The organism is Methylobacterium sp. C33D, assembly GCF_053345825.1.
On sequence record NZ_JBKFAV010000012.1, the window covers coordinates 1 to 109,093 of the forward strand.

Here is a 109,093-nt window from a genome sequence, read left to right on the forward strand (position 1 = left end):
TCGCCCCGCCCGTCTCGGCCAGAACCTTCGTGATCGCCGCCGTCAGAGACGTCTTGCCGTGGTCAACGTGGCCGATCGTGCCAATGTTGCAGTGCGGCTTGGTGCGGGAGAACTTTTCCTTGCCCATGATTCCCATTCCTGCGGCGGGGACCACGCAAGGGCCCCGAATCCTGGTCAGCCGCCCCGAAGTTCCGACAGGGGCGAAAAACGCGGTCCGCTTAGAGGGTCGGCCGCCAGGGATCAAGCTCCGCGACGCGCGGGAGCCCGCCGACCGGCCCCGCTGTCAAGCCGCCGACGCGAGTCTTGAACGCCGAAACAACAATCACAGGCAGTATCCGCGCCGCTTTCGCGCCACAGTGTGGCATCGCGGGCATAGCGGGATCCGTGCGGCCGAGCTTAAGTGGCGACAACAACGCGTCACCTCGGACCCCCCGCCATGATGAAGAAGCTCCTCCTCGCCACCGCCGCGACGGCCCTGGTCACGACGGCCGCCTCCGCCGCCGACCTTCCGCGCCGCGCCGCGCCGCCGCCGGTCTTCACGCCGGTGCCGGTCTTCACCTGGACGGGCTTCTACGGCGGTCTCGAGTCCGCCTACACCTTCACCGACCGTGAGCGCATCACGACCGTCGGCGTCCAGCCCGGCAACGCCGCCAACGTCGCCCTCGGGCGCCGCCCGTTCGCGACCTCGACCACGCAGGACGGCTTCGCCAACATCGGCGGCACCGCCGGCTACAACTACCAGTTCACGCCGGGCGCCGGCATCGTGGTCGGTCTCGCCAACAGCATCGACTGGACGGACATCACCAAGAACCGGGTCGTGCTCGGCACCGGCAACGTCGCCGGCGGCCCGCCGAACATCAGCCAGTTCCGTCAGAGCCTCGACTGGCTCGGCACCCTGACCGGCCGCGTCGGCTACGCCTTCGACCGCGTCCTGGTCTACGGGATGGGCGGCCTCGCCTACGGCAACGTGTTCCACGACGCCAACTTCTACACCCCGGGCGGCCGCCTCCAGTTCGCCGGCCGCTACGACGACTTCAAGATCGGCTACGCCTACGGCGGCGGCATCGAGTTCGCCCTGCCGACCGACAGCTTCCTGAACACCTTCGCGCTCGGCCGCTACATCGGCATCAAGTACGACGCCATCACGGTGAAGGCCGAGTACCTGCACTACGACCTCGGCAGCCAGAACGTGCTCGTCGGCGCGGTCCCGGGCGTGGGCAACGGCGCGTACATCTCGCGCTTCCGCACCGAGGGCAGCATCGTTCGCGCCGGCTTCAACTACAAGTTCGGCGGTATCTGAGTCGAACGGCGCCGGGGTTTCCCCGGCGGTTACCAGCGAGGGCGGGTGCCGGCATCGGCGCCCGCCCTTTTTCGTGGCGCGCGCGCCGCGCGCGGGCGTGCGGCAGCCCAGATGGCGGCCCGGCTCGCGGCCCGAGCCACCGGCGGCGGCCGCGTCAGCAGGCGCGCAGGTGCGCCACCAGCCGCGCGGCCGCCGCCTCCGCGGGACCGGTATTGAGGATCGTCAGGTCCGCGGTGACGCCGCCCTCGCGGGCGAGCCGCGCGGCCGGGTCGCCGTCCTGCGTGCGGCCGCGGGCGGCGATGCGCCGCGCCAGGATCTCGGGGGGCGCCGTGATCTCGACGACGCTCACCCGCGGACCGGCCGCCCGCGCCTGCGCAACGACGCGGCGCGAGACGTTGCAGACCACCACGTGGCCGTCGGCGACGCGTCGGCCGACCGCCTCCGGGAGCGCGTAGCCGAGGCCGTGGGCGCGCCAGCTCAGGGTGAAGCGCCCGGCCGCGCAGCCCGCGGCGAAGGCGGCCTCGTCGATCTCGTCGTTGTCCTCGTCGGCCGAGGGCGGGCGGGTGACGAGGCGGCGCGGGAAGACGTAGCGCGGGTCGTCGGCCAGGGCCGCCCGGGCGAGCCGGAGCAGCGTGTCCTTGCCGGCCCCGCTCGGGCCGACCACGAGGACGAGGCAGCCCGCCATCAGGCGACCCGCCGGCCGGCGCGCCAGACCTCGCGGACCACCGGCACGCCCTCGGCCCGCTGCACGCGCACGAGGTCGGCCCGCAGCCCGGGCGCCAGGGCGCCGCGATCGGTCAGGCCGGTGGCGCGGGCGGGGTTGGCCGTGACGGTGGCGAGCGCCGCGGGCAGCGTGATCCCGGGTGCCTGCTCGGGCAGCAGGAAGGCCGCCATCAGCAGGCTCGCCGGCACGTAGTCCGACGACAGGATGTCGAGGTGCCCGGCCTCGGCCAGCGCCAGGGCCGCGACGTTGCCGGAATGCGAGCCGCCGCGGATCAGGTTCGGCGCGCCCATCATCACGGTGATGCCCTGCCGGTGCGCGGCCTCGGCCGCCTCCAGGGTGGTGGGGAACTCGGCCAGCCGCACGCCCTCGCCGACCGCGAGCTCGACGTCGGCCAGGGTGGTGTCGTCGTGGCTCGCGAGCGGGATGCCCATCTCGCGGGCGAACTGGACGAGGGCCGGCCGGTTCTTCGCGTTGAGCGCCCGCCCGTCGCGGACCTTGCGCTCGGTGTTGGCGCGGATCTCGTCCATCGGCCGACCGCCGCGGGTGGCGTAGGTGTAGTACTTCTCCATGTCGCGGAACTGCCGCTGGCCGGGCGTGTGGTCCATCAGCGAGATCAGCCCGACCTTGTAGCGGGCCGTGAAGGCCGCCACCGTGTCGAGCACGTCCAGGGAGGGCAGCTCGCAGCGCAGGTGCGTGAAGTGCTCGGCCCGGAACAGGTCCCCGGCGCGCGCGGCGGCGATGGCGCCGGCGAGCTGCTCCAGCTCGGAGCCGAGGCCGCTGCCGTCCGGATCGCTGCCGGCGCGGAGCGAGTCGAACACCGTGGTGATGCCCGAGGCGGTGATCTGCGCGTCGTAGGCCAGGACGGCGCCGAGGGGGTGCCAGCGCACCTTCGGGCGCGGCGCGAAATGGCTCTCCAGGTGGTCGGTGTGCAGCTCGATCAGGCCGGGGATCAGGTGGTCGCCGCCGAGATCGAGGCCGCGCGCGGGCGGGCGCCCCTCGCCGATCTCCGCGATCGCCCCGTCCGAGACCGCGAGCCAGCCGCGCTGCACCCGGTCCGGCAGGACCAGGGTCGCGTTCTCGAGGATGAAGTCGTCCATCGTGCGGATCCTCAGGCTGCCCGGGCGCGCGGCGCGAAGCGGGTGACATCGACCACCCGGGTCGCCACAGCGTCGCGCATCTCGCTGTCGTGGAAGATGCCGAGCACGCCGGCCCCGGCGCGGAGCTTCTCGCGGACGAGCTCGGCCACCACGGCGCGGTTCTCCGCGTCCAGGGAGGCGGTCGGCTCGTCGAGGAGCAGGAGCGGCCGGTCGGCGATCAGGCCCCGGGCGATGTTCACCCGCTGCTGCTCGCCGCCCGAGAAGGTCGCGGGCGGCAGGCCCCAGAGCCGCTCGGGCAGGTTCAGCCGGGCCAGCAGGGTCTCGGCCCGCGCGCGCGCCGCCGCTTCGGACAATCCGCCCTCGCGGCCGGCGGCCTCGACGACGTCGAGGGCCGGGACCCGCGGGATCACCCGGAGGAACTGCGAGACGTAGGCGATGACCCGCGCCCGCAGGGCCAGGACCGCCCGCGGATCGGCCCGGACGACGTCCACGACCGTCGCGCCGTCGCGGACCAGGATCGCGCCGCCGTCGCAGCGGTAATTGCCGTAGGCCATCTTCAGCAGCGAGGATTTCCCCGCTCCGGACGGGCCGCCCAGCACCACGCACTCGCCGGGCTCCACGGACAGGCTGACATCGCCCACCACCGGCAGGACGACGCCGCCGCGCAGGTGCAGGGTGAAGCTCTTGGCGACGGTCTCGAAGGTCAGGAGCGCGGTCATGCGGCGAGCACCGAGGCGACGAGGAGCTGGGTGTAGGCGTGCTCGGGATCGTCGAGCACCCGGTCGGTGAGGCCGGTCTCGATCACCCGGCCGGCGCGCATGACCATGATCCGGTGCGAGAGGAGCCGCGCCACCGCGAGGTCGTGGGTGACGATGATCACCGCGAGCCCCAGCTCGGCCGAGAGCCGGCGGATCAGGTCGAGGAGCCGGGCCTGGACCGAGACGTCGAGGCCGGAGGTCGGCTCGTCCATCAGCACCAGGCGGGGGCCGGTGACGAGGTTCCGGGCGATCTGCAGGCGCTGGCGCATGCCGCCGGAGAACCGCGTCGGCGGGTCGTCGATCCGGTCGGGGGCGATCTCGACCCGGCCGAGCCAGTCGAGGGCCTGGGCGCGGATCCGGCCGTAATGGCGCTCGCCGAGCCCCATCAACCGCTCGCCGACATTGCCGCCGGCCGAGACCGCCATGCGCAGGCCCTGGGCCGCGTCCTGGCGGACGAACCCCCACTCGGTGCGCATCAGCGCCCGGCGCCCGGCCTCGCTGAGGGTGCCGAGGTCGCGCAGCGCGCCGTCGCGCATCCGGTAGGCGACCGTCCCGGAATCGGGCGCCAGCTCGGCGGCGATGAGGGAGAGGAGCGTCGACTTGCCGGAGCCGGATTCGCCCACGATCGCCAGCACCTCGCCGGGGACGAGGTCGAACGACACGTCGGCGCAGGCGAGGCGGGCACCGTAGCGCTTGGTCAGGCCGCGGACCTGAAGCAGGGATTCGCTCATCGGGTCGCCTCCGCGGCGTCGGGCAGGAAGGGGGGATCGAGGCGGAAGCTGTAGCCGTAGCGCTCGAAGCCGAGGCTCTCGTAGAAGGCGTGGGCCGGCTTGGCGTCGGCGTTCGACGACAGGGCGAGCTTGTAGCAGCCCCGCGCCTCGGCGAGGCGGGCCGCCGCGCGCATCATCGCCCGGCCGAGACCGCCGCCGCGGTGCCGGGACGCGACCACGACGCTCTCGACGAGGGCCGAGGGCGTGCCCCAGTGGGCGATGTTGTCGAGGATGACGAGGCAGAAGGTGCCGACGACCGCGCCGTCGCGCTCGGCCACGTAGAGCCCGTAATCGGGATAGGCCGCGAGCCGGTCGAGGAGCGCCCCGGCCTGCGCCAGGGTCGCGACCCGCCCGCCGTTCAGCTCGGCGTAGAGGTCGAGGATCGCGGGCAGGTCCGGTTTCCCGGCCCGGCGGACCGTGAGGTCGCCGGCGTCGCGTCTCACATCGCCACTCATGCCGCGTCCCCCGTGCCGACATGGCCGTCCGCGCGGCGCCCCTCGCAATGATCGGTGTCCGAGCAGACGAACATCCGCCTTCCAGCATCGTCCAGCAGCACCTCGTCGAGGTAGACGCCCTCGGCACCGCACAGCGCGCAGGGATGCTCGAACGCCTGGATCCGGAACGGGTGATCCTCGAAGTCGAGGCTGCGCACCCGCGTGTCGGGCGGCACCGCGTAGATCCGCCGCTCGCGGCCCGCACCGAAGAGCTGGAGCGCCGGGCAGTCGTCCATCTTGGGGTTGTCGAATTTCGGCGTCGGCGACGGGTCCATCACGTAGCGGCCCGCCACCTCCACCGGGTACGCGTAGGTGGTGGCGATGTGGCCGTGGCGGCTGATGTCCTCGTAGAGCTTGACGTGCATGGCGCCGTACTCGGCCAGCGCGTGCAGCTGGCGGGTCTCGGTCTCGCGGGGCTCGAGGAAGCGCAGGGGCTCGGGGATCGGCACCTGGTAGACGAGGGTCTGTCCCTCGGTGAGCGGCGTCTCGGGGATGCGGTGGCGGGTCTGGATCACCGTCGCCTCCGCGGTGCGGGTGGTGGTGGCCACCCCGGCGGTCTTGGCGAAGAAGCGGCGGATCGAGACCGCGTTGGTGGTGTCGTCGGCCCCCTGGTCGATGACCTTGAGCACGTCCGAGCGGCCGAGGATCGCGGCCGTGACCTGCACGCCGCCGGTGCCCCAGCCGTAGGGCATCGGCATCTCACGGGAAGCGAAGGGCACCTGGTAGCCCGGTACCGCGATGGCCTTGAGGATGGCCCGGCGGATCATCCGCTTCGTGCCCTCGTCGAGATAGGCGAAGTTGTAGCCCGGTTCGCTCTCCGGGCGCTGCGCGATCGCGGCGCTCATTCGGCGGCCTCCTGCATCTCGGCGGCGTCGGACCCGCGCTCGAACTCGGTGCGTAGCCGGCGAACAAGTTCCAGCTCGGCCTGGAAGTCGACGTAGTGGGGCAGCTTCAGGTGCTCGACGAAGCCGGTCGCCTGGAGGCTATCGCAGTGGGCCATCACGAATTCCTGGTCCTGGGCCGGGCTCGCCACCGGCTCGCCGAGTTCCTCCGCGCGCAGCGCCCGGTCGACCAGGGCCATCGCCATGGCCTTGCGCTCGCTCTGCCCGAAACTCAGCCCGTAGCCGCGGGTGAACTGGGGCGGGGCCGCCCCCGAGCCCTTGAACTGGTTCACCATCTGGCACTCGGTGAGCCGCACCCGGCCGAGCGGCACCGCGAAGCCCAGCTCCTCGGGCACGAACTCCACGGCCACCTCGCCGACCCGGATCTCGCCGACGAACGGGTGGGTGCGGCCGTAGCCGCGCTGCGTCGAGTAGGCGAGTCCGAGCACGAAGCCCTCGTCGCCCCGGGCGAGCGCCTGCAGGCGCAGCGCCCGGTCGGCGGGATAGTCCACCGGCTCGCGGGTGAGGTCGCCCGCTGGCGCGCCGTCGTCCGGGGGCGACGGTTCGATCAGGCCGTCCCGGGCCAGCAGGTCGGTGACCCGCGGGCAGGTGCCGGCATCGGCCCGCGGCTCGACCTCGGCGGCGGGCTCGATCCCGGCTTCGGTCTCGGCCGCGAGCGCGAAATCGACCAGCCGGTGGGTGTAGTCGAAGGTCGGCCCGAGCACCTGCCCGCCCGGCAGGTCCTTGAAGGTCGCGGAGATCCGGCGCTCGACCGCCATCGCCCCGGTGTCGACCGGCGCCGAGGCGCCGAACCGGGGCAGCGTGGTCCGGTAGGCGCGGACCAGGAACACCGCCTCGACCACGTCGCCGCGGGCCTGCTTGAGCGCCAGGGCCGCGAGGTCCGGATCGTAGAGCGAGCCCTCGGTCATGACCCGGTCGACCAGCAGCGCCATCTGCGCGCGGATCTGCGCGACGGAGAGCTCGGGCACGGCCGGGTCGCCCCGGCGCGCCTCGGCGAGGAGCCGGTGGGCGTTGTCGATGGCGGCCTCGCCGCCCTTCACGGCCACGTACATGGGTCAGGCCTCCGTGACGGTCGTGGAGCGCGGCAGACCGGCCACGCGGCCGGACGCGGTGAGGATCAGGTCGACGCCGAGGGGGAAGCCCGTCCGGTTCTCGGCGAGCTGCGCCGCGAAGCCGTCCGGCAGGGGCGCCGGCGCGAGCCGGGCGGTGCCCCGGATGCCGGGGCCGGACAGGTGCAGCCCCTCCCCCTCCGCGAGCGCGTCGAGGGCGAGCACCAGGGTCGTGGCGGTGTCGGGATAGGCCGGCGTCCCGGGGGCGAACTCCGCCAGCGGCGGGCAGCGCGCCGGGTCACGGACCAGCGCGAAGGCCGCCGCGGCCGGGTCGCCGGTGAGCGGCGCGCCGGTGTGGAAGCGCAGGTATTCCGCGACCTCCGGCGCCGCGGCGAGGGCCGGATCGAGCCAGACCGGCGTGTCGGCGTCGGTGAGCGTCAGCGCGACGGCGGCCAGTTCCGGCGTCAGGGGCGCGGGCGGCGCGAGGCCCGGCGCGAAAGGCCGGACGCGGCCGGGGCGGGCGAGGGCGTCCATCACGGCGCGGAACGTGTCCTGCGCGTCGTGGACCGGGTCGGCGAAGCCGGGGGCGAGCATGCTCAATCCTCTCCGCGGGCGAGGGTCAGGAAATCGACCCGGGTGGCGGCCGTGCGCCGGGCGGCCCGATCCCGGGAGGCCGCGAGCCGCCGGGCGGCGGGCTCCAGGGCGGCCTCGACCCGGGCGCGCCGGACCGGATCCTGCCAGAGGGCGTCGAGGATCGCGGCGAGCCGCGCCTTCGCGCGGTCCCGGCCGAGATGGTAGGCGAAGCCCGCCGGACCGTCCGCGAGGCGGATGGCGGCCCGGGTGACGCTGACCTCGCCGACGTTGAACGGGCGCCCGTCGCCACCGATCCGGCCCGACGCCATCACGAGGCCTGTCTCGGGGGGCCGCAGGTCCGCGGCCGCGGGCGCGTCGAGCTCTGACAGAGCCGCCTCCAGGTCCGCGCGGCTCGCGTCGGCACAGAGGGCCATGACGGCCCGGCGCGACACGATCTCGCCGTCGGATCCCGGATGTCTCGGGGTCGTCGTCATCGCGAATCCCTTCGTCACTCGGTTGTCTAGGTGTATAGACAACTGGCGTGCGCCGCACAAATGAAGTTTGGATGACAGGATGGATGCGCAGGAGCAGGCGGCCGGCCTCGTCCGGGGCGAGGGGCTGACGGCGTGGCGGCAGATCGCCGACGCGCTGACGGCAGAGATCGCGGCGGGTCGCTACGCGCCGGGACAGCAGCTCCCCGCCGAGGCCGCCCTGGCGGCGCGGTTCGCGGTGAACCGGCACACGGTGCGGCGCGCCCTCGCGGCGCTGGCCGAGGGCGGGCTCGTGCGCGCCAGCCAGGGCCGGGGCACCTTCGTGGAGGAGGCACCGCTCGCCTACCCGATCGGGCCGCGGACGCGCTTCTCCGAGATCGTCGCCGGGGCCGGGCGCGAGGCCTGGGGCGACCTCGTCACCGCGACCACGGTCCCGGCCGGGACCGAGCAGGCGGCGTCCCTCGCCCTCGCCCCCGGCGCGCCGATCCTGGAGCTGTTGACGGTCCACCGGGCGGACGACGCCCCGCTCTCGACGGCGCTGACCTGGCTGCCGCTGCCGCGCTTCGCGGGCTTCGCCGAGGCCTACGCGGCGCGCGGCTCGATCACCCGGGCCTTCGCGACCTGCGGCGTCCACGACTACACCCGGCTCTCGACGCGGATCCGGGCCCGCCCCGCGGATTCCGCCGAGGCGCAGCGCCTCGACATCGCGCCCGGGCGGGTCGTTCTGGTGGTGTCGAGCGTCAACGTCGATCCCGCCGGCGTGCCGATCCAGGCGAACCGCACCCTGTTCGCCGCCGACCGCGTGGAGCTGGTGATCGGCGGGTGACGCGACGGCGGCGGCACACCGTCCTCGCGAGCGGAGCGAATCAACCCGGGGCAGCGCGACCCGGAGTGATTGCACTCCACTGGTGATGCCGGAGAGCCGAGGCCTCCCTCAGCGCGCCGCCGGCCCGATGATCGCCTGGCGCAGGCGGGTCGAGACCCAGTCGATCGCCGCCACGGTCACGAGGATCATCAGCACCAGGAAGGCGACCTGCTGCAGCTCCAGCACGCGGATCAGCTCGGTGAGGTACTGGCCGATGCCGCCGGCGCCGACGATGCCGATGATCGTCGCCGAGCGGGTGTTCGACTCGAAGAAGTACAGGACCTGGCTCGCCAGCACCGGCAGCACCCCGGGGATCAGCCCGAAGCGGATGCGGTGGAGCGCCGAGCCGCCCGAGGCGACGACGCCCTCGCCGGGCCGCCTGTCGCAGGTCTCGATCGCCTCGGAGAACAGCTTGCCGAGCGCCCCGAAATCCGAGCACGCGATCGCGAGCGCCCCCGCGAACGGGCCCAGGCCGACGACGTTGATCCAGATCAGCGCCCAGATCAGCACGTCGACCGAGCGCATCACGTCGAGGCCGCGGCGGACCGCGAACCGCGCGAAGGGGTTGGGCACGACGTTCCGGGCCGCCAGGAACGCCACCGGGAAGGCGAGGATCGCCGCCGCGAGCGTGCCCAGGAAGGCGATGCCGAGGGTCTCGCCCAGCGCGTGCAGGAAGGTCCAGAACTGGCCCTCCGGCGACGGCGGCAGCATCAGCACCGCGAAGGTGCCGAGCCGCCCGAGCCCGTGGAGGATCCGCGCCACCGAGAAGTCGAGGCGCCAGTAGCCGAGCGCGGCGAGCCCGACCAGCACGGCGAGCAGGGCGGCGAGTCGCGCCCGCCCCGGCCAGTCGGTGCGGAACTGCGCGGGGTAGCGGGCGCGCAGGCGGGCGAGGTCGGCCCGGGCCGCCGCCCGCAGGGCCTCGGGACGCGCGCTCATCGGGCGTGCTCCGCGCCGATCAGGCGGTGGCGGACCCGCTCGGTGACGAGGTCGATGCAGAACACGGTCAGGATGATCAGCACGAGGATCGCGCTCACGTCCGCGTAGTAGAAATTGCGGATCGCCACGAGGAATTCCTGGCCGATGCCGCCGGCGCCGACGAAGCCCATCACCCCGGCGCCGCGCACGTTGATCTCGAAGCGCAGCAGCGCGTAGGAGGCGAAGTTCGACAGCACCTGCGGCAGGACCGCGAAGCGCACCGTCTGGACCCAGGTCGCGCCCGAGGCCGACAGGCCCTCGACGGGCCGCATGTCGATGTTCTCGACCACCTCGGCGAACAGCTTGCCCAGCGCGCCCGTGGTGTGGATCGCGATGGCGAGCACGCCCACCATCGGGCCGAGGCCGAAGGCGATGACGAAGATCAGCGCGAACACCACCTCGGGGACGGTGCGGCACAGTTCCAGGAGGCGCTTGGCGCCGACGCGCAGCGCGCGCGACCGCACGAGGTTGGCGGCGGCCACGAAGCTGAGGGCGAAGCCCGCGAGCCCCCCGAGCAGCGTCCCGAGATAGGCCATGAGCAGGGTCTCGCCCAGCAGGCCGAGCCATTTGGGCAGGCCCCAGTACCAGGCGCGAACGTCCTCGAGCGGGTGCGCGAGGCCGATCGGCGGCAGGATCTGCTGGATGTAGGCGGTGAACTTGCCGATGTTCTCGGCGAAGACCAGCGGCCGCACCTCGGCGATCAGGCCGGCGACCACGGCGAGCGCCGCCACCAGGGCGAAGCCCGCCAGCGTGCGGCGGCGGGCCTCGCCGGTCGCCGCCGCGTAGAGGCCGGAGAGGGCGGCTGCCCGCTCCGGCGACAGGGGTGTCAGGCCGCGCAAGGCGGGCGGCTCCGGATCAGGACTTCCGGCGCTGCTCGTCGTTGAACCGCAGCATGTCGATGATCGGCTGGTAATCCTTGAGGGTCACCGGCGTGAGGTCTTGGTCCTTGCCGTCGGAGAGCCGGTCGAAGGCGGCCTTGTCGGCCTTCGGCAGGGCCACGAAGGCGTCGCGGATCTTGGCCTTCAGGTCGTCCGGCAGGCTCGCCAGCATGGCGAAGGGCCCCTCCGGCAGGAAGTCGGACTTGAACACGACCCGGAAGTCCGACTGCTGCATCGGCGTGCCGTCAGGCTTCTTGAGCATGCCCTTGGCGGCCATGCGGGTGACCATCGTGTCGGTCTCGGAATTCCACAGGTTGGCGGCGGCGTCGGCGGTGCCCTGGGTGAGCGCCAGGACGGCGTTCTCGTGGCTGCCCGCGTAGAAGGTCTTGCCGAAGAACTTCTCGACGTCGTAGCCGGCCCGCTTGAGGAAGAAGCGCGGCGCCTGGTTGCCCGAGGTGGAGTTCGGATCGACCAGCGCGAGGTTCTTGCCCTTGAGATCCTCGACGGTCTTGTAGGGGCTGGAGGCCAGCACGTAGACCACCGAATAGTAGCCCGAGGCGCCGGTCTCGTGCTTCTGGTTGACGATCGGCTCGATCTTCACGCCGGTCATCACGGCCCGCGCGAACGAGGCGGGCCCGTACCACGCGATCTGGATGTTGCCGGCGCGCTGGCCCTCGATCACGGCGGCGTAGTCGCTCGCCACCCGCAGCTTCACCGGCACACCGAGCGTCTTGGTCAGGTAGGCGGTGAGCGGCGCCCAGCGGTCGGCGGTGCCCGAGGCGTTCTCGGCCGGGATCACGCCCAGGGTCAGCTCCGGATACTGGGCCTTCCAGTCCTGGGCGGCGGCCGGCAGGCCGAGGAGGGCGAGGGCCGCGGCGGCGGCGGCGAGGGTGCGTCGGGTGATCATCGGGTCGTCCTTCGTGGCGTCGGCGAGGTTCGGCCGGCCAGAGGCCGGTCGGGCGTTTCCAAGACGGTGCGCGTTGGCGGTGCGCTTTGGCGGTGTTCGTTGGGGCCCGGGGCCCGGATCAGGCGCCGAGGGCGGCCTCGCGGACCGGCCGCGCCGGCACGTGACCGGGCCGGCCCGGCATCGCGGCCCGCTGCTCCGACTCGCGCTGCGCGGAATCGTCCAGTACCTCGCCGGCCTCCAGGCCGTAGAGCCGGCGCGCCACGTCCTCGGTGAGGTCGAAGGGGCCGCCCTCGAACACGACCCGCCCGGCCGCGAGGCCGACGAGGCGGTCGCAGTAGGCGCGGGCGAGGTCGAGGGAGTGCAGGTTGCACAGCACCGTGATGCCGTAGCGCCGGTTCACGTCGGCGAGCGCGTCCATCACGAGCCGCGTGTTGCGCGGGTCGAGGGAGGCGACCGGCTCGTCGGCGAGCAGGATCTCGGGCTCCTGCACGAGGGCGCGGGCGATGGCGACGCGCTGCTGCTGCCCGCCCGACAGGCCGTCGGCCCGCTGGCCGGCGAACTCGCCCATGTCGAAGCTCTCCAGGGCGGCGAGGGCCATGGCCCGATCCTCGGCGGACCATTGCCGGAGCAGGGAGCGGTAGGTCGGCACGTGGCTGAGGCGCCCCATCAGCACGTTGGTCATGACGTCGAGCCGGCCGACGAGGTTGAACTGCTGGAAGATCATGGCGCAGCGGGTGCGCCACTCGCGCAGCGGGCGGCCGCGCAGGGTCGTGACCTCGCGCCCCTCGTGGAGGATGCGGCCCGAACTCGGGTCCGCCAGCCGGTTGATGAGGCGCAGCAGCGTCGACTTGCCGGCGCCGGAGCGGCCGATCACCCCGACGAAGCTGCCGGGCTCGATCCGGAGCGACACGCCGTCGACGGCGCGCCGGTCGCCGTACTGGCGCGTGAGATCCTCGATAACCAGCATGCCACCATCCGCCGGGGAACGGCCGCACGTAGACGCCGGTTTCACGACGATTGGATGACGTATTCGGGACGATTATATTTGCCGGCGCAGCATCTCGGCCTTTCGATAGCCGACTTAATCTTCGTGGCGTTCCAGGAATGCTTCGACGGGCAGCCCGCGGAAATCCGGCAGCGCCCGGCGCAGGCGCTCGTGGTCCCAGTCCCACCACGCTAAGCGGGTCAGACGGTCCGCGACCGCCTCCGGGAAGCGGCGCCGGACCGGCCTGGCGGGATTGCCGACCACGATCGTGTAGGGCTCGACGTCGCGGGTGACGATGGCGCCCGCCCCCACCACCGCGCCGGTGCCGATCGTGCGCCCGGGCAGGACGACCGCGCCGTGACCGATCCAGACATCGTGGCCGATCGCCACCGGGCTCGCCCGGCGCCGGTCGAAGAAGGCGGGCTCGTCCGGTTCCTCCGGCCAGTAGGCGCGCGCCCGGTAGGTGAAGTGCGCCTGCGACGCCCGCTCCATCGGGTGGTTGCCGGGATTGATCCGGACGCTGGCGGCGATCGAGCAGAACTTGCCGATCGCGGTGTAGATCACCTCGCCGTCCTCACCGATGTAGGAATAGTCGTCGAGGGTTGTCTCGGTCAGGCGGGTGCGGGCGCCGATTTCGGTGTAGCGGCCGAGGCGGCAGTCGACGACCCGGGCGCTCGGATCGAGCGCGGGTTCGAGGCCGAGGGGGCGATCAACCACGGGCCTCTCCGAAGGGCAGGCGCGCCAGGAGCCGGAACGGCCCCGACCCGTCCTGGGTCAGGAGGCTGACGGCGTCGATCCGCAGGGGCTCCGGCCCCGCGGCGGCGTAGGCCTCGGACAGGCGCCGGTGCCAGGGATCGCGCTCCGCCTCCGGCAGGGCGTCGGTCAGGGTCATGTGGAAGCGGAAGGCCTCGAACACGTAGGGGTAGCCCCAGCGGTCGAGGAGCGCGCGGCCGCGCGGGTCGAGGCGCTCCGGCCGGCGCTTGGCGCGCTCGGCCTCGGTGAGCGGTGCCCGGAACGGGTCGAGGGCGGCGACGCACTCGGCGGCGAGGAGGCCGAGTTCCGGCGGCGCGGCCTCCGGCACCAGGGCGAGGAACGGCCCGAGGGCGGCGACCCGGAGCGGGCCCACCGCCACCGGCGGGTGCGCGTCCGCGAGGGCGCTGGCGGCGGCGACGAGGTCGGCCTCCCCGGCCCCCGGGGCGAGGCGCAGCGGCGCCTTGAGGGTGGCGTGGAACCCGTAGACCCGCGCGCCCGCCGTGACGGCGGCGAGATCGCTCAGCCCCTCCGGGTGGGGGACCGGCAGCCCGGAGGCGTTGTCGTGGCCGAGGACGGCGCGCCCGAAGGCTTCGAGGCGGGAGCCCGGGGCGGGCAGGCAGTAGAGGGCGTAGCGGCGCGACACGTCAGGGACTCCGGTCGCCGGGCGATCAGGCCGTCGGCGCGTAGGTGCGCGCGTCGGCGGCCCGCCGCGGACGCACGTCCATGGCGTTGCCCCGCCACACGATGGCGCTCCGCATCCAGGCGCCGACCCAGATCGCCGGGATCAGTGCGTCGCGCGCCAGGAAGGCGGCCAGCGTGCGGGGCGAGCGGTGCCAGCCCGCGCGGACCGCGAGCCGGTACTCGGCGGCATAGCACAGGCCGGCGAGGCCGGCAGCGCCCGCGAGGCCCGCGAGGCTGCCGGCCCAGAGGGCGACGAGGAGCGCCGGCAGCAGGACGCCGCTGCCGATCTCGGGGGCGAAGAACAGCGGGAAGGTCACGCGGCGCAGGCGCGCCCAGCGCAGCTGCCGCGACCAGACCTCCCGGAAGCCGCGCGGGCCGAGCGGCTGCTCGAACGGGCTCGCCACCAGATGGACCCGCTTGCCGGCGGCGCGCACGAGCTTGGTGGCGGCCGCGTCCTCGGCGATCTCGGCCGCCAGCGCCTGGAGGCCGCCCTGCCCCTCCAGGAAGGGCTTGTGCCAGAGCATGCTCTTGCCCTGCGCGAAGCCCAGCCCGAAGGCCTCGGCGGCGTACTGCCAGCGGGCCTGGAGGGTGTTCAGGAAGGCGCACTCCACCTCCGCCATGAAGGTGCCCGGGCGGGCGCCGGCCGGCGTGGAGCAGACGAGGCCGGTATCGGCGCGCCACGCCGCCTGGAGCCGCTGGAGGTAGTCCGGCGGCATGGCGACGTTGGAATCGGCGAGCACCACCCAGTCGTGGGCGGCGGCGCGCCAGCCGCGCAGGCAGTTGTTGAGCTTCGGGTTCGCGCTGACGCGCTCGTCGCCGCGGATCAGGCGGGCCGGCACGTGCGGGTGGGCCTCGATCAGGCGCTCCACCATCGGGACGATCGGGTCCGCCGGGTCGGCCACGCAGAAGATCAGCTCGTAGGCCGGGTAGTCGAGGCGGAAGCTGCGGAGGAGCATCTCCTCGCTGTAGGCCTCGACCCCGCGCAGCGGGCGGACCAGGGAGACGGCCGCGCCGTCCGGGAACCGCGACGGGCCGTGATCCCGGCCGAGGCGCCGGCCCGCGACGGCGATGCTGCCGATCTGGACGACGGCCAGGAGCGCGCCGAGGGACAGGGCCGGCACCGTGGCGTCAATCATGCGGATCCCTCGTGCGATCGGGCGAGCGGTCCGGTCCGCTAGCGGCCGGACCGCGTCAGGCGTGTGACAGCGCCGCCGCCCGACGCTCTCGGACCCGCTCGCCGACGCGGGGCGTCGCGGGCCGTCACCCAACCGTCACCGCGCGGTTTTAATCCCCATTCACCACGAGAGATTCCGCGCGAGGGTTCATGTCCGATTCCGCCGTGATGCCGTCGGGGGCCGCGGGAGGCCGGAAGGCGGGCGGCCCCCGCCTCGACCACGGGACGCATCTCGGCGGGGTGGTCGCGTTCCTGCTCGTCCTCGTGGCGGGCCTCGGCTACGCGGTGGTGAGCCTCATCGCGGACATGAACGCGGTCGGGGAGGCGCCCCTGGCCTACGGCGCCTTCGCGCTGCTCGGCCTCGCCCTGCTGATCGCCCTCGCCTTCGAGTTCGTGAACGGCTTCCACGACACCGCCAACGCGGTCGCGACGGTGATCTACACCCACTCGATGCCGCCGCTCGTCGCGGTGATCTGGTCGGGCGTCTTCAACTTCCTCGGCGTGATGCTGTCCTCGGGCGCCGTGGCCTACGCCATCGTCACGCTCCTGCCGGTCGAGCTGATCCTCAACGTCGGCTCGCACGCGGGCTACGCGATGATCTTCGCGCTGCTGCTGGCGGCCATCCTCTGGAACCTCGGGACCTGGGCCTTCGGGCTGCCGAACTCGTCGTCCCACGCGCTGATCGGCTCGGTGCTCGGCGTCGGCCTCGCCAACCAGCTGATGAACGGCGGCGACGGCACCGCGGGGGTCGACTGGAACCAGGCGCTCAACGTCTTCAAGGCGCTGCTGTTCTCGCCGGTCTGCGGCTTCGTGCTCGCGGCGCTGCTGCTGCTCGCCCTGAAGGTCACGGTCCGCCGCCAGGACCTCTACGAGGCGCCCGAGGGCGACGCGCCCCCGCCCCCGTGGATCCGCGGCCTGCTGATCCTCACCTGCACGCTGGTCTCGTTCTTCCACGGCGGCAATGACGGGCAGAAGGGCATGGGCCTGATCATGCTGATCCTGATCGGCGCGGCCCCCACCGCCTACGCGCTCAACCGCACCATGGCGGACGACACGACGCCCGCCTTCGTGCAGGCCTCGACGGCGGCGAGCGCGGTGTTCTCCGCCCGCGCGCCCGGCGCGTCGGTTCCGGACGCCGCCGCCGCGCGCCGGACGGTGACGGAGGCGCTCAAGACCAAGGCGCTGAACACGCCGCCCGTCTACGCGGCGCTGGCGGCGCTCTCCGACGACATCGCCGCCAGCGTGAAGAATTACGGCGCGATCCGCACGGTGCCGGCCGCCCAGACCCAGAACCTGCGCAGCGACATGTACCTCGCCGCCGACGCGGTGCGCGTGCTGCCGGGCGCCGGGGCCGATTTCTCGGAGGCCGACAGGGCCGACCTGAAGCGCTACGCGGGCCTGCTCAACGACGGCACGCGCTACATCCCGGGCTGGGTCAAGGTCTGCGTCGCCCTGGCGCTGGGTCTCGGCACCATGGTCGGATGGAAGCGCATCGTCGTCACGGTGGGCGAGAAGATCGGCAAGACTCACCTGACCTACGCGCAGGGCGCCTCGGCCGAGATCGTCGCCGCCGGCACGATCGGGCTGGCCGAGCTCTACGGCCTGCCGGTCTCGACCACCCACATCCTGTCGTCGGGCGTCGCCGGAACGATGGCGGCCAACGGCTCCGGCCTCCAGATGTCCACGGTGCGCAACATGGCGCTCGCCTGGATCCTGACCCTGCCGGCGGCGATCACCCTCGCGGCCGTGCTGTTCTTCATCCTGCGCCACGTGTTCTGACACCGGTCCGGCCGGCGGGGCCGGGCCGGAGACCGCGCTCCGCCCCCCGACGCAGCGACCCGGTCTCCGGCTTCCTGCAGCGTGCCCCGACGCGTCAGGAACTCGCCATCGCCCGCACGAAGGCCAGGCAGGTCCGGCGCGCCGCCGGACTGTCGATCGTCACGAAGGCCGAGACGAGGTCGGCCGCCTGGGTCATGGCCGCGTCGGGCCGGTCGGCATCCGGGTAGAAGCTCGCCACCGGCACGTCGAGGATGCCGGCGATGCGGCTCAGGGCGTCGCTCGCGCAGGCCGTCGCCGGAGACGGCGCGCGGGTCCGGGCCGGATCGGCGGAAGCGTCGGGCGCCATCGCTCAGGCCGCCTTGTGGCCGAGCTGATGGCCGAGCTGGATCGCCCGGGCGATCTCCGAGCGCCGCGCGGCGTAGCCCGGGGCCACCATCGGGTAGTCGGCCGGAAGGCCGTACTTCGCCCGGTACCCCTCGGGGGTGAGGCCGTGCGCGGTGAGGTGGCGCTTCAGGGTCTGGTAGGATCGGCCATCGATGAAGCTGACCAGGCCGGTCTCCTGGATCGAGGCATCGACCTCCGACTGGCTCAGCCCCCGCCTTCCGAATTCCGACGGCGCGCAGCGGAGCACCGCGATCGCCGCGTGCACTTGATCGATCAGCGCCGGCAGCGCCGTGACCTCGATCGCGTTGCGCGAGACGTAGGCCGCGACGATCGCGCCGACCTTCTCGAGCATGAAGGTTGAATGGTGGTCGATAAGATGGTCCATCTGAGACATCGCTGTTGGAGGGCGTCCCGCGCTCCGGGCCCCGTCTCCGGCGGACCGGCTCGCGCGGGTCTCGGGGAGAGGCTGGCCCGGCCGCGAAGCGACCGAGGGATTTTTACCTCAAGTTGATTTATCTCCGTTTCTTGAGGTTGCAGATAATATACAATCTGGGCGGACGGGGATTTGTCCGACGGCGCGAGGATTTTTGCTCCACCGCGCAACCGGACGCATTTCGGCAATGGTTACTGATACGTTCACTGTTTTCGGGCGCGAAGAGCGGTGCCGAAACCCGAGTTCGGGCGATCTCGGCCTCGGTGCCACGCCTCGGGACCGTCCGGTCGCGTGCCCGTCGCAATGCGTACGGCGGGGGGTGCCATCGGACAGCGGCGGCGCCCCCGACGGCCCGGAGGCAGGACGGCTCCCGAGCGCTGCGCGTGGTCGGGAAGCGCGCCGGCCGCGCGCTCATCCGGCCCTCTGCCGGCTCTCCGGCTCCGGGACGTGTTCCGCGCGGGCGGCCGGCCCATCGCCGACCGGATCCGGGAGCGCCGGCTGGCGGCGGCCGCGCGCCCGGCCGATCCCGCCCGCACCCGCCTGTCGATCGGCCCGCTGGCCCATGCCGGCGGCTTCACCGGCCGGGCCCCCTGCGCCCGCCGGTTCAGGGATCGCCACGGTCTGACACCGCGCGTACCGGCAATCGGCCGTCACGGGCGCCCCGCAGGTCATCCGACCCGGGGCGCCCACTGCCGCCCGGTCAGGGCGCGCGGTCGCTCCGGCGCAGGCTCGCCGGCATGGCGAAGAGCGCGAGCCCGGCGGCGGCGAGGCAGAGCACGCCGATCCCGTACAGGGCCGGCGTGGTCGAGCCGGTCAGGTCCTTCACCCAGCCGACCATCACCGGGCTGACGATGCCGCCGAACTGGCCGAGGGTGTTGATCAGCGCGATCCCGCCCGCCGCGCCGACGCCGGTGACGAGCTTGGCCGGCAGCGTCCAGAAGGTCGGGATCGACGCGACGATGCCGGCGCCCAGCAGCGCCAGGGCGACCATCAGCGGCACGATGTGCTTGTCGAACAGGCCGGCGCCGAAGAAGCCGAGCGCGGCCGCGATGGCGAGGCCGGCGACGAATTTCGGCCGCTCGCCCGAGGCGTCGGACAGGCGCCCGATCACCACCATGCTGATCGCCCCGCAGATGTAGGGGATCGCCGTCAGGAAGCCCACGGACGCCGCCTGCCCGCCGCTCGCGGTCTTGATCAAGTCCGGCCCCCAGAAGTTCAGGCCGTAGGAGCCGATCTGGAGCAGGAAGTAGATCAGCCCGATCAGCAGGAATCCCGGCTGCCTGATCGCCCCGAGGAGGGAGTGGTCGCCGATATCCCGGTTGTGGTGCGCGATCCGGCTCGACAGCAGCGCCTTCTCGGGCTCCGAGAGCCACGTCGCGTCGGCGATCCGGTCGTCCAGGCGCATCAGCACCAGCACGCCGAGGACGAGGCAGGGCAGGCCGCCGGCCAGGAACAGCCATTGCCAGCCGGCGAGGCCGCCGACGCCGTTGAGGCCGCCGAGGATCAGCCCCGCCACCGGCGCGCCGAAGATGCCCGAGAAGGCAGAGGCCACGAACATGAACGAGGTGATCCGCCCGCGATGCGAGGCCGGGAACCAGATGGTCAGGTAATAGAGGATGCCGGGCGCGAAGCCCGCCTCCATGGCGCCGATCAGGAAGCGCAGGGCGTAGAAGTGCCACTCGCTGCGGATGAAGATCATGAGCGCGGTGGCGATGCCCCAGGAGATCATGATCCGGGCGATCCAGCGCCGCGCCCCGACCCGGTAGAGGAACAGGTTCGAGGGGACCTCGAAGATCACGTAGCCGACGACGAACATGCTCGCGCCGAGCCCGTAGGCGACGTTGCTGAAGCCGAGGTCGCTCTGGAGCTGGAACTTGGCGAAGCTGATGTTGATGCGGTCGAAGAACGCGAACATGTAGCAGATCATGATCAGCGGCATGAGCCGCCACGCGACCTTGCGGACGACGCCGGTCTCCGTCACCGCGCCGGCCTCGACGGCAGCCGGCGACCCGGACAGGGCTGCGGTCATGGTTTCCTCCGTAGTGTGTTTCTCGGGGACGTGTCGTGGGCGGTGCCGCCTTCGGGCGGGCGGCTTCCCGCGAAGTCAGGTTCGGGCGCAGCTCAAGGCACACGACGGCGATGCCGCCTTCGCCGGACGAGGCGCGGGTCCCCTCTCCCGTTCGGGCGAGGGAGCGCGTCGCGTCCGACGCGTGGGGCGGGCCGTTGTGAGCCCGCCCCTCTCCGTCTCCGGCTCAGGCCGCCCTGGCGGGGGCCGGGTGCAGGTCGCAGGGCCGTCCGGCCTTGGCGACCTGGCCGGGCACGTCGTGGCCGACGAGGCGCGGCAGGTCCCGCGACAGGCCGATCAGCGCCGGGAGGTCGAGGCCCGTCGGCACGCCCATCTCGTGGGCCATGCTGACGAGATCCTCGGTGCAGATGTTGCCGGTGGCGCCGGGCGCGAACGGGCAGCCGCCCAGGCCGCCGAGCGCCGCGTCGAAGCGCCGGGCGCCCGCGTCGTAGGCCGCCAGCACGTTGGCGAGGCCGAGGCCGCGCGTGTTGTGGAAGTGGAGCGTCAGGCGCCCGGTACCGACCAGCGGCAGGACCCGCACGACGAGGCGGCTCACCTGCCGGGGATTGGCCATGCCGGTCGTGTCGGCCAGCGTCACGCCGTCGACGCCCAGCGACAGGTAGCGCTCCACCTGCGCGACGACCCTGTCGGCCGGCTGATCGCCCTCGAACGGGCAGCCGAAGGCGGTCGCCACCGTGGCGTTGGTGCTGAGCGGGGCGCCGCGCACCGAATCCATGATCCGCGCGAAGCCGGCGATCGAGTCGGCCGGGCTCATGCCCATATTGGCGCGGTTGTGGGTCTCGCTCACCGAGGCGACGAGGTTGATCTCGTCGACCCTGGCGGCGAGCGCCCGCTCGGCGCCCTTCGGGTTCGGCACCAGGGCGACGTAGACGGTCCCGGGCCGGCGCCGGATCCCGGAGAAGACCTCGGCCGCGTCGGCGAGCGCCGGCACCGCCTTCGGCGAGACGAAGGACGAGACCTCGATCCGGCTGAAGCCGGCCTCCGCCAGGGCGTCGATCAGCCGGATCTTCTCGGCCGTCGGCACGAAGACCGGCTCGATCTGGAAGCCGTCGCGGGTCGCGACCTCCTGAACGATCAGCGCATCGCCGCTCATGCCACGGCTCCCTTCTCGCGCAGCGCGGCGATGCGCGCCGGGTCGAGGCCGAGCTCGGCGAGGACGGAATCGGTGTGGGCGCCGAGGGCCGGCCCCTGCCAGCGGACCTCGCCGGGCGTGTCGGAGAGCTTCGGCACGATGCCGGGCATCTTCACGGCCGTGCCGCCCGGCAGCTCCGCCTGCAGGATCATCTCGCGCGCCTGGTAGTGCGGGTCGGCCACGATGTCGGCCACCGAGTAGATCCGGCCGGCCGGCACGTCGGCGGCGTCGAGGACGGCCAGCGCCTCCTCCACACTCTTGGTCTTCGACCAGTCGGCGATGGTGCCGTCCAGCATCGCGGATTGCTGGGAGCGGCCCGCGTTGTTGCGCAGCGCCGGGTCGTCCGCGAGGTCGGGACGGCCGATCGCCGTCATGAGACGGCGGAAGATCGGGTCGCTGTTGCCGGCGATGACCACGTAGCCGCCGTCCCGCGTCGGGTAGGTGTTCGACGGGGTGATGCCCGGCAGCGCGCCGCCGGTGCGCGTCCGGACCTCGCCCAGCAGGTCGTATTCCGGGACGAGGCTCTCCATGACGTTGAACACGCTCTCGACGAGCGAGACGTCGATCACCTGGCCGGCGCCCTGCCCGGTCTTGACCCGCAGCAGGGCCATCAGCGCGCCGATGACGCCGTGGAGCGAGGCCAGGGTGTCGCCGATGCTGACGCCGACCCGGGCCGGCGGGGCCTCCGGGCTTCCCGTGGTGAAGCGGATGCCGCCCATCGACTCGCCGATGGCGCCGAAGCCGGGCCGGTCGCGGTAGGGGCCGGTCTGGCCGTAGCCCGAGATCCGGACCATCACGAGGTTCGGGTTGAGCGCCGAGAGCACGTCCCAGCCGAGGCCGAGCTTCTCCAGGCCGCCGGGCCGGAAGTTCTCGACGACCACGTCGGCGCTCGCGGCGAGCTGCTTGACGATGTCGAGCCCCTCGGGCGACTTCAGATTGACGGCGATCGACTTCTTGTTGCGCGACTGCAGGTACCACCAGAGCGAGGTGCCCTCGTGCATCTTGCGCCACTTCCGGAGGGGATCGCCCTCCCCCGGGGGCTCGACCTTGATGACCTCGGCGCCGAACTCGGCCATCAACCGCGTCGCGAAGGGCGCGGCGATCAGCTGACCGAGTTCGAGAACGCGGATACCGCTGAGCGGACCGGACACGGCTCTCCTCCATCGTTTGTTGCCCCCGAGATAGGGCTCTTCCCGCGGCGAAGTCCAAACGCGATGCGCCACCGTGCGTTCACCGCGGGAGAACGCACGCTCAGCGGCCGGCGGCCCGGAGATGCTCCAGCAGGAGGGACGCCGCGGGCGACAGCGCGCCCGGGCGGACCACGAGGCGCAGCGTGCGCGCGGCCCAGGGATCGGTGAGCGGCACCGCGGCGAGCCGCATCGGCGGGCCGAGCAGGGCGTAGACGCGCTCCGGCACGGTCCCGAGGCCGAGCCCGACCTGCGCCATGCGGCAGATCGCGTCGAAGCTCGGGACGTGCATGCGCAGCCGCAGCGGCCGGCCGAGGCGCCGGGCCTCGTCGCGCAGGGCCGCGTAGATCGAGCTCTCCGCGTGCAGCCCGACATGGTCGTAGTCGAGGGTGTCGGCCAGCGCGACGGCGCCGCGGTCGCACAGGGGATGCCCGGCCGGCATCACCAGGACGAGGCGGTCGCTCCGGTACGGGTAGGCGGTGAGGCTGCGGGTGTCGGTGTTGTCGGCGCACAGGCCGAGATCGGCGAAGCCCTCCTCGACGCCGGCGACGACGCCGCCGCTCGGCCGCTCCTCCAGGTCGACCCGGATCCCGTCCTGCGCCGCCAGGAAGGCCTGCAGGTCCTCGGGCAGGAACTCCACGATGGCCGAGAGGTTGGCGAGCACCCGAACGAATCCGCGCACGCCCCGGGCGTGCTCGGCGAGTTCCAGGGCGATCTGCTCGGCGCTCGCCAGCATCCGGCGGGTGTGGTGCAGCAGGGTCTCGCCCGCCGGGGTGGGCCGCATGCCGCGCGGCTCGCGGGTGAGCAGGGTGCAGCCCAGCGCGTGCTCCAGCTCGGCGAGGCGCTTGCTCACCGCCGAGGGCGCGATGGCCGCCCGGCGGGCCGCGCCGTTCAGGGTGCCCTCCGCGCAGATGGCCGCGAACAGCCGGAGCGTCTTCAGGTCGAGGCGGCTGAGGGTCGCGGCCGCGGGCAGGTCGGCGGACATCCGGCGGCTCGATCCGGGGGCACCGTCAGTCGCGCGATCCGACCGGCTGGCCGTAGGTGCCGAGCCCGGCCTTGGCCCCCTCCCGGTTGACGAGGCCGAACCGCAGCACCGCCTGCTCCAGGTAGTCGATCGCGTCGACCAGATGGGCGCGCGCTGCGGCAACGCTCTCGTCGCCCTCCTCGACCGGCGTCTCGGCGAGCTTCACGGCGGCGATCAGGACGCGGTCGCGCTCGTCCTCGATCCGCGGATCGCGGGCGAGGTGGCCCCGGACCCGGGCGTCGAACGTCTCGATGACCGACCAGGGCAGCGCGTCCTTGCCGGACGGCGCCCGGTACGCGCGGGCGTGGCGCCGCGCGTCGGCGCTGGCGGCCCTGACATGATCGGCGAGTGCTGCATCCATTCCCGGCCTCCGCGGCGCCGCGCCGATCGATCCCCGGCCGGACCATCGGCTCGAGGGTCCGAACGTGCGCCGACCCGGTCCGTTGCCGACGCCCTTAGCGGGCCGCGCCACAAACCTTCAAGACCCTGTGGGCGAGGGCCTTACCTTGGCGGTTCCGGCCCTTATCTCTCGGGCTCGTGATCAAGCGGCCGAGTCTCGGCCGGCAGATGGGGGACGATATGGGAACGACGCTGACGGCCGGCGCGGTGCGCCGGACATCGCCCGCGGCGCGCCTCCTCGGCGTGCTCTCGGTGATCCTGGTGGCCGCGGGTCTCTCCGGCTGCGGAGCGGTCAACCGGGTGCCGACGCTGCAGGAGCAGGCCAAATCCGCGTGGAGCGAGGTGCAGAACCAGTACCAGCGCCGGGCCGACCTGATCCCCAACCTCGTCGAGACCGTGAAGGGCTACGCCCAGCAGGAGAAGGACGTGCTGATCGGCGTCACCGAGGCGCGCGCCAAGGCGTCGAGCGTGAAGGTCGACGCCTCCACGGTCAGCGACCCGCAGAAGTTCAAGGAGTACCAGGACGCCCAGAACCAGCTCTCGGGCGCGCTCGGTCGCCTGCTGGTGACGGTGGAGAGATACCCCGACCTCAAGTCGAACCAGAACTTCCTCGCCCTGCAATCCCAGCTGGAGGGCACCGAGAACCGCATCGCGGTGGCGCGGCGCGACTACATCACGGCGGTCCAGGCCTACAACACGGAGGTGCGCACGATCCCGGGCCGCTGGATCGCGGCCGTGCTGTACCCCGACGCCAAGCCGATGGAGACCTTCACGGCCACGCCGAACGCCGACCGGCCGCCGAACGTGAAGTTCTAGGGTGGCGCATATGGGCCGGACCGTGTGCCGGGCCATGCCCGTCCGGGCGCGGCACGTCCTGTCGCTCGCCGTCCTGGCGGCGTGCCTGACGATCACCGCGATCGGGGCGATGGCGGCCGAGCTGACCTTCCAGCCGATGACCGGACGCGTGGTCGACGCGGCGGGCATCCTGACGCCGGAGCAGCGCGGCACCCTGGAGGCCAAGCTCAAGGCACACGAGGACAAGACCTCGGATCAGGTGGTCGTCGCCACGGTGCCGAACCTGCAGGGCACGACCGTCGAGGACTACGCCAACCGCCTGTTCCGGGACTGGAAGCTCGGGCAGGCCAAAACCAATAACGGCGTCCTGCTGCTGGTGGCGCCGAGCGAGCGGAAGGTCCGGATCGAGGTCGGCTACGGCCTGGAGGGGGCGCTGACCGACGCCCTGTCCAAGGTCATCATCGCGAGCGCCATCACGCCGCGCTTCAAGACCGGCGACTATTTCGGCGGCCTCGACGCCGGCGTCGACGGCATCCTGTCGATCCTGGCCGGAGACGCGCAGGACTGGCAGCGCAAGCCCGAGGTGCGGGCCGACGAGGTCGATCCCGCCCAGGTGGCGGTCTTCGTCATCCTTCTCCTGATCGTGGTCTTCGTCGCGTGGCGCATGAGCCGGGGCGGCCGGTCGAGGCCCGGCGGCCTCGTCATCCTGCCGGGGCCCGGCTCGGGCGGCTGGGGCGGCGGCTTCTCGGACGGCGGCTCGGGCGGCTCCTCGGGCGGTTTCGACGGTGGGTTTTCCGGCGGCGGCGGCTCGTCGGGCGGCGGAGGGGCCTCCGGTGACTGGTAGACGCGCGGCTGTCCTGACACCGGAAGCGCGGGAGCGGCTGGCACACGCGGTCGGGCGCGCGGAGGCCGGGACCTCCGGCGAGATCGTCGTGATGGTGAGCCGGCGCGCCGGCGCCTACCGCTCGATCGTGCTGCTCACCGCGCTCGTCGCGGCGCTGGTCCTGCCCTGGCCGCTGATCGCCCTGACCGCCTGGAGCGCCGCGTCGATCCTGCTGGCGCAGGCGGCCCTCGTGGCGGCGATCCTCGCGGCGAGCCAGAACGAGCGGCTGCGCATGGCCCTGGTGCCGCGCCGCCTGCGTCGCGCCCGCGCCCGGGAGGCGGCCCGGCGGGCCTTCTGGTCGCGCGGCCTGAGCCTGACGCGCCGGCGCACCGGGATCCTACTCTACCTGTCGCTCGCCGAGCGGCACGCCGAGATCGTCACCGATCTCGGGGTCCTGCGGGAGATCCCGCCCTCCGCCTGGGACGGGATCCTCGCCGAGCTGATACCGGCGCTGGGGCGCGGCGCCATCGAGGACGGCCTGACCGCCGCGGTCGCGCGCGTCGGGGCCTGCCTGGCGGAACATCTCCCGGCGGGTCCGGGCGACCCCGACGAGCTGCCGAACCGGGTCGTCGTGGTCGACTGAGGTCGCGGTCAGCCGCGGTCCGCCGTCGTCCGAACGGAGGACGCGCCGCGTGCCGGCAGGCCGCACGATCGCTGTGGCCTGTGACACTCCGATATTGCGTCGGGCTTCAACCGGATGCGATGGTGCGGCGCCGCACCAAGCACCCTGGGGTTGTGTAACTGCGGTGGACCGGCGGCGATTTCCCCTGTGAGTCCGGCGCGCCGGGGGCCACGGGGCGCCCGCGCCTGAAAGCGCCGGCACCCGAGCAGGAGCGACGCCGGCACGACCGGCGGCGCGAGGAGGCCGTGATGAAGATCCTGATCGCCGCGACGCCGCTCACCGGCCACGTGAACCCGCTCCTCGCCATCGGCCGGACGGCGGCGGCCCGGGGGGATTCCGTCCTCGTGCTCACCGACCCGGCCTTCCGGCCGAAGGTCGAGGCGGCGGGCCTGCGCTTCGCGCCCTACGCGGACAACCACGCCGCCGAGTACCGCGAGACCGAGCTGCCGGCCGGCCCGGAGCGCTACCGCCGCGAGTTCGAGCGCCGGTTCGTGGATCCGATGCCGGTCCAGGCCGCCGCCCTGCGGGCGCTGATCGCGGCCGAGACGCCCGACGTGATCCTGGCCGGCAGCATGTTCCTGGGCGCGCTGCCGCTGCTCCTCGACAGCGCGCAGCGGCCGCCGATCGTGACCGTCAACGTCAGCATCCTGTTCCTCGACCGGCCCGACCACGCGCCCGTGGGCCTCGGCCTGCCGCCGGCCCGCGACCGGGACGACCTCGTCCGCTACGCCACCCTGAAGGCCGGCATGGACGCGGCCTTCGTCAACCCGGTGCGGGCCTACACGGACGCGAAGCTCGCCGCGCTCGGCCTGCCGCCCCTGCCGGCATCCCTGCCCCACTCGATCGTGGTCCTGCCGGACCTGTTCCTGCAGCCGACCGTGCCGGGCTTCGAGTACGAGTACGGCACCCTGCCGCCGGGCCTGCGCTTCATCGGCCTTCTCCAGCCGCCGACCCCGCCCGCGCCGCTCCCGGGCTGGTGGCCCGATCTGGAGGCGGCGAACGCGGCGGGCCGGCCCGTCGTGCTGGTCACCCAGGGCACGCTGGCCAACGCGGATTTCGGCGAGCTGGTCGAGCCGACCCTGACCGCCCTGGCCGACCGGGACGATCTGCTGGTCCTGGCCACCACCGGCGGCCGCCCCGTGGACGCGCTGAAGGTTCCGGTTCCGGCCAACGCCCGCGTGTCGTGCTTCCTGCCGTTCCGCGAATTGCTGCCGCGGGTGAGCGTGCTCGTGACCAACGGCGGCTACGGCAGCGTCTCGCAGGCGCTCGCCGCCGGCGTGCCGATCGTCTCGGCCGGCCTGACCGAGGACAAGGCGGAGGTGAACGCGCGCATCGGCTGGTCCGGCGTCGGGATCAACCTCGGGACCAACGCGCCGGGCCCGGAGGCGGTCGGCGCCGCGGTGGCGCGCGTGCTCGACGAGCCCGGCTTCCGCGCGCGCGCCGGGGCGCTGCGGGACGCCTTCGCGGCCCGGGACGCCATGGCGTCGATCCTGACGGCTCTGGACGATCTCGCGCGCGCCGTGGCCGATGCCGGGATCGCGCGCCCGCTCGCGAGGTCGGCGTGAAGCCGGCCTCCGACGCGGCGGCGCTCCGGGTCGTCGTGGATCTCAACCGCTGCCAGGGCTACGCCCAGTGCTGCTACGCCGCGCCGGACGCCTTCGCGATCCGCGGCCACGAGATCCTGTTCTACGATCCCGCGCCCCCGGCCGACCGCCGCGGCGCCATCGAGCGGGCCGTGCAGGCCTGCCCGGTCCGCGCCATCAGCCTCCAGGCCGGCCCGGACGACGGGGGCGCGCCGTGAGCCCCGAACCCGCCGGCATCGTGGTGGTCGGGGCCTCGCTCGCCGGCCTGCGCGGCGCCGAGGCGCTGCGCCGGGGCGGCTACGACGGCCCGCTCACCCTGGTCGGCGCCGAGCCGTACCGCCCCTACGACCGCCCGCCCCTGTCGAAGCACGTGCTCGCCGGCGAACTCGCCGCCGACGCGACCCGGCTGCCGGAACTGGCGGATCTGCGCGCCCGCTGGCGCCTCGGGAGCCCGGCCGTCGCCCTCGACCGGGCGGCCCGCACGCTCCGGCTCGCCGACGGCTCGGCGCTGGCCTACGAGGCCCTGCTGATCTGCACCGGCGCCGAGGCCCGGCCCTGGCCGGCCGAGACCGGCGGCGGGCTCGCCGGCATCTTCACCCTGCGGGGGCGCGACGACGCGGCCGGCCTGCGGGACGCCCTGCTGGCGCGCCCGCGTCAGGTGCTCATCGTCGGCGGCGGCCTGATCGGCTGCGAGGCGGCCTCCTGCCTGCGCGACCTCGGGCTGCCCGTGACCCTGGTCGACCCGAACGCCGCGCCCCTGGCCCGGGGTCTCGGGGCCTTCGTGGGCGGCGTGATCGCCGAGCGCCTGCGGGAATCCGGCGCCACGTTCCGCCCCGGCACGATGGTGCGGGCCTTCGAGGGTGACGCGTCCGGGCACGTCGCCCGGGCCCGGCTGGCGGACGGCAGCGCTATCGAGACCAACCTGGTCATCGCCGCCCTGGGGGCGACCCGGGCGACCGGCTGGCTGCGGGACGCGGGCCTGCGCGCCGATGCCGGCGGCGTGACCTGCGACGCGGCCTGCCGGGTCCTCGACGCCGCCGGGGCGCCCTGCCCGGACATCTACGCCGCGGGCGACGTCGCCCGGTGGCCGATCCCGCTCTACGGCAACCGCCTGATCGCCGTCGAGCACTGGGGCAACGCCGTCGAGCAGGCCGCGCACGCCGCGCGCAACTTGCTGGCAGGCCCCGGCGACCAGCGCCCCTACGGCCACCTGCCGGCCTTCTGGTCGAGTCAGTTCGGGATCAACATCAAGCTGGTCGGGCTCCCTGACGGCGCCGATTCCGTCGCTGTGGTGCAGGGGTCCCGGGCCTCCCGCCGCTTCCTCGCCGTCTACGGCCGCGCCGGGCGCAGCGTCGCGGCCGTCTCGTTCGATCAGGCCCGCTGGCTGCCGGCCTACGCGGAGGCGATCACGGCCGGCGACCCGTTCCCGCCGATCACCGACGCCACCGACCGGCCCCGCGTCGAGATGGCGGCCCCGGGCTTCCCGCCGCGCCGCGCCGCCCCGGCGCGACCTTCCGCCGAGACCGTCGATGTCTGACGACGCGCTGTTCGCCGCCGTGATGGATCCGGCCAACCGGGCCGACCCGTACCCGCTCTATCGACGGCTGCGGCGGCAGCCGGTCTCCCGCCAGCGCGACGGCAGCTACGTCGTCTCCACGCACGCGGCGATCCGCAGCCTGCTGTTCGACCCGCGGCTCAGCTCCGAAGACCTGCCGCCGCCCCGGCGGCCCCGCACCGGCAACCCGCTCAAGGACCTGATCCTCAACCCGATCAAGAACCGCATCAGCGCCACGCACCGCCCGTTCATCTTCCGCGATCCGCCGGACCACGACCGGCTGCGCAGCCTGGTGATGCGGGAATTCTCGATCGCGCGGGTGCAGGCGCTGCGGCCGCGGATCGCCCGGGAGGTGGACGCCCTGATCGACGCGTGCCGGGACCGGCGGGAGGTCTGTCTCGTGAGCGACCTCTCCTACCCGCTGCCGGTGACGGTGATCTGCGAGCTGCTCGGCGTGCCGCGCGAGGACGAGCCGCGGTTCCAGGCCTGGGCGACGCATCTCGCCACGGCCGTCGAGCCGGACGCGCGCCACGACGACGCGACCCGGCGCCAGATCGTCGGCGCCTTCGACGAGATCGCCGCCTACATGCGCGACCTCATCCGCGAGAAGCGGCGGCACCCGGCCGACGACATGCTGAGCGGCCTCGCCGCCCCCGGTCCGGACGGCCGGAAGCAGATGAGCGACTTCGACCTCCTGTCGACGGCGGTCCTGCTGCTGGTCGCCGGCCACGAGACCACCGTGAACCTCATCACCAACGCCATGCTGACCCTGCTCCGGCATCCCGAGGAGCTGGAGCGGCTCCGGTCCGATCCGGAGCGCGCGCCGCGCCTGATCGAGGAGGTCCTGCGCTACGAGCCGCCGGTGCATTTCCGGACCCGCAAGGCCCTCGGCGCGATCGCGGTGGCCGGCGAGATGATCCCGAAGGGCGCGCCCGTCATCCTGATGTTCGCCGCCGCCAACCGCGATCCCGACCGGTTCGCGGAGCCCGACCGCTTCGATCCCGACCGGGGCGACATCGAGCATTTCGGCTTCGGCGGGGGCCTGCACTACTGCGTCGGCGCGCCGCTGGCGCGGCTCGAGGCCGAGATCGCCCTGGTGGCGCTGAGCCGCCGCCTCGTCGCCCCGCGCCTCGCGGTCGATCCGCCGCCCTACAGGCCGGGCGCGTCGCTCCGGGGACCGGAACAGCTCGGGATCGGCATCGACGGGATCGCCTGATCCGGACCTGGCCGGCGCGAGTCGTAAAGCGCCGGTGAACGGGGCTGTTTCACGTGAAACATTTGTAAACCCCTTCGCCCGAGGCGGTCGGGCGGCGGCTCCGGAACTTGGCCGTACCGAGGCGGGCTTTACGGAAGAACGGCCGAGACGGCCGCGATCCCGAGAGCTCCCGGAGAGACGACGCCATGAAGGCACTGTGCTGGCACGGCCGCAACGACATCCGCTGCGACACGGTCCCGGATCCGGTCATCGAGGATTCCCGCGACGTCATCATCAAGGTCACGAGCTGCGCGATCTGCGGCTCGGACCTGCACCTGATGGACGGCCTGATGCCGACCATGAAGAGCGGCGACGTCCTCGGTCACGAATTCATGGGCGAGGTCGTCGAGGTCGGACAGGGCTTCACCAAGTTCAAGAAGGGTGACCGGATCGTCGTGCCCTTCAACATCAATTGCGGCTCCTGCCGGCAGTGCAAGCTCGGCAATTTTTCCGTGTGTGAGCGCTCGAACCGCAACGCCGAGATGGCGGCCGCGCAGTTCGGCTACACGACGGCCGGCCTGTTCGGCTACTCGCACCTCACCGGCGGCTACGCGGGCGGTCAGGCCGAGTACGTGCGCGTGCCCATGGCGGACGTCGCGCCCATGAAGGTGCCGGACGGCATGGACGACGAGTCCGTCCTGTTCCTCACCGACATCCTGCCCACCGGCTGGCAGGGCGCCGAGCACTGCGAGATCCGGGGCGGCGAGACGATCGCGGTCTGGGGCACCGGCCCGGTCGGCATCTTCGCGATCCAGTCGGCGAAGATCATGGGAGCGGGGCGGATCATCGCCATCGAGACCGTACCCGAGCGGATCGCCCTCGCCGAGAAGGCCGGCGCCACCGACGTCATCGACTTCATGAACGAGGACGTGTTCGAGCGGATCAAGGAGATCACCAAGGGCCAGGGCGCCGACGGCGTGATCGACTGCGTCGGCATGGAGGCGAGCGCCGGCCACGGCGGTCTCACCGGCATGCTGTCGACGGTGCAGGAGAAGCTCACCGCCACCGAGAGGCCCTACGCGCTGGCCGAGGCCATCAAGGCGGTCCGCCCCTGCGGGATCGTCTCGGTGCCGGGCGTCTACGGCGGGCCGATCCCGGTCAACATGGGCTCGATCGTCCAGAAGGGCCTGACCCTCAAGAGCGGGCAGACCCACGTGAAGCGCTACCTCGAGCCGCTGACCAAGCTGATCCAGGAGGGCAAGATCGACACGACCTCCCTGATCACCCACCGCTCGCAGGACCTCGCGGCGGGGCCGGACCTCTACAAGGCCTTCCGCGACAAGAAGGACGGCTGCGTGAAGGTGGTGTTCCACCTGAACTGAGGCGGCGGCGTCCCGGTCTGCGACCGGCCGGGACGCGCCCGCACCGCCGGGCTGTGCGCGGCGTCCCGGAAACGTGTAAGCCGGCCCCGTGCTCACCGACCGCGCGGGACGTCCATGTGCAATCTCTACAGCCTGCGGACCGGCCCCGCGGACCTGCGCCGGGCCTTCGGCATCGCGGAGGATCGCACCGGAAACCTCCCGCTGTTGCCGGCTATCTTTCCCGACCAGCTGGCGCCGGTGGTCCTGACCGGCGCGACCGGCCGGGACCTCGCGATGATGCGCTGGGGCATGCCGGGGCCGAAGGCGTTCGGCGAGCATCCGATCACCAACGTGCGCAACGCCGCGAGCCCGCACTGGCGGCCCTGGCTCGGGGTCGCCCACCGCTGCCTCGTGCCGGTCACCGCCTTCAGCGAGTACGCCGACACCAGGCCGCGCAAGACGCCGGTCTGGTTCGCCCTCGACGAGGACCGGCCGCTCTTCGCCTTCGCGGGGATCTGGCGGCCCTGGACCGGCGTGCGCGGCACGAAGCGCGAGAACCCCGACCGGGTCGCCGAGGAGCACCGGCTCTTCGCCTTCCTGACCACCGAGGCGAACGGCGTCGTCGGGCCGGTCCATCCGAAGGCCATGCCGGTGCTGCTCACGAAGCCGGAGGAGTGGGCGACGTGGCTGGAGGCGCCGACCGCGGAGGCGCTCCGGCTCCAGAGGCCGCTGCCGGACACGGCGATGCGCGAGGTCGCCCGCGGCGCCCGCTCGGACGGGCCGGAGGCCGAAGCCGAGGCGTGAGAGGCGCTAGCCGCCGGCCGGCTCGCCGGAGGCGCCGTCGGGCGCGGCCGACCAGCCGCGCGCCCGCCACCGCGACACCACGGCGGCGTTGAGCCGGGCGATGCGCGCGCGGTGCGCCTCCCAGAACGACATCGGCTTCGCCGGGACGGCGGCGACGCGCGACCGGTGGGCGGGGCCCGAGGGGCGCGCGGCGAGACCGACCGGAGCCGCCGCGCGGGCGCTCGCCCGGACGACGCGCGCCTCCGGGTTGCCGAGGATCGCCTGGGCGCGGGCGCAGTAGAGCTGCGACAGCGGCGACATCGCCTCCGCGCCGTGGCCCGCCCGGTACTTCATGAGGGCGCGGCAGAGGTCGCCGTCGGCCCGGCGCCACGCCTCGGCGAGGTAACGGACGCCGTAGCGGACGTTGATCTCCGGCGAGGCCAGCTCCGCGACGGTGCCGCGGAAGCCGAGCATCGCCGCGGTGGTCGGGCGGACCTGCATCAGGCCGACCTCGCCGACGCTGCCGACCACGGTGGGGTCGTAGCCGCTCTCGATCCGCGCGACGGCGTCGGCCACCGCGAGGGGCAGGCCGGTGCCGGCGGCCTCGCGGGCGATGAGCGGCAGGTAGCGGGCGCGGGCGTCGGCGGCGACCGGTGCGGGTGCGGCCGCAGGCGCGGGCGGGACCGGCGGCAGCGCGGCCATGCCGACGGCGTGCACCGCCAGGAAGGTGGCGGGCCGGGCCTGCGCTGGGGCGGCGCAGGTCAGCAGCAGGAGAAGCAACGGAGCGCGCATCGGCCGCCCTGGAGAGGAACCGGGGCCTGTCTAGCCCGGCCGCCTCAACGAAGCCTTTCGCCGCGGCGCGAGCACCCTACTGGATGGGGCCGCGGTCCCGCGCCTGAAGCAGCCGCAGGGCCTCGCCCAGGACCGCGTGGAGGTCGGCCGCGCCCTGCTGGCTCAGCGGCAGGCCGACCCGCTGCCCGTGGATCGTGTCGAGGACCAGCATGGCGAGGTCCTCGCCGATCAGCAGGTTGGCTCCGGGCAGGCAGAGCGGCAGGACGAAATCGCCCTCGACCTCGCCGAGGGCGTCGACCGCGTCCGCGGGCCGGAAGGGCGGTTTCCGATCGGTCATCGCTCCCCTCCTCACACTTCTCCCGGTGCCGAGCCCGCCGCCGCGGCTCAGCCGCGGTCCGGCATCCGCACCGACCGCACCGTGAGCGTGTCGATCTCCAGCGAGCCGACCTCCAGGGTGCCGACCCGGGCGCGGCCCACCGAGAGGCGGCCGATCGCGAAGGCGCCGACCGCCACGACGCCGAGGGCCGCGGCCCCGAGGGCCAGGGCGCCCAGGGCCGACGCCCCGATCGCCCCCGCGCCGACGGCGCCCGATCCCAGGATCGCCGTGTCTTGGGACGGGATCACCCCCGTCCCGCCGGGGCGGCTCTGCGCCTCCGGAACCCTCGAACGCGACATGCGGATTCTCTCTAAGCGGGCGACTCCGGAGCCAGCTATACCCGACGTTAACCGCGTTTTCACGCCGCTCGGACACGATGGCGCTCGATCCCGGCCGGCCTGGACCGCGCGTCCGCCGCCAGAGAGGACGTCGCCCGTGCAGCACCTGTTCCAGGCCGTCGCGATCTTCGCGTTCGGCTGCCTGCTGATCCATGCCGGTCGCGCCTATGCCCGGGCGACCACGGTCCTGCTCTCCGCGACCGCGCTGATGCTGAGCGTGACCCTCGGCACCGTGCTCTGCCAGCGGATCGGCGTTTCCGGGCGCTCCGTCGCGGCCGGCCCGTCCTACACGGTGGCGCTCGGCCGGCCCGCTCCGTAGAGCCGCGGCCCGGTCGGGTGGGATGCGGCCGAAGCTCGGGTCGGTGTCGCGCGGGAGGGGCCCGTCGGTCGAGCGGGATCAGGGCCAGACGCGGATCGCCACCGGTCGGCGCAGCAGGTCGCGGTCGGAGGTGATCGTGCAGCCCTCCGTGCGCAGGCTCGCGTAGGTCAGCAGCGCCCGGTCGCCGACGTCGTCGAAGTTGCGGCCGCGCGCGTCCGGGTCGAGCAGCGACGGGTAGGCGAGGAGCGGCGCCGTCGCCGCGCACGGGTCGTCGTAGAGGGTCGCGCCCTCCAGGAGCAGGCGCGGGCTGTCCCAGGTGACCAGGTCGCGGGAGGTCGTCCAGTAGAAGCCCGACTGGGGAAAGCCCTCCCCCGCCTTGGCCATGAACACGGCGATCCAGGCGCCGGAGCCGCGGTGCCGGACGACGGCGCCGACCGGGCCCGGGAACGGCCCGACCGGCCGGCAGGTCGCCGTGTTCGGGCGGGCGGCGCGGTAGGGGTCCGGGAAGGCGGCGGTGAAGCCGGTGCCGGTCCAGGCCCGCCACCGGGTCGGGTCGGCCGGGTCGTCGCTGCGGAACAGGCAGACCCCCGCCTCCTGATCGCTGCCGGGCCGGGTCCAGCCGGTGGTCGAGACGAGGACGTAGCGCCACCTTCCGTCGGCCACGATGTTCGACGGGTTGAAGAAGCCGCGGTGGCGGCCCTGGTCGATCTCCTGCCGGAACGGCGCCCCGGCGACGACCGTGGGCGGGCTCTGCCGCGCGAAGCTGCGGCCGCCATCCGCCGAGGCGGCGGCGGTGATCGTGTTGTACCAGCAGGCCATGTAGCTGGCGGCCGGGCAGCGGCCGGGATGCTCGTTGGCTTGGTACTCGTGGTGGAGGAGCGCGGCCACGCGGGTCCCGTCGTCGGTCCAGGTCGCGGTGATCCAGGAGCGGTCGTCGTAGGCGGCCGGGTCGGGCTTCTCGCCCGAATCGAGCACCACCGCGCAGTCGAGCTTGAGATGTTCGAGGTCGGGGCCGCGCAGCGCCCGGTTGCGGTAATGCATCCCGTAGAGCGCCACCGCGCCCGACGCGTCCCGGAAGGCGCGCGCCGGCGCGTCGGGCACGTCGGCGCCGTCGCAGGCGTCGCGCCCCGCCTTGAAGACGAGCGCGGGCGGCCCGACCAGGGTCAGCGCCGAGAGCGGCGGCTCGGGCGCGGCCGCGGCTGCGTGCGGGAGGAGCGGGAGCAGAGTCGGGAGGATGCGCCGCGCGGCCGTTCCGGATCCGCGGCGCGCGGCGCGCGCCCGTCCGGCGATCCCGTTCGCCCATCCCATGGTCGCCACCCGGCTGCGTCCCGGCCGCGCCTGGACAAACAGGCGGAGATTCGCTTGAGAACCCTTACAGAGTGCTTGCCGCGTGCTCGCCGCCGACCGGACGCGCGCGGCCCGACCGAAAGTCATCCATGGTTCTCCTGATCCTCGGGCTGGTGCTGTTCCTCGGCACGCACGCCTTCTCGATGGCCCGCACCCGGCGCGCCGCGATCGTCGGCCGGATCGGCGAGGGCCGCTACAAGCTCGGCTACACCGCCCTGTCGCTGCTCGGCCTCGTGCTGATCGGGATCGGCTTCCACGATTACCGGCTCGCCGGCTACATCCCGGTCTGGGATCCGCCCGTCTGGACGCGCCACCTCGCCCTGACCCTGGTCTGGGCCGCCTTCGTCTGCCTCGCGGCCGCCTACCTGCCGGGCCATATCCGCGCCAAGGCCAAGCACCCGATGCTGCTCGCCGTGAAGATCTGGGCAACGGCGCACCTCCTCGCCAACGGCGATCTCGGCTCGATGCTGCTGTTCGGCGGCTTCCTCGCCTGGGCGGTGGCCGCGCGGATCAGCGCCAAGCGCCGGGACCTCGCCCCCGGGGCGGTCGCGGCCCAGCACGGCGGCCCGGCGACGGCGCCCCTGGGCTGGCGCAACGACGTCCTGGCCCTGGTGATCGGCACGGCCGCGTGGTTCGTCTTCGCCCGCTACCTGCACTACCCGGTGATCGGCGTGCCGGTCTGGCCGGGCAGCGCGGCCTGAGCCGGCACCCGCGGCGGCACCTGAGGCGGCCCTTGAGACATGCTTGAGACATGGCCTGAGACATGGCCTGTCGCCAACCCGCCGCCCGTGTGTTAGGCGCGGGGCCCGAACGAGACGAGGTGGTCCGCTGAAATCATGCGGGCCGGGATAGAATGGCCGAGAACAACGAGTTCCTTCGCGAGGTCGACGAGGATTACCGCCGCGACCGGATCCTCCAGATCTGGAAACGCTACAGCGGCGTGATCATCGCGCTCGCCGTGCTCGTGGTGGCGGGCGTCGCGGGCTGGCGCTACTGGCAGGCCCAGCAGCGCGCGGCCGCCGAGGTGGCCTCGGTGCAGTTCGACGACGCCAACCGCCTCGCCAAGGACGGCAAGGTCGCGGAGGCCGACAAGGCCTTCGACACGCTGGAGGCGCAGGGCCCGGCCGGCTACCGCCTGCTCGCCCGCTTCCGGGCAGCGGCCGAGGCCGGCAAGCGCGATCCGGCGGCGGGGGCGGCGGAGTTCGACAAGCTCGCCGACGATACCGGCCTCGGCGACGGCCTGCGCGACCTCGCGCGCCTGCGCGCCGCGCTGCTGCGCCTCGACGGGCCGAACCCGGACCCGGCGCTCGCCAACCTCCAGGGCCTCGCGGCCGGGACGCCGTTCCGCCACACCGCCCGCGAGATGCTGGGCCTCGCCGCCCTGAAGAAGGGCGATTACGAGGACGCCAGCCGCTGGTTCGACCAGATCGTGGCCGATCCCGACACGCCGCGGAACCTGCGCGAGCGGATCGAGGTCTACGCGGCGATCGTGGCGGGCGGTCCCGTGACCGTGACCGCCGCCAAGCCCGAGCCCGCCGCGCCGCCCCCGCCGATCACGCGCTGATTTCATCGTCCGGACTGTCTCGAGAACCACCATGGATATGCCGACCGTCGCGATCGTCGGGAGGCCGAACGTCGGCAAGTCGACCCTGTTCAACCGCCTCGTGGGCAAGAAGCTCGCGCTGGTCGACGACCGCCCGGGCGTGACCCGCGACCGGCGCGAGGGCGACGTCGCGTTCGGCGGCCTCCAGTTCCGGGTGATCGACACCGCCGGCCTGGAAGAGGCCGACGAGAAGACCCTCACGGGCCGGATGCGGATGCAGACCGAGGCGGCGATCCTCGCCGCCGACGTGGTCCTGTTCGTCATCGACGCCCGCGCCGGCGTGCTGCCGGCCGACCAGCCCTTCGCCGAGCTGGTGCGCCGCGCCGGCTGCCCGGTGATCCTGATCGCCAACAAGGCCGAGGGCGGCGCCGGTCTCGCCGGCGCCTACGAAGCCTTCACCCTCGGGCTCGGCGACCCGATCCCGTTCTCGGCCGAGCACGGCGAGGGCCTGGGCGAGCTGCACGAGGCGCTCAAGGGCGCCCTGCCTCAGCGCGACGAGGACGAGGAGGCCGACGACGACGCCCCCGGCGGCCGCGCCCTGAAGGTCGCCATCGTCGGCCGCCCGAATGCCGGCAAGTCGACCCTGATCAACAACATGCTCGGCGAGGACCGGCTGCTCGTCGGCCCCGAGGCCGGCATCACCCGCGACTCGATCTCCCTGGACTGGGAGTGGCGCGGGCGGCGGATCAAGCTGCACGACACGGCCGGGATGCGCCGCCGCGCCCGGATCGACGACAAGCTGGAGAAGCTCGCGGTCTCGGACGGCCTGCGCGCCGTGCGCTTCGCCGAGGTGGTGGTGGTGCTCCTCGACGCCACGATCCCGTTCGAGAAGCAGGACCTCACGATCGTCGACCTCGTCGAGAGCGAGGGACGCGCCCTGGTGATCGGTCTCAACAAGTGGGACCTGGTCGCCGACCAGCCGGGCCTGCTCAAGCAGCTCCGGGAGGATTGCACCCGGCTGCTGCCGCAGGTGCGCGGCGTCGCGGTCGTGCCGCTCTCCGGCCTCGCGGGCGACGGTGTCGACAAGCTGATGCAGGCGGTGGTGCAGGCCGCCGAGGTCTGGGACCGGCGCGTCTCCACCTCGCGCATCAACGACTGGCTGAACGAGGCCACCTCCCGCAACCCGCCCCCGGCGGTGTCGGGCCGGCGGATCAAGATCCGCTACGCCACGCAGGTGAAGAGCCGGCCGCCGCACTTCGCGCTGTTCGGCAACCAGCTCAACGCCCTGCCAAAATCCTACACGCGCTATCTGGTGAACGGCCTACGCGAGGCGTTCGACCTGCCGGGCACCCCGATCCGCCTGTCCCTGCGGACCTCGCAGAACCCGTTCGACAAGGGCTGATCCGACCTCCGGTCGCCCTTGCGAGCGGAGCGAAGCAACCCAGACAGCGTCACGATGGCCGACGCCGCGCAACCCTGGGTCACTTCGCTGCGCTCGCGATGACGGCGCGGGTGCGGCACTCCTCAGCGCGCCGCGTCGGCGATCCAGTCCACCGCGGCTGCCAGGGCGGCGCGCTCGTCCTGCCCGGCGGCGAGCGCGGCCTCGTAGGCCGCGATCTGCCCGTCCGCGCTGGTCCCCTCCGCCACGATCGCCCGCGCGCGGGCCACGTCCGCCGCGCAGCCGAGGGCGTCCGCGTCCTCCGCCACCAGCGCGAGCACCGCCTCCAGCGCCTCGGCGAACGGCACGGCCTCGCCCCGCGCCTCGTCGATCAGGGACGCGGCGACGCCGCCGTGCTGGGCGCGCCAGAGGTTCTCCGAGGCCAGCGCCCGCGAGACGCCGTCGAGCCCGGCATGGAGGTCGGGCCGGCGCGCGCACAGGCGCACGAGGCAGCGGAACAGGGCCGCGATGCAGAGCGAGTCGTCGAGGCGCGTGCAGGCGTCGGCGATGCGCAGCTCCAAGGTCGGGAACTTGATGGAGGGCCGCAGCGACCACCACAGGAAGCTCGCGTCCGCGATGGCGCCCGACCGGGTCATGATGGCGACGAACCGCGCGTGGGCGGCGGCGTCGGCGAACAGTTCCGGCAGGCCGGTGCGCGGCAATTCCCCGAAGACGCTGAGCCGGTAGGCCCGCAGGCCCGTCGCCTCGCCCTGCCAGAACGGCGAGGAGGCCGACAGCGCGAGCAGCAGCGGCTGGAACGGCAGCAGCCGGTTCATCAGGTCGACGCGCGCGTCGGGATCCGGCACCTCGACGTGGACGTGCATCCCGCAGATCAGGGCCCGCCGCGCCGCGATGCCGACATCCGACAGGATGCCCTTGTAGCGCTCCCCGTCGGTGGCGGTCTGGCGCGACCAGCGCGCCAGGGGATGGGTGCCGCAGGCCAAGAGCCGCAGGCCGTTCTCGGCCGCGATCCCGGCGAGCTGCCGCCGCTGGCCGCCGAGATTCTCCCGGGCGGCGGCCGCGTCGGTGAGCGGCGGCGTGCAGACCTCGACCTGCGCGGCGACCAGTTCGCGGCCCGTCTCGGGCAGCTCCGCCTTCACGCGGGCGTGGAAGGCCGCGAGGTCGCCCCGCGGCGTCCCGCGGGTCTCGGCGTCGGCCAGGAAGTACTCCTCCTCGATGCCGAAGCGGTAGCTCGGGGCGCTCATCGTGGTCTCCGGGAAACGCGACGCGTGCGCGCCAACGCGCCGGCGGGGACGAAGGTGCCGCTCAGGGTGTCCGCAGCGGCCCGCCGACCAGCCAGGCGGGATCGAACCAGCGGTCGGCCTCGCCGTCGTAGGGAAGGCGCGTGATGTCCCAGTTCTGGATGTACCGGGCGTAGACGTTCCACACCGCGATCCCGCCGCCGACGAAGATCCGCCGTCCGGGATAGCGCTTGAGCACCGCCTCCGGATCCTCGTGGCTGCGGATCACGTCGATGGTGCGGTCCTTGAAGGCGAATTCCGGCACCGAGGCCACAGTCTTCGGCCCGGCGATCAGCACGTGGCCCATGGTCAGGGCGAAGAAGCGCGTCACGTCCTCCACGAAGAGCGGGTCGGTGTTGCCCTCCCAGGGCAGGTGGCCGTTGAGGCCGAGCTGGCCCCGCAGGCCGATCGCGCAGATGCAGCGGACGTCGATCATCGCAAATCCCAAACCCGGCGGGCTCCGCCCGCCACCCGCCGGGGCCGCAGGCCCCGGACCCCTTTACTCGGGCGCGCGGAAACGCAGCACCCGGTCGGTGGGGAAATCGTACAGCTTCCCGGTCTCGGCCCAGTCCGGTGCCGCGAGCCGCACGAAATGGGGGGCGAGGTCCTCGGGCGTCCGGAGGGTCTCGGGGTCCTCGCCGGGCATGGCCGAGCGGCGCATGCCGGTCCGCAGGGGGCCGGGATTGAGCAGCATGGCCCGGATCGCCGTGCTCTCGTTCTCGGCCGCGTAGGTCCGCACCAGGGCCTCCAGCGCCGCCTTCGAGACCGAGTAGGGCCCCCAGTAGGGCCGGCACTTCGAGGCCGCCCCCGACGAGACGAAGATCGCGCGGCCCGCGTCCGACATGCGCAGCAGCGGGTCGAGGGAGCGGATCAGGCGCCAGTTGGCGGTGACGTTCACGTCCATCACCTGCCCCCAGATCTTCGGGGTGATGTGGCCGATCGGCATGAGGGCGCCGAGGATGCCGGCATTGGCGACCAGGATGTCGAGGCGCTTCCAGCGCTCGTTGATCGCCGCGCCGAGGCGGTCGATCGCGTCGTAGTCGGCGAGGTCGAACGGCACCAGGGTGGCGCTGGAGCCGGCGGCGCGGATCGCGTCGTCGAGCTCCTCCAGGGCGCCCACGGTCCGGGCCACCGCGATGACGTGGGCGCCGGCCCCGGCCAGCGCCAGGGCGGCGGCGCGCCCGATGCCGCGGGACGCGCCGGTGACGACCGCGACGCGGCCTTCCAGGATTCTCTGAGACTCAGCCATGGCGAGGACCTAGCGCATTTCCGCGCGCAGGGGATGCCCGATCGCGCGAAACGGCCGGATCCTGTCAGTCGGCCTCGGCCAGCATGGCGAAGCGCTTCGGGCCGGCGATGGACAGGTCGGTCAGGCCGGTCGGGTAGTCGCCCGTGAAGCAGTGGTCTGTGTATTGCGGGCAGGCCGCGTTGCGCGCCTCCTCGCCCATCGCCCGGTAGAGGCCGGGGATCGACAGGAAGGCCAGCGAATCGGCGCCGATATACTTGCGCATGGCCTCGAGATCGTGGGTCGCGGCGAGCAGCTTCTCCCGCTCGGGCGTGTCGATCCCGTAGAAGTCCGGATAGGTGATCGGCGGCGAGGCGATCCGGAAATGCACCTCCGCGGCGCCGGCCTCGCGCATCATGCGGACGATCTTCACCGAGGTCGTGCCCCGCACGAGGCTGTCGTCCACGAGGACGATGCTCTTGCCCTCGATCGCCGCGCGGTTGGCCGAGTGCTTCATCCGCACGCCGAGCTCGCGCACCGACTGGGTCGGCTGGATGAAGGTCCGGCCGACGTAGTGGTTGCGGATGATCCCCATCTCGAACGGGATCCCGGTCTCCTGCGAGAAGCCGAGCGCCGCCGGAACGCCGGAATCCGGCACCGGCACGACGATGTCGGCCGGCGCCGCGGCCTCGCGGGCCAGCTCGCGGCCGATCGCCTTGCGGACCGCGTAGACGCTCTTGCCGTTCACCACCGAGTCCGGCCGGGCGAAGTAGATATACTCGAAGATGCAGGGCCGCATCGGCACGGCGTCGGCGAAACGGATCGACTCGATCCCCTCCTCGGAGATCACCACGATCTCGCCGTTCTCGATGTCGCGCACGAACCGGGCGCCGATGATGTCGAGCGCGCAGGTCTCGGAGGCCAGCATGTAGCGGCCGTCGAGTTCGCCCAGCACCAGCGGGCGGATGCCCAGCGGGTCGCGGGCGCCGATCAGCTTCTTGTTGGTCAGCGCCACGATCGCGTAGGCGCCCTGGATCGCCTGCAGGGCGTCGATGAATCGCTCGATGATCCGCGGCTTCCGCGAGCGGGCCGCGAGGTGCAGGATCACCTCGGTATCCGAGGTCGACTGGGTGATCGCGCCGTCGCGCACGAGGTCGCGGCGGATCGACAGGGCGTTGGTCAGGTTGCCGTTGTGGGCGACCGCGAGGCCGCCGCTGGCGAGTTCCGCGAAGAGCGGCTGGACGTTGCGCAGGATCGTGCCGCCGGTGGTCGAGTAGCGCACGTGCCCGATGGCGGCGCGGCCCTTGAGGCGGGCGATCGTGTCGCCGTCCGAGAAGGAATCGCCGACGAGGCCGGGGCGGCGCTCGGAATGGAACACCGAGCCGTCGAAGGAGACGATGCCGGCCGCCTCCTGGCCCCGGTGCTGCAGGGCGTGCAGGCCGAGCGCGACGATCGCCGAGGCGTCCGGATGGCCGAAGATGCCGAAGACGCCGCACTCCTCGCGGAGGGTGTCGCCGTCGAGATCGAGATCGAAGGTGTCGGTGGAGGCGGCGGCGTGTGACATGGGGCTGTCGATCACTCACAGATCCCGGCGGCGACGGGCCGGCGCGCCGGTCGTCGCGGAAGCAATCCGTACACCACCGGAACCGCTATCTAGGCGTTCCGCGCGACGAGACCTACGGCGAATACCGCAGATCAGCGTCGCGTCGGGGTCGGCGCGGTCTCGGTCCGGCGCTGCGGCGCCGCGTCGGTCTCGGCCGGGGCGTCGGCGGAATCGCTCGGCGGCGCGCCGGTCTTCGGCTTCTTGAACTGCTTGAGGAAGCCCTCCGGATTCTCCGGCAGCTGCGCCACCAGGGCGTCGCCGGACTTCTCCAGCATCGGGCGCGTGCGGGCCTGGGCGGCCCAGTCCGGCACCTTGCCCTGCACCAGCCAGGACAGGAACACCCAGCCGATCACGCAGATCAGGAAGCCGCGGGCCGCGCCGAACAGGAAGCCGAGGGAGCGGTCGACCGCGCCGATCCGCGAGTCGAGCACGACGTCGGAGATCTTCACCGTGATGATCGACACGACGATCAGGGTGCCGAGGAAGATCGCCGCGATCGAGGCGACGAGCGCCACGGTGTCGCTGTTCACGTGCTGCTTCACGGTGGGCAGCAGCATGGGGTGGAGCGTCCACGCGACCGCGGCGGCCGCGACCCAGGCGACGATCGCCAGGACCTCGCGGGTCACACCACGCACGGCCGCGAGCAGCGCGGAGACCGCGACGATGCCGAGCACGGCGAGATCCAGGACGGTAAACGGCATCGTTGAGCTTTTTGGTACCCGCGGGGATAGCGCGTCGGCCGTGCGGCTCCCCCGGACCGCGGCGGATTTATACCAAGCCCGACCTCGGCCGTCACCCTGGCGCGCCCGCCTGATCGCGCGCCTGTGCCGTCCGTGCATCAGACCGTGCATCAGACCGTGCATCGGACGCGCCGATCACCGTGGCGCGCGCCGCCGCGCGGAATGCCCGGCTCCACCCGGGCACCGTCCCGGTGCTATGGGTCGCGCCCGGGGTCCGGTCTGTGCTTCCGGACTCCCGGTGGCGAATGGATGGAGGCGTTCCGCGTGTCCGAGGCCGGACCTGTGACGGAGATCGGCGCCCACGGCGCCCGGCTGACGATCGACCTCGGGGCAATCGCGGCCAACTGGCGGGTCCTGGCGGCCCGCGGCGCCGGCGCCGACTGCGCCGCCGTGGTGAAGGCCGACGCCTACGGCTGCGGCGTCGGCCGCGTCGGGCCGGCCCTGTGGGCCGCCGGCTGCCGGACCTTCTTCGTCGCGCACCTGTCCGAGGGCGTCGCCGCCCGGGCCGCCCTGCCGGAGGCCGCGATCTACGTGCTGAACGGCCTGCCCCCGGGCGCCGCGGCGGCCTTCGCAGCCCACGGGCTGCGCCCGGTGCTCGGCAGCGTCGAGGAGCTGTCGGACTGGGCGGCGTTCGCGGGGGACCGCCAGCCCGCGGCGCTCCACGTCGATACCGGCATGAACCGGCTCGGCCTGTCGGTGCCCGAGGCGCTGGAGCTTGCCGGGGACGCAAGGATCGCGGCCGCCGGGATCGACCTGCTCCTCAGCCACTTCGTCAGCGCCGAGAAGCCGGAGGACCCGGTCAACGCCCGGCAGATCGCCGATTTCGCCCGGGTCCGGGCGGCCTATCCCGGGCTCCGGGCCTCGCTGGCGAACTCGTCGGGAATCTTCCTCGACGGGGCCCGGCACGACCTGCTGCGGCCGGGCTACGCCCTGTTCGGCGGCAACCCGACGCCGGGCGCCGCGAACCCGATGCGCCCGGTGGTGCGGCTGGAAGCGGCGATCGCGCAGGTGCGCGGCGTCGCGGCCGGCGCCACAGCGGGCTATAACGGCTGCTGGACCGCCGCCGCGCCGAGCCGGCTGGCGACCCTATCGCTCGGCTACGCCGACGGCGTCCCCCGGGCGATCAGCGGGCGCGGCCGGGCGCTGGTCGGCGGCGTCCCGTGCCCGATCCTGGGCCTCGTCTCCATGGACCTGATCATCCTCGACGTCACGGCGGCGCCCGCGGCCCGGCGCGGGGCGGAGGCGGTGCTGATCGGCGACAGCCTCGACATCGACGCGGTCGGCCGCGCCGCCGGCACGATCGGGTACGAGATCCTGACCGGACTGGGTTCTCGATATGTTCGAACTTATGTAGGCTGACGCGACTCCCCCTGACACGCCGGACGGCCGGCGCCCGGACCCGTATGGCCAAGATCCACCAGACCTTCGTCTGCCAGTCCTGCGGGGCGGTCTACAACCGCTGGCGCGGGCGCTGCGAGGCCTGCAACGGCTGGAACACGATCGTCGAGGAGGCGCCCTCGGCGCCCGGCCAGTCGGGGCCCGCCGCGACGCGGCCGTCGCGCAACCGCGGCCGGGTCTTCCCCCTGGAGGGCCTGACCGGCGAGGCCAAGGAGGCGCCGCGCATCCCGTCGGGGATCGGCGAGCTCGACCGGGTGACCGGCGGCGGCTTCGTGCGCGGCTCGGTGATCCTGCTCGGCGGCGATCCCGGCATCGGCAAGTCGACCCTGCTGATGCAGGCCTCCGCCGCCATGGCGGGCACGGGCGAGCGGGTCGCCTACATCTCGGGCGAGGAGGCGGTCGGGCAGGTGCGCCTGCGGGCCGAGCGGCTGGGCCTGAGCGCGCGCCCGGTCCAGCTCGCCGCCGAGACCAACGTCGAGGACATCGTCGAGACCCTGAGCCAGGGGCGCCCGCCCGCGCTGGCGATCATCGACTCGATCCAGACCATGTGGACCGAGACGGTGGAATCGGCCCCCGGCACGGTCACGCAGGTGCGCTCCTCCGCGCAGGCGCTGATCCGCTTCGCCAAGACCACCGGCACGGCGGTGATCCTGGTCGGGCACGTCACCAAGGACGGGCAGATCGCCGGTCCCCGGGTGGTGGAGCACATGGTCGACGCGGTCGCCTCCTTCGAGGGCGACCAGGGCCACCATTTCCGCATCCTGCGCGCGGTGAAGAACCGGTTCGGGCCGACCGACGAGATCGGCGTGTTCGAGATGACCGACGCGGGCCTCAGCGAGGTGCCGAACCCCTCGGCCCTGTTCCTGGCGGGCCGCGACCATCAGGCGGCGGGCACCGCGGTCTTCGCCGGGATGGAGGGCACGCGGCCGCTGCTGGTGGAGATCCAGGCCCTGGTGGCGCCCTCGTCGCTCGGCATGCCCCGGCGCGCCGTGGTCGGCTGGGACCCCAACCGGCTGTCGATGGTGCTCGCCGTCCTGGAGGCCCATGGCGGCATCCGGCTCGGCAGCCACGACGTCTACCTGAACGTGGCGGGCGGCCTGCGCATCACCGAGCCGGCGGCCGACCTCGCGGTCGCCGCCGCCCTGGTCTCGTCGCTGTCGGGGGCCGTGCTGCCGCCCGAGACGGTCTATTTCGGCGAGATCGGCCTGTCGGGGGCGATCCGGCCCGTGGCGCAGGCCGGGTCGCGGCTGAAGGAAGCGCAGAAGCTCGGCTTCGCCAAGGCGCTGATCCCGCAGGGCCGCGGCGAGGGCGAGAAGGCGCTCTCCGTGGAGACGCTGCGCCACATCGCCGACCTGGTGGCGGGGATCAGCGCGGGGGCGCCGCGGCGGGGATCCGGCCAGCGCGGGCGGCAGCAGGCCCGCTACGCCGACGAGGAGATGTGAGCGCTCCCGTCCTTGCGAGCGGAGCGAAGCAATCCAGGGATGCGCCACATTCCGGCAGCGCGCGGCGCCCTGGATTGCTTCGCTCACACTCGCAAGGACGGTCGAGGCGTCTACCCCCCCGTCACGCTCATGTGCCGCGGCACGGCGGCCGGGCGCTGGCGCTCGATGACGAAGTCGTGGCCCTTGGGCTTGCGGGTGATCGCCTCGACCACCGCCTGGGCCAGCACCGCGTCGTCCTGGGAGGCGCGCAGGACCGCCCGCAGGTCGGCCGAATCCTCCTGGCCCAGGCACATGTAGAGCTGCCCGGTGCAGGTCAGGCGCACACGGTTGCAGCTCTCGCAGAAATTATGGGTCAGCGGCGTGATGAAGCCGAGCTTGCCCCCGGTCTCCTCGACGCGCACGTAGCGCGCCGGGCCGCCGGTGCGGTCGGGCAGCGGCGTGAGGGTGTAGCGGGTCTCCAGGCGCTGCCGGGCGACCGACAGGGGCAGGAACTGGTCGGTCCGGTCCGCCTCGATCTCGCCGAGCGGCATGACCTCGATCAGCGTCATGTCCATGCCGAGGCCGTGCGCCCAGGCGATCATGGCAGGGATCTCGTCGGCGTTGACGTCGCGGAGCGCCACCGCGTTGATCTTCACCTTCATCCCGGCGGCCCGCGCCGCCGCGATGCCGTCGAGCACCACCTTGAGGTCGCCCCGGCGGGTGATCTCCCGGAACTTGTCCGGGTCGAGGGTGTCGAGCGAGACGTTGATCCGGCGCACGCCGAGGCTCGCCAGCTCGTCGGCGTAGCGGGTGAGCTGCGTGCCGTTGGTGGTGAGCGTCAGCTCCTCCAGCGCCCCCGAATCGAGGTGGCGCGAGAGCCGGCGGAACAGGTGCATGATGTCGCGGCGCACGAGCGGCTCGCCGCCGGTGATCCGGAGCTTGCGCACGCCCCGGGCGATGAACACCCCGCAGAGCCGGTCCAGCTCCTCCAGGGTCAGCAGGTCGCGCTTGGGCAGGAACTCCATGTGCTCGGACATGCAGTAGGCGCAGCGCAGGTCGCAGCGATCCGTCACCGAGATGCGCAGGTACGAGATCGCCCGCTGGAACGGGTCGATCAGCGGCGCCGGCCCGGCGGTCGCGCCGAGAGCGGACGTCTGCGGCGTCAGGGAGCTGTCATCGAGCATCGTCCGGCATATGATGCCACCGGCGGTCGCGGGCAAGCAGGTCCCGCGCCGCAGCCCCAGATTGCGTGAGGAGTGTGGCCCGTGACCGAGGATCTGTGGCCGACCGAGATCCGCCTGTCGGCCGACCGGCGGGTGCTCAACGTCGCCTTCGAGGACGGGGCGCGCTACGCCCTGCCGGCCGAGTACCTGCGGGTGTCCAGCCCCTCGGCCGAGGTGCAGGGCCACTCGCCGCTGGAGCGGAAGGTGATCGGCGGGAAGCGCGCCGTGGCGATCCTGGCGGTGGAGCCGGTCGGCAATTACGCGGTGAAGCTCGGCTTCGACGACATGCACGACACCGGCATCTACGGCTGGGGCTACCTCCACACGCTGGGCCGCGAGTACGAGACGCGGTGGAACACCTATCTCGGCGAGCTCGCCGAGCGCGGCCTGGACCGCGAGACCGCGCGCACCGCCCCGGTGAAGCAGGGCGGAGGCTGCGGGTCGGGCTCGTGCGGCTGCCACTGAGGGCGGCCGCTCCCGCTTACTCAGGCCCCGAGCCTCGTCTTTGCGAGCGGAGCGAAGCAATCCAGAGTGGCGCCACGATTTCGGCGTCGCGCATCCCCGGGTCGCTTCGCTGCGCTCGCGATGACGGCGGAGTCGAGCCGCGCACCCGTCAGCCCGCACCTTCGGAGCCGCCATGGCCTTCGCCTGCACCATCCCCGCGACGCCCACGATCCAGCAGGACGACGCCGCCGTGCGCATCACGCGCTGGGACTTCCCGCCCGGCGGCGTGACCGGCTGGCACGAGCACGGCTGGCCCTACTTCGTGGTGATGCTGGTGGACGGGATCCTGCGCGTCCACGACGGCGCGGCGGTCAGCGAGACGGCGCTCGCGGCCGGGCAATCCTACATGCGCCCGGCCGGCATCCGGCACGACGTGATGAACGGGTCCGACCACCCGATCGCGTTCATCGAGATCGAGGTGAAGCGCCCCGACGCGCTGGTCACCCTGCCCTGATCCGGTTTCCGTTTGAACGCTTCGGTTGATGTGCCTCTCCCGTCATCACGAGCGAAGCGATGGGACCCAGGGCAGCGCGACCTCTGCAGGCGTGGCGCCGCTGGATTGCTTCGCTCCGCTCGCAAAGACGGCCGTGCCGAAGCCATCGACCGGAAACCCTACGAAACGCAAAAAAGGGCCGACCTCGCGGCCGGCCCCCTCGTCGAAGCTCCGAAGAGGAATCAGCGCTGGACGATGACCTTCGTGCCGACCTTGGCGCGGGTGTACAGGTCCGTCACGTCGTCGTTGGTCATGCGGATGCAGCCCGACGAGACGGCGGTGCCGATCGTCTCCGGCTCGTTCGAGCCGTGGATGCGGTAGATCGAGCCGCCGAGATACATGGCGCGGGCGCCGAGCGGGTTCTCGAGACCGCCCTTCATGTAGCGCGGCAGGTCGGGCCGGCGCTTCAGCATGGTCGCCGGCGGGCGCCAATCCGGCCACTCGCGCTTCATCGTGATGGTCTGCACGCCGCCCCAGGTGAAGCCCGGCCGGCCGACGCCGACGCCGTAGCGCAGGGCCTGGCCGCCGCCCAGCACGTAGTAGAGACGCCGCTCGGCGGTGGAGACGACGATCGTGCCGGCGCCGTAGGGGCCGTTATAGGCCACCGTCTCGCGCGGGATCGCCGACATCTGCGGGACCGCCGCGTCGGCGTTCAGCGGGTCGGCGGGGTTCAGGGCGGCGTTGGCCACCGGCACCGCGACGGTCTCGACGGCCTGCGGGCGGACACGCACGGTGAGCGCGTCGTTCAGCGGCTGGCGGGTCAGCGGGTCGATCTCGTAGGCCAGTGCCGGCGCGGCGCAGGCGGCCGCGCCGAGAAGCCCGATCAGGGCGGGGAGAAAACGACGCATCAAAGCCTCTCGGGGCAGGCGCGGACTATGGCGGGAACGCGGCGAAGACCGCGGCACGATGCCGTGCCGATCCTCGACAAGGGGTAAACGCTCGCGCCTCAAATCCAAGCCTGAAACCGCCCCGGCGGGGCGGTTCCGCCCGCCCGTGACTCGATGGCAACACTGTGGCAGCTTGGCCGTAACGGGCCGGGATCGAGGCCGCGGGTCCCGGCGTTCGCGGCCCGGGTCCGCGGCCGTGTCCGGGGTCCGCGGCGCCCCGTCGGGCCGCGTCAGGCCTCGTCGGCGGCGAGCCAGATCGCCGGCTCGCGCGCGGCCGGGCGGTGCGGGGCCGGCGCCGGCGCGGCGGGCAGGCCGCGCAGCTGGGCGAGTTCGGCGAGTTCCGGCGCCTGCGCGGTGTCGTCGGCGTTCAGGAACAGGCCCCGGGCGCGGGCGGCGCGGCCGAGATCGGCCCGGCTGGTCCAGACGCTCTGGGCCGGGCTCGTGAGCAGCGCCAGGGCGATCGGCGCCAGCCAGAGGGCGAGCCACGGGCTCCCGACGAGGGCCAGGGCGAACACCATCAGCGCGCCGACCACCACGGCGTCGGCCTGGAGCCGGAAGGCCTCCGCCCAGGAGACCTGCCGGTCGTCCCGGTCCTGCGTGTCCCAGCGGACCACCCGGCCGAAGAAGGTCGAGACCACGGCGCCGGCGGTGAACAGGGTCAGGACCGGCCACAGGACCACCCACACGGCCTGCTCCAGGGCGGCGCTCGCGAGCAGGGCCCGCGCGCCGCCGAAGGCCGCCCGGCGCTCCGCGGAGGCGAGGACGTGGCCGAGGCTCAGGAGCTTCGGCAGGGCCAGCACGGCGACGCTGAGGGCGGCGAGCCCGTGGGCGGCGGCGCCCTGCCCGGTCAGCCCGTAGGCCAGCAGGCCCAGATCGCCGGTCCGGGCGGCCTGCCACGCGGCGAGGCCCAGGAACGCGATCCAGAGCGGCAGCACCCCGTACGAGAGGATGCCGACGAGGAGGTGCCAGCGGCTCGCCGCGCGCAGGCCCGCCCAGGGCAGCACCCGCAGGTGCTGGAGGTTGCCCTGGCACCAGCGGCGCTCGCGGCCGAGCAGGTCGACGAGGTTGGTGGGCATCTCCTCCCAGGTGCCGCCCATCTCGGGCAGCAGCCGCACCTCCCAGCCGGCGCGCACCATCAGCGCGCCCTCGACGATGTCGTGGCACAGGATCTCGCCGCCGAGCGGCTCCCGGCCCGGGAGCCGCGGGAGCTGCGCGTTCTCCGCGAAGGCCTCGACCCGCAGGATCGCGTTGTGGCCCCAGTAGCTGCCCTCCGGGCCCTGCCAGGTCTCCAGGCAGCGCAGGGCCAGCGGCGCGTAGAGGCGGACGGCGAATTGCTGGATGCGGGCGAAGAGCGTGTCCCGGCCGGCCGCGTACGAGACGGTCTGGATCAGGCCGGTGCGCGGGCTCGCCTGCATCAGCCCGACGAGCCGGCCCATGGCGGCGCCGGTCATCAGGCTGTCGGCGTCGAGCACGATCATGAATGCGTACTCGCCGCCGTAGGTGCGGCAGAACTCGCCGATGTTGCCGGCCTTGCGGCCGACGTTCTCCGTCCGGCGCCGGTAGCGGATCCGCGGCAGCGCCGGGTCCGAGGCCGCCCAGGCCTGGATGCGGGCGTACTCGTGCTCCTCCACGGCGGCGATCGCGCCGTCCCGAGTGTCGGAGAGGACGAAGATGTCGATGCCCCGCGCCTCGGCGCGGGCGAGCGAGCGGGCCATCACCCGCAGGCGGGCGAAGACCGCGACCGCGTCCTCGGCGTGGATCGCCACCACGGCGGCGGTGCGTCCGGCCCCGTCCGCCACGGCGCCCGCCTGCTCGGAGCGGCGCTCCAGCGCGGACTTCGCCCGGTCGCCCAGGAGGGCGGCGACGAACCCGTAGACGTACTGGCAGGCGACGAAGGCCTGCCAGCCCATCACGAGGCCGAACAGCACCAGGACCGCCCAGGCCAGCGGGCTGACGCCCGCCGGGTAGGCGAGCGCGGCGAGCCAGACGAGGCCGACGGCGGTGGCGAGGCTCGGGACGGCCAGGGCGAGGCGGCGGGCGCGCAGGGCGCTGCTCGGGGCGCCGCTCGGGGCGCCGGTCCACACCTCGCGGCAGGCAGCGCTCTCCGACGGATCGGGTAGGGCGGGAGCCGCGTTCCGGTGCGACCGCTCGGCGGAGGAGGTGACGCGTGACGACATGGCGCGAGGAACTCGACCGTGGAAGGCTGCCGGCCGCCCGGCCGTCCGGGGCCGGGGACCGATGACCGTGGATACCGATGTGCGGGGTGAGGATACGGAGCCGACCCGGCAGCCCAGGCCGCCGGAAGCCGAACGGATCAATCCCCCCTCCCGGCGCCGCGTTCTTCGAACAGTCGTGGCCGCGGCTGCCGGCACGGTTCTACCTAGCGCGACGGATCTGAATGGGTCCAGAACGTGGGCCGGGCCGGCGCTTCCGCCGCAGGGCGACGCGATGACCTTCGAGACCCTCTCGGCCGAGGCGGCGCGGCGCGCGGCCGCGCCCTACGCCCCGCCGCCCGAGGATCTGCCGCCGGCGCTCGCCGCCCTCGACTACGACGGCTATCGGGCGATCACCTTCCGGCCGGACGCCAGCCTGCGGCTCGGCGCGCATTTCAGCGCGCAGCTGTTCCACCGCGGCTTCCTGCAGCGCCGGCGCGTGGCGCTCCACCTCCAGCCGCTCCGGGGACCCGCGCGACCGATCCCCTACGACACGCGGCTGTTCGACCTGGGCGCGCGGCTCGCCGGCCAGAGCTTCCCGGCGGATCTCGGCTTCGCGGGCTTCCGCCTGCACTACGCCTTCCCGGACACGCCGGCCTGGCGGCCGAAGGGTTTTCAGGAGGAGTTCCTCGTCTTCCTGGGCGCCTCCTACTTCCGCCTGCGCGCGGCCAACCAGGAATACGGGCTCTCGGCCCGGGGGCTCGCCATCGGCACCGGCGCTCCGGAGGGCGAGGAATTCCCCGACTTCGTCGCCCACTGGATCTGCGAGCCGGAGCCGGAGGCGCGCACGCTCACGGTGCTCTCCCTCCTCGACAGCCCGAGCGTGGCCGGCGCCTACCGGTTCGCGATCGCGCCCGGCGACCCGGCCCGGATCGCCGTCACCGCGACGCTCCACCCGCGCCGGGCGCTCCCGAAGCTCGGGTTGGCGCCGCTCACCAGCATGTTCCTGTACGGCCAGAACGGGCCCGGGGCACGGGGCGCCAAGCCCTTCGACGACTTCCGGCCGCAGGTGCACGATTCCGACGGGCTCTGCGTCGCGGCCGGGTCCGATCCGGCGCGGATCGACCGGATCTGGCGGCTCCTGGTCAACGGGCGCGCGCAGCCGCAGATCTCCGCCTTCGCGGCCCGGCCGCTCGCCGGCTTCGGGCTGCTGCAGCGGGAGCGGAGCTTCGCGGCCTACCTCGACGTGGAGGCGCGCCACGAGGCGCGGCCGGGCCTGTGGGTGGCGCCGGACACCGCCGGGGGCGCCTTCGCGGACGGCGCCGTGCAGCTCTTCGAGATCCCGTCGGGCGAGGAGTACATGGACAACATCGTGGCGGCCTTCGTGCCGGCGGCCCCGGCCCAGCCCGGCGCGCCGCTGCACGTCGCCTACGGCCTGACCACGGTGGGGGCCGAGCCGGTGCCGGCGATCCCCGAGGCCGCCCTCGCCCGGGTGGCGTCGACGCGGCTCGGCTCGGCGGAGCGCCTGCGCCCGTCGAACCCGCCCGACCCGCGGCGGCGCCTCTGCGTGATCGACTTCGAGGGTCCGGGCCTGCCGAAGGGTCCCGACGCCGCGGTCGCCGCGGAGGTCTCGGCCAGCGCCGGCACGATGCACGAGCCGGTGGCCAACTACGTGCCGCAGACCGGCGGCTGGCGGATCTACGTCGAGTGGCGCCCGCCGGAGCCGGTGCCGCCCGGCGACGTCGTGCTGCGCGCCCGGCTGGTCCGCGGGACGACGCCCCTCAGCGAGACCTGGGACGCCGCCGTCTAGGCTCCGCCCTCGCGCGTCGCGAAGACGGCGTGTCTCAGGCGGTCCGGCGCTCCTGCTCCAGGCGCCGGGCCAGGCGGGTGGCGCCGTAGACCTCGCTCAGGCGGCGGCGGGCCGCGCAGACCGGCGGGGCCCGCCGCTCGTCGTGGGCGGCCGCGATGACGCGCAGGGCGGCGGCGACCGAACGCTCCAGGCGGCGCTCGGCCTGGACGGCCGCGTCCCGATGATGGTCCAGCATGTGATGATCCCTCGTGCTGCGCCGTCTCCACCCTCTGGCGGGGCGGTATCCGGCAGCGCCGACAGATTTCACACCCGGCTTGACGGTATCAAGGCAGCTTGGCCGTGGGCCGCCGTGCATCGTTACCGTAATTCCTCGTGCCACGTGCGCCCGTCGCGCTCGATCAGCGCGATGGCGGCGGTCGGGCCCCAGCTCCCGGCCGGGTAGGGCCGGGGCGCCTCGGGCCGGTCGGCCCAGGCCTTGAGCACGCCGTCCGCCCAGGCCCAGGCGGCCTCGACCTCGTCGCGGCGCATGAACAGCGTCGCGTTGCCGCGGACCACGTCCATCAGCAGGCGCTCGTAGGCGTCGGGGTAGCGCTGCTTGAAGGTCTCCTCGAAGGAGATGTCGAGGTCGGTCGGGCGCAGGCGCAGGCCGCCGGGCCCCGGGTCCTTGGTCATCACCTCGAGCTTCATGCCCTCCTGCGGCTGCAGGCGGATCACGAGGCGGTTCGGCTCGCGGCCGAAGGCCTCCTCGGGGAAGATCGAGAACGGCGAGGCGCGGAACTGCACCACGATCTCGGAGAGCTTCTGAGGCAGGCGCTTGCCGGTGCGCAGGTAGAACGGCACGCCGGCCCAGCGCCCCGACTGGATCTCGACCTTCATGGCCACGAAGGTCTCGGTCCGGCTCTCGTGGCCGAGCTCGGCGAGGTAGCCCTCCACGGGCTTGCCGTCGACGGCGCCCGCCACGTACTGGCCGCGGACCGTCACCAGCGGGATGTCCTGGCTGGTGATCGGCTTCAGGGCGCGCAGCACCTTGAGCTTCTCGTCGCGGACGGAGTTCGCCTCGAGATTGAGCGGGCTCTCCATGGCGGTGAGGCAGAGCAGCTGCAGGATGTGGTTCTGCAGCATGTCGCGCATCGCGCCCGACGTGTCGTAGTAGCCGGCCCGGCCCTCGACCCCCACCGTCTCGGCGACCGTGATCTGGACGTGATCGATCACGTCCGAGGTCCAGAGCCGCTCGAAGATCGTGTTGGCGAAGCGGAGCGACAGCAGGTTCTGGACCGTCTCCTTGCCGAGATAGTGGTCGATCCGGAAGATCTGCGATTCGGGGAAGACCTCGCCGACCGCGTCGTTGATCGCCCGGGCCGATCGCAGGTCCTTGCCGATCGGCTTCTCCAGCACGACGCGGGACTTCTCGCCGACGAGCCCGTGGGCCGCGAGATTGCGGCAGATCGATCCGTAGAGGTCGGGGGAGGTGGCGAGGTAGTAGGGCCGGACCTGGTCGGGCCGCTCGTCGAGCTTGGTGACGAGGTCGGTCCAGCCGCTGTCGCCGGCCCCGTCCACCGCGACGTAGTCGACGTGGTCGAGGAAGCGGTAGAGCATGTCGTCGGTCAGGTCGGACGCCGGCACGAAGCGCTTGAGCGCGTCGCGGGCGTGCTCGCGGAAGGCGTCGAGGGACAGTTCCGAGCGCGAGGCGCCGATGATCCGGCTGGTCTCGGGGATCTGGCCGTCCCGGAATCGGTAGAACAGGGCCGGCAGCAGCTTCCGCGCGGTCAGGTCGCCGGTCGCGCCGAACACGACGCAGTCGAAGGAAGCGACGGGGATGATCGTGGCCAAGTGCGGCTCCCGGGTGTCGTGCGCTGATCTCGTGCGGCGGCTGCGTCGCACTGACCTAGCCCGTGTGCAAGGGCTTCGCCAGACGAGGGGCGCAGGCCAGCGCTGTCCGGTTCAGGGGGCGGTTGTGACAGGTCCGGGCAACCCGCTGGCGTCACGCTCCGTCTCTGCGAGCGCAGCGAAGCGACCCGGGGCCGCGCGGGGGCGCCGAAGGACGGCACGATGCGCGAGCCGGCCGTCTACATCATGGCGAGCCGCCGCAACGGTACGCTGTACACGGGCGTGACCTCGAACCTCGCCAGGCGGGTCTACGAGCACCGGGAGGCGCTGCTCCAGGGTTTCACCAGCCGCTACGCTTGCGAGCGCCTGGTCTGGTACGAGCGCTATCCCCCGATGAATGAGGCCATCACCCGCGAGAAGCGGATCAAGGCGGGCTCTCGGAAGAAGAAGCTCGCGCTGATCGAGGCGATGAATCCGGACTGGAACGACCTGTATCCCGATCGCGCGTGAACGGGTCCGGGGTCGCGGCTGTCTGGATTGCTTCGCTGCGCTCGCAGAGACGGCGAACGCGGCAACCCGCGCGCAGCCACGCGACGAGTCTCGCTCCTCCGTCATCACGAGGGCAGCGAAGTGACCCAGGGTAGCGCGAGGCCGCGTGGGTCACCCCTCCATGTACCGCTTGAACGCCGCGGCGTAGTCCGGATGCCAGCGCGAGAGCGCGGGCCGGTTCTCGACGATGTCGCCGGACGCCCAGGCGATCCGCTTGGCGTCCTGGGCCCGGGTGGTCTCGTTGTCGGGACAGAGGATGTAGAAATCGCCGGCCGCGAGCCGCTCCAGCAGGAAGGTCACGGTCTCGTCGGGCGTCCAGGCCCCCGCGGGCTTCTCGGCGACGCCGCGGGCCTTCGTGAGTCCCGTGTAGACGAAGCCCGGGATCAGCAGGTGTGCGGTCGTGTGGCAGCCCTCCCGGTTGCGCAGCTCGTGGGCGAGCGCCTCGGTGACCGCCTTCACGCCCGCCTTCGAGACGTTGTAGGGCGCGTTGCCCGGCGGGGTGGTGATGCCCTGCTTCGAGCCCGTGACGATGATCGCCCCGGGCTTGCCGCCCGCGATCATGCCGGGCGCGAAGGCGTGGATGCCGTTGACGACGCCACCGAGGTTGGTGCCCAGGATCCGCGTCCAGGTGTCGGCGTCGGAGAACAGTTTTCCGCCGGCCTCGATCCCGGCATTCAGCATCACCAGGGCGGGCGGCCCGGCCTTGGCGACGGCCGCCGCCAGGGCCTCGACGGCGCCCCGGTCCGACACGTCGGTGGGCACGGCGCGCACCTCGACGGCGGCGAGTTCGGCGACGGCGGCCCGGGCCGCGTCCAGGGCCGGCCCCGGCAGGTCGGCGAGCCAGACATTCATGCCGGCGCGGGCGAAGGCCTGCGCGGCGGCGAGCCCGATGCCGCTCGCGCCGCCGGTGACGACCGCGCTGCGGCCCGGGCTGATCGCGGGGTGCTGGCTCATGACGGATCCTCGGCTGACGGGCGCCCATCAGATGGGGCGCCCCGGGCGGAAGGCGAGTTCGCGCCGCGATCCCGAGCGGCCCCGGCAGAACCTGCGGATCGCCGCCGCGGCGGCTTCTGCTAGGGTGGCGGACACGTCACGGAACGAAGCACCCGGATGCCCCCTCCCCCGCACCGCCGGTCGATCCTCGCCGGCGCGGCCGCCCTCGGCCTCGCCGGCGCGGCGCGCGCGGCCGGCCCGGCGGGGTTCGGTCCCCTCGGCCGGCCGTCCTGGTCGGCCGACAGCCTCCAGGCCGCCGCGGCCGCCAAGGGCCTGATGTACGGCTGCGAGGTGCCGTTCCACCGCTTCGACGCGACGCCCGCCTACCGGCAGGCGGTGGCGCGGGAATGCGGCATCCTCGTCTGCGGCACCGAGATGAAGATGGAGGAGGTCCTGCCGGCGCCCGGCAAGACCGACTTCGCCCGCGGCGACGCCATCCTGCGCTTCGCGAGAGGGAACGGCCAGCGCATGCGCGGCCACACGCTCGTCTGGCACGCGGCGCTGCCGCCCTGGGTCGGGCCGCTGCTCGGCCGGGCGAGCGCCGTCCAGGCCGAGGACTTCATGCGGCGCTGGATCGAGACGGTGGCGGGCCATTACCGGGGCCAGATCGTCGCCTGGGACGTGGTCAACGAGATCCTCGGCAACGAGGCCGATCCCGACCGCGGCGGCGGCCTGCGCGACTCCCCCTGGCTCGCCTCGATCGGGCCCGGCTACGTCGACCTCGCCTTCCGGATCCTGCACGAGACCGACCCGGCCGCCGCCGGCACGTGGAACGAGGACGCGGTGGAGCAGGGCGTGCCCTGGATGGAGGCCAAGCGCACCAAGGTGCTCCGCCGCCTGGAGGCGATGCGGTCCCGCGGCGTGCCGATCCGGCGCTTCGGGCTGCAGTCGCACCTCACCAGCACGATCCCGATCGACCAGGGCCAGCTGCGGCGCTTCCTGCGGGAGATCGGCCAGATGGGGCTCGGCATCGAGATCACCGAGCTCGACATCGACGACCGCGCCTTCCCGTCCGACGTGGCGACCCGCGACCGGATGGTGGCCGACTACGCCCGGCGCTACCTCGACGTGGTGCTGGACGAGCCCGCCTGCCTCGATGTCCTGACCTGGGACATCTACGACCCGGACACGTGGCTGAACGACCATCCCTACCGCAAGCGGCCCGACGGCCTGCCGCAGCGGGCGCTGCCGCTCGACGCGCAGTTCGGCCGCAAGCCCCTGTGGCACGCCATGAAGGCGGCCTTCGCGGCCGCGCCCGATCACAGGGCCGCCCGCGAGAAGCTCAGGCGGGCGTGACGCCGGCCCGGCGGCCGTCCTCGGCCAGGCTCGGCTCCGGCGGCCGGTCCGCCAGGAGCCGGCGGCGGAGGCGCGCGCAGGGGCGCTCGACGAGCCCGTACATGCCCCAGCACCACAGCAGGGTCACCGGGAAGGCCGCCAGCATCAGCCCGACGCCGTGCAGCCCCGGCCGCAGGTGCTGCGCCAGGGCCACCACCGTCATGTGGGCGAGGTAGAAGCTGTAGGACCAGAGCCCGAGCTGCCGCATCGGCCGGCTCGCCAGCAGCCGCACCAGGGGCCCCTCGCCGTGGAGCAGGTACGCGAAGGGCACGAACAGGGCGGCGCTCTGGAGCGTGTAGCGCAGGCTCTCCCGGAAGGCGGGATCGCGGACCGCCAGGGTCCCGAGGATCACCGCGAGGCTCGCCGCGACGTGCCGGGGCGCGGGGCGCCACGCCCGGTCGGCCGGGATTACCGGGTTGTTCCACAGCCCGAGGCCGCACCCGAACAGGATCGCGTCGATCCGGGTGTGGGTCCAGCTGTAGTTCAGGCTGTAATCCGGCAGCCGCCAGACGTTGACGCACCGGATCGCCAGGACGGCCGCGCAGAGCCCCAGGCAGGCCAGGGCCGCGCGGCGCGGCCGCAGGCGCCCGAGCCAGAGCAGGAAGACCAGCGGGAAGACGAGGTAGAAGTGCTCCTCGATGGCGAGGCTCCAGAGCGGCACCGGCAGCACCGCCTCGGTGCCGAACAGGCCGGGATAGTTCGTCAGGAAGGTCGCCTGCCCGAGGATCGCCGCCGGCGCGACCGGCATCCAGTCGAGCCACCCGGCCGCGTACAGCGCGCCGGAGGCGAGCAGGGTCAGGTACATGGGCGGCAGGATGCGCAGGCTCCGCCGGAGGTAGAAGGCCGGAAGCGACACCGTTCCGGTCCGCGCCCGCTCGATCCGCAGGAGCGTGGTGATCAGGTAACCGCTGAGAAAGAAGAAGACGGTCACGCCGAAGCCGCCCGGCACCACGTGGCCGTAGCCGCAATGGGCCGCGAACACGATCAGGATGGCGAGCGCCCGCACCCCGTCGAGCTGCGGCAGGTAGGGCATCGTCTTCGGGATCGGGTCTCCGGAATCCGGCATGCTGGGGACCGACCTTCTGTCCGGACCTGGGCAGCCGTGGCGGCCCGGCCCTGCGGTGTCCGACGGAACGCTTCGACGAAGGTGTCCTACTCCGTCATCGCGGGCGCCGGGGCCAGCAACGCATGAATGTATGAGCGCGACGTTCACGCCGACCGACATCCGCGACGTCACACGCGGATGAATCAATTGCGGCATCGTGAATCCCGATCCTGCCCGCACTCGGGGTCGGAGGAGATTGGTAACCACGCCGGCCCATCATCCGGCCCGGTCGCGCCGCCTGAGCGCGTCGGGAGTGTTGCGTATGGTCCCGGTCCAGCCCCGCCGTCACGCCCGCCCCCGCGCCGCGCTGGGCGCGGGCCTGTCCCTGCTGGCCCTGCTCGGAGCGCCGGGCGCCGCCCCGGCGCAGGGGGCCGGCGCCGCGCAGGGGGGGCCCGCGCCGGTGCCGCCGCTCGCCGTGCCGGTCGCGGCGCCGCCCGCCGCCGCGGGCGAGGCCGCGAAGGGCCAGGAGCCCCGGGCACCGGAGGCGAAGGCCGAGGTGAAGGGCGCGGCCGGCAAGCCGGCGGAGGCCAAGCGGGCCGACACCAAGCGGGCCGACACCAAGCCGCCCGAGACCCGGGCGACCGAGGCCGCGCCGGAGCCCGTCCCGCCCCAGGACGCGAAGGCCCAGGACGTGAAGGTCCAGGACGCGAAGGCCCAGGACAGCAAGGCGTCGGACGCCAGACCGTCCGAGACCAAGTCCCAGCCCGCCAAGCCTCAGGACGCGGCGAAGCGATCCCGCGAGCCGGCGCCGCTGGTCTACGCCAAGGTCTCCGCCGACCCGAACCCGACGCTGACCCCGCGGACCTTCCTCGACACGCTCCGGGCGGCCGAGCGCTACGCGGCCTTCGCGGAGGCCGGCGGCTGGGAGCGGCTGCCCGAGGATCTCGCGCGCCTCAAGCCCGGCGAGCGCCACCCGGCGATTCCCGCCCTGCGCCACCACCTGACCCTCACCGGCGACCTGCCGGCGGACGCGCCGCCGAACGACCGCCTCGACCCGCCCCTGGTGGCGGCGATCGCGGCGTTCCAGGCCCGTCACGGCCTGCCCGACAGCGGGATACTTGGCCGGCTCACCATCAACGCGCTCAACGTGCCGGCCACGGTGCGCCAGCGGCAGCTCGCCGCCTCCGCGGCCCGGCTGATGGGCTCGAAATTCCCCTTCGGCGAGCGCTACGTGGTGGTCAACATCCCGTCCGCCGCCGTGGAGGCGGTGGAGAACGGCGCCGTCGCGCGCCGCTACGTCGCGGTGGTCGGCTCGCCCGACAAGGCGACACCGCCGGTGGAGACGCGGATCACCGACATCAACTTCAACCCGACCTGGACCGTCCCGGCCTCGGTGGTGAAGAACGAGATCATCCCGCAGATGCGGAAGAACCCGGGCTATCTCGCCAAGAACCACATCCGGATCCTCGGCCCGGCCGGCGAGGTCGACCCGACCCGGATCGACTGGGCCGGCGAGAAGGCCGTCAACTACACGCTGCGCCAGGATTCCGGCTTCGACAATTCGCTGGGCCAGGTGCGGATCGACATGCCGAACCGCTTTGCCGTCTACATGCACGATACCCCGGCGAAGTCGCTCTTCGCCGCGAGCGTGCGCTTCCACAGCCACGGCTGCGTCCGGGTCGGGCAGGTGAAGGAGCTCGTCGGCTGGCTGCTGCAGGGCACCGACGGCCCCAACGGGCCGGGCACGAGCTGGGGCCCGATCGAGATCGAGACCGGCATCGCCGACGGCGAGCGCCGCGACATCAAGCTCACCAAGCCGATCCCGGTCACCTTCGTGTACCTCACCGGCTTCGCCACGCCGGACGGGAAGGCGCATTTCCGCGACGACATCTACAACCTCGACACGCCGGCCGCCGAGCCCGCCGCCACCGGCGCGATCCCGCCCGCGACGGGCGCGGAGGCGGGTGCCGCGAAGCCGGCCACCGCCGCGCCCGCCGCGCCCCGGTCCGGGGCCGCCCACGACGCGAAGCCGGATCCCGCCCGGGCCGTCGCGGCCAGGCCCGCGCCCGTCAGGCCCGCGCCGGCGAAGCCGGCGCCGGCGCGGGCCGCCACCGAGCGCCGCAGTTTGGAATCCGTCGAACCTATCCGCTAAAGCCAACCCAGCCATGCGATTCTCGGCACGCCGGAACATCCCGGCGGACCGGTCATTGGCTCGCTGAAGGCGCCCTGCCCCTCCCCGGAGAGACGGAGCGACGCGCCGAGCCACCGAAACGCACGGAGACGACCATGGCCAAGGCCAAGCCGAGCAGCCGCATCGAGAGCGCGCGCCTGAACACCCCGACCGACCTCGATCCGAGCGACGTCCGGACGATCGCCGAGGGCCTGACGATCCTGAGCTCGGACCTGTTCGCGCTCTATATCAAGACCAAGAACTTCCACTGGCACATGAGCGGACCCCATTTCCGCGACTACCACCTCCTGCTGGACGAGCAGTCGGCCCAGATCTTCGGGATCATCGACGCGGTGAACGAGCGCGCCCGCAAGATCGGCGGCACGGTGCTGCGCTCGCTCGGCCAGGCCAGGAGCCTCACCCGCGTGGCCGACAACGACGCCGCGTACGTCTCGCCCCTCGACATGCTCAAGGAGCTGCGCGACGACAACAAGGCCCTCACCGCCAACATGCGGACGCTCCACGGCGTCACCGACGAGGCCGGCGACGTCGCCACCACCTCGCAGCTCGAGGAGTGGATCGACCAGTCCGAGGAGCGGACGTGGTTCCTCTACGAGACCACCCGCGACGCGACCGACAGCGGCCACTGAGCCGCACCGTCCGGCACCGGCGCGGCCGGTGCCGGGCCTGGCAGGTTCGAACCGCCGCTAGCCGGCGGCGAGGTCGAGGTGCACCTTCACGAGGCCCGGATCGTCCGGATCGCGCGCCTGCGCGAAGCCGAGGCGGCGGCAGACCGCCAGCATCGGCCGGTTCTCGGCCAGGACCGTGCCCTCGACCCGCCCGATCCCCTCGGACCGGGCCCAGTCGATCATCAGGCGCATCAGCGCGAAGGCGAGGCCCGTCCCCCGGGCGTCGCGGCCGACCGCGATCGCGTACTCGCCGCTCTCGTGGTTGGCGTCGGCGTGGAGCCGGACCGCGCCGAGCATGCGCTCGCCGCCCGCCGGCCCGATCTCCGTGGCCACGAACGCGATGGCGCGGGCGTAGTCGAGCTGCGTCAGGCGGGCCAGGAAATCGTGGCTGAACGCGCGCACCGGCCCGAAGAACCGCAGCCGGAGATCCTCCGGGTCGAGACCCTTGAAGAAGGCCAGGAACAGCCCCTCGTCCTCCGGTCGCACGGGCCGCACCCGCACGGTCCGGTCCTTGAGGTTCAGCGTGCGGATCCACTCGGCCGGATAGGGCCGGATCGCGAAGCGCGGGTGGCCGCGGCCGAGGGCGCCGCGCTCCGCGCGCCCGATCCGGACCCGGGCGTCGAGGGCCAGCACGCCGGTCTCGTCGGCCAGGAGCGGATTGATGTCGAGCTCGCGCACCTGCGGCAGGTCGGCGGCGAGCTGGGACAGCTTCACCAGCGTCAGCGCGATCGCCCCGAGATCGGCCGCCGGCACGTCGCGGTAGGCCTCCAGGCGCCGCGCGACCCGGGTGCGGGCGATGAGGTCGCGCGCCAGGGTCAGGTCGAGCGGCGGCAGGCCGAGGGCGCGGTCGTCGATCACCTCCACGGCGGTGCCGCCCCGGCCGAACACGACCACAGGGCCGAACACTGCGTCCTCGGCGAGGCCGGCGATCAGCTCCCGGCGCTGGCCGCGGCGGACCATCGGCTGGACGGCGAAGCCGGTGACGCGGGCGTCGGGCCGCTCGCGGCGGGCGCGGGCCAGGATGCTGCGGGCGGCCTCCGCGACGTCGGCCTCGCTGGTCAGGTCGAGGTGGACGCCGCCGATGTCGGATTTGTGCACGATGTCCGGCGAGACGACCTTCAGCGCCACCGTCCCGCCCGCCGCGATGATCGGCCACGCGGCCGCCGCGGCCGCGTCCGTGTCGGGGGCGAGCGTGATCGGGACGGTCGGGATCCCGTAGGCCTGCAGGAGGCCGTTCACCGCCACCGGATCGAGCCACGCGGCGCCCTGGCGCAGGGCGGCGGCGACGATCGAGCGCGCCCGCGCCGTGTCGGGCGAGAAGTCCCGCGGCAGGGAGTCCGGCGTGCGCATCAGGTCGTCCTGCGCCTCGCGGTAGCGCACGAGGTGCAGGAAGCCCTCGATCGCCTCGGAATCGGTGGTGAAATGCGGGATCCCGGCCTGCGCGAAGGTCTCGCGGGCCGCCTCCGCGTCGCCCAGCGTGACCGCGAAGACCGGCTTCTTGCGGGTCTGGCCGGCGCGGGCGGCCCTGACGGTCGCGGCGACGGCCTCGGCGACCGCGCCGGCCTCCGAGCGGATCGTCGGCACGTGGATCGCCAGCACGGCGTCGCTCGTCCGATCCGTCAGCAGCGGCGTCAGCGCGGCGGCGAAGGCCGGGCCGGCGGCGTCGATGCCGAGATCGAGGGGATTGCCCGGCGCGCGGCCCTCTGCCTCGGCGGGCGCCGCCAGGGTCCCGGCCCGCTCGATCAGCCGATCCGCGGCGAGGAGGCCGATGCCGCGGCCGTTCGACACGATCGCCAGCCGGTGACCGGGGAACGGACGCTGGCGCCCCAGGGTCTCCACGGCCGAGAACATCGCGTCGAGATCCGGCACCGCCAGCAGGCCGGCCCGCCGGAAGGCCGCGGCGTAGACCGCGTCCGGCCGGGCCAGGGCGCCGGTATGGGTGACGGCGGCGCGGGTGTCGGGGCGGTGCCGGCCGGCCCGCAGGACCACGACGGGCTTGGCCCGGGCGGCGGCGCGGGCGGCCGACATGAACCTGCGGGCATCCGCGACCCGGTCGAGGCAGAGCAGGATCGCGCGCGTGCGGTAATCGGCGGCGAAGTGGTCGAGGCAGTCGGCCACGCCGATGTCGAGCACGCTGCCCAGCGACAGCACGGCCGAGAAGCCCGTGCCGTGGCGGGCGCCCCAGGCGACGATGGCGGCGGCGACCGTGCCGGATTGCGAGACGAGGGCGAGGTCGCCGGCCTCGGGGGCGTGGGCGAACAGGCTGGCGTTGAGCTTGGCCCCCGGGACCGCGAGGCCGGCGCTGTCGGGCCCGAGCAGGCGCAGGCCGTGCGCGCGGGCGATCCGGTGGGCGACCGGACCCGGATCCTCCGGCCCGGAGCCGAGCCGCGCCGTGAGGATCACGGCCGCCCCGGCGCCGATCGCGGCGGCCTGCGCGACGACCTCGGGCACGCTCGGGGGCGGCACCGCGATCAGGACGAGGTCGGGGGCGGCGGGCAGGTCCGCGACCCGCGGCACGCAGGGGAGTCCCTCGACGGCCGCGTGATCGGGCTGGACCGGCATGATCGCGCCGGGAAAGCCCGCGGCGCGCAGGCTGTCCAGCACGCTGCGCCCGAGCGAGCCCGCGCGCGCCACCGCGCCGACCAGCGCGATCGAGCGGGGCGCCAGCAGCTTGTCGAACCGGTAGGTGCTCACGACCGGCGGCTCACGACATCGTCACGGGACGCGGTCCCGCAAGCCGTTCCTGGCGGCACGCATCTGGCCCCCTCGCTCACGTCCGAACGGGCGGGCGCCCGGGCGCCCGCCGCCCTCCCAGATGGCGCGATCCGGCGCGCCTGCAACGCCCGGCCGGCACGGGCCGGCCGGAAATCGCGTGGTCGCCGCGCGCGCCCTCCAGACCGCCCTTTTGTCCAATATCGAGCGCCATTTATCCACTCTAAGACGGCACTTGTGGGTGTGTGTCGATTGGTCTTGCTATTAAATTCGCACCACCATAGTAACTGCCCCTTAACTACCCTGTATCGGGTCGAGCAGAGACAGATTCCGGCCGGCGCCGGTGGTCGGTGGCCGGCTGGGATCGAGTGGAGGTTACGGGATGGACGCCACGGGTGAAGGGCAACCGGACTATCTCGCGCTGTCCGTCGACATCGTGTCGGCCTTCGTGAGCAACAATCCGGTCCCCGCGCCGGAACTGCCCGGGCTGATCGCGGCCATCCACGCGACGCTGCACGGGCTCGGCGAGCCGTCCGCGCCGCCGGCGGAGGAGCTGCGGCCGGCCGTGTCGGTCCGGCGCTCGGTCCAGCCCGACTTCATCGTCTGCCTGGAGGACGGCAAGAAGTTCAAGTCGCTGAAGCGCCACCTGCGGACGCACTACAACCTGACGCCGGAGGAGTACCGGGCGAAATGGGGCCTCCCGCCCGACTACCCGATGGTGGCGCCGAACTACGCCGCGGCGCGGTCCAGTCTCGCCAAGAGCATGGGTCTCGGCCACCAGCGCCGGAAGGGCTGACGGCGCGGCGCTGTCAGCCGCGCCCGCGTCCACAGCTTTCGGAGCCCGGTTAGGTATCGGGCAAGCCGCGCTTGCGAGGGTCCGGGGCCCGTCAGCGCCCCAGAGACCCGATGCCCGGCAAGCCCAGCCTCGTCGCCCGCCTGTTCTGGACGGCCGTGATCGGCCTGCCGTTCGGGCTCTGGTACGGCCGGCCGGCGCTCGCCGCGACGGGCCTCGCCCTCGCGCTCGTCCTGCTCCGCCATCTCGGGCGCCCGCGCCGGTTCCGGGCCCGGGTGCGCCGGATCGCCCGCGCCCATGCCGAGACGCTGGCGCTGCGGCGGCGTCAGGAGAGCTACAGCGACCCCTACGGCAACTGGATCGAGGACGGCTGGCTGCGCGAGCGCGATTACTTCCTCGAGCGGACCGTCCTGCCGCAGCTCGGTCCCCGCTTCGCCGACCTCGCCGAGGCCGAGCACGCGCGGATGCTGGCGATCATCGAGGCCGAGGCGGCCGCCGTCGCGCTTCCGGAGGAGGACGAGGCGCCCGGGGACGGGCTCGACTACGAGCGCTACTGCGCCGCGCGCCTGGTCCGGGCCGGCTGGCGCGCGCACCGGACGCCGGCGAGCGGCGACCAGGGCGCCGACATCGTGGCGGTGCGGGACGGTTTGCGCCTCGTCGTGCAGTGCAAGCGGCTGAGCAAGCCCGTGGGCAACGCCGCCGTGCAGGAAGCCGCCGCGGCCCTGCGCTACTGGGACGGGGACCGGGCCGCCGTGGTGTCGAACGCCGGCTTCACGCCGGCGGCGCGCCGGCTGGCCACGGCCACCGGCGTCCTCCTCCTGCACCACGACGCCCTCGAGGGCTTCGACCTCGCGGAGACGTGATGCCCGTCAGGCGAGCGGGCCGGGGATGGCGATCTCCGCCTCGCTGAGCAGGCGCGCCTCGTGGCGGCGCACGAACAGCCACAGGGCCAGGCCGCCGAACACCACCAGGGCCAGCAGGGTCAGGCCCACCGGGCCGACGATGTGCTCGATCTGGCGGCCGCAATAGTACGAGCCGATGCCCATGCTGCCGGCCCAGACGATGCCGCCGAGGGCGTTGAAGGCGAAGAAGCGGCGGGCATCCAGCCGGTTCACCCCGGCGAGCAGGGCCGCGTAGGCGCGCAGCATCGCGGTGAAGCGGCCGAAGAACACGATCTTCCCGCCGTGCTGGCGGAACAGGTACTGGCCCAGCTTGAGCCGCCCGTGATCCAGGGCGATGAGGTGGCCGTAGCGCAGCAGCAGCGGCATGCCCCAGCGCCGCCCGGCCCAGTAGCCGACATTGTCGCCCAGGATCGCCGCCCCCGCGGCCGCGGCGATGACCAAGCCGATGTTCAGGTTGCCGGTGCTGCCGGCGTAGACGGCGGCCGAGATCAGCACCGTCTCGCCCGGGCACGGCACGCCGGCGCTCTCGAGGGTGATGATCACGAAGATCGCGATGTATCCGTAATTCGCGATCAGCTCGGCGATGGGCAGGTCGTTCAGGAAGGCCATGCGGTCCTCGGGCCGGTCTCCGGGCAAAGCCCGGCGACACAAGCGGACGGAACGTGGCCTTAAGAGGGCCGACCTGCGGCGCGCGGCGCGCTCAGAGGACTTTCAGCAGGGCCTCGGCGCCCGAGGCCTCCGCCTTCGAGGGCGTCTCCTCGACGTTGAGGATCCGGACGACGCCGTCCTCGACCAGCATCGAGTAGCGCTTCGAGCGCATCCCGAGGCCGAAGCCCGTGCCGTCCATCTCCAGGCCGAGGGCCTTGGCGAAATCGGCGTTGCCGTCGGCGAGGAACTCCAGGCCCTCGGCACCGCTCGCCTTCGACCACGCGTCGAGCACGAAGACGTCGTTGACGCTCGTCACCGCGATGGCGTCGATGCCCCGCCCGAGGATCTCGTCCCGGTGGGTGACGAAGCCCGGCAGGTGGTTGCGGTGGCAGCTGGGGGTGAACGCGCCCGGCACGCCGATCAGGACCACGCGCCGGCCCTTGAACACGTCGTCGGTGGTGCGCGCGATCGGGCCCTCGGGGCCGATCACCCGGAAGGTGGCCTGGGGCAGGTGGTCGCCGACCTGGATCATCGCGGGTCCCTCGTTGTCGCGCGCTGGAAAGGCACGCGTGAGCAGCGCGCCTGACCTAGCGTGGCAGGGGGTGCCTGTCGAGGATCGGGAGCGGCCTGCGGCTCACGGTCCGAGAAGCTTGACGAAGGCCGCCCCGGCGCCGAACAGCGCGGCCCCGGCCGTCATGCCGGACAGCGCCACCTGCCAGGGCGCGAGACTCCGGTCCCGGCCGATCTTGGCGGCCTCGGCCGCGAGCTTGGTCTGCTCGACGGCCGTCTTCGAAGCCTCGGCCGTCATCTTGAACTGCTCGGCCGCCAGCTTGGTCTGCTCCGCGGCCAGTTTCGACTGCTCGGCGATCAGCTTGTGCTGCTCGGCGACGAACTTCCGCGTCTCCTCGTGCGCGCGCTCGATCCGGGCGCGCTGCTCCTCGATGTCGAACGCGGTCGGAGAGGCGGAGCGAGCCATGATGGTCTCGGTCTCGAACGTGGCCGGAGCGATCGCCCTCGCGCGCCGGCCGGGACATTCCGCGGCGCGCATGAGACCCGCACAAGCTTGGGGGAGGCTTGCTGCGTCCCTTTTGCCCGCTGGACAACGGAGGGGCGCGGCGTAGCATGGACGCATGGCGCACCCTCCGCACCGCAGGCCCGATCCCATGTCGGCAGCGTCGTCCCAGGCCGGGAAGGCGGCGCCGCTCCGCACGGAGCTGTCGGGCCCCCACTTCCTCGACGGGCAGTTCCTCGTGGCCATGCCCGGCATGGCCGACGAGCGCTTCGCCCGCTCGGTGATCTACGTCTGCGCCCATTCCGCCGACGGGGCCATGGGCATCATCGTCAACAAGGCGGCGACCGACATCAGCATGCCGGACCTCCTGGTCCAGCTCGACGTGGCGCCCGAGGCGGACGCGATCCGCCTGCGCGAGCGGGTCGGCCACATGCCGGTCCTGATGGGCGGCCCGGTCGAGGGACGGCGCGGCTTCGTGCTCCACAGCGACGATTTCCACATCCAGCAGTCGACGCTGATCATCGACGACGGCATCTGCCTGACCGCGACCGTGGAGATCCTCCGCGCCATCGCCAGCGGCGAGGGCCCGGCCAGCGCCGTGCTGGCGCTCGGCTACGCCGGCTGGCAGGCGGGGCAGCTGGAGAGCGAGATCATGGCCAACGGCTGGCTCAACTGCCCGGCCGACCCGGCCCTGATCTTCAACGCCGACCTCGACGCCAAGTACGACCTCGCCCTGCGGGCGAACGGCATCGACCCGGCGATGCTGTCGATGACCGCCGGCCGGGCCTGAGCCGGGCGCGCTCGCCAGGGCGGCACGGCGTCTTCGCGAGCGGAGCGAAGTCGGTTGCGCCGGGCCGCTGGCCGTTACCGGGCGGTCTACTCCGGAACGGCGTCGCCGCCGCCGACCGCGTCCGGGTTCATGCCCTCGACCGCGGGCTTGGGCCGCGGCCGGCGGGGCGCCACGGAGGCGGTGGGCGTCGCCGTGTTGGCGCCGAGCCGGGTGGCCAGGGCCAGGGCGCGGTTCTCCGTCACCCGCAGATGGCAGAACCCGTGCGTGCCCTCGCGCGCGTAGGTGCGGCAGAGCTGCTCCCGGTCCGACGAGAACGCCGCCTGCTCGCTGACGATCGGCCGGACATCCTCGCGCCGGGCCCGCTGGGTCATCAGCTTGTAATTGTCCCGGACGGCCTTGTCGGCCACGCCGCGGGCGGTGTCGAACTCGCCGGCCCGCGGGATCAGGGTGGCGGCGCCCGGCCCCCAGAGGCCGACCGGCGTGGTCGCGCAATCCGCCGCCGAGAAGGTGCAGACCGGGCCCGAGCCCAGGCTCGAGACCAGGACGCCGCCGTCGGTCACGTCGAAGCGCAGCGGGCACTCGGCCCCGGCGGCCTCGAAGCGCGGCACGCCCTCGGGCTTGCCCTCGGCGGTGAGCGTCACCGGATTACCGCCCGCGAGCGGCACCGTGCACGACTCCGCCGGCTGCGAGATCTTGGTGCCGGGCAGCTTGATCCGCGCCGTGACGGCCGTGCCGGAGCGCTCGAGCTTCAGCGAGCCGGACAGGCCGTTGAGCTGCAGCTCCTGGCCGATCACGCCGTCCTCGGAGGGCGTCTTCAGCACGACCGGGCGGGCCGGCGCGGGGGCCGGCCGGGGCGCCTCGGGGGCCGCCGCGGGCGGGCCCGGCTCGCCCGGTGCCCCGGGCGCGGGCGCCGGCTCCGGCAGGCCGCGCGGCGGCACAGGCGGCCGCTCCGGCTTGATGCCGAACAGGCGCTCGAAGAAGTTCTGGGCCCGCGCGGGGGGCGCGGCGAGCATCCCGGGCGCCGCGACGGCGACCGCCAGGATCGGGAGCAGGAGGCTGCGGGTCGGGCGCATCGGACTCTACGACGGGGACACGAAGTGGCGGGGCCACGCGCAACCCCTTGTCGAAACGTTAACACGCCGTCGATGGCGCCGACGTGGCAGCGAAGCAACAAAATGCAGCCACGCCACCGGGGCGAGGCCGGTCGTACGGCGAGATCCTGCCGGAATGACAAGGGGATGGCGCGGATCTGCGTGCCCGATCCCGCCGCGCAGGCTTCGCCTTGCGGGCCCGGAACGGGCTTCTTATATCGCCCTCGACGCGGGATTGCGCGCTGGGTTTCAGCCGTTCACGGCCCTTGATCCGGCCCGGGTCCCATACTCACATCACCCCCGACACCGCCATGGGCCGAGCTGCTTCGGGGCTCGGCGGTCTGCTTGAACGCGACACAAAGAGGGATCCCACCATGGGTAAAGTTATCGGCATCGATCTGGGCACCACCAATTCCTGCGTGGCCGTGATGGAAGGCACGCAGCCCAAGGTCATCGAGAATTCGGAAGGCGCGCGCACCACGCCGTCCATCGTCGCCTTCACGGACGACGGCGAGCGGCTCGTCGGCCAGCCGGCCAAGCGCCAGGCGGTCACGAACCCCGAGCGCACGTTCTTCGCCATCAAGCGGCTCATCGGCCGGACCTACGACGACCCGATGACCCAGAAGGACAAGGGCCTCGTGCCCTACAAGATCGCCCGCGGCGACAACGGCGACGCCTGGGTCGAGGCGGACGGCAAGAAGTACTCGCCCTCGCAGATCTCCGCCTTCACCCTGCAGAAGATGAAGGAGACCGCCGAGTCGCATCTCGGCCAGCCGGTCACGCAGGCGGTCATCACGGTCCCGGCCTACTTCAACGACGCCCAGCGTCAGGCCACCAAGGACGCCGGCAAGATCGCGGGCCTCGAGGTGCTGCGCATCATCAACGAGCCGACCGCGGCGGCGCTGGCCTACGGCCTCGACAAGAAGAAGTCCGGCACGATCGCGGTCTACGATCTCGGCGGCGGCACCTTCGACGTCTCGATCCTGGAGATCGGCGACGGCGTGTTCGAGGTGAAGTCGACGAACGGCGACACCTTCCTGGGCGGCGAGGACTTCGACAACCGCATCGTCGAGTACCTGACGGCGGAGTTCAAGAAGGAGCAGGGCATCGACCTGACCAAGGACAAGCTCGCCCTCCAGCGCCTCAAGGAGGCCGCCGAGAAGGCCAAGATCGAGCTGTCCTCGGCCACCCAGACCGAGATCAACCTGCCCTACATCACCGCCGACAACACCGGCCCGAAGCACCTCGCGCTGAAGCTCAGCCGCGCGAAGTTCGAGTCGCTCGTCGACGATCTGGTGCAGCGCACGATCGAGCCCTGCCGCAAGGCGCTCAAGGATGCCGGCGTCTCGGCCTCCGAGATCGACGAGGTGGTGCTGGTCGGCGGCATGATCCGCATGCCGAAGATCCAGGAGGTGGTGAAGTCGTTCTTCGGCAAGGAGCCCCACAAGGGCGTGAACCCCGACGAGGTCGTGGCCATCGGCGCCGCCGTGCAGGCCGGCGTGCTCCAGGGCGACGTCAAGGACGTCCTGCTCCTCGACGTGACCCCGCTGTCGCTCGGCATCGAGACGCTGGGCGGCGTGTTCACCCGGCTCATCGACCGCAACACCACGATCCCGACCAAGAAGTCCCAGACCTTCTCGACCGCGGAGGACAACCAGAACGCGGTCACGATCCGGGTCTTCCAGGGCGAGCGCGAGATGGCGGCCGACAACAAGCTGCTCGGCCAGTTCGACCTCGTCGGCATCCCGCCGGCGCCCCGCGGCATGCCGCAGATCGAGGTGACCTTCGACATCGACGCCAACGGCATCGTCAACGTGACGGCCAAGGACAAGGCGACCAACAAGGAGCACCAGATCCGCATCCAGGCCTCGGGCGGCCTCTCGGACGCCGACATCGACCGGATGGTGAAGGACGCCGAGGCGAACGCCGAGGCCGACAAGAAGCGGCGCGAGCTCGTCGAGGTGAAGAACCAGGGCGAGAGCCTGATCCACGCCACCGAGAAGTCGGTGACCGAGTACGGCGACAAGGTCCCGGCCGCCGACAAGGGCGCGATCGAGACCGCGATGACCGCGCTCAAGACCGCGCTCGAGGGCGACGACGTCGAGACCATCAAGGCCCGGACCACGGACCTGATGCAGGCCTCGATGAAGCTCGGCGAGGCCATGTACGCCGCCAACCAGGCGGCCGGCCCGGATGCGGGTGCCGAGGCGGCGGCTTCCGAGAAGAAGGACGACGTCATCGACGCCGACTTCCAGGAGGTCGACGAGAAGGACCAGAAGAAGCGCGCCTGAGGCGCGGATCTGATACGACCGCGCGGGGCCGGAGCGATCCGGCCCCGCCTTTGCGTGAGAAGCGTATTCAGAAGCTCCGTCATGCCGGGCCTGCGGGACCCGGAATCCGGACCCGCCGGCAGATCGTGGATCTGCGTCGTCGGCGCTTCCGGCTTCCGGGCTCGTCGGCAGCCACCCGGAACGGCGGCGCGGTGGTAGAAGCGTCGCGGCCCGGGTGACGGGACGGGACGGGAAGGCACCTGAGGGCGGGATGTCGAAGCGGGACTATTACGAGATCCTGGGGGTCACCAAGACCGCCACGGAAGGCGAGATGAAGGTCGCCTTTCGCAAGCTCGCGATGACCTATCATCCCGACCGGAATCCCGGCGACAAGGATGCCGAGATCAAGTTCAAGGAAATCAACGAGGCCTATCAGTGCCTCTCGGACGGCCAGAAGCGCGCCGCCTACGACCGGTTCGGCCACGCGGCCTTCAGCCAGGGCGGCGGCGGCCCCGGATTCGGCAACGAGTTCGGCGACTTCATGTCGGACATCTTCGACAACTTCTTCGGCGACGGCCGCGGCGGCGCCGCGCGGGGCCGCGGCGGCACGCCGGGCCGCGAGCGCGGGGCCGACCTGCGCTACAACCTGGAGATCACCCTCGAGGAGGCCTTCACCGGCAAGGCCGAGACCATCAAGATCCCGACCTCGATCACCTGCGAGGTCTGCGACGGCTCCGGCGCGAAGCCCGGCTCGAAGCCGCGGACCTGCCCGACCTGCGCGGGCTACGGACGGGTCCGGGCGGCGCAGGGCTTCTTCGCCATCGAGCGGACCTGCCCGAACTGCCACGGCCGCGGCGAGATCGTCGACGATCCCTGCGCCGCCTGCCAGGGCGCCGGCCGGGTCAACCGCGAGCGCACCCTCTCGATCAACGTGCCGGCGGGCGTCGATGACGGCTTGCGGATCCGGCTCGCCGGCGAGGGCGAGAGCGGCCTGCGCGGCGGCCCGGCGGGCGACCTCTACGTCTTCCTGTCGATCAAGCAGCACGAGTTCTTCCAGCGCGACGGCGCCGACCTGTTCTGCCGGGTGCCGATCTCGATGGTGACGGCCGCGCTCTCGGGCGAGATCACCGTGCCGGTGATCGACGGCTCGCAGACGCAGGTGCGCATCCCCGCGGGGACGCAGACCGCCAAGCAGTTCCGCATCAAGGGCAAGGGCATGCCGGTGCTGCGCTCGCGGGAGGTCGGCGACCTCTACATCCAGGTCTTCGTCGAGACCCCGCAGAACCTGACCAAGCGGCAGCGCGAGCTGCTCCAGGAGTTCGACCAGTCGGCCTCCCCGGAGAACCATCCCGAATCCGCGGGCTTCTTCTCGAAGGTCCGGGACTTCTTCGGGGGCGCGGTCCGGCCGTGAGGCCGGATCCGAAACCCGGGACGGCCCGTTATGCAAGCGGCCCGCGTGGCACGCATCCCCTAGGCGCGGCGCCGGCTTGACTGTAAGACAGCGCCGTCTCTAGCCATTCATTCTCATCCGGCATCAAGGAATCCAGGACTTGCCGCCGCTCCGCCGTCCCAACGCGAAGGCTCCTGCGGGCAGGAGCGCGATATCCGGGCCGCGGCGCGACCCCCTCGAGGACGAGGCCCGGTTCCTGCGGTCCTGGTTCGAGCGCCCGCTGGTCACGGGGGCCGTGACGCCCTCGGGCAAGATGCTCGCGCGGACCATGGCCGCCTACGTCGACCCGCGCCTCGAGGGGCCGGTGGTCGAGCTGGGCCCCGGCACCGGGCCGGTGACCGAGGCGCTGATCCGGCGCGGCGTCGCGCCCGAGCGGCTGATCCTCGTGGAGTTCAACCCCGATTTCTGCCGGCTCCTGACCCACCGCTTCCCGGGCGTCCGGGTCATCCAGGGCGACGCCTACAACATGCGCGCGAGCCTGCAGGACGTGCTGACGCAGCCGGCCGCCGCGACGATCTCGAGCCTGCCGCTGTTCACCAAGCCGCTGGAGCAGAGGCTCGACCTGCTCAACACCGCCCACGACCTGATGCGGCCCGGCGCGCCGTTCGTGCAGTTCACCTACGCGGTCGTGCCGCCGATCCCGGCCCGCTGCGAGGCCGGCAGCTACACCGCCGACCGCTCCAACCGGGTCTGGCTGAACCTGCCGCCGGCGCGGGTCTGGGTCTACCGCCGCCCCTGATCTGAACACGGCCTGAGCGAACAGGTCACGTTTGCGTCAACTGGAAGGGCGCAGACCTGGGACACGGCCGGACGCCACAGGGCGACCGGCGTGGATCAGGAGAACGCCGATGTTCACCAAGACCGCACGGACCCGCTTGGCCGCCGCCCTGGCCCTCGGAGGGCTCGCCTTCGCGGCCCCGGCGATGGCCGCGCCCCTCGGCCGCGATGCCGGCCTGCGGGCGGAAGCCGGCGACGTCCAGACCGTCCAGTACGGCTACGGCTACGGGCACCGCCACGGCGGCTTCGGCCATCACGGCTACGGCCCGCGCCATCACCATCACGGCGGCTGGGGCCGGGGCCACCATTACGGCTGGGGACACCGCGGCTTCGGCCCGCGTCACCACCATCACGGGGGCTGGGGCCATCGCCACGGCCACGGCCGCTGGTAAGGGCTCCGCGCCGGCCGCGCTCGGTCACGGCTCCGAGAGGGCCGGGCGCGGCCGCGCGCCGGCGCCCACCCGCTCGAGGACGGGGGGCCGCTCCGGCGGCGCCTCGCCCATCCGGTAGGCCGCCCGCAGCGCGGCCTCGGCCCGGTCCGCGGCGGCCTCGTCGGCCGCGTGGACGATCCCGAGCAGGCCGCCGGACGATCCGGGACCGGCGAGATCCGTGAATCCGACCCGCGGGTCGACGGGATCCTCCGGCCGCGTGCGGCCGCCGCCGAGCCCGATCACGGCCAGCCCCAGCGCCCGCGTGGCGATGCCCGCGACGGTCCCGTCCTGACGGACCGCCCGGCGCACGGGGGCCGCCGGCAGATGCGCCTCCGGTCTCTCCAGCAGGTCGCCCGGCCCGCCCAGGGCCGCGACCATGCGGGCGAAGCCCTCGGCCGCGCGGCCGGACGCGAGGGCCGCCTCCAGCCGCTCCGCGGCGCCGTCGCGGTCCGGCGCCAGGCCGCCGGCGACCAGCATCTCCGCGCCCAGCGCCACCGTGACCGCGTGGAAGCGCGGCTCGCGGCGCGCGCCCGTCAGGTAGTCGATCGCGTAGGCGACCTCGACGGCGTTGCCGGCCGCGCTGGCGAGGGGCGCGTCCATGTCGGTGATCAGCGCGGCGGTGCGCAGGCCGGCCCCCTCCGCCACCGTGACGATGCTCTCGGCCAAGGCGCGCGCCTCGGGCAGCGTCGCCATGAAGGCGCCGGAGCCCTGCTTGACGTCCATCACCAGCCCGTCGAGCCCGGCAGCGAGCTTCTTCGACAGGATCGAGGCGGTGATCAGGTCGCGGGACTCGACCGTGCCGGTGACGTCGCGGATCGCGTAGAGGCGCCGGTCCGCGGGCGCGAGCTCGGCGGTCTGCCCGATGATGGCGCAGCCGACCCTGCCGACGACCCGCCGGAACGCGTCGAGCCCCGGCGTCGCGTCGTAGCCCGGGATGCTGCCGAGCTTGTCCAGCGTCCCGCCGGTATGGCCGAGGCCGCGGCCCGAGATCATCGGCACGTAGCCGCCGCAGGCCGCGACCATCGGGGCGAGCGGCAGGCTCACCGCGTCGCCGATGCCGCCGGTGGAGTGCTTGTCGAGGACGGGCCCGGGCAGGTCCCACGCGAGGACCCGGCCCGACTCGGCCATCGCCCGCGTCAGCGCCACCCGCTCCGGCAGCGACAGGCCGCGGAAGAACACCGCCATGGCGAAGGCCGCCGCCTGCCCCTCGCCGACCGTGCCGTCGGTGAGCCCGCGGATGAAGGCCCCGATCTCGTCTGGATCGAGGGGCAGGCCGTCGCGCTTGGCCCGGATCGTCTCCTGGGGCAACCTCTCCCGGGGCAGCCGCACGCTCACAGCGTCCGCGCCCGGATCAGGGTCTCGAACAGGCTGCTCGCCCCGAGCCGGAAGGTTCTCGGGCTCACCCAGCCGGGGCCCATCAGCCGGTCGGCCAGGTCGAGGTAGGTGGCGGCGTCGGCGACGCTGCGCAGGCCGCCCGAGACCTTCAGGCCCGCGGGGCGGCCGCTCGCGCGGATCTCGGCCAGCATCGCCTCGGCGGCCTCCGGGGTCGCCGAGACCGGGCTCTTGCCCGTGGATGTCTTGAGGAAATCGGCGCCCGCCTCCAGGGCGATCCGGCTCGCCTCCCGGATCCGGCCAAGTTCGGCGAGTTCGCCCGTCTCCAGGATCACCTTGAGGGTCGCGGACCCGCAGGTATCGCGCACGGCCTCGACCATGTCGCGGGCCACCGCAGCCTCGCCCCGCAGCAGCGCGGCGTAGGGCAGGACGAGGTCGACCTCGTCGGCGCCGTCGCGCAGCGCCTCGGCGGTGTCGTCGGTGGCGCGGGCGCAATCCTCGCCGCCCTTCGGGAAGTTGATCACCGTGGCGATCCGGATGCCGGTGCCCGCGAGCGCCCGCGCGCCCTGCGCGACGAAGCGCGGCCAGACGCAGATCGCCGCGACGCCGCCGCGCCTCGCGTCCCGGCAGAGGGCGTCGATCCGGGTCTCGGTGCAGGTCTCGCCGAGATCGGTGAGGTCGAGGAGCGGCAGGGCCCGGCGGGCGACCGCGCCGGCTTCGGGGTCAGTCATCGGCTGTCTCTCCGTCGGGCAGGCCGGCCACGAAGGCCCGGACCAGGCGGCCGAGATCCGCCGCGGCCCGGGCCGCCACCGCCTTCGTCTCCGCGTGGTGCGGCGCGCCGCCCGCGATGCCGGCCGCGAGGTTCGTCACGACCGAGACCGCCGCCACCGGCAGGCCGAGGAACCGGGCGAGGATCACTTCGGGCACGGTCGACATGCCCACGAGGTCGGCGCCCAGGATGCCGGCCATCCGCACCTCCGCGGGCGTCTCGAAGCTCGGTCCCGAGAACCACGCGTAGATCCCCTCCCCCAGGGGCACGCCGCAGGCCTCGGCCGCCGCGCGGAGCCGCGCCCGCAGGTCCGGGTCGTAGGCCTCTGTCATGGGCACGAACCGGGCGTCGCTGGCCTCGCCGATCAGCGGGTTCAGGCCGGAGAGGTTGATGTGGTCGGCGAGCAGCACGAGGCTGCCCGGCCCGGTCCCGGGCCGCAGCGATCCCGAGGCGTTGGTGAGCAGCAGGCGCCGGGCGCCGAGGTCCCGGGCGCAGGCGAGCGGCACCCGCATCACCGCCGGGTCGCCGCGCTCGTAGGCGTGGGCCCGCCCCTCGAAGATCAGGACCTCGCGCCCCGCGAGGCGCCCGCGGTGCAGCCGGCCGCGATGGCCGCTGACGCCGGGTCCCGGAAATCCGGGGATCTCGGCGTAGTCGACGGCGGCCGCATCCGTGAGGGCGGCCGCGATCCCGCCGAGGCCGGTGCCGGCCACCACCGCGCAGGCGTAGGGGCCCGCGAAGCCGGCGGCGCGCAGCGCCGCGCGGGCGGCCGCCTCACTCACCGAGCGTCTCCGGGCCGAAGGAGTCCGGGAGCAGCTCCGCCAGCGTGAAGGTGCGGGCGACGCCGCCCGGACCGGCGGCGTGGATCGGCGTGTCCGGCGCTGCGAACTCGCGGATGCGCTGGCGGCAGGCGCCGCACGGCGTCACCGGGCCGTTGCCGTCGCCGCAGACCAGGATCGCCGCGATGCGCCGGCCGCCCGCCGCCACCATGGCGGCGATCGCCCCGGCCTCCGCGCAGGTCCCGACCGGGTAGGCAGCGTTCTCGACGTTGCAGCCGGCGTGGAGCGCGCCGCGCTCGTCGCGCAGCGCGGCCCCGACGGCGAAGCGGGAATAGGGCGCGTGCGCCCGCCCGCGCACCGCGCGGGCGGCCTCGAACAGGGCGGCGAGCCCGTCATCGTCCCCTGCTGGGTCCCGTGCTGGTTCCGCGGCCTGCATGGCCGATCTTTGGCACCCACCGGGGCGCCCTGTCGAGGCCCCGGGCGGGAGTCCGGCGCGCCCTCAGCGGCTCGCCGGACCGGCGCCGAGGAGGCTCGCGGCCTGCCGCAGGTCCGCGTCGCTCCGCGGACCGCTCAGGGCGTAGGCGGTGTCGCCGGCGTTCCACGAGACGACGTCGCCGTCGTCCGAGCCGGTGGTGAGCGTCGTCGGTCCGCCGCGGATGCCGCGGGTGGCGAACAGCGACGCCTCGCCGAAATCGCCCGCCTCGAGGGCGACCTCGATCCCCGTGCCGTGGCGGGCGGGGAAGACCTGGATGTCGCGCACCCGCCAGCCATCGGGCAGGGCCGGCAGGTCGATGCCGGTGGCCGAGCGGAGCCGCGCCCGGTCGTAGACCGGATCGTCGGCCTGGCCGCCGATGCTCTTGCGCAGCAGCGCCACGACCCGGGCCTGTCGCGCGTCGGCGATCAGGGCCGGATCCGGTGTCGCCGCCAGGGTGTCGGGAACGCCGAAGCGGCCGATCTCGTCGTGCGCCAGCCAGCCCGCGCCCACGAGCACGGCGATGGCCGCGGCCCGCTTGAGACGCGAGGCGACGCGACGCCAGCGCTGGTTCCGGTCGAAGCGGCGGGCCAGGACCATGTTGCGGTCCGGCCCGGGCCCCGGAACGCGCTCGAAGCAGGCCCGCAGGGCGTCGCGGTCGTGCATCTCCGCCATCACCCGGGCCGCGGCCGCGGGATTGGCCGCGAGGTGCGCCTCGACGTCGAGACGGCGCATCGGGTCGATCTGGCCGTCGACGAAGGCGATGAGATCGTCGTCTGTGATCGGATCGATCATCGTGAAGTCCTCGAATCCAGCGTGCCCGGAGGCGATCCGCCGGTCGCAATCGTCAGTCGGCACCGGCGCCCGCGGGTGCCGGCCCTTCGTCAGCTCCGTGCTCAGCTCTCTCCGACGGCGCGTCGCAGAGGCCAGGCGGACCGTTCCCGCGGCTCGTCGGAGACGACGAGCCGGAGGGCGGAGGGCGGCCCGCGCCGCGTCTCGGATGTCTTGGCGGGCTCCGCCTCGTCGGCGCCGCGATCGGTCCGCGTCCCCTCCTCGAAGGCCCGCAGGGCCGCCCGGCCGCGGCCGAGACGGGACATCAGGGTGCCGATCGGGATGCCGAGAACGGCCGCCGCGTCGGCGTAGGCCATGCCTTCCAGGGTGACGAGGTGGAGCGCGGCGCGCTGCTCCTCGGGCAGCTTGAGGAAGGCCTGCCGGATCTGGGCGAGGCGCACCTGCCCCTCCTGCGCCGGCGGCGCCATGTCCTCGGTCATCCGGACCAGCGTGTCGGCGTGCCGCGCCTCGACCTGCCGGCGGCGCTGCTCGTCGATGAAGGCGTTGTGCAGCACCGTCATCATCCAGGTGCGCAGATTGGTGTTCGGCCGGAGCGAGCCCTGCATCTCCAGGGCTCGCACCAGCGTGTCGTGGACGAGATCGTCGGCCCGCAACGTGTCGCGGGTGAGCGACCGGGCGTAGCGCCGCAGGGGCACCATCAGGTCGAGGAGGTCCGGGCGCTTGTTCTTGTCCGATGCCATAGGGTGTGAACGCGGCGCCCCGGCGGTTTAATCCCGCGGGCCGGCCCGGCGCCGCGGTCAGGCCTGGTCGAGGGTGGCGGCGATGCCCGAGATGATCCGCGGATCGGTCGGCTCGACCTGCGTGGCGAAGGCCGCCGCGAGGGTGCCGTCCCGGGCGATCAGGTACTTGTGGAAGTTCCAGCGCGGCGTCTCGGCGGGGCGCTCGGCGGCGGCCCAGCGGTAGAACGGGTGGGCGCCCGGCATCTTCACCCGGGTCTTGGCCGTGAGCGGGAAGGTGACGCCGTGATTCTTCCGCGCCGCCTCGGCGATCGCCGGCCCGTCCAGGGGCTCCTGGTTGCCGAAATCCGGCGACGGGACGCCCAGCACGACGAGCCCGCGGTCGCCGAACCGCGTCCAGAGCGTCTGGAGCCCGGCGAGCTGCCCGGCGTAGCCGCAGGCCGTCGCTGTGTTGACCACGAGGATCGGCTTGCCCGCGTAGCCGGAGAGCGGCATGGGCGCGCCCTCCGGGGTCTCGAAGGCGAAATCCGTGGCCCGCGCGGTCCCGGCCGACGGCTCGGCGGCGCGGGCGGCGCCGGCGAGGCCGGCACCGAGCAGGATCAGGGCCTCGCGGCGCAGCAGCGTCATGGCAGGTCTCCGATGCGGACGTTCCGGCGCGTCAACGAACCAGATCGGGAAAGGATCGACCTACTGGTACGCCTGCTGCAGATCGACCGTACAGTCCCGGCCGATCCGCTCGTAGTTCTCGGCGAGCCACGCCTGCGCGGCGGCGCGGCCCTTGTCGCGCAGGCGCTTGAACACGGTCCAGCGGGCGTCGAGCTTGGAGGCGGCGTTGTAGTCGTCCAGGGCGTCCGTGCCGTCGATCCGGTGCACGAGGACCCGGCGGTACTGGCCCTGGCCGAGGGTGCCCTCCTCGATCAGCCCGTCGAGGAAGTCGATCGCCCGCAATTCCCGCATCAGGTTGGCGTTGAAGGTGATCTCGTTGAGCCGGTCGCGGATCTCAGCCTCGGTGCGCGGCGTCTCGCGCCGCTCCACGGGGTTGATCTGGACGAGCACGATGTCGCGGGTCTGGGCGCCGCGGTGCAGGGGGTAGAGCGGCGGGTTGCCGAGATAGCCGCCGTCCCAGTAGGGCACGCCGTCGATCTCCACCGCCTGGAAGACGGTGGGCAGGCAGGCCGAGGCCATCAGGTGGTCGACGGTCAGGCGCTCGCGCTCGAACACCGCGAGCTTGCCGGTCCAGACGTTGGTGGCCGAGACGAACAGGCCCGCCGTGTCGGCCTCGCGCAGGCGGTCGAAATCGACCTGCTCGGCGAGCGCCTTGCGCAGCGGATTGATGTTGAGCGGGTTCGACACGTAGGGGCTCGGCGCCAGCATCTTGGCCCAGAACTCGGCCACCGGATTGCCCTTCCACAGGCTGAACAGGCCGCTCACGACGTTGCGCTGGGCCGGCCCCAGATCGCCGTCGAGGCTGACCTCGCGCCAGAACCGCTCCAGGCCCTCGCGGGCCCCGTCCGGGCCGCCCTTGAGCCAGCCATCCACCAGGACGACGGCGTTCATCGCCCCGGCGCTCGCCCCGGTCACCGCCTCGAAGCCGAGGCGGCCGTCCTCGATGAGGGCGTCGAGCACGCCCCAGGTGAAGGCGCCGTGCGCGCCGCCGCCCTGGAGCGCGAGCGCCACCGGCTTCTCGGCCCGGGGCCCGGCCAGCGCGGCGCCCGGCGCCTGCGCGGGCTGCGCCTCGACCGCGTCCGTGACGGGCGATTCGGGAACGGCAGTGGCGGGGTTGTGCGGCTCGGTGCCGCCGAATTGCTCGCTCATGTCGGCCTCCTAATCCACCATACAGATGGGATGCTGCAGTGCAGCATCAACCGTGCGCCGGGATCGCGGACCGGCATCCGCCCCGTGCCGTCCTCCGCGACGCCCGCCGCGCCGGCGCCCGCGCCGGCACGAGCGAATCGGCAACAGAGGCCGACGAAAACCGGCCGGCGCCGGCGGCAGGTGCCTGCGGGACGTGCAGGAAACTCGACATCCGCGCCCGGATACGACATGACAGCCGCGATGCTGTCCTGCGCGATGCTGCCCCGCGCGGCGCCGGGTTGACGCGGCGCCGGGTCATCCGCAGCTAACCCGCGGCAGCCCCGAAGTTCCGGCGAGGCGTGTCCCCGGGACCGGTCCGGCAGCCGTCACGGCTCCGGCACCCGCGAGGCGCGCCCGCGAAAGTCCACGATGGAAGTCATGGAAGCCACCCGTTCCGAGAACCCCGCCGACAATCCGCTGGCCGGCGGCGGCCCGGAGATCGCCGGCCCCGCCCCGCGCCACCGCACCGTCGGCGTCACGGTCGGCGAGGGCGACGGCGCGGTGACGGTCGGCGGCGGCGCCCCGATCGTCGTCCAGTCGATGACCAACACCGACACGGCCGACATCGACGCCACCGTGGCGCAGGTCGCCCAGCTCGCCCGGGTCGGCTCGGAGCTCGTGCGCATCACGGTCGACCGCGACGAGGCGGCGGCCGCGGTGCCGAAGATCCGCGAGCGCCTCGACCGGATCGGCGTCCACGTGCCGCTGGTGGGCGATTTCCACTACATCGGCCACAAGCTGCTCGCCGACCACCCGGCCTGCGCCGAGGCGCTGGCCAAGTACCGGATCAACCCGGGCAACGTCGGATTCAAGGACAAGAAGGACACGCAGTTCTCGTCGATCATCGAGCAGGCGATCAAGCACAACAAGACCGTGCGGATCGGCGCCAACTGGGGCTCGCTGGACGGCGAGCTGCTCACCCACCTGATGGACGAGAACGCCAGGGCGCCGCGGCCGATCGACGCCCGGGCGGTGATGCGCGAGGCGATGGTCCGCTCGGCGATCAGCTCGGCCGACCGCGCCGTGGAACTCGGCCTGCCGCAGAACAAGATCATCCTCTCGGCGAAGGTCTCGGCGGTGCAGGACCTGATCGCCGTCTACCGCGAGGTGGCGCGCCGCTCGGACTACGCGATCCATCTCGGCCTCACCGAGGCCGGCATGGGCTCGAAGGGCCTCGTGGCGGCCTCGGCCGCCATCGGCGTGCTGCTCCAGGAAGGCATCGGCGACACGATCCGCTACTCGCTGACCCCCGAGCCGGGCGGCGACCGGACCGTCGAGGTCAAGGCCAGCCAGGAACTCCTGCAGACCATGGGGTTCCGCACCTTCGTGCCGATGGTGGCGGCCTGCCCGGGCTGCGGCCGCACGACCTCGACCACGTTCCAGGAGCTGGCCCGCGACATCCAGAACTGGATCGTCACCTCGATGCCGGAGTGGAAGAAGACCTATCCGGGCGTCGAGGGGCTGAACGTCGCCGTGATGGGCTGCATCGTGAACGGCCCGGGCGAATCGAAGCACGCCGATATCGGCATCTCGCTGCCGGGCACCGGCGAGACGCCGACCGCGCCGGTCTTCATCGACGGCAAGAAGGCGATGACGCTCCGCGGCCCGACCCTGGCCAAGGACTTCGAGACGATCGTGATCGACTACATCCAGCGCCGATTCGGCCAGGGCGGCACGCGCACCGCCGCGGAGTGAGACGCGGGGCGGGTCGGCGCGCCCGGTCCGCGAGACGAGACCGCGTCGCCCCCGCCGTCGTTCCCGATGTCGTTCCGGGGTGCCGCGGGCGAGCCGAGACCCAGCTCCGCGTTCTTCGCGGGTGCACACGGTTTCCGGGCGCACGAGGGCATGGTAGCAAGGCCGCACGATCCCGCGAGCGGTCGGCCCGGTGGCCGGCCCGCACGGTTCGGCGGAGTCTTCGCGTTTTCTGCCCGGCCCCGACAGGCCCCTGAGCCGAACCGCGAAGCGCCGGCCACGCCCGAGCTTCCGACAATCGCATGAGCCACACCTTCGCACCCGGCGTAGCAGCCCAGCCCGCGCCCGCGGCGTCCGACACCGCGCGCGAGGCCGCCCCGGCGGCAGAGGGCGAGGGTCCCGTCCAGGGACCGGCGACCTCCGGCACGCTCGATGCTCCTGAGAAGGCCGAGACGCGCCACGGCCATGCCGGGTTCTGGACGCTGCTGGTCGGCTCGGTCGGCGTCGTCTACGGCGACATCGGCACGAGCCCGCTCTACGCGTTCCGGGAGGCGCTGGTCCCGGCCCGGACCGACGGCATCCTGCTGCCCGAGGAGGTGATCGGCACCGTGTCGCTGATCCTCTGGGCCCTCTTCATGATCGTGACGGTCAAGTACGTCGCGATCCTGCTGCGCATGGACAACAACGGCGAGGGCGGCATCCTCTCGCTCATGGCGCTGGCCCGGAAGGCGCTGGGCGGCTCGCGCATCGTCTTCATGCTGGGGCTGCTGGGCGCCTCGCTGTTCTACGGCGACGCGGTGATCACGCCGGCGATCTCGGTCCTCTCGGCGGTGGAGGGCCTGAAGCTCGTCACCCCCGCCCTCGACGACTACGTCCTGCCGATCACCGTGGTGATCATCGTCGCGCTGTTCCTCGTGCAGAACCGCGGGACCGGGAAGGTGGCGTCGTTCTTCGGGCCGGTGACGATCGTGTGGTTCCTCGCCATGGCGCTCGCGGCGCTGCCGCACATCGCCCTGCACCCGGAGGTGTTCCGCGCGGTCAATCCCGTGCACGCCGTCGTCTACCTCCTCGGTCACGGCACCGGCGCGCTGGTGGCGCTCGGCGCCGTGTTCCTGGCGGTGACCGGGGCCGAGGCCCTGTTCGCCGATCTCGGCCATTTCGGCCGCAAGCCGATCCAGGTGGCGTGGATCGGCCTCGTCTTCCCGGCGCTGGCCCTCAACTATCTCGGCCAGGCGGCCCTCGTGCTGGAGAAGCCCGACACGGCCGACCCGTTCTTCCAGCTGGTGCCCGCCTGGGGCCTGCTGCCGATGGTGCTGCTCGCGACGATCGCCACGGTGGTGGCGAGCCAGGCGGTGATCACCGGCGCCTTCTCGCTGTCCCGGCAGGCGATCCAGCTCGGGCTTCTGCCGCGGCTCGAGATCCGCCACACCTCCGAGTCGCATGCCGGCCAGATCTACCTGCCGCAGATCAACACGCTCCTGATGATCGGCGTCGTGCTGCTGGCGGTGCTGTTCAAGACCTCGTCGTCGCTCGCCTCGGCCTACGGCATCGCGGTGACCGGCACGATGCTGCTCACCGCCTCGCTGACCTTCCTGGTGATGTGGCGCATGTGGAAATGGTCGCCCGTGGCGGCGGCGGCCGTCATGCTGCCCTTCATCGTCCTCGAGTTCCTGTTCCTGCTCTCCAACCTGATCAAGGTGGTGGAGGGCGGCTACGTGCCGCTCCTGCTCGCGGGCGGCCTCGTCATCCTGATGTGGACCTGGGTGCGCGGGGTGACGATCCTGTTCAACAAGACCCGCAAGACCGACGTGCCGCTGGTCGAGCTGGTCGGGATGCTGGAGAAGAGCCCGCCCCACCACGTGCGCGGCACCGCGGTGTTCCTGACGAGCGATCCCGAGATCGCCCCGGCGGCGCTCCTGCACAACCTCAAGCACAACAAGGTGCTGCACGAGAAGAACGTGATCCTCACCGTCGAGACGGTGGACACGCCGCGCTCGAACGAGGCCGACAAGGTGCGGATCGAGCCGGTGGGCCCGCATTTCTACCGGGTCGTGATGAAGTTCGGCTACATGGAGACGCCGAACATCCCGAAGACGCTGGTGCTGCTGCGCCGCCAGGGCTTCAAGTTCGACATCATGGCGACGTCGTTCTTCCTGTCGCGCCGCTCGATCCGGCCGGCGGCCCATTCCGGCATGCCGCTCTGGCAGGACCGGATCTTCATCACCCTCGCCAAGAACGCCAACGACGCCACGGACTTCTTCCAGATCCCGACCGGGCGCGTGGTGGAGGTCGGGACGCAGGTGACGGTCTGAGGGCCGCACGCCGGTGTAGATTGGCGGAAGCGATTATCTACATCGTGGCCGAGGGCCGCCTGCATGCCGATCAACGTCAACAATCCCGAGGCCGACGCGCTGACACGCCGGTTCGCCGCCCTGGCGGGAGTCGGTATCACCGAGGCGATCGTCATCGCCATGCGTGAGGCGATCGAGCGCCGCCACCGGGAAGAGTCACCGCGGGAGACCGCCGCACGGGTGCCTCTCGCGCGGGACGTGTACGACGCGATGTGGGAAAGCGTCTGATGTTCGTGGATGCGTCCGCGATCGTCGCCCTGCTCGCCGACGAGCCCGAGGCCGAGCGGATCTCCACGGCGCTCGCCTCGGCACGCCAGTGCAGAACGTCGCCCGTGGCCGTCCTCGAAACGGTGCTGGCCCTCGCGCTGCCCGACAAGTTCGACATGACGGTTGAGGCGGTCGGGCCGATCGTCCTCGAATTTCTCGAAGCCAGGGGCATCGAGATCTGCGACCTGCCGCCGGCCAGCGAGACGACGGCGCTCGCCCTGTCGGCCGCGCATCGATACCGGGCCGGCCGCCACGGCCTCAACCTCGGCGATTGTCTCCACTATGCGGCGGCACGGTTCTACCGCACGCCGATTTTGGCCACGGCCGACGAGTTTCGCAGGACGGACCTGGAGACCGTGCCGTGACGGTCTGCGACCGACGTGCCTCGATTGAATCCAGAGTGAGTCAGTGTCAGGGGCTCTGAGTTCGACGCGAAACGCCATCATCGCGAGCGAAATGACTCAGGATCGACGCCCTGAATCGGGGCGCAACGGTGCGTTCGCGCTTCGAACCAACCGCGTCCGCAGCATGCGGCGGACAGGGCCGCCAGCCTGGATCGACCAGCCTGCGTCTCCGTGTCGGTGGCCGCCCATGTGCGCCGCCGCACGCGGCATGCCCGCGGCGCAGAGGCTCGGGGATGACCGGCCGCGTCCCCGCGTTGCGCCCACCCCGCCGGGTGCCTTAGAATATTTATTATTCTGAGCTTGAGCGTTAGCCCGGCGGCCCGGCCGCATCGGTGAACGTTAGCCGGCAAATCCGGTCCTGGCCGAAGGCCCGGCTCAGACCCGACTGATCGCCGCTCCGGCGCCGCCAGACAGGACGCAACGATGATCAAACTCACCGTGAACGGGGCTGCGCGCAGCTTCGACGGCGACCCCGACATGCCGCTGCTGTGGTACCTGCGGGACGAGCTCGGGCTCACCGGCACCAAGTTCGGCTGCGGCGTCTCGCTCTGCGGCGCCTGCACCATCCATCTCGGCGGCGCGGCCACCCGCGCCTGCATCACGCCGGTCTCGGCGGCCGCGGGCCAGGAGGTCGTCACCATCGAGGGGCTGTCGCCGGACGGCAACCACCCCGTGCAGGTGGCGTGGCGCGACCAGAACGTCGCCCAGTGCGGCTTCTGCCAGTGCGGCCAGATCATGCAGGCGGCCGCCCTGCTCAAGGACACGCCCAAGCCCACCGACGACGACATCGACACCACGATGAGCGGCAACATCTGCCGCTGCGGCACCTACCCGCGCATCCGCGCCGCGATCCACCAGGCCGCCGGCCAGCCGGCGCCCGCCAGCAAGGGAGAGCGCCTGTGATCCACGACGCCAAGCTGAGCGCTGAGCTCGCCAAGACCAAGCCGGCCCTCGACAACGTCAGCCGCCGCGGCATCCTCGGCGGCGCCGGCGCCCTGGTTCTGGCCCTCTCGCTCCGACCCGCCCGGGCCGACGAGACCCAGACTCAGGAGCAGAAGGAGCAGAAGTTCGGCGCCGACGGCATGCCGCATGGCTGGCGGGACGATCCGAAAGTCTTCGTCGCGATCGCGCCGGACGGCACCGTCACGGTGACCAACCACCGCTCCGACATGGGCCAGGGCATCCGCACCTCGGTGGCCTTCACGGTCGCGGACGAGCTGGAGGCCGACTGGTCGAAGGTGAAGGTGGTCCAGGCCTGGGGCGACGAGACCCGCTTCGGCAACCAGGACACCGACGGCTCGCGCTCGACCCGCCACTTCTTCCAGCATTTCCGTCACGCCGGCGCGGCCGCGCGGCTGATGCTGATCCAGGCCGCGGCCAAGCAGTGGGGCGTGCCGGCCTCCGAGGTCACGGCCGTCAACCACACGCTGACCCACGCCAAGTCGGGCCGCACCCTCGGCTACGGCGCGGTGGCGCAGGCGGCCGCCGAGCTGCCGGTGCCCACCGACGTCAAGCTGAAAGACCCGAAGGACTTCCGCTACATCGGCACCGGCAAGATCGGGCTGATCGACAATGTCGACATCACCACCGGCAAGGCGATCTACGGCCTCGACACCAAGCTCGACGGGATGCTCTACGCGGTCGTCGCGCGCCCGGCCGTCTACGGCGGCACGGTGAAGTCCTTCGACGACAGCGAGGCCAAGAAGGTCCCGGGCGTCGTGAAGATCTTCAAGATCGACGCCACCCCGATTCCCACGGAGTTCATGCCGCTCGGCGGCGTGGCGGTGGTCGCCAAGAACACGTGGGCGGCCCTGAAGGCGCGCGACGCCCTCAAGATCACCTGGGACGACGGCCCGAACGCCGGCTACGACACCGACGCGTTCCGCAAGGAGCTGGAGGCCGCCGCGCGCAAGCCCGGCAAGGTCGTGCGCACGCAGGGCGACGTCGACGGCGCGATGGCCAAGGCCAAGACCAAGGTCCAGGCCGAGTACTTCGTGCCGCACCTCGCCCAGGCCCCCATGGAGCCCCCGGCGGCGGTGGCCCGCGTGAAGGACGGGTTCTGCGAGGCCTGGGCCTGCGTCCAGGGTCCGCAGGCGGCCAACGACCGCCTGATGAAGGCGCTGAAGCTGCCCGACGACAAGGTCAAGGTGAACGTGACGCTGCTCGGCGGCGGCTTCGGCCGCAAGTCCAAGCCCGACTACGTGGTCGAGGCGGCTCTGTGCTCGCAGGCCGTCGGCGGCGCGCCGGTGAAGCTCGCCTGGACCCGCGAGGACGACCTCCACCACGGTTTCTACCACACGATCTCGGTGGAGCACCTGGAGGCCGGCCTCGACGACAAGGGCATGCCGGTGGCGTGGCTGCACCGCTCGGTGGCGCCGACGATCGGCTCGATCTTCGCGCCCGATCCGAAGCACGAGCTGCCGTTCGAGCTCGGGATGGGGCTGGTCAACACCCCGCTCAACATCCCGAACATGCGGCTGGAGAACCCCGAGGCCGCCGCCCATGCCCGCATCGGCTGGTTCCGCTCGGTGTCGAACATCCCGCACGCCTTCGCGATCCAGTCCTTCGTGTCGGAGCTGGCGCACGCCGCCGGCCGCGAGCCGAAGGAGTACCTGCTCGCGCTCATCGGACCGGATCGCAAGATCAGCCCGACCGAGATCGGCGACGTCTGGAACTACGGCGAGGACCCGAAGCTCTACCCGATCGAGACCGGGCGCCTGCGCGGCGTGATCGAGGCGGCCGCCAAGGGCGCGGGCTGGGGGCGGCAGATGCCCAAGGGCACCGGCCTCGGCATCGCCGGCCACTACAGCTTCGTCACCTACACGGCGGTGGCGGCCGAGGTGGAGGTCGACGACAAGGGCCAGGTCCAGGTGAAGGCGATCGACATCGCGGTCGATTGCGGTCCGCAGGTGAACCCGGAGCGCATCCGCTCGCAGATGGAGGGCGCCGTGGTCATGGGGATGGGGCTCGCCCTGACCTCCGAGATCACCTTCAAGCAGGGCCGGGCGGTGCAGAACAACTTCGACGGCTACGAGGTCCTCCGGATCGACGCGGCCCCGAAGGCGGTCCGCGTGCACCTCGTGCCGAGCGGCAACTGGGACGGTCCGCTCGGCGGCGTCGGCGAGCCCGGCGTGCCGCCGGTGGCGCCGGCGATCGCCAACGCGATCTTCGCGGCCACCGGCCGCCGGGTCCGGCAATTGCCGATCCGCGATCAGCTGAGCGCCTGAACCGTCACCCGCCGCGAGGCGTTGGGGCCGTGGGGGAACCCGCGGCCCCTTCTTTTTGGAAAGCACCCGACCCGATGATGCGTCCCGCCCTCACGGCCTGCCTGACCCTGATCCTGACGGCGGCCCCCACCCTCGCCTCGCCCTGCGGGGACCGGATCGACGGCGTGTCGAAGCGGGTCCAGTCCGAGGTGAGCCAGTCGATCTCGGCCAATACCGGCGGCCAGGGCAACGCCGCCAAGCGCGGCGGCGAGGGGCTCACCGGGACGGAGGGGCAGCGGGCGAACGAGTCGCCGCAGGCCCCCCCGGAGAAGGCGGCCCAGGCCGGCCAGGGCGCGGACGCCGCCCAGCAGGCGAAGGTCGCCCTGGAAGAGGCCCGCACGGCCGACCGGAAGGGCGACGCGACGGCCTGCGAGGCGGCGCTCACCCGCGCCGAGCAGCAGTTGAGGAAGGCCCCCTGAGAGGCTGATACGCTCTCTGATTGTCCGCTTCGGTCCCACCGTCTTTGCGAGCGGAGCGAAGCGATCCAGGGTCGCGCCAGGCCTTTTGGGGTCGCGCTGCCCTGGGTCACTTCGCTTCGCTCGCGATGCCGGAGCGTGCGATACCCGGAGCCATCGTCAGGTCCGCGCCGGCCCCTCGCGGTGGGCTCAGTGCCGGCCGCAAGCGCGATTCGATCCGCGTGACGTACGCCCGGGGCAAGAGCCCCTACCGACCCAGCGCGGTGATCTCGATCACGAATTTTCGCCGCAGCGCCCGCGCGAAGTCGCCGTAGCCGGCGGCCGCCAGCAGGAACGCCCCCGGACCGCCGATGACATGGGCGCGGTACCACTGCTCCAGGCTCGTGCGCGCCTGCGGCAGGGGCGTCGGGAGCAGGCCGTAGCCGGGCGCCCGGTAGGCCCCGGCCCCGACCACGTCGTTCTCGCCCGGCACCAGGATCGGCAGGCCGTTGACCGTCGCGCCGGTGTCGAGCAGCGACCGGTGCGCCTCCGCGAGGCTGTCGGCGTCTGTGCAGTTGTCGATCCCGTCGCCGGAGACGTCGACCACGACGCGCTCGGCCGGGACCGGCAGCGCCGGGAGCACGGCGGCGGTCACCGTGCGGAACATCTGGCCGAGGCAGGTGAACTCGCCCGCCTGCCGCGGCGTCGCCCGCACCAGGGCCGCGGCCGCCGCGGCGTCGGCCCGGCCGGCGATCCGCCGCCAGCCGACCGCGACGTTCGCCCGGTCCGCCCAGGTGACCATCGCGAACAGGATCCCGCCCGGATTGCCGGTGATCGCGCCGAGGACCGACGGATCCTCCAGGGCCTCGGCGATGCCCTCCATCTGGAGCCGGAAACGGGCGTCGTCGACGGATTGCGATACGTCCACGGAGACGACCAGGGCGGTGGCGACGCTCTCGGGCGCCGCCCGGGTGGGCTCGGCTCCGGCCGGCGTCAGGCCGAGGAGCAGGAGGCCGGCGCCCCGCAGGACGCCGCGGCGGATCCGTCGCGAACCCGTCCGCATCATCGGCCTCGGCGCTCCCGGAAGGCGCGGCCCCGCGGCCGTCGCGCATCCGTTAGGCCACGTTTCGACGTCGCGCGAAACCGGCCTTTCGGGGGGCCCGCCGCGCGGACCCGCCCGTCGGACCGACGCGCCGCGGGGCGGGCCCGGATGCGCGTCGGCGGGGTGTGGTTCGGGCGCGAGGCCCGGCCCCGGTGAGGAGGGTTCGCTCCGGCGGCGGTGGCCCGCTCATCTCGGAGGTGACCCGTCCTCCGGCCCCGTCCCTGGGCCGGTCGCGGGGGCGTCGAGGGCGGCCTCGGCCGCCCCGGAAGCTGCCTCAGGCCGCCGCGGCGGCGAGGGCGTGCGGGTTGCCGTTCAGGCCGGCGCAGAGATCGTCGATCTCGGCGAGGTCCAGCGCCTCGCCGGCCCGGCCGGCGATGGTGTCGATCAGATGATCCTGACGGGGGTCGAAGGGGTGACCCTGCATCCGGTAGAACTGGTAGTAGCGCAGCGCCGCCAGGACGGTGTCACGCTCGCGGTCGGTTACGGTGAAGTGCTGCATGGGTAGTTGCTTCCCCTTGTGGCTTCAACGAACGCTCGGGTAGGCCGCGACGCCGATCCCGAGCTTGACTGTTGTAACCCGTGGGCAACTGCCCGACCAGTTCTTGACAGCTCGCGCCGATGTGATTCGCGTCATTTAGGATTGTGGTCCCGGCCCATTCCGGCGGATCGTGGATCGGGAAACTCTGTCCGCACAACGGCTTGGCAGGCCGGTCCCGCGCCCGCCTAGAGGCCGAGTTCGGCCAGGTAGCGCGGCAGCGCGGTGCTCGCCGGCCCGTAGCGGGCCTCGTCGAAGGCGTCGGCGTTGTCGGACGGCTCCAGATTGACCTCGCAGGTCGGGATGCCGAGGGCCCGGGCCTGCCGCACGTAGCCCGCCGCCGGGTAGACCGCCCCCGACGTGCCCACGGCCACGAACAGGTCGGCCTCGGAGAGCGCCGCCTCGATCGCGTCGAGGTGCATCGGCATCTCGCCGAACCAGACCACGTCCGGCCGCAGCCGGCCCGGTGTGCCGCAGGCGGGGCAGTCATCCGCCCGGCTCAGATCGGCGCGCCACGGCGTGACCGCGCCGCAGGCGCAGCAGCGGGCCTTGAGCAGCTCGCCGTGCATGTGGGTGACCGCCCGCGAGCCGGCCCGCTCGTGCAGGTCGTCGACGTTCTGGGTGCACAGGAACAGCCGCCCGCCGCGCGCGGCGAGCCGCGCCTCGGCCCGGGCCAGGGCGAAGTGCGCGGGGTTCGGCTCGGCCGCGACCGCGCCGCGGCGGCGATGGTCGTAGAAGTCGAGCACCGTGTCGGGATCGGCCGCGTAGGCTTCCGGGGTGGCGAGCTTCATCGGGTCGAACCGCGCCCAGATCCCGCCGCGGTCGCGGAACGTGCCGAGCCCGCTCTCGGCCGAGACGCCGGCCCCGGTGAGCACGAAGATCGTCTTGGGCTGGTCCGTCATGGGCGGCTCCTGTTCGCCGGAGATTGGCCTGATCTGTCCGCTGATCGGCAGCGCGGCTTCTCTCCCGCTCGGTCCCGCCGGTGAATGCTGCGGCCCGCTTCGCCGGGCGGGAGACACGCCATGTCCGATGTTGCCCTGCCGGTCATCGATGTCCAGGAATCCGTTCCGCTTACCGGCGTCGCGCAGCCCTGGGTCACTTCGCTGCGCCCGTGATGACGGGGCGAGCGATCACGACCGAAGATCTCGGCCGGAACCATGGCGTCAGGCCGCTCCGCGTGTGGCGCGGCCCGCTGGACCCGCGCGGCCGCCTGTGACCTCCTGCCGTGCCGACCCGTCCGCCCGAATCGGCGCGGACCGTGCATCGGCCCGGCGCGCCCGACGGCGCGGAGGAGTGAGCGGCATGCCCGAATTCGACCTTGCCATCCGGGGCGGCACGGTGGTCACGGCGAGCGACACGGTGCGGGCCGATGTCGGCGTGCGCGGCGGCCGGATCGTCGCGGTGGCCGAGGGCATCGCCGACGCCGCCCGGGTGATCGACGCCTCCGGCCTGCTGGTCCTGCCGGGCGGCATCGACAGCCACGTCCACATCGCCCAGGATTCCGGCCCCGGCATCGTCATGGCCGACGATTTCGCCAGCGCCACCCGGGCGGCGGCGGCCGGCGGCACCACCTGCGTGATGCCCTTCGCGCTCCAGCCCCGGGGCGCCTCCCTGCGCGGCGCCGTCGACGCCTACCGGGCCAGGGCCGAGGGCCAGTGCCACGTCGACGTGGCGATCCACATGATCATCTCGGACCCGACCGAGGCGGTGCTCGGCCAGGAGCTGCCGGCGCTGGTCGCCGACGGCTACACCTCGTTCAAGGTCTTCATGACCTACGACGACCTCGTGCTGAACGACCGCCAGCTCCTCGACGTGTTCCACGTCGCGCGGCGGCAGGGCGCCCGGGTCATGGTCCACGCCGAGGGCTACGACGCGATCCGCTACCTCAGCGAGAAGTTGGAGCGGGCGGGCGAGACCCGGCCCTACGGCCACGCCCTGTCGCGCCCGGAGATCGTCGAGCGGGAGGCGGCCCACCGGGCGATCAGCCACGCCGAGCTGATCGACCTGCCGATCGTGATCGTCCACGTCTCGGGCCGCGAGGCGACCGAGCAGATCGCCTGGGCTCAAGGACGCGGCCTGAAGATCCGGGCCGAGACCTGCCCGCAATACCTGACGCTGACGGCCGAGGACATGAAGGGGCTCGGCTACGAGGATCCCATGGCGGGGGCCAAGTACGTCTGCTCGCCGCCGACGCGGGACGTCGAGAGCCAGGAGGCGGTCTGGTCGGGCATCCGGCGCGGGGTCTTCGACGTGGTCTCCTCCGACCATTGCCCGTTCCGCTACGACGACCCGCAGGGCAAGCTGAACCCGCGCGGGAAGACCTCGTTCCGCTGGATCCCGAACGGCATCCCCGGCATCGAGACGCGGCTGCCGGTATTCTTCTCCGAAGGGGTCTCGAAGGGGCGGATCAGCCTCAACCAGTTCGCCGCGCTGACCGCCACGAACCACGCCAAGCTGTACGGGCTGTACCCGCGCAAGGGCTCGATCGCCCCGGGCTTCGACGCCGACCTGACCCTGTGGGATCCCCACAAGCGCGAGACCATCCGCCAGGAGATCCTCCACCACGGCTCCGACTACACGCCGTGGGAGGGTTTCGAGGTCACCGGATGGCCGGTGATGACCGTCGCGGGCGGGCAGATCATCGCCGAGGACGGCCGGGTCCTGTCCGAGCCGGGGCGCGGGCGGGTGCTGGACCGGGCGGTCGATCCGGCCGAGCGGCGGGAGGCCTGACGGCCGCGCTGGCCCGCCGCTTGCCTGATCTCCGGGGGGAGCCTCGCATGAATGTCGAGCTGATCGGCCTGACCAAGCGCTACGGTGCGGCCATCGCGGTCGACGGCATCGACCTGAAGGTGCCGTCCGGGGCCTATTGCTGCCTGCTCGGCCCGTCCGGCTGCGGCAAGACCACGACCCTGCGGATGATCGGCGGCCACGAGCGCGCCAGCGCGGGCGCGGTGGTGATCGGCCCGAAGGCGGTGGGCGACGCGCCGCCGGCCGAGCGCGGCACCGCGATGATGTTCCAGAGCTACGCGCTGTTCCCGCATCTCGACGCGCGCGACAACGTCGCCTTCAGCCTGAAGATGCGCGGCGTGGGCAAGGCGGAGCGCCGCGCCAAGGCGATGGCGATGCTCGATCTCGTGCAGATGGGCCACCTCGCCGGGCGCCTGCCGGCCCAGCTCTCCGGCGGCCAGCAGCAGCGCGTGGCGCTGGCCCGCGCCCTGGTCACCGGCCCGAAGGTGCTGCTGCTCGACGAGCCGCTCTCGGCCCTCGATCCGTTCCTGCGGGTGCGGATGCGGGTCGAGCTGAAGCGGATCCAGACCGAGCTCGGCCTCACCTTCATCCACGTCACCCACAGCCAGGAGGAGGCGATGGCGCTGTCCGACCTCGTGGTGGTGATGAATGCCGGCCGGATCGAGCAGGCCGCCGACCCGCGCACCGTGTTCGAGCGCCCGGCCACCGCCTTCGTGGCCCGGTTCATCGGCGGCCACAACGTGATCCGGCTGCCCGAGGGGCTCGTCGCCGTGCGGGCCGACCGGATGCGGCTCGGTGCCGAGGCCGGCCCTGCCGCCCTGCCGGCCCGGGTGGTGGCGGTCGAGTACCAGGGCACCAGCGTCCATGTCGGCCTCGACGCCGAGGGGCTGGAGCGCGCGCCCGAGAGCCCCGCCGCCCTCACGGCGATCCTCAGCGACGCGGCGTTCGCCGCCCGGCCGCTCCGCCTGGGCGAGACGATCCCGGTCGGCTGGGACGCTGCCGCCGCCCATCGCCTCGACGCGTCATAGGTACGGAGACGACCATGGACCTCCCCTCGAAGCCGAGCCGGCGCACGCTCCTGAAGGGCGCCGCCGCGCTGGCCGCGACGCCGGTGACCGGCTTCCCGGCCGTGCACGCCGCCGAGCCCGTGACCCTGCGCTACCTCGGTACCGCGGTGAACCAGTCCGCCGACATCGCCCGGAAGGTGAAGGAGGATCTCGGCATCACCATCGAGTACATTCCGGTGGTGACCGACGAGGTGACCAAGCGCGCGGTCACCCAGCCGAACTCCTTCGACCTGATCGACACCGAGTATTTCAGCCTCAAGAAGATCCTTCCGTCGGGCAACCTGCAGGGCATGGACGCCAAGCGGATCAAGCTCGCCGACAAGATCTCTTCGGTCTTCACCAAGGGCGAGGTCGCGGGCAAGAAGATCGGCGACCAGGGCACGGCGCCCAAGAAGGTCTTCTACCTGGAGGGTCCCGACTCCAAGAAATTTGCCGGCGAACAGACGCAGTGGATCTCGCTGATCCCGACCGTCTACAACGCCGACACGCTGGGCATCCGGCCGGACCTGATCAAGGTGCCCGTCACGAGCTGGAAGGAGCTCCTCAACCCGGCCTTCAAGGGCAAGGCCTCGATCCTCAACATCCCGTCGATCGGCATCATGGACGCCGCCATGGTGGTGGAGGCCACCGGCGACTACACCTACGGCGACAAGGGCAACATGACGAAGCCCGAGATCGACCGCACCATCAAGGTGCTGATCGAGGCCAAGCGCGCCGGACAGTTCCGGGCCTTCTGGCAGGACTTCAACGAATCCGTGAACCTGATGGCCTCGGGCGAGACGGTGATCCAGTCGATGTGGTCGCCCGCCGTCACCAAGGTCCGCGCGCAGGGCGTGCCCTGCACCTACCAGCCGCTGAAGGAGGGCTACCGGGCCTGGGCCTCGGGCTTCGGCATCCCCAAGACCCTGAGCGGCAAGAAGCTCGACGCCGCCTACGACTTCATCAACTGGTTCCTGTCCGGCTGGGCCGGGGCCTATCTCAACCGGCAGGGCTACTACTCGGCTGTGCTGGAGACCGCGCAGGCGAACATGCAGCCCTACGAGTGGGCCTTCTGGATGGAGGGCAAGCCCGCCGAGAAGGACATCCTCGGCCCCGACGGCACGCTGATCGAGAAGGCCGGCGCCACCCGCGACGGCGGCTCCTTCGACGCGCGGATGGGCGCGGTCGCCTGCTGGAACGCCGTGATGGACGAGAACACCTACATGGTGCGCAAGTGGAACGAGTTCATCGCCGCGTGAGCGCGCTCCGCTCCGCCCTCTCCCCCGGCTGCGGGGGCAGGGCTCCGTCGGCTTGCGTGGGGCGAGCCCGATGACCGATCTCGCCCTGCCCGCCGCCGCGACCGCCGAGCGCGCCCCAGCGCCCACCGTCGCGGCCCGCCCGCGCCGCCGCGCCCTCGCCTACCTCCAGGCCGCACCGCTGGCCCTCGTCTTCCTCGTCTTCCTGGTGGTGCCGCTGGTGCTCACCGGCATCGTCTCGCTCTGGGAGTACAACGAGTACGAGATCATCCCGGCGCTCACCCTGCAGAACTACGCCGACGTGTTCGACGGCTGCCTGTCGGCCGACCTCTGCACGACTTTGCGCACCTACCTGTCGACGGTGAAGTTCGTCGCGCTGACGCTGGCGATCACCCTACCGCTCGGCTTCGCGATCGCCTACTTCCTGGCCTTCCACATCCGCTCCGGCACGGTGCGGATGGGCCTGTTCCTGCTCTGCACGATCCCGTTCTGGACCTCGAACGTGATCCGCATGATCTCGTGGATCCCGCTGCTCGGCCGCAACGGCCTCGTCAACGACACGCTCCGCACCCTCGGGCTGATCCGGCAGCCGATCGACGGCCTGCTCTACTCCGACTTCGCGGTGGTCCTGGCCTTCGTGCACCTTGACACGGTGTTCATGATCGTGCCGATCTTCAACAGCCTCGCGCGCATCGACCGGCGGCTGATCGAGGCGGCGCGCGACGGCGGCGCCTCCGGCGCGCAGATCCTCTGGAACGTGATCCTGCCGCTCGCCAAGCCCGGCATCGCCATCGGGACGATCTTCGTGACGACGCTGGTGATGGGCGACTTCGTCACCGTGGGCGTCATGGGCGGCCAGCAGATCGCCAGCGTCGGCAAGGTGATCCAGGTGCAGATGTCCTACCTGCAGTTCCCGGCCGCCGCCGCCAACGCCGTGGTGCTGCTCGCCGCCGTGCTGCTGATGATCCTGGGGCTCACCCGGATGATCGATCTCCGGCGGGAGCTGTAGCGATGGACCAGTCCCGCGGCCGCGCCTTCTACCTGCTGGCGGCGGTCTTCGCCCTCTACGTCCTGTTCCTGTACGGGCCGACCCTGACCATCCTGGCGCTGAGCTTCCAGGGGCCCTCCGGCGGCCTGACCTTCCCGATGAACGGCGTCTCGACCCACTGGTTCGCCAAGCTGTGGGACGGCGTCGGCGTGGTCGACATCTGGGCGGCGCTGCGGCGCTCCCTGGCGCTCGGCCTCGTGGTCATGGCGCTCACCGTGGGAATCGCGTTCTACGCCGGCCTCGCCTTCCGGAAGGGGTTTCGCGGCGCCGGCCTCGTCTTCGCCCTGGCGGTGTCGAGCCTGATCGTGCCCTCGATCGTGGTCTCCCTCGGGATCGGGCTGGAGTTCCGGCTCCTCGACGACGCCGTCAAGGCGCTCGCCGCCGCCACCGGCTGGGGGTTCCTGCAGGACCACGGCACCGTGATGGGCCTCTACAGCTCGGCGCTGGGCGCGCACCTCACCTGGACGCTGCCCTTCGGCCTGCTGATCATGTTCGCGGTGTTCAACCGGTTCGACCCGGCCTACGAGGAGGCCGCCCGCGACCTCGGCGCCAGCGGCCCGCAGACGCTGCGCTACGTGGTCGTGCCGATCCTCGCGCCCGCCCTCGTCGGCGTCGCGCTGTTCGGCTTCACCCTGTCGTTCGACGAGCTCGCCCGCACCAGCCAGGCGATCGGCGGCCGCAACACCCTGCCGCTGGAGCTGCAGGGCCTGACCACCACGGTGACGACGCCGGAGATCTACGCCCTCGGCACGGTGACGACCGCCGTCTCGGCCCTGGTGATCGGCACGGCGCTCGGCCTGACCCTGTGGCTGCAGAAGCGCCGGGCGCGGCGGGCGCTGGCGGGCCCGTGATCGGGGCCGGACGGCCGGGCGGCCCTGGGCCGGCCGCGCCGCCGCATTGCCAATCTCCCCCCGCCCGTGTATGCGCACGGCGCGCCCCCGAGACACCCTTGGAGGCAGGGGCGCGCCGGGAAGGATGTGGCCGTCCGCCAGGGGCGGCCTTTTCGTTTTCCGGCTCCAGCAATCGTAAAGGATCACGCCATGAGCGCTGTGAAGACGCTTGAGGCCGTGGCACGCGACCGGGTCGGCAAGGGGGCCGCCCGGGCCGTTCGTCGCCAGGGCCAGATTCCCGCCGTCATCTACGGGGGCGGCCAGCCGCCGCAGTCCATCGCGGTCGACCTCATCCGCACCCGCACCCTGATCTACGCCGGCGGCTTCAAGACCACGCTGTTCGAGATCAACGCCGGCGGCAAGAAGGTCCGCGCGATCCCGCGCGACTTCCAGCTCGACCCGGTGACCGGCGTGCCGCTGCACGTCGACTTCCTGCGCGTCGTCTCGGGCCAGACCGTCACGGTCGAGGTGCCGGTGCACTTCGTCAACGAGGACGCGGCCCCCGGCATCAAGAAGCTCGGCGGCACCCTCAACATCGTGGCCCACACGCTGAGCCTCGACGTCGCCCCCGACCGGATCCCGGACGCGATCGAGGTCGACCTGACCGGCCGCGAGATCGGCGACGTGATCCACGTCTCCGACATCAAGATCCCGGCCGGCACCTACACCGGCGAGGCGACCGACCCGGTGGCCAACATCGTGCCGCCGACGGTGCTCGGCGCCGAGGTGGAGGCCGAGGAGGCCGCCATCGCCGAGGCGCAGTCGGCCGAGGCCGCCGAGGAGAAGGCCGAAGCCGAGGCCGAGACCTCCGAGGACGAGAAGAAGGACGGCGAGGAGGCCTGAGCCTCGTCGCCACCCGCCACGCGACGCGAGAGCCCCGGCCCTGCCGGGGCTCTCTGCGTTCCGGCCGGGGTCAGGGATAGAGCCGCGCCCGGCTCCAGACCGCGCCCGTCCGGGTGAAGCGCACCCGGTCGTGCAGCCGGAAATCGCCGTTCTGCCAGAACTCGACGCTCACCGGCGCGATCCGGAACCCGGTCCAGTGCGCGGGCCGGGGGATCGGCCCGTCCCCGTAGCGCTCGGACAGCTCCGCCACCGCGGTCATCAGCGTGGCGCGGTCGGCGAGCGGGCGGGATTGCTGGCTGGCGATCGCACCGAGCCGGCTCTCCCGCCGGCGGCTCTGGAAATACGCGTCGGCCTCCGCGGCCGTCACCGGCGTGACCGGGCCGCGGGCCCGCACCTGCCGGCGCAGGCTCTTCCAGTGCAGCACCAGGGCCGCCTGGGGGTTCTGCGCCAGCTCCTCGCCCTTGGTGGACTGGGTGTTGGTGTAGAAGACGAAACCGCTCGCGTCGAAGCCCTTCAGCAGGACCATCCGCACGTCCGGCAGCCCGTCCGAGCCGGCGGTGGCGAGCGCCATCGCGTTCGCGTCCTCGGGCTCGGAGGCCTCGGCCTCCTTCATCCAGGCGGCGAACAGCGCGACGGGGTCCTCGCTCAGGGTGAAGTCCCCGCTCTTCGGGTCATCGGTCCTTAACTGATCCACGCCAAGACTCCTGCCTGCCGCGTCCAGGGCCTGAGGGGGCACCGACATCGGCGTGTTCGGTCGAGCGAATAGCCCGTCGAGAGTCAGGTGTAATGCGGGGATGCGCGTGTAAAGGGCCAAGCCGGCGGTCGCTTATCGGCGCGTCCGTATCGGCCTTGTCCCTGGCAATGGTTCTGAGCGGCTGCAGCCAGCCCCTGCTGGTCTTCCGGGGCGATCCCCCGGCGGCGGCGCCGCGCGTGGTCGAGGAGCCGACCGTCACCGGCAGCATCGAGAAGCGGCCCGTGAGTTTCGGCGACGACCTCGCCGAGGAGGATTGGCGCCGGGCGCGGGCCGCCCTGAGCGTCGCCCTCGATCCGCAGGGCAACGGACGACCGGTCAAGTGGGACAACCCGGAGACCGGGCTTCACGGGTCGGTCAATCCGACCGGGCTGCCGTACGTCTCGGACGAGCTGATCTGCCGCAACTTCCTGGCATCCGTGATCGCGCCGTCCCGCAGCCGCTTCGTCCGCGGCACCGGCTGCAAGCTCTCGGGCGGACCGTGGACGCTCAAGCGCGTCCGGCCGGCGAATGGGCTCGGACGCTCCTGACCGCGACGGGGCCGCCGCGCGGCGGCCTCCGCGGGTGCCTCAGTACGGGTGTCCGTAATAGGGCCGCATGCGCAGGCGCGGCTGCGCGGCCGGGGGTGCGACGTAGCGGGCCGCGGCCTCCGGATCATAGGTGCGGATGTAGGGGTCGAGGGCCGGGTCGCGATAATTGCCGTTGTTGACCCCCGCCGAGCGATCGTTCCCGCTCAGCGCCGCGTAGGGCGAGAGGCCGCTACCGCTGTCGCCGCCGCCACCGCCGCCGCCGCCCCAGGCAAAGGCCGTCCCCGGAATGGCGGCGAGGAGCATCGCCGCGAGGGGCATCGTGAGCGTCTTGCGCGTCATGTCCTGTCTCCGCACCACGTCGTTGTCTGGCGAACGGTCCAGCTGGAGGTGGGTTCCCCTCGGCGAGCCGCCACGGCCGCGCGACATTGTACCACCGCCTGCCAACACGCGCTTATTTGATGCCCCGACTTTCGCTTTTTTCGGTTCATCGCCCAGAAATCGTCCCGCGCGTTAAGTTTGAACCGGTAGACAGCCACGCGGCCGTGCTTGATCGTGGCGCGGCGTAACAGCATTCGAGCCCGGCTCGACCGTATCGAGGGTCGAGACCGAGCGCATCCCGGGTTTGGCCGCCGTGAGCGTCGATACGAAATCCGGCACGCGGGGCGTGGGGCCGACCGGCTGATGGAGCGGGCGATCGGAGGCACGGACCGGCCGTCGGCTGCCGGCGGCCGGGCTCCCGCCCGGGCGGAGCCGTCGCCCGGGACGCTCTCCCGCCCCCGCACCGTCACCGTGCGGCTCGACCGCCGGTGCCTGCGCGGCTGGCACATCCGCCTTCTCGACCTGCTCGGGCAGCGGCCCGACCATCGGATCCGGGTCGCCTGGGCGGAGCACGCCGAGGGACTGCCGCCGAACGCGGAACTCCTGTTCCGCCTGGAGGCCGCCATCCACGGCCTGCCCCGGCCGGGTCTGGCGACCGCGGCGGAACCGGTGGCCCTCGCGCCCTACGAGGCGAGCCCCGAGGGCGCGGAGCCCGGCGGCAGCGGCGCCGACCTCGTCCTCGACCTCTCGGGTCGCCCCGCTGAGCCGGGTTCGGCGCCGGGCTCGGCGCCGTGCTCGGCGCCGGCTTGGCGGCTCGACTACGACGGGATGCCGGGCGAGGCCGGCCTCCTCGCCGCCCTGTTCGCCCACGGGGCGCCGGTGGCGACCCTGCGCGGGCCGGACGGCGCGCCGGTGGCGGTCGGCCGCCTCGGCACGGAATCGCACACGGTGATGCTCACGGCCTTCGAGGGCTACCTCGCGCGGACCATCACGCTGATCCTCGCCGCCCTCGACGGCGCCGCCTCGACGGCGCTCCCCGACGGCGCCGGCCCCTCCCTGCAGCCCGCGGCCGCCTACGATCTCGGCGGCCTGGGCGCCCGCCGCCGGGCCGCCGGGGGGCTCGCCCGCCAGATCGCCCGCCGGCTCTACGCCCTCTGCTTCCACGGCCCGCACTGGCGGGTGGGCTGGCGGCGGGTCGTCGGCCCCGACCTGATCGACCTGCGCCGGCATCCCGAAGGCGGCTGGCAGGTTCTTCCCGACGACGGGCGTCGCTTCTACGCCGATCCCTTCGCGATCGCCCGCAACGGCGCCGTGACCCTGTTCGTCGAGGAGTTCGACTACCGCCGCGGCAAGGGCGTGATCGCCGCGGTGGATGTCGGGGAGAACGGGCCCCGCGGCCGCCCGGAGCCGGTGCTCGAGCTCGAGACCCACCTCTCCTACCCGTTCGTGTTCGAGGCGGACGGACAGGTCTGGATGATCCCGGAATCGCACGCCTCCGGGACGATCGACCTCTACCGCGCCACCGACTTCCCGCGCGGCTGGGTCCACGAGGCGGTGCTCCTCGACGGGGTCGTGGCCGGGGACGCGACCCTGCTGCAGCACGGCGGCCGCTGGTGGATGTTCGCCACGGTCCGGGCCGGCGGCGGCAGCTACTCCGACACGCTCCATCTCTGGCACGCGCCGCATTTCCGCGGACCCTGGACCCCCCACCGGCACAACCCGGTGCTGATCGACATCGGCTCCGCCCGGGCCGCGGGGCCGATCGTGGCGCGCGACGGTGGCCTGATCCGGCCCGTCCAGGATTGCCGGCAGGGCTACGGCGCGGCGCTCGGCCTCGCCCGGATCCTGCGCCTCGACGAGGACGCCTACGCCCAGCGGGTCGAGACGCGCCTCCGCCCGGGCGCGGCCTGGCCGGGCACGCGCCTGCACATGCTGAGCGCGGCCGGCGGCTTCGAGTTCATCGACGGCTCGCATCGGGCCCGCACCCGCCTGCTGGGCTGAGCGCGCCTCCCGAGCCCGGGCCGAGCCGCCCCGCGCGGGCCCGTCGGTGCCGAACGGCACCCGCTTACGGCTCGCATCGCGGCCCCGTGCGCGCTAAGCGGGGACCTCACCTGCGCCGATCCAGCAGAACCGCCGGGACGATCACCATGGCGAGCCCCGTCGAACATGCGAGCTTCCTGCCGCCGGTCCTGACCTTCCTCACGGCGGCGGTGATCGGCGTGCCGATCTTCCGGCTGATCGGCCAGAGCGCCGTGCTCGGCTACCTCGTGGCCGGCGTGCTGATCGGGCCCTCCGGCCTGTCGCTGATCGCCGAGCCCGAGACAGCCGCCAGCGTCGCCGAGATCGGCGTGGTGCTGCTGCTGTTCATCGTGGGGCTGGAGCTGCACCTGTCGCAGCTCGTCTCGATGCGGCGCGACATCTTCGGCCTCGGCACCGCGCAGCTCGTCGTCTGCGCGCTGGTGCTCGGCGGCGCGGGCGTCGTGGCGGGTCTCAGCTTCGGCGCCGCCGCGGTGATCGGCCTCGCGCTCGCCCTCTCGGCCACCGCGGTGGCCCTGCAGCTCCTGGAGGAGCGCGGCGATCTCGGCAGCGCCTACGGCGCGCGCGCCTTCGCGGTCCTGCTGTTCCAGGACCTGTCGGTGGTCGGCATCCTGGCGCTGATGCCGCTGCTGGCCTCGGCGGGCGAGGCGACCGACGTGTCCTGGCTCGGGGAGGCGGCGGTCTCCACCGGCAAGGCGCTCGCGGCGATCCTCGCGGTGGTGCTGGTCGGCCGCTACGGCCTGAACCCGTTCTTCCGGCTGCTCGCGGCGAGCGGCGCCCGCGAGGTGATGACCGCCGCGGCGCTGCTGGTGGTGCTGGGCACCGCGCTGCTCATGGAGCAGGTCGGCCTGTCGATGGCGATGGGGGCGTTCCTCGCCGGCATCCTGCTGGCCGAGTCGAACTTCCGCCACCAGCTGGAGGCCGACATCGAGCCGTTCCGCGGCATGCTGCTCGGCCTGTTCTTCATGAGCGTCGGCATGTCGATCGACGGCAACCTGGTGCGCGAGGTCTGGCCGGCCCTGTTCGGGGCGACCCTGGCGGCGATCCTGGTCAAGGTCGCGATCGTGGCCGGCCTGTTCCGGCTGTTCGGCTCGGACACCCTCGGGGCGCTGCGGGGGGCCGCGGTCCTGGCGCCCGCGGGCGAGTTCGCCTTCGTGCTGCTGCCGCAGGCCCAGGATCTCGGCCTCACCGGCGTCACGGCGACGCGCTTCGCGGTGGCGCTCGCGGCGCTGACCATGCTGATCGGCCCCATCGCCGCCAAGGGTCTCGACAAGCTGATCGAGCGGCGCAACGCGCGCAGCACCTTCGCGCTGGAGGAGCCCTCTACCGAGCTGTCCGAGAGCGGCGACGCGCGGGTGCTGGTGATCGGCTTCGGCCGGTTCGGGCAGGTCCTGACGCACGTGCTGATGGCCGAGGGCATCCCGGTCACGGTGATCGACAAGGACGTGGAGCAGCTGCGCGCGGCCTCGCGCTTCGGCTTCCGCATCTACTACGGCGACGGCACGCGCCTCGACGTGCTCCGCGCCGCCGGGATCGGCCGGGTTGAGCTGGTCTGCATCTGCGTCGACGACCGGGAGGGCGCCCTCAAGATCGTCGACATCGTCCACGAGGAGTTCTCCAGCGTGCGGACCTTCGTGCGGGCCTACGACCGCCTGCACGCGGTGGAGCTGATGAACCGGGACGTCGACTACCAGATCCGCGAGACCGCCGAATCCGCCCTCGCCTTCGGTCGGGCGGCCCTGGAGGGGCTCGGCCTGTCGCCGGAGGCGGCCACCGCCCGGACCGACGACGTGCGCAAGCGCGACATCGCGCGACTGGTCCTGCAGCAGGCGGGCGCCCTGCCGGACGGGTCCAGCTGGATGCGCGGCGCCGCGGCCGGCCTGAAGCCCGAGCCGCTGACCGCCCCGGTCCGGCCGGCCCGGGCGCTCAGCACCGAGACCCGCGACCTCGTGGGCAGCGACCGGCGCGAGGCCGCCGAGCGGCTCCTGGAGAAGCCCGCCCTGGCGCCGCAGGAGACGGACGCCGCGGAGGATTCCGATCCGGAGGCCGAGCTCGAGGCGGAAGGCAGCGCCCGGGATGCGTGACGGGCCGGATGTCTGACATGCCCGACGGGCCGCCCCCGGCGGAGGCGGGCCGCTTCGTCACCGGCTCGATCCTCCGCCACGTCGTGGTGATGGCCGCCACCGGCTCGGTGGGGCTGATGGCGATCTTCGTCGTCGACCTGCTGTCGCTGCTCTACGTCTCGACGCTCGGCGACCCGAACCTCACGGCGGCGGTCGGCTTCGCCGGCATCGTGCAGTTCTTCGCCACCGCGGTGAATATCGGCCTGATGATCGCGGCCGGCGCCCTGGTCGGGAAGGCCGTCGGCGCCCGCGACCGCGCGGCGGCGCGGCGCCTCGCGACCTCGGCGCTGGTCCTCGGCAGCCTCGTGGCCGCCGTCATCGCGGTGCTGATCGCGCTGCTGGCCGACCCGCTCCTGGCCCTGATCGGCGCGCGGGGCGAGGCGCTGCGGGTGGCCGTCCTGTTCCTGCACATCACCCTGCCGTCGAACCTGCTGCTCGCCGCCGGCATGCTGTTCACGGGCCTGCTGCGCGCGGTCGGCGCGGCGCGGCAGGCGATGTCGGTCACCCTGGCCGGTGCCGTGGTCACCGCGCTCCTCGACCCGCTGCTGATCTTCGGGGCGGGCCTCGGCGTCCCGGGCGCGGCGATCACGGTCTGCGCGGCGCGCGCGACCTTCGTGGCGGTGGGCGTCCGCGGCGTCGCCCGGCACGGGCTTCTCGGCCGGCCGCGCCTCGCCGACCTGCTGGTCGACCTGCCGGCCGACGCGGCCGCCCTGGCGGGCGTCGCGGGTCCGGCCGTGCTCACGAACCTCGCCCCCTCGGTGGCGAGCGCGTTCCTGGCACGCCTTTTTGCCGGCTACGGAGCGGACGCGGTCGCGGCCGCGTCGGTGATCGACCGGCTGACGCCGGTGGCGTTCGGCGGCCTGTTCGCACTGTCGGGGGCGATCGGCCCGATCCTGGCGCAGAACTGGGGCGCGGGCCTGTTCGACCGGATGCGCGGCGTGCTCGGCGCGGCGATCCGGGTGACGCTGGCCTACTGCGCCGCGGTCTGGCTCCTCCTTTCGCTGGCCCGGGGGTGGCTCGCCGGCCTGTTCGGCCTGCAGGGAGTCGCGGCCGAGCTGTTCGGCTTCTTCTGCCTCGTCGGCGGCGCGATCTGGTTCTTCAACGGGCTCCTGTTCCTCGGCAACGCCGCCTTCAACAACCTCGGCTTCCCGCTGCGCTCGACGCTGCTGAACTGGGGCCGGGCGACGCTCGGGACGATCCCGCCGGCGCTGCTCGGCGCGACGCTCTACGGCCCCCGCGGGGTGGTGGCCGGGATGGGGGTCGGCTCCCTGGTCTTCGGGGCGCTCGGCATCCTGCTCGCCCGCCGCACGGTCGACCGGCTGGAGGAGGCGGGCCCGCGCCGGCCGGAACCGGATACCGCCGCGGCGGCGCCCCAGCGGGGGGCGCCGCTGCCGCCGGGGCACGCCCATCCCGAGCCGTTGAGCTGACGCGGCGGCGGCCAGGCACAAGTTCCGCGGGTGGGAACTGGTATTTCCCCGCGCAAAGGGTCACGATGTCCTGTCCCGGGCGGTCCGGGCCGGGACAGGATCGAGGCGTCATGTTCAACCCGCTCGAGATGTTCCAGGCCCAGGGCGAGGCCGGGCTCCAGGCCATGGGCCAGCCGTTCGGCCTGACGAGCGAGCAGACGGCCCGCGCCTTCGAGGCGTTGATGCCGGCCCTGACGCTCGGCCTCCAGCGCAGCGTCGGCCTGGACCCGACCGGCTTCGCGCGGATGTTCGGTCTGGAGGCCGCCAAGCCGGCGCCGGCGCAGGGTTTCGAGGCCCTCGGCCAGATGTTCGGCTCGGCCCAGCTGATGCAGGCGGTGCTGCGGCAGGCCTCGGCGACGAGCGGCGTCGGCGCGCAGGTGCTCCGCCAGATGCTGCCGATGATGGCGGGGGCCGTGGTGGCGAGCATCGTCCACGTCATGCTGAACCAGCCGCAGGCCGAGCCGGCGCGGCCGAGTCCGCCGCCACCGCCCGTGCCGTTCCCGTTCGGCCCGGCCTGGGCCGAGATGGCCAAGGCGATGATGCCGGCGGTCGAGCCGCCCGCCCCGCCCAAGCCGGCCGCCAAGCCCGCGGCCAAGCCCGCCGCGAAGCCCGCCGCCGACCCACAGGCGGGCGCCGGCGAGGCCGGCTCCGACATGTTCCAGCAGATGCTGCGCACCGGGGCGGAGGTTCAGGGCAACAACATCCGGGCGATGCAGGAGCTGTTCGAGACCTTCTGGCCCGCCTCCGGCACGCCGTCCGCGAGCGCCGCGCCTCCGGCGGCGACCGCGACTCCGGCCCGTCCCGATCCGGCGCCGGCCGACCAAGCGGCCGGCAAAGGCCGCCGCGGCCGCCAGCCCGGCGGGACCGGTTGACGCAGGGACAGGGTCCGGACGGGCGTTGACCCGGCGGACCGGAGCCGCACCCTGTCGGCGAGGAGACCCGTCGATGAGCGACCACCTGACCGCCTGGGACGACCGCGCCGAGAGCCTCGGCGGGAACGGCGTCGCCAAGCGCACGATCCCGGGCTCCGGGGCCAGCCTCGTGCGCGTGGTCGTGCCGGCGGGCGTCTCCGCACCGGCCCACAGCCACGAGCACGAGCAGTTCGTGCAGGTGCTCTCCGGTTCGGGGATCCTGGAGACCGCGCAGGGCCGCGAGCCGTTCACGGCCGGCAGCGTGTTCCACTTCCCGGCAGGGACGTGGCACGCGGCCGCGTTCGAGACCGAGACGGTCCTGATCGAGACGAACCTCGCCCCATGGGCCTGAGGGCGCAGCCTGCCGTCCGGCCTCAGCGGTCCGCCGCGGCGTCGAACTGCGCGTCCAGACTGACGATGCGCCCCACCGTGTCGCGCGCGTGGCGGATCGCGTCCTCGGCGGTGAGCAGATGCCCCTCTTGCGGATCGAAGACGATACCGCCCGACCGGGCCGCGCAGGCCGCGACAGCCATCCACGCCCCGGCGCAGGCCGGGAGCGTGGCAAAGTAGAAGGCATAGACGCACGTCCACGGTCCACCGAAGTCGATGTCGGTATAGGTGTCCGTCAGATCCGACAGCGGCACGATCTGGCACTCGAAGCCAGCCTCGTGGCGCCGCCAAGTCGCGGACAGATGCCCTTGCGTGGCTGGCGGCATGTGCACGGCGTCGAGTTTGAGATCGAATCCGATCCCGTCGATGGCCGCCTGCCATTCCGCCACGCCGGGCATCGCGCGCGCGCAGAGCGCATAGGCTTCCATGCTCATGGCAACCTCTCTCCGAATAGAACCGCGGATATCGACACGCCCTTGACCGAGTTTCCTCGTCTCAAGTGGATCTCTATGACAGGAACACTGTCATCCACGCCGACACCTCTGCGCAGTTCGCGCGCGCGAGCGGGCGTCAACTGCGCCTTGCCGGTCTTGATATCCCAAATCGCTCGAATCGGGGCAGCGTTGGTCCTGCCGTCGCGGAGGATCACGTCCGTGCGTATGCTGCCGTCCAATCCGTAGCGCACCAGATCACCGGCGCTGAAGCTCTGCTCGATACCGTGCCGCCCGATGCCGGGCAGGTCGAGTTCCCGCATCCGTGCCGCGAACTTCGTGTGTACCTCGATGCCGTACAGGGGGCCCTGGCCGGGATCGCAGGTCTGGACGACCTCGCCCAAGACATCGACGATCGCGTCGGTTTTCCCGTCGATCCGGGGATCCCCGGTCTTGTCTTTCCGCGCGACGACGAGCGAACCGCTCCCACCGCACCAGCAGCCGTCGCGGCCGCGCGGCTGGTCCTGCCGAAAGCCGGCCTTAAGCTCCAGCAAGTCCAGAGCGATGAAGGCCAGTCCGAGCCGAAGCTCAGCGATGGAGTAATCCAGGACATCCAGCAGATCACAGTACCGCATCGCGTCCCTGATCC

At 72.8% G+C, this 109,093-nt stretch carries 111 protein-coding genes (1 of these 111 cut by a window edge); 51 read left to right on the forward strand and 60 right to left on the reverse strand.

Annotated elements, in window-relative coordinates; translation table 11 throughout:
* Positions 1 to 127, reverse strand: a 127-nt coding sequence (locus ACLBXO_RS11290) for a GTP-binding protein (protein WP_244498717.1), incomplete at its 3' end; no start/stop codon positions are given.
* A 309-nt stretch (positions 128 to 436) separates the two neighbouring features.
* On the opposite strand from ACLBXO_RS11290, the gene ACLBXO_RS11295 reads away from it, so the two are divergent.
* On the forward strand, positions 437 to 1,300 hold the full coding sequence (locus ACLBXO_RS11295; protein WP_331312659.1) for an outer membrane protein: 864 nt from the start codon (positions 437 to 439) through the stop codon (positions 1,298 to 1,300).
* A gap of 154 nt (positions 1,301 to 1,454) precedes the next feature.
* On the opposite strand, the gene phnN is transcribed toward ACLBXO_RS11295, so the two are convergent.
* From phnN to phnG, 9 genes are read right to left on the reverse strand one after another with little or no spacing between them, the layout of a single operon-like run.
* Positions 1,455 to 1,985 (reverse strand): phosphonate metabolism protein/1,5-bisphosphokinase (PRPP-forming) PhnN, encoded by a 531-nt coding sequence (phnN, locus tag ACLBXO_RS11300; RefSeq protein WP_447685427.1) that lies wholly within the window; start codon positions 1,983 to 1,985, stop codon positions 1,455 to 1,457.
* A complete protein-coding gene (locus ACLBXO_RS11305) occupies positions 1,985 to 3,121 on the reverse strand; it encodes an alpha-D-ribose 1-methylphosphonate 5-triphosphate diphosphatase (protein WP_447685428.1) in 1,137 nt (378 codons plus the stop codon). The genes phnN and ACLBXO_RS11305 overlap by 1 nt, the downstream gene beginning before the upstream one ends.
* An 11-nt stretch (positions 3,122 to 3,132) precedes the next feature.
* Positions 3,133 to 3,840 carry a phosphonate C-P lyase system protein PhnL gene (gene phnL / locus ACLBXO_RS11310; RefSeq protein ID WP_091681745.1) on the reverse strand — a complete coding sequence of 236 codons (708 nt, stop codon included), beginning with the start codon at positions 3,838 to 3,840 and terminating at the stop codon, positions 3,133 to 3,135.
* Positions 3,837 to 4,610, reverse strand: coding sequence for a phosphonate C-P lyase system protein PhnK (phnK, locus tag ACLBXO_RS11315; RefSeq protein ID WP_447685429.1), 774 nt, complete (start codon positions 4,608 to 4,610; stop codon positions 3,837 to 3,839). Before phnK ends, phnL begins: the two co-directional genes overlap by 4 nt.
* Positions 4,607 to 5,092, reverse strand: a complete 486-nt coding sequence (locus ACLBXO_RS11320) for an N-acetyltransferase family protein (RefSeq protein ID WP_447685430.1) — start codon at positions 5,090 to 5,092, stop codon at positions 4,607 to 4,609. Before ACLBXO_RS11320 ends, phnK begins: the two co-directional genes overlap by 4 nt.
* An 8-nt stretch (positions 5,093 to 5,100) precedes the next feature.
* Positions 5,101 to 5,988 (reverse strand): alpha-D-ribose 1-methylphosphonate 5-phosphate C-P-lyase PhnJ, encoded by an 888-nt coding sequence (locus tag ACLBXO_RS11325; protein WP_447685431.1) that lies wholly within the window; start codon positions 5,986 to 5,988, stop codon positions 5,101 to 5,103.
* A complete protein-coding gene (locus ACLBXO_RS11330; protein ID WP_447685432.1) occupies positions 5,985 to 7,097 on the reverse strand; it encodes a carbon-phosphorus lyase complex subunit PhnI in 1,113 nt (370 codons plus the stop codon). Before ACLBXO_RS11330 ends, ACLBXO_RS11325 begins: the two co-directional genes overlap by 4 nt.
* A gap of 3 nt (positions 7,098 to 7,100) precedes the next feature.
* Positions 7,101 to 7,688 (reverse strand): phosphonate C-P lyase system protein PhnH, encoded by a 588-nt coding sequence (gene phnH, locus ACLBXO_RS11335; protein ID WP_447685433.1) that lies wholly within the window; start codon positions 7,686 to 7,688, stop codon positions 7,101 to 7,103.
* 2 nt (positions 7,689 to 7,690) lie between these two features.
* Complete coding sequence (gene phnG / locus ACLBXO_RS11340; protein WP_447685434.1) at positions 7,691 to 8,161, reverse strand: phosphonate C-P lyase system protein PhnG; 471 nt, start codon at positions 8,159 to 8,161, stop codon at positions 7,691 to 7,693.
* A 79-nt stretch (positions 8,162 to 8,240) separates the two neighbouring features.
* Here phnG and phnF point away from each other — a divergent pair, with 79 nt between their 5' ends.
* Complete coding sequence (gene phnF / locus ACLBXO_RS11345; protein WP_447685435.1) at positions 8,241 to 8,984, forward strand: phosphonate metabolism transcriptional regulator PhnF; 744 nt, start codon at positions 8,241 to 8,243, stop codon at positions 8,982 to 8,984.
* A 108-nt stretch (positions 8,985 to 9,092) separates the two neighbouring features.
* Here the strand turns inward: phnF and phnE (ACLBXO_RS11350) are convergent, their stop codons facing one another.
* From phnE (ACLBXO_RS11350) to ACLBXO_RS11380, 7 genes are all read right to left on the reverse strand, one after another.
* Positions 9,093 to 9,959 carry a phosphonate ABC transporter, permease protein PhnE gene (gene phnE / locus ACLBXO_RS11350; protein WP_447685436.1) on the reverse strand — a complete coding sequence of 289 codons (867 nt, stop codon included), beginning with the start codon at positions 9,957 to 9,959 and terminating at the stop codon, positions 9,093 to 9,095.
* A complete protein-coding gene (gene phnE / locus ACLBXO_RS11355) occupies positions 9,956 to 10,837 on the reverse strand; it encodes a phosphonate ABC transporter, permease protein PhnE (RefSeq protein WP_447685437.1) in 882 nt (293 codons plus the stop codon). Before phnE (ACLBXO_RS11355) ends, phnE (ACLBXO_RS11350) begins: the two co-directional genes overlap by 4 nt.
* A 16-nt stretch (positions 10,838 to 10,853) precedes the next feature.
* Positions 10,854 to 11,783, reverse strand: a complete 930-nt coding sequence (gene phnD, locus ACLBXO_RS11360; protein WP_331294672.1) for a phosphonate ABC transporter substrate-binding protein — start codon at positions 11,781 to 11,783, stop codon at positions 10,854 to 10,856.
* Positions 11,784 to 11,901: 118 nt separating this feature from the next.
* Positions 11,902 to 12,750, reverse strand: coding sequence for a phosphonate ABC transporter ATP-binding protein (gene phnC / locus ACLBXO_RS11365; protein WP_447685438.1), 849 nt, complete (start codon positions 12,748 to 12,750; stop codon positions 11,902 to 11,904).
* A 114-nt stretch (positions 12,751 to 12,864) separates the two neighbouring features.
* Positions 12,865 to 13,485 (reverse strand): chloramphenicol acetyltransferase, encoded by a 621-nt coding sequence (locus ACLBXO_RS11370; protein ID WP_447685439.1) that lies wholly within the window; start codon positions 13,483 to 13,485, stop codon positions 12,865 to 12,867.
* Positions 13,478 to 14,164: a DUF1045 domain-containing protein gene (locus tag ACLBXO_RS11375; protein ID WP_447685440.1), complete on the reverse strand. Its 687-nt coding sequence runs from the start codon at positions 14,162 to 14,164 to the stop codon at positions 13,478 to 13,480. The genes ACLBXO_RS11370 and ACLBXO_RS11375 overlap by 8 nt, the downstream gene beginning before the upstream one ends.
* A gap of 25 nt (positions 14,165 to 14,189) precedes the next feature.
* Positions 14,190 to 15,338: a ceramide glucosyltransferase gene (locus tag ACLBXO_RS11380; protein WP_447685441.1), complete on the reverse strand. Its 1,149-nt coding sequence runs from the start codon at positions 15,336 to 15,338 to the stop codon at positions 14,190 to 14,192.
* 188 nt (positions 15,339 to 15,526) lie between these two features.
* On the opposite strand from ACLBXO_RS11380, the gene ACLBXO_RS11385 reads away from it, so the two are divergent.
* A complete protein-coding gene (locus tag ACLBXO_RS11385; protein WP_447685442.1) occupies positions 15,527 to 17,155 on the forward strand; it encodes an inorganic phosphate transporter in 1,629 nt (542 codons plus the stop codon).
* Positions 17,156 to 17,249: 94 nt separating this feature from the next.
* Here ACLBXO_RS11385 and ACLBXO_RS11390 read toward each other — a convergent pair whose 3' ends face one another.
* The 7 genes from ACLBXO_RS11390 to ACLBXO_RS11420 form a co-directional block, all read right to left on the reverse strand.
* Positions 17,250 to 17,501: a hypothetical protein gene (locus ACLBXO_RS11390; protein ID WP_331312674.1), complete on the reverse strand. Its 252-nt coding sequence runs from the start codon at positions 17,499 to 17,501 to the stop codon at positions 17,250 to 17,252.
* A gap of 3 nt (positions 17,502 to 17,504) precedes the next feature.
* Positions 17,505 to 17,924 (reverse strand): MucR family transcriptional regulator, encoded by a 420-nt coding sequence (locus ACLBXO_RS11395; RefSeq protein WP_447685443.1) that lies wholly within the window; start codon positions 17,922 to 17,924, stop codon positions 17,505 to 17,507.
* Between the two features lie 748 nt (positions 17,925 to 18,672).
* Positions 18,673 to 20,001 (reverse strand): MFS transporter, encoded by a 1,329-nt coding sequence (locus tag ACLBXO_RS11400; RefSeq protein WP_447685444.1) that lies wholly within the window; start codon positions 19,999 to 20,001, stop codon positions 18,673 to 18,675.
* Between the two features lie 223 nt (positions 20,002 to 20,224).
* Complete coding sequence (locus ACLBXO_RS11405; RefSeq protein WP_447685445.1) at positions 20,225 to 21,151, reverse strand: hydroxymethylglutaryl-CoA lyase; 927 nt, start codon at positions 21,149 to 21,151, stop codon at positions 20,225 to 20,227.
* On the reverse strand, positions 21,148 to 22,341 hold the full coding sequence (locus ACLBXO_RS11410; RefSeq protein WP_331312678.1) for a CaiB/BaiF CoA transferase family protein: 1,194 nt from the start codon (positions 22,339 to 22,341) through the stop codon (positions 21,148 to 21,150). The genes ACLBXO_RS11405 and ACLBXO_RS11410 overlap by 4 nt, the downstream gene beginning before the upstream one ends.
* Positions 22,342 to 22,441: 100 nt before the next feature.
* A complete protein-coding gene (locus tag ACLBXO_RS11415) occupies positions 22,442 to 23,362 on the reverse strand; it encodes a LysR substrate-binding domain-containing protein (protein ID WP_447685446.1) in 921 nt (306 codons plus the stop codon).
* A gap of 25 nt (positions 23,363 to 23,387) precedes the next feature.
* Positions 23,388 to 23,762: a hypothetical protein gene (locus tag ACLBXO_RS11420; RefSeq protein WP_331312680.1), complete on the reverse strand. Its 375-nt coding sequence runs from the start codon at positions 23,760 to 23,762 to the stop codon at positions 23,388 to 23,390.
* 230 nt (positions 23,763 to 23,992) lie between these two features.
* On the opposite strand from ACLBXO_RS11420, the gene ACLBXO_RS11425 reads away from it, so the two are divergent.
* From ACLBXO_RS11425 to ACLBXO_RS11465, 9 genes are all read left to right on the forward strand, one after another.
* Positions 23,993 to 24,616 carry a LemA family protein gene (locus ACLBXO_RS11425; RefSeq protein WP_376738905.1) on the forward strand — a complete coding sequence of 208 codons (624 nt, stop codon included), beginning with the start codon at positions 23,993 to 23,995 and terminating at the stop codon, positions 24,614 to 24,616.
* 34 nt (positions 24,617 to 24,650) lie between these two features.
* On the forward strand, positions 24,651 to 25,439 hold the full coding sequence (locus ACLBXO_RS11430; RefSeq protein ID WP_447685518.1) for a TPM domain-containing protein: 789 nt from the start codon (positions 24,651 to 24,653) through the stop codon (positions 25,437 to 25,439).
* Positions 25,429 to 26,061, forward strand: coding sequence for a TPM domain-containing protein (locus ACLBXO_RS11435; protein ID WP_091980021.1), 633 nt, complete (start codon positions 25,429 to 25,431; stop codon positions 26,059 to 26,061). The genes ACLBXO_RS11430 and ACLBXO_RS11435 overlap by 11 nt, the downstream gene beginning before the upstream one ends.
* Before the next feature lie 287 nt (positions 26,062 to 26,348).
* The gene (locus tag ACLBXO_RS11440) at positions 26,349 to 27,665 is read left to right on the forward strand and encodes a glycosyltransferase (RefSeq protein WP_447685447.1); all 1,317 of its coding nucleotides are present in this window, start codon (positions 26,349 to 26,351) and stop codon (positions 27,663 to 27,665) included.
* Complete coding sequence (locus tag ACLBXO_RS11445; RefSeq protein ID WP_331312682.1) at positions 27,662 to 27,901, forward strand: ferredoxin; 240 nt, start codon at positions 27,662 to 27,664, stop codon at positions 27,899 to 27,901. Before ACLBXO_RS11440 ends, ACLBXO_RS11445 begins: the two co-directional genes overlap by 4 nt.
* On the forward strand, positions 27,898 to 29,220 hold the full coding sequence (locus ACLBXO_RS11450) for an NAD(P)/FAD-dependent oxidoreductase (RefSeq protein ID WP_447685448.1): 1,323 nt from the start codon (positions 27,898 to 27,900) through the stop codon (positions 29,218 to 29,220). The genes ACLBXO_RS11445 and ACLBXO_RS11450 overlap by 4 nt, the downstream gene beginning before the upstream one ends.
* On the forward strand, positions 29,213 to 30,454 hold the full coding sequence (locus ACLBXO_RS11455; RefSeq protein ID WP_447685449.1) for a cytochrome P450: 1,242 nt from the start codon (positions 29,213 to 29,215) through the stop codon (positions 30,452 to 30,454). The genes ACLBXO_RS11450 and ACLBXO_RS11455 overlap by 8 nt, the downstream gene beginning before the upstream one ends.
* A 185-nt stretch (positions 30,455 to 30,639) precedes the next feature.
* Complete coding sequence (locus ACLBXO_RS11460; protein WP_331312684.1) at positions 30,640 to 31,815, forward strand: zinc-dependent alcohol dehydrogenase; 1,176 nt, start codon at positions 30,640 to 30,642, stop codon at positions 31,813 to 31,815.
* Between the two features lie 114 nt (positions 31,816 to 31,929).
* Positions 31,930 to 32,598 (forward strand): SOS response-associated peptidase, encoded by a 669-nt coding sequence (locus tag ACLBXO_RS11465; protein WP_447685450.1) that lies wholly within the window; start codon positions 31,930 to 31,932, stop codon positions 32,596 to 32,598.
* A 6-nt stretch (positions 32,599 to 32,604) separates the two neighbouring features.
* Here ACLBXO_RS11465 and ACLBXO_RS11470 read toward each other — a convergent pair whose 3' ends face one another.
* The 3 genes from ACLBXO_RS11470 to ACLBXO_RS11480 all read right to left on the reverse strand — a co-directional run bounded on the left by ACLBXO_RS11470 (position 32,605) and on the right by ACLBXO_RS11480 (position 34,044).
* Positions 32,605 to 33,369 (reverse strand): lytic transglycosylase domain-containing protein, encoded by a 765-nt coding sequence (locus tag ACLBXO_RS11470; protein ID WP_447685451.1) that lies wholly within the window; start codon positions 33,367 to 33,369, stop codon positions 32,605 to 32,607.
* 76 nt (positions 33,370 to 33,445) lie between these two features.
* On the reverse strand, positions 33,446 to 33,706 hold the full coding sequence (locus ACLBXO_RS11475; RefSeq protein ID WP_331312686.1) for a hypothetical protein: 261 nt from the start codon (positions 33,704 to 33,706) through the stop codon (positions 33,446 to 33,448).
* 47 nt (positions 33,707 to 33,753) lie between these two features.
* Positions 33,754 to 34,044 carry a hypothetical protein gene (locus ACLBXO_RS11480; protein ID WP_447685452.1) on the reverse strand — a complete coding sequence of 97 codons (291 nt, stop codon included), beginning with the start codon at positions 34,042 to 34,044 and terminating at the stop codon, positions 33,754 to 33,756.
* A gap of 136 nt (positions 34,045 to 34,180) precedes the next feature.
* On the opposite strand from ACLBXO_RS11480, the gene ACLBXO_RS11485 reads away from it, so the two are divergent.
* Positions 34,181 to 34,402, forward strand: coding sequence for a hypothetical protein (locus tag ACLBXO_RS11485; RefSeq protein WP_331312688.1), 222 nt, complete (start codon positions 34,181 to 34,183; stop codon positions 34,400 to 34,402).
* A 78-nt stretch (positions 34,403 to 34,480) separates the two neighbouring features.
* On the opposite strand, the gene ACLBXO_RS11490 is transcribed toward ACLBXO_RS11485, so the two are convergent.
* Complete coding sequence (locus ACLBXO_RS11490; protein WP_447685453.1) at positions 34,481 to 35,710, reverse strand: hypothetical protein; 1,230 nt, start codon at positions 35,708 to 35,710, stop codon at positions 34,481 to 34,483.
* Between the two features lie 128 nt (positions 35,711 to 35,838).
* Between ACLBXO_RS11490 and ACLBXO_RS11495 the strand changes: the two genes are divergently transcribed.
* From ACLBXO_RS11495 to der, 3 genes are all read left to right on the forward strand, one after another.
* Positions 35,839 to 36,450, forward strand: a complete 612-nt coding sequence (locus tag ACLBXO_RS11495; RefSeq protein WP_447685454.1) for an NnrU family protein — start codon at positions 35,839 to 35,841, stop codon at positions 36,448 to 36,450.
* A gap of 152 nt (positions 36,451 to 36,602) precedes the next feature.
* Positions 36,603 to 37,313 carry a tetratricopeptide repeat protein gene (locus tag ACLBXO_RS11500; RefSeq protein ID WP_331312690.1) on the forward strand — a complete coding sequence of 237 codons (711 nt, stop codon included), beginning with the start codon at positions 36,603 to 36,605 and terminating at the stop codon, positions 37,311 to 37,313.
* A 31-nt stretch (positions 37,314 to 37,344) separates the two neighbouring features.
* Positions 37,345 to 38,694, forward strand: coding sequence for a ribosome biogenesis GTPase Der (der, locus tag ACLBXO_RS11505; RefSeq protein WP_132367058.1), 1,350 nt, complete (start codon positions 37,345 to 37,347; stop codon positions 38,692 to 38,694).
* Between the two features lie 122 nt (positions 38,695 to 38,816).
* Here der and ACLBXO_RS11510 read toward each other — a convergent pair whose 3' ends face one another.
* From ACLBXO_RS11510 to ACLBXO_RS11530, 5 genes are all read right to left on the reverse strand, one after another.
* Entirely contained in the window at positions 38,817 to 39,935 is a 1,119-nt protein-coding gene (locus ACLBXO_RS11510) for a carboxylate-amine ligase (RefSeq protein ID WP_447685455.1), read from the reverse strand.
* Positions 39,936 to 39,996: 61 nt separating this feature from the next.
* Positions 39,997 to 40,407, reverse strand: a complete 411-nt coding sequence (locus tag ACLBXO_RS11515; protein ID WP_012320823.1) for a dihydrofolate reductase — start codon at positions 40,405 to 40,407, stop codon at positions 39,997 to 39,999.
* A 63-nt stretch (positions 40,408 to 40,470) separates the two neighbouring features.
* A complete protein-coding gene (locus ACLBXO_RS11520; protein ID WP_331312693.1) occupies positions 40,471 to 41,220 on the reverse strand; it encodes an SDR family NAD(P)-dependent oxidoreductase in 750 nt (249 codons plus the stop codon).
* Between the two features lie 64 nt (positions 41,221 to 41,284).
* Entirely contained in the window at positions 41,285 to 42,760 is a 1,476-nt protein-coding gene (gene purF, locus ACLBXO_RS11525) for an amidophosphoribosyltransferase (RefSeq protein ID WP_091681890.1), read from the reverse strand.
* Between the two features lie 131 nt (positions 42,761 to 42,891).
* Complete coding sequence (locus ACLBXO_RS11530) at positions 42,892 to 43,500, reverse strand: CvpA family protein (RefSeq protein ID WP_056523728.1); 609 nt, start codon at positions 43,498 to 43,500, stop codon at positions 42,892 to 42,894.
* 288 nt (positions 43,501 to 43,788) lie between these two features.
* Here ACLBXO_RS11530 and alr point away from each other — a divergent pair, with 288 nt between their 5' ends.
* Both alr and radA read left to right on the forward strand, forming a co-directional pair.
* Positions 43,789 to 44,898 carry an alanine racemase gene (gene alr, locus ACLBXO_RS11535; protein WP_447685456.1) on the forward strand — a complete coding sequence of 370 codons (1,110 nt, stop codon included), beginning with the start codon at positions 43,789 to 43,791 and terminating at the stop codon, positions 44,896 to 44,898.
* A gap of 44 nt (positions 44,899 to 44,942) precedes the next feature.
* Positions 44,943 to 46,379 carry a DNA repair protein RadA gene (gene radA, locus ACLBXO_RS11540; protein ID WP_091681792.1) on the forward strand — a complete coding sequence of 479 codons (1,437 nt, stop codon included), beginning with the start codon at positions 44,943 to 44,945 and terminating at the stop codon, positions 46,377 to 46,379.
* 110 nt (positions 46,380 to 46,489) lie between these two features.
* Here the strand turns inward: radA and moaA are convergent, their stop codons facing one another.
* Positions 46,490 to 47,542 (reverse strand): GTP 3',8-cyclase MoaA, encoded by a 1,053-nt coding sequence (gene moaA, locus ACLBXO_RS11545; protein WP_331312696.1) that lies wholly within the window; start codon positions 47,540 to 47,542, stop codon positions 46,490 to 46,492.
* A gap of 81 nt (positions 47,543 to 47,623) precedes the next feature.
* Between moaA and ACLBXO_RS11550 the strand changes: the two genes are divergently transcribed.
* Together ACLBXO_RS11550 and ACLBXO_RS11555 are read left to right on the forward strand one after the other, a co-directional pair.
* Entirely contained in the window at positions 47,624 to 48,046 is a 423-nt protein-coding gene (locus ACLBXO_RS11550; protein WP_331312697.1) for a DUF971 domain-containing protein, read from the forward strand.
* 172 nt (positions 48,047 to 48,218) lie between these two features.
* Positions 48,219 to 48,539, forward strand: coding sequence for a cupin domain-containing protein (locus ACLBXO_RS11555; protein WP_091980002.1), 321 nt, complete (start codon positions 48,219 to 48,221; stop codon positions 48,537 to 48,539).
* A 221-nt stretch (positions 48,540 to 48,760) separates the two neighbouring features.
* Here ACLBXO_RS11555 and ACLBXO_RS11560 read toward each other — a convergent pair whose 3' ends face one another.
* Both ACLBXO_RS11560 and mdoH read right to left on the reverse strand, forming a co-directional pair.
* Complete coding sequence (locus tag ACLBXO_RS11560; protein ID WP_012320832.1) at positions 48,761 to 49,426, reverse strand: L,D-transpeptidase; 666 nt, start codon at positions 49,424 to 49,426, stop codon at positions 48,761 to 48,763.
* 269 nt (positions 49,427 to 49,695) lie between these two features.
* Positions 49,696 to 51,642: a glucans biosynthesis glucosyltransferase MdoH gene (gene mdoH / locus ACLBXO_RS11565; RefSeq protein ID WP_447685457.1), complete on the reverse strand. Its 1,947-nt coding sequence runs from the start codon at positions 51,640 to 51,642 to the stop codon at positions 49,696 to 49,698.
* A gap of 271 nt (positions 51,643 to 51,913) precedes the next feature.
* Between mdoH and ACLBXO_RS11570 the strand changes: the two genes are divergently transcribed.
* Complete coding sequence (locus ACLBXO_RS11570) at positions 51,914 to 53,428, forward strand: glucan biosynthesis protein (RefSeq protein WP_447685458.1); 1,515 nt, start codon at positions 51,914 to 51,916, stop codon at positions 53,426 to 53,428.
* Between the two features lie 34 nt (positions 53,429 to 53,462).
* On the opposite strand, the gene ACLBXO_RS11575 is transcribed toward ACLBXO_RS11570, so the two are convergent.
* Together ACLBXO_RS11575 and zwf are read right to left on the reverse strand one after the other, a co-directional pair.
* Entirely contained in the window at positions 53,463 to 53,663 is a 201-nt protein-coding gene (locus ACLBXO_RS11575; RefSeq protein WP_331312699.1) for a hypothetical protein, read from the reverse strand.
* Between the two features lie 122 nt (positions 53,664 to 53,785).
* Positions 53,786 to 55,258, reverse strand: a complete 1,473-nt coding sequence (gene zwf, locus ACLBXO_RS11580; protein ID WP_447685459.1) for a glucose-6-phosphate dehydrogenase — start codon at positions 55,256 to 55,258, stop codon at positions 53,786 to 53,788.
* Between the two features lie 219 nt (positions 55,259 to 55,477).
* Here zwf and ACLBXO_RS11585 point away from each other — a divergent pair, with 219 nt between their 5' ends.
* Positions 55,478 to 55,765 (forward strand): GIY-YIG nuclease family protein, encoded by a 288-nt coding sequence (locus ACLBXO_RS11585; RefSeq protein ID WP_447685460.1) that lies wholly within the window; start codon positions 55,478 to 55,480, stop codon positions 55,763 to 55,765.
* A gap of 150 nt (positions 55,766 to 55,915) precedes the next feature.
* Here ACLBXO_RS11585 and ACLBXO_RS11590 read toward each other — a convergent pair whose 3' ends face one another.
* Positions 55,916 to 56,758, reverse strand: coding sequence for an SDR family NAD(P)-dependent oxidoreductase (locus tag ACLBXO_RS11590; RefSeq protein ID WP_447685461.1), 843 nt, complete (start codon positions 56,756 to 56,758; stop codon positions 55,916 to 55,918).
* A 156-nt stretch (positions 56,759 to 56,914) separates the two neighbouring features.
* Between ACLBXO_RS11590 and ACLBXO_RS11595 the strand changes: the two genes are divergently transcribed.
* Positions 56,915 to 58,093, forward strand: a complete 1,179-nt coding sequence (locus tag ACLBXO_RS11595) for an endo-1,4-beta-xylanase (RefSeq protein WP_447685462.1) — start codon at positions 56,915 to 56,917, stop codon at positions 58,091 to 58,093.
* Here the strand turns inward: ACLBXO_RS11595 and ACLBXO_RS11600 are convergent.
* The gene (locus ACLBXO_RS11600) at positions 58,080 to 59,198 is read right to left on the reverse strand and encodes an acyltransferase family protein (RefSeq protein ID WP_331312703.1); all 1,119 of its coding nucleotides are present in this window, start codon (positions 59,196 to 59,198) and stop codon (positions 58,080 to 58,082) included. The two genes, ACLBXO_RS11595 and ACLBXO_RS11600, sit on opposite strands and share 14 nt — an antisense overlap.
* Before the next feature lie 301 nt (positions 59,199 to 59,499).
* On the opposite strand from ACLBXO_RS11600, the gene ACLBXO_RS11605 reads away from it, so the two are divergent.
* A complete protein-coding gene (locus ACLBXO_RS11605; RefSeq protein ID WP_447685463.1) occupies positions 59,500 to 61,329 on the forward strand; it encodes a L,D-transpeptidase family protein in 1,830 nt (609 codons plus the stop codon).
* A 134-nt stretch (positions 61,330 to 61,463) separates the two neighbouring features.
* On the forward strand, positions 61,464 to 61,997 hold the full coding sequence (locus tag ACLBXO_RS11610) for a Dps family protein (RefSeq protein ID WP_331312704.1): 534 nt from the start codon (positions 61,464 to 61,466) through the stop codon (positions 61,995 to 61,997).
* A 57-nt stretch (positions 61,998 to 62,054) separates the two neighbouring features.
* Here the strand turns inward: ACLBXO_RS11610 and ACLBXO_RS11615 are convergent, their stop codons facing one another.
* Complete coding sequence (locus ACLBXO_RS11615; RefSeq protein WP_447685464.1) at positions 62,055 to 64,730, reverse strand: bifunctional acetate--CoA ligase family protein/GNAT family N-acetyltransferase; 2,676 nt, start codon at positions 64,728 to 64,730, stop codon at positions 62,055 to 62,057.
* Positions 64,731 to 65,130: 400 nt separating this feature from the next.
* Between ACLBXO_RS11615 and ACLBXO_RS11620 the strand changes: the two genes are divergently transcribed.
* Both ACLBXO_RS11620 and ACLBXO_RS11625 read left to right on the forward strand, forming a co-directional pair.
* Positions 65,131 to 65,544, forward strand: a complete 414-nt coding sequence (locus tag ACLBXO_RS11620; RefSeq protein ID WP_331312705.1) for a MucR family transcriptional regulator — start codon at positions 65,131 to 65,133, stop codon at positions 65,542 to 65,544.
* 110 nt (positions 65,545 to 65,654) lie between these two features.
* Positions 65,655 to 66,404 carry a restriction endonuclease gene (locus ACLBXO_RS11625; protein ID WP_331312706.1) on the forward strand — a complete coding sequence of 250 codons (750 nt, stop codon included), beginning with the start codon at positions 65,655 to 65,657 and terminating at the stop codon, positions 66,402 to 66,404.
* Positions 66,405 to 66,410: 6 nt separating this feature from the next.
* Here the strand turns inward: ACLBXO_RS11625 and ACLBXO_RS11630 are convergent, their stop codons facing one another.
* From ACLBXO_RS11630 to ACLBXO_RS11640, 3 genes are all read right to left on the reverse strand, one after another.
* On the reverse strand, positions 66,411 to 67,052 hold the full coding sequence (locus ACLBXO_RS11630; protein ID WP_331294624.1) for a DedA family protein: 642 nt from the start codon (positions 67,050 to 67,052) through the stop codon (positions 66,411 to 66,413).
* Between the two features lie 91 nt (positions 67,053 to 67,143).
* The gene (locus ACLBXO_RS11635; RefSeq protein WP_020093824.1) at positions 67,144 to 67,623 is read right to left on the reverse strand and encodes a peroxiredoxin; all 480 of its coding nucleotides are present in this window, start codon (positions 67,621 to 67,623) and stop codon (positions 67,144 to 67,146) included.
* A gap of 102 nt (positions 67,624 to 67,725) precedes the next feature.
* Entirely contained in the window at positions 67,726 to 68,067 is a 342-nt protein-coding gene (locus ACLBXO_RS11640; RefSeq protein WP_447685465.1) for a hypothetical protein, read from the reverse strand.
* Between the two features lie 187 nt (positions 68,068 to 68,254).
* Here ACLBXO_RS11640 and ACLBXO_RS11645 point away from each other — a divergent pair, with 187 nt between their 5' ends.
* Positions 68,255 to 68,893, forward strand: a complete 639-nt coding sequence (locus tag ACLBXO_RS11645; protein ID WP_447685466.1) for a YqgE/AlgH family protein — start codon at positions 68,255 to 68,257, stop codon at positions 68,891 to 68,893.
* 86 nt (positions 68,894 to 68,979) lie between these two features.
* Here ACLBXO_RS11645 and ACLBXO_RS11650 read toward each other — a convergent pair whose 3' ends face one another.
* A complete protein-coding gene (locus ACLBXO_RS11650) occupies positions 68,980 to 69,966 on the reverse strand; it encodes a hypothetical protein (protein WP_447685467.1) in 987 nt (328 codons plus the stop codon).
* Between the two features lie 392 nt (positions 69,967 to 70,358).
* On the opposite strand from ACLBXO_RS11650, the gene dnaK reads away from it, so the two are divergent.
* From dnaK to ACLBXO_RS11670, 4 genes are all read left to right on the forward strand, one after another.
* Complete coding sequence (gene dnaK / locus ACLBXO_RS11655) at positions 70,359 to 72,275, forward strand: molecular chaperone DnaK (protein WP_029359089.1); 1,917 nt, start codon at positions 70,359 to 70,361, stop codon at positions 72,273 to 72,275.
* Positions 72,276 to 72,525: 250 nt separating this feature from the next.
* A complete protein-coding gene (gene dnaJ, locus ACLBXO_RS11660) occupies positions 72,526 to 73,665 on the forward strand; it encodes a molecular chaperone DnaJ (RefSeq protein ID WP_447685468.1) in 1,140 nt (379 codons plus the stop codon).
* Between the two features lie 139 nt (positions 73,666 to 73,804).
* Positions 73,805 to 74,443, forward strand: coding sequence for a class I SAM-dependent methyltransferase (locus ACLBXO_RS11665; RefSeq protein WP_447685469.1), 639 nt, complete (start codon positions 73,805 to 73,807; stop codon positions 74,441 to 74,443).
* A gap of 109 nt (positions 74,444 to 74,552) precedes the next feature.
* On the forward strand, positions 74,553 to 74,873 hold the full coding sequence (locus ACLBXO_RS11670; RefSeq protein ID WP_331312712.1) for a hypothetical protein: 321 nt from the start codon (positions 74,553 to 74,555) through the stop codon (positions 74,871 to 74,873).
* A 24-nt stretch (positions 74,874 to 74,897) separates the two neighbouring features.
* Here ACLBXO_RS11670 and deoA read toward each other — a convergent pair whose 3' ends face one another.
* The 8 genes from deoA to ACLBXO_RS11710 form a co-directional block, all read right to left on the reverse strand.
* Positions 74,898 to 76,241 (reverse strand): thymidine phosphorylase, encoded by a 1,344-nt coding sequence (deoA, locus tag ACLBXO_RS11675; RefSeq protein WP_447685470.1) that lies wholly within the window; start codon positions 76,239 to 76,241, stop codon positions 74,898 to 74,900.
* Positions 76,242 to 76,243: 2 nt separating this feature from the next.
* Positions 76,244 to 76,975, reverse strand: a complete 732-nt coding sequence (gene deoC, locus ACLBXO_RS11680; RefSeq protein ID WP_331312713.1) for a deoxyribose-phosphate aldolase — start codon at positions 76,973 to 76,975, stop codon at positions 76,244 to 76,246.
* Positions 76,968 to 77,792 carry a purine-nucleoside phosphorylase gene (locus tag ACLBXO_RS11685; RefSeq protein ID WP_447685471.1) on the reverse strand — a complete coding sequence of 275 codons (825 nt, stop codon included), beginning with the start codon at positions 77,790 to 77,792 and terminating at the stop codon, positions 76,968 to 76,970. The genes deoC and ACLBXO_RS11685 overlap by 8 nt, the downstream gene beginning before the upstream one ends.
* The gene (gene cdd, locus ACLBXO_RS11690; RefSeq protein WP_331312715.1) at positions 77,785 to 78,225 is read right to left on the reverse strand and encodes a cytidine deaminase; all 441 of its coding nucleotides are present in this window, start codon (positions 78,223 to 78,225) and stop codon (positions 77,785 to 77,787) included. Before cdd ends, ACLBXO_RS11685 begins: the two co-directional genes overlap by 8 nt.
* A 63-nt stretch (positions 78,226 to 78,288) precedes the next feature.
* Positions 78,289 to 79,056, reverse strand: coding sequence for an anti-sigma factor family protein (locus ACLBXO_RS11695; protein WP_447685472.1), 768 nt, complete (start codon positions 79,054 to 79,056; stop codon positions 78,289 to 78,291).
* Positions 79,057 to 79,157: 101 nt separating this feature from the next.
* The gene (locus tag ACLBXO_RS11700; protein ID WP_331312717.1) at positions 79,158 to 79,793 is read right to left on the reverse strand and encodes a sigma-70 family RNA polymerase sigma factor; all 636 of its coding nucleotides are present in this window, start codon (positions 79,791 to 79,793) and stop codon (positions 79,158 to 79,160) included.
* A gap of 57 nt (positions 79,794 to 79,850) precedes the next feature.
* Complete coding sequence (locus ACLBXO_RS11705; protein WP_331312718.1) at positions 79,851 to 80,417, reverse strand: glutathione peroxidase; 567 nt, start codon at positions 80,415 to 80,417, stop codon at positions 79,851 to 79,853.
* A gap of 60 nt (positions 80,418 to 80,477) precedes the next feature.
* Positions 80,478 to 81,605 carry a patatin-like phospholipase family protein gene (locus tag ACLBXO_RS11710; RefSeq protein ID WP_447685473.1) on the reverse strand — a complete coding sequence of 376 codons (1,128 nt, stop codon included), beginning with the start codon at positions 81,603 to 81,605 and terminating at the stop codon, positions 80,478 to 80,480.
* 408 nt (positions 81,606 to 82,013) lie between these two features.
* Between ACLBXO_RS11710 and ispG the strand changes: the two genes are divergently transcribed.
* From ispG to ACLBXO_RS11745, 7 genes are all read left to right on the forward strand, one after another.
* Entirely contained in the window at positions 82,014 to 83,339 is a 1,326-nt protein-coding gene (gene ispG, locus ACLBXO_RS11715; RefSeq protein WP_331312720.1) for a flavodoxin-dependent (E)-4-hydroxy-3-methylbut-2-enyl-diphosphate synthase, read from the forward strand.
* A gap of 299 nt (positions 83,340 to 83,638) precedes the next feature.
* Positions 83,639 to 85,648 (forward strand): potassium transporter Kup, encoded by a 2,010-nt coding sequence (locus ACLBXO_RS11720; RefSeq protein ID WP_331312721.1) that lies wholly within the window; start codon positions 83,639 to 83,641, stop codon positions 85,646 to 85,648.
* A gap of 63 nt (positions 85,649 to 85,711) precedes the next feature.
* A complete protein-coding gene (locus tag ACLBXO_RS11725) occupies positions 85,712 to 85,915 on the forward strand; it encodes a type II toxin-antitoxin system VapB family antitoxin (protein ID WP_447685474.1) in 204 nt (67 codons plus the stop codon).
* Positions 85,915 to 86,319: a type II toxin-antitoxin system VapC family toxin gene (locus tag ACLBXO_RS11730; protein WP_447685475.1), complete on the forward strand. Its 405-nt coding sequence runs from the start codon at positions 85,915 to 85,917 to the stop codon at positions 86,317 to 86,319. The genes ACLBXO_RS11725 and ACLBXO_RS11730 overlap by 1 nt, the downstream gene beginning before the upstream one ends.
* A gap of 462 nt (positions 86,320 to 86,781) precedes the next feature.
* A complete protein-coding gene (locus ACLBXO_RS11735; RefSeq protein WP_012320864.1) occupies positions 86,782 to 87,261 on the forward strand; it encodes a (2Fe-2S)-binding protein in 480 nt (159 codons plus the stop codon).
* Complete coding sequence (locus tag ACLBXO_RS11740; protein WP_447685476.1) at positions 87,258 to 89,585, forward strand: molybdopterin cofactor-binding domain-containing protein; 2,328 nt, start codon at positions 87,258 to 87,260, stop codon at positions 89,583 to 89,585. Before ACLBXO_RS11735 ends, ACLBXO_RS11740 begins: the two co-directional genes overlap by 4 nt.
* Before the next feature lie 74 nt (positions 89,586 to 89,659).
* Complete coding sequence (locus ACLBXO_RS11745) at positions 89,660 to 90,043, forward strand: hypothetical protein (protein ID WP_447685477.1); 384 nt, start codon at positions 89,660 to 89,662, stop codon at positions 90,041 to 90,043.
* 244 nt (positions 90,044 to 90,287) lie between these two features.
* Here the strand turns inward: ACLBXO_RS11745 and ACLBXO_RS11750 are convergent, their stop codons facing one another.
* From ACLBXO_RS11750 to ACLBXO_RS11760, 3 genes are all read right to left on the reverse strand, one after another.
* Complete coding sequence (locus ACLBXO_RS11750) at positions 90,288 to 91,082, reverse strand: DUF1194 domain-containing protein (protein ID WP_447685519.1); 795 nt, start codon at positions 91,080 to 91,082, stop codon at positions 90,288 to 90,290.
* Between the two features lie 313 nt (positions 91,083 to 91,395).
* A complete protein-coding gene (locus tag ACLBXO_RS11755; protein WP_012320868.1) occupies positions 91,396 to 91,620 on the reverse strand; it encodes a hypothetical protein in 225 nt (74 codons plus the stop codon).
* A gap of 224 nt (positions 91,621 to 91,844) precedes the next feature.
* On the reverse strand, positions 91,845 to 92,558 hold the full coding sequence (locus ACLBXO_RS11760) for an SIR2 family NAD-dependent protein deacylase (protein ID WP_331312726.1): 714 nt from the start codon (positions 92,556 to 92,558) through the stop codon (positions 91,845 to 91,847).
* 400 nt (positions 92,559 to 92,958) lie between these two features.
* On the opposite strand from ACLBXO_RS11760, the gene hydA reads away from it, so the two are divergent.
* The 6 genes from hydA to ACLBXO_RS11790 all read left to right on the forward strand — a co-directional run bounded on the left by hydA (position 92,959) and on the right by ACLBXO_RS11790 (position 99,487).
* Positions 92,959 to 94,386, forward strand: coding sequence for a dihydropyrimidinase (hydA, locus tag ACLBXO_RS11765; protein WP_447685478.1), 1,428 nt, complete (start codon positions 92,959 to 92,961; stop codon positions 94,384 to 94,386).
* 47 nt (positions 94,387 to 94,433) lie between these two features.
* Entirely contained in the window at positions 94,434 to 95,432 is a 999-nt protein-coding gene (locus tag ACLBXO_RS11770; protein WP_447685479.1) for an ABC transporter ATP-binding protein, read from the forward strand.
* Positions 95,433 to 95,446: 14 nt separating this feature from the next.
* A complete protein-coding gene (locus ACLBXO_RS11775) occupies positions 95,447 to 96,709 on the forward strand; it encodes an ABC transporter substrate-binding protein (protein WP_447685480.1) in 1,263 nt (420 codons plus the stop codon).
* A gap of 70 nt (positions 96,710 to 96,779) precedes the next feature.
* The gene (locus tag ACLBXO_RS11780) at positions 96,780 to 97,715 is read left to right on the forward strand and encodes an ABC transporter permease (RefSeq protein WP_447685481.1); all 936 of its coding nucleotides are present in this window, start codon (positions 96,780 to 96,782) and stop codon (positions 97,713 to 97,715) included.
* A gap of 2 nt (positions 97,716 to 97,717) precedes the next feature.
* Positions 97,718 to 98,605: an ABC transporter permease gene (locus ACLBXO_RS11785; protein ID WP_447685482.1), complete on the forward strand. Its 888-nt coding sequence runs from the start codon at positions 97,718 to 97,720 to the stop codon at positions 98,603 to 98,605.
* 189 nt (positions 98,606 to 98,794) lie between these two features.
* Complete coding sequence (locus tag ACLBXO_RS11790; RefSeq protein ID WP_447685483.1) at positions 98,795 to 99,487, forward strand: 50S ribosomal protein L25/general stress protein Ctc; 693 nt, start codon at positions 98,795 to 98,797, stop codon at positions 99,485 to 99,487.
* A gap of 70 nt (positions 99,488 to 99,557) precedes the next feature.
* Here ACLBXO_RS11790 and pdxH read toward each other — a convergent pair whose 3' ends face one another.
* Positions 99,558 to 100,181 (reverse strand): pyridoxamine 5'-phosphate oxidase, encoded by a 624-nt coding sequence (pdxH, locus tag ACLBXO_RS11795; RefSeq protein WP_331312733.1) that lies wholly within the window; start codon positions 100,179 to 100,181, stop codon positions 99,558 to 99,560.
* A gap of 92 nt (positions 100,182 to 100,273) precedes the next feature.
* On the opposite strand from pdxH, the gene ACLBXO_RS11800 reads away from it, so the two are divergent.
* Positions 100,274 to 100,768 carry an RT0821/Lpp0805 family surface protein gene (locus tag ACLBXO_RS11800; RefSeq protein WP_419539293.1) on the forward strand — a complete coding sequence of 165 codons (495 nt, stop codon included), beginning with the start codon at positions 100,274 to 100,276 and terminating at the stop codon, positions 100,766 to 100,768.
* A 39-nt stretch (positions 100,769 to 100,807) separates the two neighbouring features.
* On the opposite strand, the gene ACLBXO_RS11805 is transcribed toward ACLBXO_RS11800, so the two are convergent.
* On the reverse strand, positions 100,808 to 101,107 hold the full coding sequence (locus ACLBXO_RS11805; protein ID WP_331312734.1) for a hypothetical protein: 300 nt from the start codon (positions 101,105 to 101,107) through the stop codon (positions 100,808 to 100,810).
* A gap of 342 nt (positions 101,108 to 101,449) precedes the next feature.
* Here ACLBXO_RS11805 and ACLBXO_RS11810 point away from each other — a divergent pair, with 342 nt between their 5' ends.
* The 5 genes from ACLBXO_RS11810 (at position 101,450) to ACLBXO_RS11830 (ending at position 107,975) form a co-directional block, all read left to right on the forward strand.
* On the forward strand, positions 101,450 to 103,087 hold the full coding sequence (locus ACLBXO_RS11810) for a glucosamine inositolphosphorylceramide transferase family protein (RefSeq protein WP_447685484.1): 1,638 nt from the start codon (positions 101,450 to 101,452) through the stop codon (positions 103,085 to 103,087).
* Between the two features lie 146 nt (positions 103,088 to 103,233).
* Positions 103,234 to 105,207: a monovalent cation:proton antiporter-2 (CPA2) family protein gene (locus ACLBXO_RS11815; RefSeq protein ID WP_447685485.1), complete on the forward strand. Its 1,974-nt coding sequence runs from the start codon at positions 103,234 to 103,236 to the stop codon at positions 105,205 to 105,207.
* Between the two features lie 8 nt (positions 105,208 to 105,215).
* Complete coding sequence (locus ACLBXO_RS11820; RefSeq protein WP_447685486.1) at positions 105,216 to 106,673, forward strand: MATE family efflux transporter; 1,458 nt, start codon at positions 105,216 to 105,218, stop codon at positions 106,671 to 106,673.
* A gap of 110 nt (positions 106,674 to 106,783) precedes the next feature.
* Positions 106,784 to 107,584 carry a DUF937 domain-containing protein gene (locus tag ACLBXO_RS11825; protein ID WP_447685487.1) on the forward strand — a complete coding sequence of 267 codons (801 nt, stop codon included), beginning with the start codon at positions 106,784 to 106,786 and terminating at the stop codon, positions 107,582 to 107,584.
* A 73-nt stretch (positions 107,585 to 107,657) separates the two neighbouring features.
* Complete coding sequence (locus ACLBXO_RS11830; RefSeq protein ID WP_447685488.1) at positions 107,658 to 107,975, forward strand: cupin domain-containing protein; 318 nt, start codon at positions 107,658 to 107,660, stop codon at positions 107,973 to 107,975.
* A gap of 22 nt (positions 107,976 to 107,997) precedes the next feature.
* On the opposite strand, the gene ACLBXO_RS11835 is transcribed toward ACLBXO_RS11830, so the two are convergent.
* Positions 107,998 to 108,447, reverse strand: coding sequence for a hypothetical protein (locus ACLBXO_RS11835; RefSeq protein WP_331312740.1), 450 nt, complete (start codon positions 108,445 to 108,447; stop codon positions 107,998 to 108,000).
* A protein-coding gene (locus ACLBXO_RS11840; RefSeq protein WP_447685489.1) for a hypothetical protein crosses the window boundary here: on the reverse strand, positions 108,444 to 109,093 show its 3' portion. The gene runs 13 nt beyond the window's last position; 650 of the gene's 663 nt are visible here — the last part of the coding sequence; the start codon falls outside the window, past its right edge; the stop codon is at positions 108,444 to 108,446. Before ACLBXO_RS11840 ends, ACLBXO_RS11835 begins: the two co-directional genes overlap by 4 nt.

Bases quoted from the DNA above. Each gene is read 5' to 3' on its own strand.
- ACLBXO_RS11295 (WP_331312659.1), top strand. From the start codon at position 437: ATGATGAAGAAGCTCCTCCTCGCCACCGCCGCGACGGCCCTGGTCACG.
- phnN (WP_447685427.1), bottom strand. From the start codon at position 1,985: ATGGCGGGCTGCCTCGTCCTCGTGGTCGGCCCGAGCGGGGCCGGCAAG.
- ACLBXO_RS11305 (WP_447685428.1), bottom strand. From the start codon at position 3,121: ATGGACGACTTCATCCTCGAGAACGCGACCCTGGTCCTGCCGGACCGG.
- phnL (WP_091681745.1), bottom strand. From the start codon at position 3,840: ATGACCGCGCTCCTGACCTTCGAGACCGTCGCCAAGAGCTTCACCCTG.
- phnK (WP_447685429.1), bottom strand. From the start codon at position 4,610: ATGAGCGAATCCCTGCTTCAGGTCCGCGGCCTGACCAAGCGCTACGGT.
- ACLBXO_RS11325 (WP_447685431.1), bottom strand. From the start codon at position 5,988: ATGAGCGCCGCGATCGCGCAGCGCCCGGAGAGCGAACCGGGCTACAAC.
- ACLBXO_RS11330 (WP_447685432.1), bottom strand. From the start codon at position 7,097: ATGTACGTGGCCGTGAAGGGCGGCGAGGCCGCCATCGACAACGCCCAC.
- phnH (WP_447685433.1), bottom strand. From the start codon at position 7,688: ATGCTCGCCCCCGGCTTCGCCGACCCGGTCCACGACGCGCAGGACACG.
- phnG (WP_447685434.1), bottom strand. From the start codon at position 8,161: ATGACGACGACCCCGAGACATCCGGGATCCGACGGCGAGATCGTGTCG.
- phnF (WP_447685435.1), top strand. From the start codon at position 8,241: ATGGATGCGCAGGAGCAGGCGGCCGGCCTCGTCCGGGGCGAGGGGCTG.
- phnE (WP_447685436.1), bottom strand. From the start codon at position 9,959: ATGAGCGCGCGTCCCGAGGCCCTGCGGGCGGCGGCCCGGGCCGACCTC.
- phnD (WP_331294672.1), bottom strand. From the start codon at position 11,783: ATGATCACCCGACGCACCCTCGCCGCCGCCGCCGCGGCCCTCGCCCTC.
- phnC (WP_447685438.1), bottom strand. From the start codon at position 12,750: ATGCTGGTTATCGAGGATCTCACGCGCCAGTACGGCGACCGGCGCGCC.
- ACLBXO_RS11380 (WP_447685441.1), bottom strand. From the start codon at position 15,338: ATGATTGACGCCACGGTGCCGGCCCTGTCCCTCGGCGCGCTCCTGGCC.
- ACLBXO_RS11385 (WP_447685442.1), top strand. From the start codon at position 15,527: ATGTCCGATTCCGCCGTGATGCCGTCGGGGGCCGCGGGAGGCCGGAAG.
- ACLBXO_RS11390 (WP_331312674.1), bottom strand. From the start codon at position 17,501: ATGGCGCCCGACGCTTCCGCCGATCCGGCCCGGACCCGCGCGCCGTCT.
- ACLBXO_RS11395 (WP_447685443.1), bottom strand. From the start codon at position 17,924: ATGGACCATCTTATCGACCACCATTCAACCTTCATGCTCGAGAAGGTC.
- ACLBXO_RS11400 (WP_447685444.1), bottom strand. From the start codon at position 20,001: ATGACCGCAGCCCTGTCCGGGTCGCCGGCTGCCGTCGAGGCCGGCGCG.
- ACLBXO_RS11405 (WP_447685445.1), bottom strand. From the start codon at position 21,151: ATGAGCGGCGATGCGCTGATCGTTCAGGAGGTCGCGACCCGCGACGGC.
- ACLBXO_RS11415 (WP_447685446.1), bottom strand. From the start codon at position 23,362: ATGTCCGCCGACCTGCCCGCGGCCGCGACCCTCAGCCGCCTCGACCTG.
- ACLBXO_RS11420 (WP_331312680.1), bottom strand. From the start codon at position 23,762: ATGGATGCAGCACTCGCCGATCATGTCAGGGCCGCCAGCGCCGACGCG.
- ACLBXO_RS11430 (WP_447685518.1), top strand. From the start codon at position 24,651: ATGCCCGTCCGGGCGCGGCACGTCCTGTCGCTCGCCGTCCTGGCGGCG.
- ACLBXO_RS11440 (WP_447685447.1), top strand. From the start codon at position 26,349: ATGAAGATCCTGATCGCCGCGACGCCGCTCACCGGCCACGTGAACCCG.
- ACLBXO_RS11455 (WP_447685449.1), top strand. From the start codon at position 29,213: ATGTCTGACGACGCGCTGTTCGCCGCCGTGATGGATCCGGCCAACCGG.
- ACLBXO_RS11460 (WP_331312684.1), top strand. From the start codon at position 30,640: ATGAAGGCACTGTGCTGGCACGGCCGCAACGACATCCGCTGCGACACG.
- ACLBXO_RS11465 (WP_447685450.1), top strand. From the start codon at position 31,930: ATGTGCAATCTCTACAGCCTGCGGACCGGCCCCGCGGACCTGCGCCGG.
- ACLBXO_RS11470 (WP_447685451.1), bottom strand. From the start codon at position 33,369: ATGCGCGCTCCGTTGCTTCTCCTGCTGCTGACCTGCGCCGCCCCAGCG.
- ACLBXO_RS11475 (WP_331312686.1), bottom strand. From the start codon at position 33,706: ATGACCGATCGGAAACCGCCCTTCCGGCCCGCGGACGCGGTCGACGCC.
- ACLBXO_RS11480 (WP_447685452.1), bottom strand. From the start codon at position 34,044: ATGTCGCGTTCGAGGGTTCCGGAGGCGCAGAGCCGCCCCGGCGGGACG.
- ACLBXO_RS11490 (WP_447685453.1), bottom strand. From the start codon at position 35,710: ATGGGATGGGCGAACGGGATCGCCGGACGGGCGCGCGCCGCGCGCCGC.
- ACLBXO_RS11495 (WP_447685454.1), top strand. From the start codon at position 35,839: ATGGTTCTCCTGATCCTCGGGCTGGTGCTGTTCCTCGGCACGCACGCC.
- ACLBXO_RS11500 (WP_331312690.1), top strand. From the start codon at position 36,603: ATGGCCGAGAACAACGAGTTCCTTCGCGAGGTCGACGAGGATTACCGC.
- der (WP_132367058.1), top strand. From the start codon at position 37,345: ATGGATATGCCGACCGTCGCGATCGTCGGGAGGCCGAACGTCGGCAAG.
- ACLBXO_RS11510 (WP_447685455.1), bottom strand. From the start codon at position 39,935: ATGAGCGCCCCGAGCTACCGCTTCGGCATCGAGGAGGAGTACTTCCTG.
- ACLBXO_RS11515 (WP_012320823.1), bottom strand. From the start codon at position 40,407: ATGATCGACGTCCGCTGCATCTGCGCGATCGGCCTGCGGGGCCAGCTC.
- ACLBXO_RS11520 (WP_331312693.1), bottom strand. From the start codon at position 41,220: ATGGCTGAGTCTCAGAGAATCCTGGAAGGCCGCGTCGCGGTCGTCACC.
- purF (WP_091681890.1), bottom strand. From the start codon at position 42,760: ATGTCACACGCCGCCGCCTCCACCGACACCTTCGATCTCGATCTCGAC.
- ACLBXO_RS11530 (WP_056523728.1), bottom strand. From the start codon at position 43,500: ATGCCGTTTACCGTCCTGGATCTCGCCGTGCTCGGCATCGTCGCGGTC.
- alr (WP_447685456.1), top strand. From the start codon at position 43,789: ATGGAGGCGTTCCGCGTGTCCGAGGCCGGACCTGTGACGGAGATCGGC.
- radA (WP_091681792.1), top strand. From the start codon at position 44,943: ATGGCCAAGATCCACCAGACCTTCGTCTGCCAGTCCTGCGGGGCGGTC.
- moaA (WP_331312696.1), bottom strand. From the start codon at position 47,542: ATGCTCGATGACAGCTCCCTGACGCCGCAGACGTCCGCTCTCGGCGCG.
- ACLBXO_RS11555 (WP_091980002.1), top strand. From the start codon at position 48,219: ATGGCCTTCGCCTGCACCATCCCCGCGACGCCCACGATCCAGCAGGAC.
- ACLBXO_RS11560 (WP_012320832.1), bottom strand. From the start codon at position 49,426: ATGCGTCGTTTTCTCCCCGCCCTGATCGGGCTTCTCGGCGCGGCCGCC.
- mdoH (WP_447685457.1), bottom strand. From the start codon at position 51,642: ATGTCGTCACGCGTCACCTCCTCCGCCGAGCGGTCGCACCGGAACGCG.
- ACLBXO_RS11570 (WP_447685458.1), top strand. From the start codon at position 51,914: ATGACCTTCGAGACCCTCTCGGCCGAGGCGGCGCGGCGCGCGGCCGCG.
- ACLBXO_RS11575 (WP_331312699.1), bottom strand. From the start codon at position 53,663: ATGCTGGACCATCATCGGGACGCGGCCGTCCAGGCCGAGCGCCGCCTG.
- ACLBXO_RS11585 (WP_447685460.1), top strand. From the start codon at position 55,478: ATGCGCGAGCCGGCCGTCTACATCATGGCGAGCCGCCGCAACGGTACG.
- ACLBXO_RS11590 (WP_447685461.1), bottom strand. From the start codon at position 56,758: ATGAGCCAGCACCCCGCGATCAGCCCGGGCCGCAGCGCGGTCGTCACC.
- ACLBXO_RS11595 (WP_447685462.1), top strand. From the start codon at position 56,915: ATGCCCCCTCCCCCGCACCGCCGGTCGATCCTCGCCGGCGCGGCCGCC.
- ACLBXO_RS11600 (WP_331312703.1), bottom strand. From the start codon at position 59,198: ATGCCGGATTCCGGAGACCCGATCCCGAAGACGATGCCCTACCTGCCG.
- ACLBXO_RS11605 (WP_447685463.1), top strand. From the start codon at position 59,500: ATGGTCCCGGTCCAGCCCCGCCGTCACGCCCGCCCCCGCGCCGCGCTG.
- ACLBXO_RS11610 (WP_331312704.1), top strand. From the start codon at position 61,464: ATGGCCAAGGCCAAGCCGAGCAGCCGCATCGAGAGCGCGCGCCTGAAC.
- ACLBXO_RS11620 (WP_331312705.1), top strand. From the start codon at position 65,131: ATGGACGCCACGGGTGAAGGGCAACCGGACTATCTCGCGCTGTCCGTC.
- ACLBXO_RS11625 (WP_331312706.1), top strand. From the start codon at position 65,655: ATGCCCGGCAAGCCCAGCCTCGTCGCCCGCCTGTTCTGGACGGCCGTG.
- ACLBXO_RS11630 (WP_331294624.1), bottom strand. From the start codon at position 67,052: ATGGCCTTCCTGAACGACCTGCCCATCGCCGAGCTGATCGCGAATTAC.
- ACLBXO_RS11635 (WP_020093824.1), bottom strand. From the start codon at position 67,623: ATGATCCAGGTCGGCGACCACCTGCCCCAGGCCACCTTCCGGGTGATC.
- ACLBXO_RS11640 (WP_447685465.1), bottom strand. From the start codon at position 68,067: ATGGCTCGCTCCGCCTCTCCGACCGCGTTCGACATCGAGGAGCAGCGC.
- ACLBXO_RS11645 (WP_447685466.1), top strand. From the start codon at position 68,255: ATGTCGGCAGCGTCGTCCCAGGCCGGGAAGGCGGCGCCGCTCCGCACG.
- ACLBXO_RS11650 (WP_447685467.1), bottom strand. From the start codon at position 69,966: ATGCGCCCGACCCGCAGCCTCCTGCTCCCGATCCTGGCGGTCGCCGTC.
- dnaK (WP_029359089.1), top strand. From the start codon at position 70,359: ATGGGTAAAGTTATCGGCATCGATCTGGGCACCACCAATTCCTGCGTG.
- dnaJ (WP_447685468.1), top strand. From the start codon at position 72,526: ATGTCGAAGCGGGACTATTACGAGATCCTGGGGGTCACCAAGACCGCC.
- ACLBXO_RS11670 (WP_331312712.1), top strand. From the start codon at position 74,553: ATGTTCACCAAGACCGCACGGACCCGCTTGGCCGCCGCCCTGGCCCTC.
- deoC (WP_331312713.1), bottom strand. From the start codon at position 76,975: ATGACTGACCCCGAAGCCGGCGCGGTCGCCCGCCGGGCCCTGCCGCTC.
- cdd (WP_331312715.1), bottom strand. From the start codon at position 78,225: ATGCAGGCCGCGGAACCAGCACGGGACCCAGCAGGGGACGATGACGGG.
- ACLBXO_RS11695 (WP_447685472.1), bottom strand. From the start codon at position 79,056: ATGATCGATCCGATCACAGACGACGATCTCATCGCCTTCGTCGACGGC.
- ACLBXO_RS11700 (WP_331312717.1), bottom strand. From the start codon at position 79,793: ATGGCATCGGACAAGAACAAGCGCCCGGACCTCCTCGACCTGATGGTG.
- ACLBXO_RS11705 (WP_331312718.1), bottom strand. From the start codon at position 80,417: ATGACGCTGCTGCGCCGCGAGGCCCTGATCCTGCTCGGTGCCGGCCTC.
- ACLBXO_RS11710 (WP_447685473.1), bottom strand. From the start codon at position 81,605: ATGAGCGAGCAATTCGGCGGCACCGAGCCGCACAACCCCGCCACTGCC.
- ispG (WP_331312720.1), top strand. From the start codon at position 82,014: ATGGAAGTCATGGAAGCCACCCGTTCCGAGAACCCCGCCGACAATCCG.
- ACLBXO_RS11720 (WP_331312721.1), top strand. From the start codon at position 83,639: ATGAGCCACACCTTCGCACCCGGCGTAGCAGCCCAGCCCGCGCCCGCG.
- ACLBXO_RS11725 (WP_447685474.1), top strand. From the start codon at position 85,712: ATGCCGATCAACGTCAACAATCCCGAGGCCGACGCGCTGACACGCCGG.
- ACLBXO_RS11730 (WP_447685475.1), top strand. From the start codon at position 85,915: ATGTTCGTGGATGCGTCCGCGATCGTCGCCCTGCTCGCCGACGAGCCC.
- ACLBXO_RS11735 (WP_012320864.1), top strand. From the start codon at position 86,782: ATGATCAAACTCACCGTGAACGGGGCTGCGCGCAGCTTCGACGGCGAC.
- ACLBXO_RS11745 (WP_447685477.1), top strand. From the start codon at position 89,660: ATGATGCGTCCCGCCCTCACGGCCTGCCTGACCCTGATCCTGACGGCG.
- ACLBXO_RS11750 (WP_447685519.1), bottom strand. From the start codon at position 91,082: ATGCGGACGGGTTCGCGACGGATCCGCCGCGGCGTCCTGCGGGGCGCC.
- ACLBXO_RS11755 (WP_012320868.1), bottom strand. From the start codon at position 91,620: ATGCAGCACTTCACCGTAACCGACCGCGAGCGTGACACCGTCCTGGCG.
- ACLBXO_RS11760 (WP_331312726.1), bottom strand. From the start codon at position 92,558: ATGACGGACCAGCCCAAGACGATCTTCGTGCTCACCGGGGCCGGCGTC.
- hydA (WP_447685478.1), top strand. From the start codon at position 92,959: ATGCCCGAATTCGACCTTGCCATCCGGGGCGGCACGGTGGTCACGGCG.
- ACLBXO_RS11770 (WP_447685479.1), top strand. From the start codon at position 94,434: ATGAATGTCGAGCTGATCGGCCTGACCAAGCGCTACGGTGCGGCCATC.
- ACLBXO_RS11775 (WP_447685480.1), top strand. From the start codon at position 95,447: ATGGACCTCCCCTCGAAGCCGAGCCGGCGCACGCTCCTGAAGGGCGCC.
- ACLBXO_RS11780 (WP_447685481.1), top strand. From the start codon at position 96,780: ATGACCGATCTCGCCCTGCCCGCCGCCGCGACCGCCGAGCGCGCCCCA.
- ACLBXO_RS11785 (WP_447685482.1), top strand. From the start codon at position 97,718: ATGGACCAGTCCCGCGGCCGCGCCTTCTACCTGCTGGCGGCGGTCTTC.
- ACLBXO_RS11790 (WP_447685483.1), top strand. From the start codon at position 98,795: ATGAGCGCTGTGAAGACGCTTGAGGCCGTGGCACGCGACCGGGTCGGC.
- ACLBXO_RS11800 (WP_419539293.1), top strand. From the start codon at position 100,274: ATGCGGGGATGCGCGTGTAAAGGGCCAAGCCGGCGGTCGCTTATCGGC.
- ACLBXO_RS11805 (WP_331312734.1), bottom strand. From the start codon at position 101,107: ATGACGCGCAAGACGCTCACGATGCCCCTCGCGGCGATGCTCCTCGCC.
- ACLBXO_RS11810 (WP_447685484.1), top strand. From the start codon at position 101,450: ATGGAGCGGGCGATCGGAGGCACGGACCGGCCGTCGGCTGCCGGCGGC.
- ACLBXO_RS11815 (WP_447685485.1), top strand. From the start codon at position 103,234: ATGGCGAGCCCCGTCGAACATGCGAGCTTCCTGCCGCCGGTCCTGACC.
- ACLBXO_RS11820 (WP_447685486.1), top strand. From the start codon at position 105,216: ATGTCTGACATGCCCGACGGGCCGCCCCCGGCGGAGGCGGGCCGCTTC.
- ACLBXO_RS11825 (WP_447685487.1), top strand. From the start codon at position 106,784: ATGTTCAACCCGCTCGAGATGTTCCAGGCCCAGGGCGAGGCCGGGCTC.
- ACLBXO_RS11830 (WP_447685488.1), top strand. From the start codon at position 107,658: ATGAGCGACCACCTGACCGCCTGGGACGACCGCGCCGAGAGCCTCGGC.
- ACLBXO_RS11835 (WP_331312740.1), bottom strand. From the start codon at position 108,447: ATGAGCATGGAAGCCTATGCGCTCTGCGCGCGCGCGATGCCCGGCGTG.